Below are 115,343 nucleotides of genomic sequence, written 5' to 3' on the forward strand. Positions count from 1 at the left end.
CCTGGATGAACTCGGTCTGCGCATGCTTGATGACCATACCGATGGTCTTTTTGCCATCGGCACCCTCGCCGGACGCATCCGCGGCAGCTTCAACAGCCCCGGCAGCAGTCTCCTGGACAGCGGCGGAATCTGTCTTCTTGCCGGCGTCAGAGTTTCCGCTTCCGGCAGAGCCTCCGCAGCCCGAAAGCAGCATGACTCCCATCGCCGCGGCCAGTGCCGCGCTCAGGATCTTTTTCAACAGTGTCTTTTTCATAATTTCAATCCTCCCTGATCCGGGTACCCCCGGGAACGGCACTCACAAAAAAGCCGGTGGTCCGCGCCGTCCATTTTCATGTTAACGGTTGCTTCTATGAACTGCCCGCCTCCTGTACCTGCGTCTCCTGTACCTGCGTCTCCTGTACCTGCATCTCCTGTACCTGCATCTCCTGTACTGCAGCAGAGAGGCGGGGTGTTCCTAAGGAATTTGGATAAACAGCTCCTGCAGGACAGCCTGCAGAGCTTTTATCTGTGTCATTGTGAATCTGTCTGTGCAGATTTATCCGCGTATACCTGTCAGATTATGTCCGTCAATCTGCCGGGCCGCCCTGTTTTTATCAGGACCAGTATGTCAGATCACAGCAGCTGTTCTTCACCCGGCGGAATTTTCCTCTGAAGGCCCTTTTCCGGATTTCGCGGGCTGGATGAGCCTGCGTATGTTCTCCCGATGCATGATCCATGCCGTCAGGCGGTGGCGCAGATGGTCGAGAAGGATGGCCAGGAAGATCAGGGCTCCCTTGGTGGCACTGACCAGGTTGACGTCCACGCCGTTCAGGGTCAGGGCATTGTCCAGCATACCCAGAAGCAGCGTGCCGCCCAGCATGCCGATGGGTTTGCCCATGCCTCCGTTGAAGCTGCAGCCGCCCAGGATCGCGCCTGCGAAAGCCATCATGACCAGGCCCGAACCCATGTTGTTGGAGACCGCGTTCTGTCTCCCTGCCGTGATCAGCCCCGCGACGGCGGCGAGGAGACCGGCAAGCATAAAGGCATAGACCACGACCCTCTGGGTATGGATGCCGGAAATAAAGGCCGCGCTGCGGTTTCCGCCTGTCAGGAGGAAACGCCTGCCCGCCGTCGTCTTGCGGAAGATAAATTCAAACACCGCATAGACCAGCACAAGCGCGAGGACTGCAACCTGAAGCGGTCCGATCCTGCCGCGCCCCAGCCAGGTGTAAAAGGGATCGAGCTTTGCCAGTGAAAAAGGCACCAGGAAGAGGACGAGTCCTCGCATGACGATCTGCGTGGACATGGTCAGCAGGAAGGAGTTCGTCTGGAGACCGACCAGGCAGAATCCGTTAAAGAAGCCGACCGCAGTCCCGATCAGGAGAGTCACAAGTACACAGATCGGCGCCGGCAGATTGAAGGCCTTTCCCAGCAGGATGGCAATGCCCGGCGAAAAAGCCAGCGTCGCCTCCATGGACAGGTCCAGCTCACCGACCATCATAACAATACCCTGGCCCAGGACCATCAGGCCCAGTGTCGCCGACTGGAACAGGATATTTAAAAGGTTTCTAGAACTTAAAAAAGAAGGTGTGAAGACCGAGTTAAACAAAAAGAAAACCGCGACCATGACCCACACCAGATTGTTGAGCAGGGCAAGCTGTATTTTGGTGGAACGTCTCATGAAGCTGTCTCCTTTCTGTGGATCGTCTCTCCCTGCATAGCCCGGTAGATGTCCTCCTCGGAAAATTCCTTTCTGGCGAACTCTTCCGTGATACGGCCCTGGTAAAGAACGAGGATCCGGTCACAAATCAGCATGAGATCCTCGACACCGGGCGACGTGATGAGCGCACAGGCATTGTCCCTGAATCCGTGGTTGATGCTGTGCAGGATGCTGTCCTTGGCTTCGATATCCACTCCCCTGGTGGGTTCGTCGAGCAGGCAGACCCTGGGGTGCTGCTCCATGACGCGGCCGACCAGGACCTTCTGTTTATTTCCTCCGGACAGCTGCTGTACCTCCTGCAGCTGGGAGGCCACCTTGATCTCCAGCCCGTCAATGCTGCGGGCCGCCGTCTCTCTTTCTCTGGCCGAATGCAGGATCCCTGCGCGGGAGATTTTGTCCAGAATACTCATGGTGAGGTTCTGCCGCACCGAGGCGATGGGGACCATGCCTTCCGCCTCGCGCTCCTCGGTCAGATAGACGACTCCGTCCTTTGCCGCCGCGGACGGGGAGGAATAGGAAACCTCCTTTCCGCACAGGACCATTCTCCCGCTGTCATGCCTGTCCGCGCCGATGATGCTGCGGAACAGCTCCGTGCGCCCGCTGCCCCGCAGGCCCGCCAGGCCCACGATTTCCCCTCTGTGGAGAGTCAGGCTGACGCTCCGGAACTTGCCGAAACTGGTAAAGCCTTCGAGCGAAAAGAGGACCTCCTCAGTTGCCAGAGAGGACAAATCCTCTCCCTGCTTTGCCTCATAATTCTCATTGCCGACGATCAGTCCCGCCAGGGTCTTGAGGTCGAGTTCCTCCCTGCGGACACTCTTCACATTTTGCCCGTCCCGGATGACAGTGACCACGTCGCAGACCTCCAGAAGCTCCTTTGTGTGGTGGGAAATAAAGATGACTGTCTTTCCCTCTTCGGTCAGGCGCTGGATGATCCCGTACAGGATCTTCTGATCCCTCTGCGACAGGGAGGCGGAGACCTCGTCCATAATGATGAGCTCTCCCTTCTCCACATAGCAGGCCTTGATCACCAGGAGAAGCTGGCGCTCGCTGACCGACAGGTTCCGGACCTGCAGATCCGGATCCATGACCAGCCCCGCCTCCCGCAGGATCCTGCCTGCCCTTCTGGAGAGCTCCTTCCAGTCAATGATCTTTTTTCCCTCGATATACTGAGGAAAAAAAAGATTTTCCGCCACAGTGGACTCCTCAATGACCTGGGGTTCCTGGGTGATGATGGAAATATGATGACGCCTGGCCATGATCGGAGTAAGGGCGGAAAAGGTCTCTCCGTCCAGGAGGATCTGTCCGCTGCTGGGTTCTACCAGCCCGGACATAACACCCACCAGGGTGGACTTGCCTGCCCCGTTCTTGCCGATCAGGCCGTGTACCTCGCCTTTCTTTACAGTGAGGCTGACATCCCGGAGCGCGACCGTTCCTGAATAGAGCTTGGTGATGTTCTTCAGTTCAAGCGCGAGCGCCGCCGCGCCGCCTGCTTTTGCTTTTTCCTGCTGCAGATTCATAGACTTCCCGTTTCTGATCTTCTTGAAATCGTCCTGTAATCTTCTGGTTATGACTGCCGTTTTTTGTATAAACTAAGTGCCGGTTCGCTTTGTGCGGTTCAGAAGGAGACAGAAAACCGTTCCCTGTCTCTTTTTACTGGAACATCGGCATCAGGACCTGCATCAGGGCCTGATAGCGCAGGTACATGGTCCGGTACAGCGCTGCGTTTTTTTCGTCCGGCAGGTACAGCCGGTCTTCACGCACAAACCTCTTTGCCGCTTCCTCCAGATCAGGGAACAGGCCCGCTGCCGTTCCGGCCAGCATCGCCGCGCCCATGCAGCCGGCATTTTCATAACCATCCGTCGTGACGACGGGCTTTCCGGTCGCATCCGCCTTGATCTGGCACCAGACGGGGCTTTTCGCGCCGCCGCCCAGGCAGACGATGCGGTCCGCGGCAAGTCCCAGCTCCTGTGTGGCTTCGAGGATCCGGCACAGGTTCATGGTCACGCCTTCCATAAAGGCTCTCACGATATGTTTCTGTCCGTGGGCGGTCGACAGGCCGATCAGGGTGCCCTTCATTTCCGGGCACAGGTCCGGCGGTCCCGAACCGATCAGATGCGGCAGGGCTATGAGGCCCTCCGCGCCCGGAGGGCAGTCTGCCGCCAGCAGGTCCATATAGTCGTAAGGGTTGATGCCCGCAGGGACCCCCGCCAGTGTCTCCCCGAAAAAAACATCCCGGAACCAGCGGAGGCTGATGCCGCCCGACGCATAGGCGTGGATCATATAGAGTCCCGGCACAGCGCTGCAGTAGCAGGGCATCTGGCCTTTGGGATCGAGGACCACGTCCTCTGTCAGGGCCATGGTGCACAGAGAGGAACCTGTCACGTCTGAAAAATTACCCGGGCGGATATTCCCGACTCCAATCGCTCCGCAGCCCAGGTCAATGCCGCCGATGGAAACCCGGGTCCCGGCTGCCAGGCCGAAACGAGCCGCAGCGGATTCTGTCACCCTTCCGACGATCTCCCCGGGCAAAGCGATCTCCGGGAGCTGGTCCTCCGTGATTCCCAGGTAGTCCAGCATCTCCGGCCAGTACTCTCTCTTCCGGATATCGTAATAAACGGATGATCCCAGGATGGAATCCTCTCCGCAGGCCCGGCCTGTCAGGAGCAGTGAAAACCAGCCTTCCAGCTGGACGATCCTTCTGGTATTTCCAAAGACCTCCGGTTCGTTTTTTCTGATCCACAGAAGCTTGGCTCCGGGCCAGATGGCGTCCTCGCCAACCTGTCCTGTCCGTTTCCGGATCTCTTCCGGGCCGAAATGTCTGACGATCTCACCTGCCTCGGCCGATGCCCGGCTGTCGCACCACAGAACAGCTCTGCGCAGCGGGCGGTTCTCTTCATCCAGAAGGAGCATGGTCTCCCCCTGTGTAGAGAAGCCGATGACGCCGATCTCCTTCGGGACGATCCCCGGGCGGGTCACTATATCCTGGACTGCGGCCGCAAAGGTCTCCGTATAGACCTCCGCCGCCATCTCCGCCTGCCCCGGGGCAGGTGTCTCGAAGAGATATTCCCGCGTACAGGAGGCGGCCAGCTTTCCATCAAGACCGTACAGGGCGGCCTTGAGCGCTGTCGTCCCGATATCCGCCGTGAGAATGTATTTTATCAAAATATCCTTCCCTCTTCCGGTCCCCCTGGACATATGGAAAAACAAAACATGTCCGGGTAAGGTGCCGGATATTTTTCAGATCATTTCATTCCTGCCATGCGCGAAGCCTGTTAAAAGCCTGACATGTACATGGCCTGTTAGAACCGTCCGGAGGTTTTAGCGCGTTGCCGCTTTGCCCTGTTAACGCATCAAAACATAGTTTTTTTATTATAGCGAAATATCCCTTCTTATGCAATTCTTTGTAAATTATTTTATTGCCGCTTTTTATTGCCGTTTATTGGGCAATTATTATATTGCACACAGCAGTCCCCACAAGGTAAAATGTTACTGGCCGCCTGTTGACCGGCCCGGGACGTTTTTCCCGTACTCGAGAAACGTTTGAAACAAAACGAAAACCCTGCCTGTACAGCCGGACGGCCTGAACATTCCGGCTGCGCATGCGCAGGCATTTCGACGAATCGCAACTGACGACAGAGGGATTTAAATCATGAGAGTGGTAGGACGCGGCATCCAGGAGTTCGAGAAAATCCGGGATGGAAACCTGTTTTATGTGGATAAGACGGACTTTATTACCGCCTGGTATCGGCAGAGGGATGATATCACGCTGATCACCCGTCCACGTCGGTTCGGCAAAACTCTGACTATGGACATGCTGAACTGTTTTTTCTCCATCTCCTATGCGGGAAGGGCCGACCTGTTCAATGGCCTCCTGGTCAGTCAGGATAAAGAAATCATGGAGCTGCAGGGCACTGTGCCGACGATCAAGCTCTCTTTCGCGGGCGTAAAGGCGGAAACTTTCAGGGGCTTTCTGATTTCACTCGCCGGAAGAATATCGATTCTTCTTTCCAGATACCGCTTCCTGCCGGAGTCAGGCGTCCTCAACGAGGATGAAAAAGAATTCTTCTCAGAGATATCCCGGGTCATTCCGAAGATTCCCAACCCGGACAAGGATTCAGACAGCTATCTGGAATTCATTTTCAAACTGACCCACATTTTCCACCTTTTATCGGCCTGGCTGTTCCGATATCATGGAAAAAAAGTCTATATCTTCCTCGATGAATATGACACGCCTCTGCAGACAGCCTACATGTATCACTACTACGACGAAGCGATCTCTGTACTGAGGGAATTGTTTTCGGAAACTTTTAAGGAGAACGAGTATCTGGACCGTGCCGTGATCACAGGAATCACCCGCATCGCAAAAGAGTCCCTGTTCTCCGATATGAACAACCTGGCCGTCTGCTCTGTCCTTTCCGGTGGATATGACAGTTCTTTTGGCTTCACACAAGAAGAGATGAAAGCCATACTGAAGGAATACAGCCTTACGGACAAAAGAGACCTGGTCCGTTTCTGGTACGACGGGTTTACGATCGGAAAGGAGACAGAAATCTACAATCCCTGGTCCGTCGTCAACTATCTTTGCGACAGAAAGAGCCCCCCGCAGGACTACTGGGCGCAGTCCGGAGGACTGGACCTGGTCGACCATCTGGTACGGAGAGGCGGAATTGCCCTTAAAGAAGGATTTGAAACCCTGCTGGGCGGCGGCGTCATAGAAAGAAGAATCCGGGACGACCTGATTTTCCCATGGCTTGATGAGGATGAAAGCGCCGTCTGGTCCATGTTGATCGCGGCCGGTTACATAAAGCCTGTTCCCGGAGCAAAAAGCAGGACAAAGCTTACGATCACCCTGACCAACCACGAATCCCTCGCCTGTCTCTCGAACATGGTGACGAAATGGTTCGCAACGCGGTCGGGAAACTATATGGAACAGTTCGCGGATGCTTTATTGGCTGATGATCTCCGGGAAATGAACGCGGCAATGCAGGAAGTTGTCCTGACATGCTCATCTTCTTTCGACACAGGAATAAAACCATCCGCCGGAACTGTACAGCCGGAAAACTTTTTTCACGCACTGACTCTCGGTATGCTCACCTGCCTGTCGGAGGACTACCGCGTCACTTCCAATCGGGAAAGCGGCTTCGGCCGCTATGACGTCAGCCTGGAGCCTCTGGATGTGAAGGGGAATCTGTCAGCTGCCATCCTCGAATTCAAGGTTTTCGATAAAGCTAAAGGAGACCGGAAGCTGAGGGACACTGCAGACCGCGCAAGAAAGCAGATTGATGAAAAAGCATACGATGCCGATCTGCTTTCCCGGGGGATTCCCACGGGAAAGATCCGGAAATACGGTTTTGGCTTCCGCGGAAAAGAGGTCATCATCGTGAAGTGACGTACCCACGGACAACACCCTTCGTCAGCAGGGGTTTTACGCATCGATCCGATAATTACATTTCAGTTTTTGCAGCAATGGAGACAAAAGCATGTTTGATGTCATCATCGTCGGCGCGGGAAGCGTCGGCTGCGCCACTGCGCGCGAACTTTCCCGCTACAGGCTGCGCGTCCTGGTCCTGGAAAAAGGCCATGACCTCTGCGCAGGCGCAAGTAAATGCAATTCCGGCATGATCCATGCCGGTTACGATCCGATCCCGGGTACGAATGAAGCAAAATTCAATGCGCCCGGCTGCCGGCTGATGTACCAGATCTGCGACGAGCTCTCCGTTCCCTGTTTAAAAAACGGAACGACTATCTTCGCGACGAATGAAAGCGGCATGCGGGAGCTTTATAAGCTGGAGGGCTTCGCCAGAGAAAATCATGTCCGGGCAGAGATCGTCACTCCGCCCTCCCTCTATGAACTCCTGCCGGATATCGGAAAAGATGTGAAGGCTGTCCTCTGGGTTCCCGACGGCGGCGTCACGAATCCTTTCTGTGTCACCTTTGCCCTCGCGGAAAACGCCTGGGCGAACGGCGTGGAATTTTATAAAGAAGCGGAAGTTACAGATATTCAAAAGTCGGAAGAAGGTTTTCTGGTGACCGCGAGGATGCCGGCGTCACAGGCCATGGACATCCCCGGCACTACTCCGGCGGACGCTCAGCCTGAAGGCGGGACCTGCCCTGTCACCTTCTCCGCCCGCATGGTCATCAACTGCGCCGGCGGTCACTCCGACGTCATCAACAACATGGTCTCGGAAAAGAAATTCCGCATTATCCCGCGTTTCGGTGCCCATGTCGTCCTGGACAGAAAGCATTCGGACAAGCTCACGACCACCCTCATGGAGACGCCCCACGACCTGCCCGGCGGCGGCCATACCAAGGGTATGGCTATCATCACGACGACTGGCGGCACCATGCTGCTGGGCTGCGACGCCACTGAAGTGGACGACCCCGATTTCACGGACACACGGAGGGAATCCATCGAGCAGATCGTCGATTATTTCAAAAAAGCATGGAAGGACCTGCCCCTGGGAAGCGACGGTACACCCTTCCCCGAGGACGAGATCATCTCCATCTTTGGAGGCTGCCGCCCCCACGCGGACACCAACGACTTTGTCATCGGCGAACCGGATGACGCCCCCGGTTTCGTAAACGCGGGCGGCACCGAATCCCCCGCCTTCACCGCCTGCTATGCGATCGCGCAGCACGTCGCGGGCATCTGCATCGACCGGCTGAAACCGCCCGTCAATGAAAACTTTGATCCGCACAGGCCGGCAAAAAAGGCCTTCCGGGATATGACCAATGAGGAGCGCCGCGCGGCCATCGCTGAAAACCCGGACTATGCCAAGATCGTCTGCCGATGCGAGATGGTCACCGAAGCAGAGATCCGGGACGCCATCCGCCGTCCCCTGGGCGCCCGCTCTATCTCCGAAGTCAAGCTCCGCACCCGCGCCGGCATGGGCCGCTGCCAGGGAGGCTTCTGCAGCCCCCGGGTTCTGGAGATCCTGAGCGAAGAGCTGGGCATCAGCCCCCTGGAGGTCACCCAGTGCGGCGGCTCTTCCAGAGTCCTGGCCGGTCTGGCCTGCAATGCCTGACCCGGATAAGCCGGAACCGGCAGCGCGCGGTTTTCATCATAAGCAACAGTTTTCATCAATCATTTTCGTCAATCATATATACGCGCAGTTTCATCAAGCATATGCACGCATATATACGCGCAGTTTTCAACATAAGTATTTTGTCTTCATAAGTAATTTGTCTTCATAAGTGATTTATGGCACCGCGCCTTGGAGTTGAAGCATGAAAGAAGTGGAACTTGTCGTCATCGGCGGCGGGGCCGCGGGAATGGCGGCCGCTGTCAGCGCATATAAAAACGGTGTGCGGGATATCCTGATCCTGGAGCGGAACTCTGCCCTGGGCGGAGTCCTGCAGCAGTGCATTCATAACGGATTCGGCCTGCACCGCTTCAAAGAGGATCTGACCGGCGTGGAATTTGCCGCCAGATACGCGGATATGGTGCAGGAGCTGAGGATTCCGTATCTCCTGAACACCTTCGTGATCGAACTGCACTCGGACAGGACCATCACTGCCGTGAGTCCTGAAGAGGGTCTCATGGAGATCCGGGCAAAGGCTGTCGTCCTCGCCATGGGCTGCCGTGAGCGCAGCCGCAACGCCCTCCTCATTCCCGGTGCCCGCGGCGCTGGCATCATGACTGCCGGCACAGCCCAGCGCTACCTCAATATCGACGGTTACCTGCCCGGCCGCCGCATCGTCATCGTCGGCTCCGGCGACATCGGCCTGATCATGGCCCGCCAGTTCGTCCTGGAGGGCTGCGAAGTCGCGGCTGTCGTGGAGATCATGCCCTACTCCGGCGGCCTGCCCCGCAACATGAAGCAGTGCATCGAGGACTTTGACATCCCGGTCTACTACAATTCCGTCATCTCCGAAGTCTGCGGCAAAGAACGTGTCTCCTCTGTCCTCGTCGGAAAAGTCGACGAGAACCGCCGTCTCATCCCCGGCACTGAGTTTGAGATTTCCTGTGACACCCTCCTCATTTCCGCCGGCCTCATCCCGGAGAACGAACTGACAGAAAGCGCCGGCATCGCCATGAGCCGGGCTACGAAGGGCGCCCTGGTCACGGAAGACCTCCAGACCAGCATTCCCGGCATATTTTCCTGCGGCAACGTCCTCCACGTCCACGACCTCGTCGACTTCGTCAGCGAAGAAGGGGAGGAGGCGGGCAGAAATGCCGCCGCCTGGCTGCTTGCGGAAAAAGAAACTGCTTTAAAGGAAACTGCTTCAAAAGAAACTGTTTCAAAAGAAGCTGTTTCAAAAGAAGCTGCCTCAAAGGAAACCACTTTAGCCGAAACTGCTTCAAAAGAGGAGACCAAAGCCGGGAACATCCGCGTACTCTCCGGAGACGGCGTGGGCGGCATCGTCCCCCAGACCGTGAGGCAGGACACTCCCCTCCCCGAGGTCCATTTCATGTTCCGCCCCCTCGCCCGCTACCGCGACGCGGTGATCACCGCCCGGTACCGCGATACCGTGAACACCTCCGGAGCCGGGGAAAACGGCGCTGCGCGTACAGCAAGTACAGGTGGACAGACCGGTCAGAACAGCATGAACGCCTCCGGAGCCGGGGAAAACGGCGCTGCACGTACAGCAAGTACAGGGGGACAGACCGGTCAGAACAACAGGATTTTGATCCGAAAGCGCTTCCTCGCCCTCACCCCCGGCGAAATGTGCAAGATCACCATCCCGGCGGAAAAACTTAAAAATGCCCCTGAAATCATTTTTGACATTGAAGGGACACAAGTCTGACCACCGTGCCTTCTGAAAGAACCTGCAGCCAGCTCTCTGAGCACATGTTCCCTCCTGCCCTTTTTCCCGCGATTATAATCAGATATATTGCAGGATGAAAAACAAGTTGGAAAACAAGTCAAAGAACAGGTTAAAGAACAAGTTGAAGGACAAGCTAAAGAGCAGGTTAAAGAACAAGTTGAAGGACAAGTTAAAGAGCAGGTTAAAGAACAAGTTGGAGAGCAAACCATCAGGAATTCTATATCTATGAAAAAAACAGACAAGCACCAGGAACTCATCTGCATCATCTGCCCGCGAGGCTGCCGCCTGACCGCTGAGACCGGTCCCGACGGAAAGCTGGAGATCAGCGGCAACAGCTGCCCCCGGGGAATCGAATATGCCCGCCAGGAACTGACTGCGCCCATGCGCGTCCTTACTGCCCTGATGCGGCTGCAGAACATGGAAAAGCCGGTCAGCGTAAAAACCGACCGGCCTGTTCCCAAAGCTCTGTTGTTTGACTGCGCGGCAGAGATCTACCGCACCCATCCCGCACCGCCTGTCCGCCGCGGAGACATCCTCATCCGCGACCTCTGCGGGACCGGATGCAATGTCGTCGCTACCCGCGACGCCATCGCCGGCGAAAGTCGCTGAAAGCACCCTCTCATTTTTCCATGATGGCCTCGATCTCCCGCCCGGATCCGATCTCAAAATGACAGGCCACGATACCAAGATCGACCCTGGTACAAGGACCCATTCCTTTTACCCTGACCGCCGGCTGGCCGTTTTTCATTCCAAAAACAAACTTCTGCTGGTTCATTGCTGTGGGAGCCTTAAGAGCGGCCTCCACGCCGCTGCGGAACCAGTCCGGCATATTGCCCTTGGTGGCGACCACATCTTCTGTTTTCTTACTCTTGCGGCTGATTCCCTGCGTTTCACCATAACCAAGGGCGATCACCATGCAGAGCGTATCTCCCGGGGCCACCACCTCTTTCACTTTCTTTTTATTGAAAGTCAGCGCTGCCCAGCAGGTGTTCAGACCAAGCTGCTGAGCTAAGAGGACGATCTTCTCCCCATAATATCCACAGCGGAAATCAAAGGATTCATCCTTCTTTCCGGCAAGCACAATGTAGTTTTCCACATTCCGGAAACTGCCGTAGTGGGCAAGTCTGGAATCAAATCCCGCCGGATCGTCATACCGTATGGATATGTTCAGGTCCCCCTCTTTATTGCAGTCCGCCGTAAAAGCATCCAGCTGGCTGCGGACTTTCTCCGGTATCGGGGTCGATTTGTAGGCCCTCACAGAATGCCTTGCATCGATCGCTTCCAGTAACGTCATGGTTTTGATCCCCCTTTCCAACTTTTCACTCCGGATTTCCGGACTCTTTTTAACTATGATTTTCTAGCAGTAATTTTTTAGCAATAATTTTCTTTCCGTATTTCCGGACTGTTTTATCAAGGTTTTATCAAAACCATACCTTATAGGCTCCATTTTCGCAATGCATTTTCGTTAATTTCCGCACGGAGACCCGCACAGAGATCCGCGCAGAAGGAGGCAGAATACTCCGGCATGTCCGTTTAGTAAATTCGTATATAATGAAAATTCTAAGATCTGTTTTTGACAAAAACTTCATAAAGATCACGATGATGATCGCCTTTCCGATCATGGTGCAGACCGGAATCACGAACTTTGTGAACATGCTGGACAACATCATGGTCGGGAGGATCGGTACTGATCCCATGACCGGTGTTTCTATTGTAAACTCCCTTTTATTTGTCTGGAATCTGTGTGTATTCGGCGGGCTTTCCGGGATCGGTATTTTTACTGCACAGTACTGCGGCAAAGATGATCAGGAGGGGGTCCGCCATACCTTCCGGCTGCAGATCCTGATGTCGCTTCTCCTGACTGCGGCGGGGATCTACATTTTTATGAGCCATGGGCAGTCCCTGATCGGTCTGTATCTGCACGAAGATGGAGGCGGGGGATCTGTTGAAGCGACGATGCAGGCTGCGCTCAGCTATCTGACCGTGATGTGCTTCGGCTTTCTTCCTTTTGCGGTCACGCAGGCCTACAACACGACGATCCGGTCCCATGGGGAAACCGTTGCGCCGATGATCGCGACATTGATCGCAGTAGTCGTAAATCTTGCCGGAAACTATATTCTGATCTACGGGAAACTGGGCGCACCTGCACTTGGTGTTGTCGGAGCCGCGGCAGCCACGGTGACCTCAAGATTTGTCGAGCTTGCCTTTATCGCGGTCTGGGCCCACACCCACGCGGCAAGGATTCCCTTTATTACAGGCGCTTACCGGAGCCTGTATGTGCCCCGGGTACTCACGCTGAACTGCATCCGGAAAGGGACGCCGCTTCTTTTAAACGAAGCTCTCTGGTCCGGCGGACAGGCGATCCTCACTCAGTGCTACAGCGTGCGCGGCCTTTCTGTGGTATCCGCGCTCAATATCGCGCAGACACTCGGCAACGTATTCAACGTTGCCTTTATCGCAATGGGATCGGCGACGGCGATCATCATCGGCCGAAAGCTGGGGGAGTGGGGAGAATCGCGCACAAAAGAGCTCAAAAACGAAGCCTGGAGACTCATGCTCTTCTCCTGTTTTTTGTGCATGCTCTCATCTACGTTGATGATCTCAGTCTCCTTCGTTTTCCCGAAAATCTACAATACAACGAATGAGATCCGGGCACTGGCGACAGGGCTGATCATTCTCATGGCCGCCTATATGCCCATACATTCTTTTAACAACGCTTCCTACTTCATCATCCGGTCCGGCGGAAAAACATTCATCACCTTTTTGTTTGACTCCTGCTTCTGCTGGGCTGTGTCCATCCCGGCCGCCTACTTTCTGGCCCATTATACGCGGGTCCCGATCCTGCCCATGTATGCGGCGGTGATCTCCTGTGAACTGGTCAAAGTCGTGATCGGGATAACGCTTGTAAACAAAGGGATCTGGATCAAGAACATAACTGTTTAATTCTCTGTATGGATCCCTTGCTCAGGCGGGACAAAACTCAGAATATCATGTTGCTTATCAAGCCGGTATAAAACACGAAATGTTCCGGTGCTGCACGGTTTACAGGCGGTTTACTGAGATGCGGCGTTTGCTTTTCAAAATACCGGCATTTTGATACAATATCGGTTAGTGTATCACTGGGTAACAGTCTGAAAAGAGCATCCTCTTTGGCCATTACACCATTGCAGCGGGTGAAAGTTCTGAAAAATACCTGAACCAATATCATGTCATCAGCCCGGATGTCTCAAATTTTTATAAGTGAGTCTGACAAACGAAAGGATTGCGTTTATGAACATTTTGAATGGGCAGAATCTGTTTGATGTCGCCGGCAAGGTCGTTCTGGTGACTGGAGCGGCTACCGGTCTCGGCGAGGGCTATGCTCACATTTTTGCGGAATCCGGATGTAAGGTCGCCTGCGCGGACATCCAGTTTGAAAAGGTGCAGGAGACGGCGGCAGACATCTGCTCCCAGGGCTTTGAAGCCCGCGCCTTCCGGGTGGATGTGACAAAACAGGACAGCATCCGGCACATGGCGCAGGAGATTCTGGACGCCTACGGTCGGATCGATGTCCTGGTCAACAACGCCGGCGTTGAGCACATCGAACCCTACACAGAAGTCACGGAAGAGCACTACGACTTCATCACCTCTGTCAACCTGAAGGGTGTCTTCTTTGTCGGTCAGGAGATCGCCAGGATCATGAAAAAACAGGGCGGCGGCAAGATCATCAATATCGGCTCCCTGGGCAGCTACATCGGTCTCGCCGAATCCAGCGTCTACTGCTCCACCAAGGGCGGAGTGATCCAGCTTTCCAAAACCATGTCCATCGAACTGGGTGCCGACAACATCCAGGTCAACTGCGTAGCGCCCGGATATTTCATCACACCGATGACCCGGCCCTTCTACGATGACCCGGACCACCGCGCCTGGATCGAGAGCCGGATTCCTCTGCACAACTGGGGAACCGTCAGGGATCTGGCCGGTCCCATGCTCTTCCTCGCGTCCTCCGCGTCTGACTACGTCACCGGCGCGACGATCAAGGTCGACGGCGGCTGGCTGGCCAGCTGATCCCGGATCCCGGGCCCTGCCTGTCAGCACTGTCTGTCCGTCAGGAACATCCCGTCCTGCATCTGCAGACCGGACTCTGCACTGTATTTACGTTTCTTTAGTTTCCTTAATGAGAGCGGCAGAGATTTGTCTGCAGATATTGAAATGTAATTTAAACAGACATTCATCCATGTTTTATAAACTGTGAAAGTTTTTTGTAAATTGTGAAAGGACTGCTATATGAAGATGAAAGCACTGCGCTGGTACGGAATCCATGATGTCCGGACGGAAGAAATCGATAAGCCGGCTCCTGCCCCCGGCGAGGTGCTCATCCGTGTCCTCTATGCCGGAATCTGCGGCTCGGATCTGCATATTTACAACAAAGCCATGTTCATCCAGAACATCCCCGAGACCATGGGGCATGAATTCTTCGGTATCGTAGAGGACGTTTCACAGGCTGATCAGCCGGGGCGCAAGTCCGGTTTTAAAGAAGGCGATCTGGTCATCGCGAATCCTATGATGACCTGCGGGGAATGCGACAGCTGCCGCCGCGGCGATTTCAACACCTGCGAAGTCCTCGGCTTCATCGGCGAGGTCCGTCAGGGATGCTTCGCAAAATATATCTGCCTGCCTGAGGACCACCTGATCCATGTCCCAAAGTATGTGGATAAGTACGCTGATATGGAAAAAATGGCTCTCGCGGAACCCCTGGCGGTGGCGGTAAACGTGTGTAACCGCGCAGGTCTGAGTGCCTGCCTGAAGATCCCGGGATCAGGGGCTGACGGACTCTCCTCAGACAAACCCGCCCGTGAGGGGCTTTCCTCTGATGGATCTTCCTCCGGTGAACCTTCCTCTGACGGATTTTCCTCCAGGGAACCCTCCCCTGCTAAACTGTCTTCCGGCAGACAGGAAGCCCAGACTGCAGACCAGGTCTCTCTGGCCATTATCGGGGCCGGTCCCATCGGTCTCCTCACCGCAGCCCTGGCCAGGCAGGTCTGCGGGATCCGCAATGTCACCGTCGTCAACCGCTCGGAAACCAGACGGAATATTGCGGCCCGGCTGGGCGCAAAGGCTCTGCCCGCCCTTCCCGATGGCGCGCGCTTTGACAAGGTCATCGAAACGGCCGGCAGTCCCGCGACCCTGCGTCTCGCACTGGAGCATGTCCGCGCGGGCGGTCAGGTCCTCGCCGTCAGCGTCTTTGAAGACGGCGACTGTCCGATCGACGCAAATCTCATCGTCGGTTTCCAGATCACTCTCACCGGATGCAACTGCTATACCACAGAGGATCTCAAAACGGCTGTAGACCTGCTCGCTTCCGGCCGCATTGATGTCTCTCCAATCATCACGGACATCGTTTCCCTCGATGAGGGTAAGGCCGCCTTCGAGAAGCTCTGCGCAAAAGAAAAAACCGCCGCAAAAATCTTATTCCGGATGGAGTGACTCAGCGGGATATTAAGTAAAGGGATATTATATGGATCAAATTGAACGGCGGGACAAAGAACTCGCTTATATCACCGACCACAGTGTAATGGAAGAACAGGCCCGCTGCAGGAAAATCCTTCAGAAGCTCAATTTCATGGACCGCTCTGATTTTGGCGGCATAGCGGAAGTCGTCCGGGAGCTCCTCGGGAAATCGGAGAACGCCTTCATCAATCCTCCCTTTTACTGTGATTACGGAACCCACATCGAAGTGGGGAAAAACTTCTTTGCCAACTACAACTGCACGATCCTGGATGTGGCAAAGGTAAAGATCGGCGACTACTGCCAGATGGCCCCCAATGTAGCCATCTACACAGCCGGTCACCCGGTTCATCCGGACAGTCGTAATTCCCTGTATGAATACGGCAAAGCCATCACTATTGGTGACAATGTCTGGATCGGCGGCAATACTGTCATCCTCCCCGGGGTCACCATCGGAAACAACGTCGCAATCGGAGCGGGCAGCGTCGTCACCAGGGACATCCCCGACTGGAGCCTTGCTGCCGGAAATCCATGCAGGATCCTGCGGCAGATCGGGGAAACTGACCGGAAAAAGCTCTATAAGGATGAAGAATTCGACGAGGAAGCCTGGGCTGATATCGTCCGCCGCGGCTTTGCCCCGCATTGAGGGACTGTCACTGCACAGGGGCAGGAGATTTTTCCAGTCTTTCTTCCGGTTCCTCCCTGTTCCCTTTCCTTATTCTGTTTTATTGTTCCATTTTATTGTTCCGTTTCCTTATTGCGTTTTTTGTTCCGTTTCACTGTTCCGTTCCATTCGCATTCGCATTTTTCAGCGATTTCCCTGTTTATTATACGTCGCGCGTGCGCTATAATAAGCGGAATCCGTCGAAATCTCAGTGAACCTCTGTGTCCTTATCTGCATTCATGCACTTTGAGGAGGAAATATATGGAAAGTAATAATAACATTTATAAGATAAAACACCTGCTGTCCGCGGGGCTGGTCATTCTCTCCCTCTTTCTCGGAAGCCTCGTCCCCGGGAACCTTTTACCCGGGAATCTCTTGTCCGGTCATCTCTTGTCCGGTTATCTGAGCGGAAGCCTGCAGGCATTTGCTGCGGAATCATCCTCATCCGCTGACTCTTCCGAGTCCGACAGCATTGCCCTGCATGACGCCTATTTTTACCGTCAGGAGGATGGACAGCTTAAGTACTGGCTTGACCTCGGCGGAGAGGATATCAGGCTCCACTGCTTTTTCCGTTCCGGCAGCCCAGACTATTATGAAAAGATCTATACTCTGTTCCCGGAGCCGGAGAGCTCACAGGGAAACACGATCAGCATCAGGGAGATCAGGGTCGACGGCAGCACAGATATTTCCTCCTGGTTCCTCTTTATGGGAATCACCTTTACCGATGATTCCGCTGTCCTGTCAGTCGTCCGCGACGATGAGACTCTGGCAGGCGGAGGGGGCAGCAACCTTCTGACCGGCAGCTATGTAATGACTGCCGGCAGACCGGACAGCTCCCCGAAGACTTCGGCCACCACACCTGCGGAAGGGTCCTATGATGATTACATGCATTATAACGGATCCGCTTTCCTGGTAAACGGCGGACAGCTCCGTTACTGGATCGAATTCCGCGATAACTTTGAGCTCCACTGCCTTTTCTTTAACGGAGACCCCGCTTCCGGAGGAACCTATGAGGAGGTCTACACCCTCTATCCGGATCTTGACAATTCTCCCGCGCAGGAGCTGATCATCAAGAGTGTGGCAAACGGACAGGGAACCGACATCACCGACAGCTTCCGGAAATTCAGATTCCTCTTTTCTTCTAATGACTCGGTTGTAATGGAGGTGGAGCGCGACACGACAAAACTCGCAGGAGGGGGCGGCAGCAATCTCCTCGACGGCAGCTACACGCTGTCTCCCTGCCCTGCCCTTGAAGCCGTCAGGGAACTTCTCTCCCCTGCCGGTTCTTCATCAGGGAAAAAGGCTTCTTCCACAGCCTCTGAATCCTACTCCCCGGAGGAGCTCTGTGAACTTGCGCAGAACTACTATAAACGCCATAATGACTTTTTCCCGCCGGAAGCAGATTATGTCAAAAACGACAACGGTACCTATACGATCCATCTGTATGAGATCGTAGACGATGGTGACGGCATGGGCCACACCGCCACCTCCGCCTGGTATACTGTCGATACCTCCGGCATCGGCACGGATGACATCATGGGCGGAACCGTAAACCTGAATAAATAACCGGACAGCCGACAGAGGACAAAATTCTGTACCGATTAAAGACTCACCCGCGGGATAACCGGACAGCCGGCAGAATGACACAATTCTGTACTGATTTAAGACTCGCTCGCGAGTATGGAAGCAGACGGATAAAACATTGTCTGAATAAAGCAATAAAGCCGGGCACGGACTGTTGCAAAACAGCCTGTGCCCGGCTTTTTTCATTTATCATTTGACATTTATCCCAGCCCCAGCAGCTTTATCCCAGGCCCAGCAGCATTCCGATCATGCGCAGGAGAAGGGCTGCGCCCCAGGCCACTGCGCACTGCCAGAGTACGACGGCTGCCGCCCATCTGGTCCCCAGCTCCCTCTTGATCGATGCCACTGCAGCCACACAGGGGGTGTAGAGCAGGGAAAAGACCAGAAGGCAGCCCGCTGTGAGTGAGGACATGGACTGGCCGATACCGCCCTCAGCTCCAAACAGGACCTTCAGGACAGAGACCACGCTCTCCTTGGCCATGAATCCCGAGATCAGCGATGTACAGATCCGCCAGTCTCCCAGTCCGGCGGGACGGAAGAGGGGGACCAGGAAGCTCGCGATCGCCGCCAGGATGCTGGTTTGAGGATCTTCTACCAGGTTGAAATGGAAGTCAAAGCTCTTTAAGAACCACACGAGGACTGTCGCGACCAGGATGACGGAAAAGGCTCTCTGTAAAAAGTCTTTTGCCTTTTCCCACAAAAGCTGGGCGACGCTCCTGACCCCCGGCAGGCGGTAATTGGGAAGCTCCATGACAAAAGGAACCGCCTCTCCTTTAAACATGGTCCTTCTGTAAAGCGCAGCTGCCAGAACTCCCAGAAATATCCCGAGGAAATACAGGGCGACAATGATCAGCCAGCCCTTGTCGGGGAAAAAGACCGCCACAAAAAAGGAGTAGATCGGAAGCTTTGCCATACAGCTCATAAAAGGGGTCAGCAGAATTGTCATCCTTCTGTCCCGGTCACTGGGAAGAGTCCGGGTGGACATGACCGCGGGGACAGTACATCCAAAGCCGATCAGCATGGGGACGATACTTCGTCCGGACAGGCCGATCCTGCGGAGGATCTTGTCCATAAAGAAGGCGACACGGGCTATGTATCCGCTGTCCTCCAGGATTGACAAAAAGAAGAACATGGTGACGATGACCGGCATGAAACTGAGGACGCTTCCCACTCCCTCAAAAATACCGTCGATGACCAGACCGTGGATCGCTTCATTGACGCCCGCGGCGGTCATTGCGGCATCCGCCGCCTCGCCCAGAGCCCCGATCCCTGCCGCCAGCAGATCCTGCAGGAAGGCGCCGATGACATTGAAGGTCAGATAAAAGATACAGCCCATGACTGCTATAAATACCGGAATGGCCGTATATTTGCCGGTCAGGATCCTGTCGATCCTCTGGCTGCGGAGATGTTCCCTGCTCTCGTGAGGCTTCACAACACAGGCCTCGCAGACCTTCTGGATAAAGGCAAACCTCATGTCCGCCATGGCCGCGCTCCGGTCCAGTCCGCGCTCCTTTTCCATCTGGAGGACGATGTGCTCCAGCATTTCCAGTTCATTCTGGTCCAGGGCCAGCTGATCGATGATCAGACGGTCTCCCTCGATCGCTTTATCCGCCGCGAAACGGGGAGGAAGCCCTGCCCTCTCCGCATGGTCCTCGATCAGGTGGATGACTGCGTGGAGACAGCGGTGGACAGCGCCGCCGTGGTCGTTGGCGTCACAGAAATCCTGTCTCGCAGGCCGTTCCTGATAGTGGGCGATATGGACGGCGTGGCGGACCAGCTCATCGATTCCTTCATTTTTTGCGGCCACGATCGGAACCACCGGAACTCCCAGCATACTCTCCATCCGGTTGATATCGACAGACCCGCCGTTGCCGCGCAGCTCGTCCATCATATTGAGGGCGACCACGACAGGAATATTCATTTCCAGCAGCTGCATGGTCAGATACAGGTTTCGCTCGATATTCGTGGCATCCACGATATTGATGATCGCCCTCGGGTTGTTGTCAAGGACAAAGTTCCGGCTCACCAGCTCCTCGCTCGAATAGGGCGACATGGAATAAATACCCGGCAGGTCAGTGATCATAGTATTAGCCTGACCGCGGATCTCTCCGTCCTTGCGGTCCACCGTGACCCCCGGGAAGTTCCCGACATGCTGATTTGCCCCGGTCAGCTGGTTAAAAAGCGTCGTCTTGCCGCTGTTCTGATTTCCGACAAGGGCAAAGGTCAGGAGCTCCCCGTCCGGGAGCGGATCTCCGCTTCCCTTGGGATGATACTTGCCCTCTTCTCCAAGTCCGGGGTGCTCGATCTCTCTGGATGCACTTTTCTGCTGCCCGTCCTCCGCTGCTCCGGAACCCCCTGCCTGCGTTCCGGCTTTATTTTCAACCAGTGTAGCCTCGATCTTCCGGGCATCCTCCAGCCGCAGAGTCAGCTCATATCCATGGATGCGCAGTTCCATCGGATCCCCCATGGGAGCCAGTTTCACCAGGGTCACCTCCGCCCCGGGGATCACTCCCATGTCCAGGAAATGCTGGCGCAGCGCGCCCTCTCCTCCAACTGCATCGATTCTGGCTGTCTGCCCGATTTTCAAGTCTCTGATCGTCATGCTCCTGCCCCTTTTAACAGTTTTCCAGTTTGTACACCGATATCTTCCAGTGATAGTATTTTCTACCGGAAGACATTAATTATACAACAAAAAAACACCTCCGACAATCTCTTTGTTAAAACCATCTAACTCGGGGTTAACTGATTTGTCCGGAAGGCAAAATAGAGGCGTTCCCCTGAAAGGAACGCCTCCAAGTCTCTGACCGTCAGATTCTAATCAATAAGGTTCTTACCAATAAGGTTCTTATCAATAATTTTCCGGTGTAAACTTCATCCCTGTCAACCGCTGCAACATCACTGCGAGGAAGGAGTAGACATACTCCACACTGGCGATGCGCACGGCATCCCTTCCCACATCACCAAACTGTTTTGTCGCTGACAGGGTCTTTCCGTCAATAACGAAGCCAAAACAGACCATCCCCACAGGTTTCTGCGCAGTACCGCCCGTGGGACCTGCGATCCCGGTAATGCCGACGCCGACCTGGGCATTGTTTGCCCGGGCAGTGCCGACAGCCATCTGGACAGCAACCTCTTCACTCACGACTCCATGCCGGCTGATCGTTTCCGGGGAGACTCCCAGATACTTCACCTTGGCCTCATTGGAGTAGGTAACGAAGGATGAATTAAACACATTGGAGGCAGACGGGATGTCCACCAGGTGCGCCGCAGCCAGACCTGCAGTACAGGATTCCGCAAAAGAGATGGTCCATCCCTTCGCCGTGAGGATGTCCACGATCAGAGCCGCGCGCGTGTCAGTCTCTTCATGCTTGATCACATATTCCATAAAGATGCTCCTCTTAGCAGTTGACGACATTCCAGGGAAGATTCTGTCACGTCCTGCCGTTACATGTACAAACCCTGCCGGGGACTTGTTCATGCAACATTCTGTCTTTTTTCAGAGAAAAAAGAGAATAAAAAATAACAGAAACTAAATAAATGGCAGAAATCAAAAACGTCAGAGATTAAAAAATGGATGTATCTGTATTTTCGCAGAAAAATACAGATCGCAATATTTACGGGAACAAATCGGTATTCTGAAAACGAGCTGGAGATCTTATAGCCGGACAGGGGAGTCCCTCCCCCGTCCGGCATCTAAAAAAGTTATAGTCTGGAAGAACGGATCATTTCTTCAAATTAATTTCTTTTGACTGTTTCTTCTGAAATTATAGCCGCCCGATTATTTCTTCTGAATAAAGACCTTGTACTTTTCACCCCTGGGATTATATTCATCGCACGGGCTGGCCACTCTGATGTAATACGTTTTCCCTTTTTCCATATTCTTGACCAGACTCATATAGTCGCCTTCATATATGCGGCTTTTTTTGCCCATCACAGTCCTGCTGCTGTTCATCAGAGAAGCATCGAGCCATGCGCCAACTTCGACGTTCTTGACAACCACCCTGTATTTCCCGGTGGCGGAAGGTACGAATTTAAAGTAGTCTCTGTCCAACCTGAAATCGCTCTTCCCGTAACAGTTCTTTCCTACTGTCACGACCGTCGAGTCGCCCAGGGCATTTCCTTCCAGATCTTTCGTGTAATTGATCAAAAATTTTATCCTTCCGGCCCCCTTGTTTCCGTTCCTGATAATGATATAGTACCAGCTGTCAGTCTTCAGGGTCCTGTCCCATGTAGAAAAATTGGCAAAACCGCCTTTTTTTAAAGCAACACCGCCACCGAGGGCATCCTTTTTGTCCGTGCCGCGCAGATATACTGTGAAAGGCTTCGTTACGGTCTCATTAAAGATCATCACCTCATAAAAGGTTTTATAAGTGTTTGTCTTAAATTTGAAAATTGCATAGTCCTGAGAGCTCTTGAGATTTGTGGTATATTCTGTGCTAAATTTGACGATTTTGGCACTGCCCCGGGTGGCTCCGCCTGTTACTGCTGTAGCAGCCATTACAGGGGTAATGGTCATCGCGATAATCACAGCGGTGCAGACCGCCGCAATAAGCCTTTTCCACATTGTTTTCATGAAATACTCCTCCCTTTCTTTACATGACATGAGGTTTCTTCTGTGCTAAACTCCAGTTGTTTTCACATCTGTTCCCAGGGGATGTGCATCTGATGATCCAGGCCGCATATACGCGATTATCCCTGCAGGCCTCTTGCCTGACGGTCCATATCCTCCACGACGATGTCGTAGATCTCACCCAGAGTCCGGCAGTAGGCCAGCACCAGCCAGGGCTCATTGGTATGATAGTGGATCTTGATCGGGTCTCCGTCGCCGCCGACTGCCAGAAGGCTGTCGCCCTTGAAGTTTTCCGCGATGTAGTCAAAAACCTCGTCCTCGTCGAGATCCTCATAGCCGTCGATCAAGAGCTGTGTGTCATAACGAAATTCAATGGACTGTTCAGGTAACATGTTTTTCCCTCCTTGTGTTTGGTTGGTTACTTTATCTCTTTTCCTGCAGGATCTGTTCCACGAGTGCCGTACACTCATAGACCATATCGTCACAGTGGGGCTTCTGCGGCCGTCCTGCCTCGCGGTTCATGCGGAGCAGGTCGCGGCAGTTCAGGCATCCGCTGTGGTTCTCACGAACAGCACGGCAGAAGCCGCCGACAGTGGCCCCCTCTTCGATTCCATACAGGCCAAGTGCCATCAGGCCTCCGGTCACAGCCCCGCAGGTCTCGCCCATTTTCATGCCGCTGCCAAAGTTTGCCGTGATCCGGCAGGCAGCCTCCTCGGGCAGCCCGGCATCCGGTCCGAAGGCAGCCAGCACGGCCTGGGCACAGTTATAGTGTACGTTGGGGTCATTGCGGAGCTCTTTTGCGCGTTCCAGATATTTTCCCATTTCCCTGTTTTTTCCCTCCTCTATAGACACAGTTTTCATTTTACGCTTCGGCTTCGGGGCGCGTCTCCGCGTCAGCCTGAGATCCTGCTTCCGCCCGCATATCTATACCATCGCGAACTTCCGCCTCTGCTTCTGCGGCAGTCTGTGTATCTATATCATCGTGAGCTTTCGCCTGTGCTTCTGCGGCAGTCTGCGTATCTATATTATCATGAGCTTCCGCCTGCACATCCGTTTCAGCCTGCATCCCGTCATCTGTCGTCGGGGAGGCCTGTGTCCCGATCCTGCGCGGCTCGGGGCTGCGGTTCAGGATATTCATGAATTCCTCGCCGGTGATGGTCTCCTTGAAGTAGAGGTATTCGGCGATCTCGTCGAGCTTGCGCTTGTTGTCCCGCAGGATCTTCAGCGCCTTTTCGTGCTGGGCGCGGACGAGCTCCACGACCTTGCGGTCGATGAGGGCCTGGGTCTCCGCGGAGCAGGCCAGGGACGTGTCGCCGCCCAGGTACTGGTTGGTGACGGTCTCCATGGCGACCATGTCAAATTCATCGCTCATGCCGTAGCGGGTGATCATGGCGCGGGCCAGTCTGGTGGCCTGTTCGATGTCGTTGGAGGCGCCGGTGGTGACACTGCCGAACTCCACCTCTTCGGCGGCGCGACCGCCGGTCAGGGTGGCGATCTTGTTCTCGATCTCCTCCTTGCTCATGAGGTAGTGATTGCCCTCCTCCTCGACCTGCATGGTATAGCCCAGGGCACCGGAGGTGCGGGGGATGATGGTGATCTTCTGGACAGGCGCGCTGTTGGTCTGCATGGCCGCGACGAGCGCGTGTCCGACCTCATGGTAGGAGACAATGAGCTTCTCCTTGTCGGTCAGGATCGCGTTCTTTTTCTGATAACCCGCGATGACGACCTCGATGCTCTCCTCCATGTCCGCCTGATTGGCGAACCGCCTGCCGTCCCGGACGGCGCGCAGAGCCGCTTCGTTGACGATGTTGGCAAGTTCCGCGCCGGAGGCGCCTGCCGCCATTCGGGCGATCTTGTTGAAATCGACGTCAGTGCCGATCTTGATCTTCTTGGCATGGACCTTCAGGATATCGATGCGGCCCTGCAGGTCAGGGAGCTCCACGGGGACGCGCCGGTCAAAGCGGCCCGGCCTGGTCAGAGCGGGGTCCAGAGCCTCCGGACGGTTTGTCGCCGCCAGGATGACGACACCCAGATTCTCTTCAAAACCGTCCATCTCTGTCAGAAGCTGGTTCAGGGTCTGCTCGCGCTCATCATTGCCGCCGATCACACCGCCGTCGCGCTTTTTGCCGATAGCGTCGATCTCGTCGATGAAGACGATGCAGGGAGCCTTCTCCTTGGCCTGCCTGAACAGGTCGCGGACCTTGGAGGCACCCATGCCGACAAACATCTCGACGAATTCGGACCCGGACATGGAGAAAAACGGTACATTCGACTCGCCTGCGACCGCCTTGGCCAGCATGGTCTTGCCGGTTCCGGGAGGGCCGACGAGCAGGATGCCCTTGGGCATGGTCGCGCCGATCTCCTTATACTTTCCGGGATCGTGCAGATACTCCACGATCTCCATAAGATTTTCCTTTGCCTCTTCCTCGCCGGCGACGTCCGAAAAACGGATCCCTTCCGTCGATTTGACATAGACCTTGGCGTTGCTCTTGCCCATGCCGAACATCATCGAGGAGGCCCCGCCTCCCGCGCGATCCATCATTCTTTTGCTCATGAGATAACCGAGACCGCCGAAGATCGCGATTGGCAGCACCCAGCTGAGGAGAAAAGCAGCCATGGGCGACGTCTCCGGGATGATTTCGCTCCCGAACTTGGCGCCGGCTGCATACAGCCGGTCCACAAGTCCGTCGTCCTGCATATGGCCCGTGGCATAGATCTTTCCGTCCTTGTCCGTAAACAGAATATCGTTCGATCTGAACTCTACTTTTTCAATCTGTTTGTTCTCGGTCATTGTCATGAAGGTCCCGTAATCCACTTCCTCAATGGAAGCCCGCTTAAGAGACGGCATGATAAAGGCGTTGACGATCATCATGAACAGAATGATCGTCAGCGCGTAATAAAACATTGATTTCTGAGGGGGTTTTATTTCCTGCATGAAGTTTACTTCCTTTCCTGTGCGGCAGATGGCAGAGCAGGGCGTGACTATGCACCGGCTTTCGGCCGCCACCTGTCTGATTATCCTGCGGCATTATATCTTCGTAAATTTCTTCGCAATTTTTCACAATATCAGCTGTCGCAGTTAGTGTATAATGATCCGGAGTTCGGATGTTCTACACAATATAGCACAGTTAGTCGGGATTTCCTAATAAACTTTCTGTAAAATAATAAGAAATTTCCAGTTTACCGGAATGCTGCGTTTTCAGGCCTGGCGGATGATCCATGCCGGCAGGCCTGCGGACGCTTTACTTTTTGCTCAGCTCTGAAGGAGACGCTGCTGTCGCGGCATTCGACAGCCCGCAGACGATTCTCCTTTATACCTTACACGGCTTACTCCTCCGCCTTCATGATCTCTCTGGACAGGGTGGCGAAGAGCTCCGCCGTGTTGATGGGCTTGCTCAGGCAAGCGCTCATGCCCGCTTCGATACATCTTTTGGCGCTCTCGGGATCCACGTCCGCCGAAAGGGCGATCACAGGGATCGATTCGGCATCCGCAAGGCCGCAGGCGCGGATCTGCCGGGCAGCTTCCAGCCCGTCCATGATGGGCATCATGACATCCATCAGGACCGCCTGGTAGTGGTAGGGTCCGCTCTTTTTGAACATATTCACGGCTTCCTCCCCGTCCCTGGCCAGTTCCGTGTGGATGCCGCGGGTCTCGAGGATCTTCATGATGACCTCAGCGTTGAGGTTGTTGTCCTCCGCGACGAGGATATTTTTGCCGTAGAGCATGCGGCCCTCAATGGTAGAGCTGCGGCGGCTCTGGTTCCTGATCTGATCCGGCGTCGCCAGATCATACTCCAGGGTGACGATGAAGGTCGTCCCGCGGCCGAGCCTGCTGTGGCAGGTGATCGTACCTCCCAGCAGATCCACCAGATTGCGGCAGATATACAGGCCGAGCCCGGTGCCGTCCCGCAGGCTTTCCTCATTGGGGATCTCCTGTTCAAAGGGCATGAACATCTTTTGCTGGAAGACATCGCTGATGCCCCGCCCCGTGTCGCGGATAGTATAGGTATGGCTCGCGTTCCGCTCTGTATAGAGAACGCTGGCCTCGAAATCCACGCGGCCTCCCGGCTGGGTGAACTTGATCGCGTTCCCCAGGAGGTTGACGATGATCCGGGTCACATGCTCAGCGTCCATCATGACCACGCGGTTTTCACAGCCGTCGATCCTGGTCTTGAGTGTCAGACCGGCTTCCCTCGCCTTCTCCTCGACGACAGCGACCGCCTCCTCCAGCACGTCCCGTTCCCGGACCGCGGCGGCGACACTGACGACCTTGCCCGCATTGATGCGGCTGGTCTCCAGCACCTCATCAATGAGACTGGTCAGATAATGGGTCGAGGACAGGATCTTCTCCAGATTGTCCTTTACCGGGGCCCCCATGCCCTCTTCCTTCAGAGACAGCTGGGCCAGGCCCTTGATCGCGGTCAGCGGCGTCCTCATGTCATGACTCATATGGGAGAGGAAGGCCTCTTTTTCCTGGCCGGATTTGACCGCGGCCCGCAGAGCCTTGGACATCTCGTCGATCTGCTGCTGGTCCCCGATCTGCTTCGTCGTATCGATGAAGGTCAGGACCAGGCCGCTGACATATTCCCTCCCGAAGGCTGTTCTGTCCCCTTCCATGCCGCTCCTCCATCCACTGCCATAGGAGGACATCCCCGTGCTCCTGGTCCCGTAGGAATTCGGGTTCAAATATGTCCTTGCCTTCTCCGTCAGGCCGTGAGCGCCGGTGCTTCCGGTGCCCGGTCCGTCACTGTCCGCGCCTTCCTCGGAAGAAGCCGCCAGGTGGTCTTCTTCCAGGCTTTTTTCCTGCGTCCTGTAGGGCGCTATGCGGACGAGATAGGTCTTGCCTGAGACAGAGGCGCACGCCAGCTCCAGGGGCTGCATGGTCTGCAGGACCTGGTGACAGAGGGCTATGAGGTCCACAGCGGCAAAGTGGTAGGCGATATAGCGCAGAGACCGGCCGACATCGTGCTCCGCGACGCTGAATTCATCTGCGATATACTCCGTGAACTTGCGGACATTGAGCTTGCGGTCCACCATAACGATGCCCACCAGGGTGGTGGCGAGGAAGTTCGCCATGTCGTCATTGACGCTTGCCAGCTCTCCGACCTTAGCCTGATACTCGGAGTTGACGGTATAGAGTTCTTCATTGACCGACTGCAGCTCCTCGTTGGAGCTCTGCAGCTCTTCATTGGCTGTGAGCAGCTCCTCATTGGCCGCCTGAAGCTCCGCGTTCACGGACTCCAGCTCTGTGACTGTGTGGCTGAGGTTGTCCTGAGAGACATGCAACTCCTTTTCCAGGTCAGCGATGCGCTGGGCGGCGGCAGTATCGACGTTGTAATGCTCCATATCCACCGGCTGCTCCGGTTCCTGAGAAGTGCGGAGGAAGGCGATCGCCGTCACTCCTGTCAATGTCCCCATCTTGTCCGTGATCGGCTGCGCGATCAGGGAGATATACTCCGGCTCCGTGCCGATCCGCACCGGGATCCTGTCATAAGCGACAAGCGCCTGCTTCTCCCGGGACTCCTTGAGGGCCTTGGACACTGCGATCCGCAGATCCGCCCGGATGAGAGAAAAAATATCCAGGGTGACATTGCCGACCGGGATCGTGATGAAGTCCCCGCACTTGCCGTAGGAATGACAGAGTTCATTTTTTTCATTGATGAGGACACAGGCCGGCATCAGGAGCTCCAGCGCCCGGGTTTCCATCTCCCCTTCGCGCATGCCGGCATCCTGATCATACGATTCCCCCTTATAATGCTGGGGCATGAGCTGGCTCTCGATGCCCTGGAGCGAATAGGTGATATGCTCGTGGGAAGGGGTGCGTCCCGCGCTGTTGTGCACAAAGATCTTTTCATTCGGGCACAGGACGCGGAAGACATCGTCGTAGTCGATGACGGACTCCGACCGGCCGAGGAAAAGATAGCCGCCGTCGTTGAGGGCCATATGAAAGATGGCAAAAAGATTCCGCTGCAGGATATTCTGAAAATAGATCAGGAGGTTCCGGCAGCTCACCAGATCCAGCCTGCCGAAGGGGGGATCCTGGAACACATTGTGCTGGGCAAAGACGATCATCTTGCGGATATCGTGATTGACCGCGTAGCGGTTTCCTTTTTTGGAGAAAAAGCGGGAGAGGCGCGTGACCGAGACATCCTCGAGGATACTGTCCCCGTAGACGCCGCGTCCCGCGACGGCGATGGAATCACCGTCGAGATCCGTCGCAAAGATCTTGATATCACGGCGCAGTCCCAGCTCCTCCATAGCCTCGGCAAAGAGGATCGCTATAGAATAGGCCTCCTCGCCTGTGGAACAGCCCGCCACCCAGACCCTGATCTGGTCGGACGTGCGGTGGCTCTGGAGCAGGTCCTTGACGACACGCTCCTTGAGGATGTCAAAATAGTCCGGATCGCGGAAGAAGCTGGTGACCCCGATCAGGACCTCCTTGGCCAGGAGCCGGACCTCCTCGGGATTATTGGACATGTAATTGACATATTCCCGCAGGTTCCGGTTATGGGTGACCACGATCCTTCGCTCGATCCGGCGAAGCACCGTCGTCTGCTTATAATACGAATAGTTGACATTCGTGACTTTTTTAAGGAGAGAAAACACCTGGCTCATCAGGTCGCCGTCCGAGAGCTGCAGACGGTGTCCCGCGTCCGCGATCGACCGGGAGATATGGGCCATCTCACGGGCGATACTGTCGGGATTGAGAATGAGGTCGGCGAAGCCTGTCGCGATGGCGCTCCGGGGCATGCCGTCAAACTTGGCGCTCTCCGGCGCCTGTGCGATGATCAGCCCGTTGCGCTCCTTGATCTGCCGGATCCCGTTGGTCCCGTCGGAACCCGTGCCCGACAGGATGATCGCAACCGCTCGGTTTTCATAGGCCTTTGCCAGCGAACGGAAAAAGATATCGATCGGATGGTTTATGTGCTGGTGGTTGTACTCGCGCAGATGCAGCTCATCCGCCTCGATCTCCATATTGTACTTGGGGGGCAGCATATACACCGTATTTTTGCGGACATGCATCCCCTCCTTTGCCTCCAGGACAGGCATGGTCGTATATTTTCCCAGAATATCCGCCAGCAGACTCCTGTGGTCCGGCGACAGGTGCTGGATGATCACAAACGCCATCCCCGTATCCGTCGGGAGGAAGGTCAGGAACTGCTGCAGAGCCTCCAGTCCTCCTGCCGACGACCCGATCCCGACCACACAGCCGGGTTTTTCATTTTGCATACTCTGTCTGTTTGCCATAGTGGTTCCCTCTTTTCCTTCTGCATCTGCCCGGTATCTGCCGGGTGATAAGGCACTGTTACTTCATTACTTCAAAAAACCTGCAGGTCTTTTCTTCCGCAGCTTTCGGAAGTTATTTGCGAACAGTGCCCAAGGCACTGTAATCAGGTCAACGCGGCAAAACTCAATGTTCCTTTCTGCCGGTTCCCGCCCGCAGCGTGCGGATGATCCTGGCGACGACTTCTTCGATCTCGCCGCTTCCCTCCCGCACAATGAGATCCGCATACTTTTCATACAGGACGGATCTCTCCTCATATAAATCACGGAGGGTCTGCCCCTCCCGGAGTGCCACTCCCCTCTGCCGGATGTTGTGGAGCCTTTTCCGGATGGTCTCAAAATCCGCCTGAAGATAAATGACAGCCCCGATATCCCGAAGATGCCGCATCGCCTCTTCTCCATAGACGGCGCTGCCGCCCGTCGCGATCACGCATCTGGAAGCCTGAACCGATGCATTGACCTCGTTTTCAATGGCGATAAAACCATCGATCCCTTTCTCCTCAATGATCCGTGACAGGCGCATCCCCTCCCGCCGCTGAATCAGCAGATCTGTGTCAATGAAGTCAAATCCGATCACCTTGGCCAGGATCACTCCGACAGTACTCTTGCCGGATGCCGGCATCCCGATCAAAACAAGATTATCTTTTTTTGCCAAACTGTCAGCCTCCTTTAAGGAACAACATACATAGACAGTATACCACACTTCCGGCCCGGATTGTCTCCTCCCGCAGTATTCGCCGGACCAATTTTCCCGCAAAAGTATCTTTCATCCCCAACTCGTGGTATACTGGAAAAGTCAGTTTACCGGCTTCGGCCTGTTGTTCTTTCAAATATTCATTTATATCTTTATCTATCATTTTCAGGAGAACAATATGATTTCTTTCAACGTGCCCCCTTTCGTCGGGACAGAGCTCACATATGTAAAACAGGCTATTGACGCGCACAAGATCTGCGGAGACGGGCAGTTCACCAAAAAATGCCACGCATGGCTGGAGGAGCGTTTCGGCGCCCAGAAGGTTCTTTTGACCACCAGCGGGACGACCGCGCTGGAAATGGCCGCCCTGCTCTGCGGACTGCACAAGGGCGATGAAGTGATCCTCCCGAGCTTCACGTTTTCCAGCACTGCTACGGCCATCGTGCTCACCGGAGCGACACCTGTTTTTGTGGATGTCCGCCCGGACACGATGAATATTGATGAGAAAAAAATAGAAGCAGCCATCACAGACAGGACCCGGGCGATCATGGTCGTCCACTATGCGGGCGTCGCCTGTGAAATGGACACGATCATGGCGATCGCCGCCCGGCACGGCCTTAAAGTCATCGAGGACGCTGCACAGGGCGTCATGTCCTCCTACAAGGGGAAGGCGCTCGGTACGATCGGCGATTTTGGCTGCTACTCCTTCCATGAGACCAAAAACTACTCCATGGGAGAAGGCGGCGCACTCGTCATCCGCAATCCCGAAGACAATGACGCCGCCGAGATCCTGAGAGAAAAAGGGACAAACCGTGCCAGATTTTTCCGCGGACAGGTCGACAAATATACCTGGGTCGATTACGGCTCCAGTTATCTTCCCAGCGACATGAACGCTGCCTATCTCTGGGCCCAGCTGCAGGAGGCAGACCGGATCAATGAAGACCGCCTCGCCGTCTGGGACCGCTACAGAGAAGCTTTTGCCCCTCTCGCCGCGGCAGGACGCGTCGAAGTCCCCTTCATTCCGGCAGAATGTGTGCACAACGCCCACATGTACTATCTCAAGCTCCGCGACCTCTCCGACCGCACGGAATTCATCGATTATTTAAAGGAGCGCGGCATCGTTGCCGTCTTCCATTACATTCCCCTGCACTCGGCGCCGGCCGGGCTTAAGTTCGGACGTTTCCACGGAGAAGACCGCTTCACCACCAGCGAAAGCGACCGGCTTGTACGCCTGCCGCTCTACTATGGTCTCACAAAAGAGGACCAGGAAACAGTCATCCGCACCGCAATGGAGTATTTTGAATCTCATGAATAATCAGACACAAGGACAGCTGCATCCAGACGCCCCTGTTCAGGAAGGCTTTCCTCAGGAGGCAGGAGACCCTTCGCCGGTCATAAAGGACCTCTCGCAGGAAGCCCGGGATCCTTCACCGCTCATTCAGGCCCTTCCGCAGGAGGCAGGAGACCCTTCCCAGAAAGCAAAGGAAAAAAAGCAGGTGATCAGCTTTATCATCCCCTGCTATCACAGTGAGGGCTCCGTAGGGCTCGTGATCGACGAGATCCGCGAGGTCGTGGCCCGGCGTCCCGGATTTGACTATCAGGTCGTCGCCGTCAATGACTGCTCCCCCGACAATGTCCTCAGCGTCCTGACCGGGATCGCTCAGAAGGACCCGAAGGTCGCCGTGATCGACCTCGCCAAAAACGGGGGGCGCCATAATGCCCTGATGTGCGGCTGTCATTTCGCGACGGGGGACTACATTGTCTTTATCGACGACGATCAGCAGTGCCCTGCAGACAGACTCTGGGATCTGATGGATCCCCTCCTGCACGACGCCGCTGACGGGCGCGGCTCCTACGACGTCGCTATCGCCCGCTATCGCAAAAAGACCCAGTCCCGGTTTAAAAATTTCGGTTCCTGGGTCAACGACCGGGTGGCGACCTGGCTTTTGGACAAGGATCCCTCCCTGAAATTTTCCAATTTCTCCGTGATGAAAAAATTCGTCAAGGACGAGGTCATCAAATATACCAACCCTTATCCCTATCTCTCCGGCCTGATGCTGCGCGCGACGCGCCGTGTCATCAACGTGGACATGGAAGAGCGGGTACGGACCATCGGTGTAGGCCACTACAGCTTCCGCAAGTCCTTCTCTCTCTGGATGAACAGCTTTACAGCCTTTTCCGTAAAGCCTCTGCGCATCGCCACGGGCATAGGGATCCTGTGGGCAGTCCTTGGAATTCTCATGGGTATCCGGACAGTCGTCCGCAAGCTCATGAATCCCGCGATCCCGCTGGGTTACAGCTCCATGATGGCGGTCCTTCTCTTCTCCACCGGCATGATCATGTTCATGCTGGGGCTCATCGGTGAATATATCGGCCGCATTTACATCTCCCTGAACAAGTCACCGCAGTTTGTCATCCGGGACACCATCAATGTGCCCAAAAAGCGCAAACGCGGGAAATCGAGGTAAACTATGCCTTCCATCCATGATAATCCTACTGCCCCGGGTCCTGACCGTCTTCTGAAAAACCATCCCGGATCAGCTCCCTCTACAGGAAACACAGTCCCCTGTGAATGTGCCCCGGCATCTTCTGAAAAAGGCGGGGATCATCCCCGCAGAAAAAAGCTCCTGATCATCGGGGCCGGAGGTTTCCAGCTCCCTCTTGTACAGAAGGCTTCGGAGACCTGCGACGTCCTGCTCGCCGCCCCGGTCATCACAGAGGATTTCGACCCCTATATCACAGACCGTCTGATCGTCGACGTCCGGGACAAGGAGAAGATCCTCGTCTTTGCTGAGAAGAACCGGATCGACGGCGTCATCACCGACCAGACCGACATTGCCGTCCGGAGCGTCGCCTATGTGGCTGAAAAAATGGGCCTGCCCGGTATCGGTTATGAGACCGGTGTCCTCTTTACGGACAAAAGCCTGATGCGCGGGCGCCTCACTGAGCTCGGCCTCCCGGTGCTGGAAAACCGCACCGTGGACACCGTGGACGAAGCCTGCGCCTTTTTCCGGGAACTCTGTGAAAAAAAGACCTCCGGAAATGCCGGCCCCGCCGGTCCCACCGTTCTGAAAGCCCCGGCCGGAGACAGCCGGGTCCGGGAGACCGTCCGTGTGATCATCAAGCCTCTGGACACTCAGGGCAGCCGCGGCGTCCAGGTCTGCTCAGGCGAGGAGGAGATCCGTGAAAAGTTCTCCGAAGCTTCCCGCTGGTCCAGCAGCCGCCAGGTCATCGTCGAACAGTTTGCCACAGGACGGGAATTCGTCGTCGAATCTCTCGTTCTCGACCACGAATATCACACTCTCTGCATCGGCGACACCCTCTATTTCGATATTCCTGATGCCTTTGCGGCAAAAAGCCGCATCTTCCCGACGACAGCGGATGAAGGCCTGCGGGCCAAAGTGCTGGCCCTCGATGAAAAGATCATCCGCGGCTTCGGCCTCCGCCAGGGCATCACGCACAGCGAATACATTATGGAGGGAGATGAGGTCTATCTGATCGAAACCGCCGCCCGCGGCGGAGGTGTCTTTATCTCCTCCGACCTCATCAGCCTCTCCAGCGGCCTGCACACAGAGGAGTTCCTTGTCAACATCGCTCTGGGACAGCAGAAAGACCTGCCCGGGATCTCCCCGGAACCGCTCTGCTTCTGCGGATATATGGCCTTTTACCTTCCCGTCGGACGCGTCATCCGGGCGGACGGGATCGACGCTGTCCGGGCTCTTCCCTTTGTGCACCGCAATCAGCTCTCCTCCCTCCACACAGGCATGGAAAACCGGGAGGGGGCTACCGACAAGACCTCCCGCCTCGCGGTCATCGTCTCCGGTGCCACGCGGGAAGACCTCATGGCCCACATGCAGCAGGTCCGTGAGACCCTGAAGATCGAAGTCGAGGCTCCGGACGGCTCCATCCTGCCTCCCATCTGGGAATAATCCCTTCAAAATCTTGCGGGCTGCAGTATCCTGGCAGGCTGCAGTATCCTGACGGGTCATAATATCCTGGCAGGATGCAGCATCCTGACGAGTTACAGTATCCTGACAGGCTGCAGCATCCTGACGAGTTATAGTATCCTGGCTGGCCGCAGTATCCTGACGGGTTACAGCACCGGTAATAGAAACTCGTTATAGTCGTTATAGATCGTAACTACAGGACGCAAATCACCCTGCCGACAGACTGGCAGACTGCTTTCACGGCATTCCCTGTACGCGTCCAGGAGGTATCTTTTGCTCAATCATTTTCTCGACAAACGCCGGAACGTCTTTTTACTGGCTGCCTTCGCCGTCTTTATGGAAAGTCTGACCTCTCCCTGCCTCAAGATCGGCTCCCAGCGCTACGACACTTTTTCGATCGGATATTTTTTCTGGTTCGGTCTCGCAGTGATCATTCTCGGGATCTATGCTGTCTGCTGGCAGCTCATCCTGGAACGGATCCCTCTTACCACCGCCTATCTGCGGCGGGGCTTCAGCTACATCCTGCTGTTTGTCTGGTCCACACTCATTTTTCATGAAAATATCACGATAAAGCAGATCATCGGCATCGCCGTGATCTCACTTGGTATGTTCATCAGCGTCTCTGGAGACTCGGCCGCCCCCGGAAAATCCACAGAAAAATCTGCGGAAGAATCCTCAGAATAATCTGCAGAAAAATCTGCGGAAGAATCTGCGGGATAAGCCTGGGAAACCGAGTCCCTTTTTAACCGGGACCACTGAAAAGCCATCTAAAGAAGCCCCGGGGAAAGCCCCGGGAAACCGAGTCCCTTTCAAATTCATGAGGTCCATCTATGCAATCGTTTTCACTCTCTCCCCAGCTGTGTTATATCGCCGCCATCTGCGGCGCTTTCATCACAGCGCTGAGCCAGATTCTCCTGAAAACTCAGGCAAACACGACCGGCGGCAAGGGATTTTTCAGCAAATTTCTGAATGTCCGTGTCATCGTCTCCTACGGTCTTTTATTTTTGACCCTCGCCATCAATCAGGTCGCCCTGCGGTATGTCCCTCTCTCGGTCATGCCCTGCATCACTTCCACAAGCTTTGTCTGGGTCTTTGTTCTGGGCGCCCTGATCCTGAAGGAAAAAATCTCAGCCAGAAAAATACTCGGGGTTGCCGTCATCATCGCGGGCGTCCTGATCTCAAGACTATGAGATCTCCCGTCCCGGGTTCATTTTTGATCAAAATTTGTTTATTGTCAGGAATCTATCCTCAGGAGTTATCACCGGAAATGTACCCTCAGTAGTTTATCTCCAGGAATCTATCCTCAGGAGTTACCACCAGGAAAGGAAGCATTCGCTATGCACAGCCTGATCAAAGAATACACAGATAAAATTGCAGGCAGGAAGGCTTACTGGATCCCTCTTCTCTTTTATACCTTCGGAGCCTATGGCTTCTCCATGCTCAACAGAACACTCGGAGCCGATGACCTGGGCACTCCGCTTTATGTGAATGATACCGTCTGGCTCCAGGATCTCAGGTGGGGAGCTGTTCTCTGGAAAAAACTGTTTTCCTTCGGGAGCTTCGTCCCTTTTCTGGACAAGTTTCTCTCCATATGCTTCCTGATGCTGGCAGGCACGGCTTTCTCCTGTCTTCTCTATCTGCTGAACGGAAAGCGGGAACGGGTCCTCCTGTATACCATCGCTTCCTGCTCCTTCCTCACTTTCCCGATCATCTGTGAGATCTGGGAGTTTACCTGCGGTGGGACCCTGATCGTCCCCGGCGATTTCTTCTGCATCTTTATGATCCTCGTCTGGCTTTTGTGCGGGATCACAGCTTCTGAAGCTTCTTCCAATCCGCAAAATGCTGCCTCCGCTGCTTCGTCTCCGGCCCGGCCGCAGGCCTTGTCTGCCGGCCGCAGGCATCCGCGGCAATCCTCTTCCGCTGCCATCCTTCCACAGCAGGCAGCTGTCCTCCTGGCAGCAGGTGTGCTCATGACGCCCGTCATCTCCAGTGCGGAATCCATCGCCCCTGTCTATGTCACGACGGTCCTGATCATCCTGTTTTACCGTTACTGTATCCAGAGAACCTCTCCGGAGAGAAAAAGCGCCTGGTTTTTTGAGGGAGTGCGCTTCGCCATCCCCCTTGTCACAGCCTTTGCCCTCAGACTGATCATTGCCTACTCTATTCTGGCTGTCCTGGGTCTGGAGCGCAAGCACACCGGCGCGACCCGGATCGAATGGTTCGGAATGAACGCGGAAAAATTCGCCGCCCTCATTAAGGGCATGTTCATCAATTACGGCGTCGCCTCACTGATCAATTTCCCCATCACGGTCTTTGTTATCTGCGCTGTCCTGTTCGCCCTCCGCTGCATCCTCCTCACAATAAGGCGCAGAAGCGCCCTTCCGGTCTTCCTGGGGATCTGCATCGGTCTCTCCCTGTTTCTGATCACGCTCATCCAGGGCTCCGTGATGCTGTACAGGACCGCCATCACACTGATGGTCTTCTGCGCTTTCGTCTTTTACCTGTTTGCGGAAACCTTTTACGCCTGGATCAATGCCGGAATCATAAACAGAAAAACGCTCCCGGTGCTGGCCGGGAGATGCGGACTTGTCTTCCTTCTTTTCATTACCTGGAGGCAGGCAGCCCATCTGCACCGCTTCCTGGCACTGAATAACCTTCGCTACGACAATGAGACCGCTGTCATGCAGGAGATCTGCTACACGCTCTCGACAGATTACGACACCTCCAAGCCCCTGATCTTTGTGGGGAACTTTTCAAACGGCGACGCCATGTACTATTCCACGCACGACAGCGGAAAGACCCGCGCCGGCGCGATGTACCGAAAAATCCGCCACAAGATCGACGGAACACCAGTATGGAAATCTCCCCTCCTCGTCCAGAGCACCGTTTCCTCCGCGATCGACTTTTACCACGAGGAATTCGACGGGAGGCTGATGGGTGAATACATCGCCTATTACGGATACGATTTCAATGTCCCGGCCCTGTCCAGAGATGAACACATCCCATACAATGAAGAGGCTGCAGGCCTGGGAATGAAACCCTTTAATATTGCCGACCGGGGTGATTACATCCTGATCTGTATTGGCAGTCTGGACTGAGAAGAAAACCACTCCACTTAAGTACACTTAAGTAATAAAACCAAATAAAGCAGCCGGTGCTGCAGATCTGTTCTGCGGCATCGGCTGCTGCTTTATTGCTTTTTATTATTTATTTTTTATTAAAAATGTTCTTTGGTCTTAATCTAAGTGGTCTAATCTAAGAATAAATCTTAATAAACGATAACGCGGGTATTCCTGGGTGTGACCTGGTGGATAAACTTGGCGTTCTCAAGAGACAGCCTGATGCAGCTGTTGGATTTGCTCTTGCCAAGGGATGCATCCTTGGGGGTGTGGGTATAAGGATTCCTGCAGCCCAGCTTGTAGGTGATGGAATGGAAATAGTTTCCTGCTGAGATCCTGGTCGCAAAGAATGCGGTCGAATTCTTGAAATCCTTGTAGCCATATACCTTGGAGCTCTTGTGATCCAGGTGGAAGCTGCCGGAAGGACTGGGAGTAGAGGACTTGCCGATCGTGCAGATCATGTTCCTCTTGACTGCTGCCCAGCTGCCCTTGGAGCCCTGATAGATATTGATCTTATGCTCTTTCTTGTTGACGAGGATCAGATAGCGGGTGCTGCTGCTGTAGCCCTGGGCCTTTTTGTCCATGCCGGAAGTATCAGTGACCGCACCGTTTCCGCCGATCCTGTAACCGTCGATCGTTGTGTTGGTCGCGACAGTTCCATCGGCCTTGATATAGTACATGGTATTGCCGATGAAGAACCAGCCCTTGGTCCTGCGCTGTGCGAAATCAACGGAAGAGAAGAAATACAGTTTTCCGCCGATCCACAAAAAGCCGGATCTTCTCAGTCCGCTCTGGTTGGGATCAAGATAATAAAACTTGTTTCCAATCTTTCTGTAGCCGGTCAGGACCTCTCCATAACCCTTGGCGCCGTTTACATTGCTGGCGAAATAAGAATGGCCGTTAAGTTTGAACCAGCCTCTGCAAAGCTTTCCATTGGCGTCAAATCCATATCTTTTTCCGCCGATCCAGTAGATGCCTTTCTTGTAGGCTTTGCCGTTAACATAAAACATGTAGCCGGTACCGGATTTTACCCAGCCGTTTTTGGCTGCCTGAGTCGTCACGTCAGAAGCCGCGCCGGCGGGATCTGCGGAAACAGCAGCTGCCATGACAGGCATGGAGGACAGGACCATAATCAGTACAAACAGTAATGCAAGTTTTTTCTTCATAAAATCTCCTGTTCTTCTTAATATTATGCTCGTTTACGGGTGTTCAACCTGCGCAATTCAATCAATTTCGTCAACTAATCGCGCTTTCAGATTAGATAATTCAGCAGCAGCTGCCCGGCGGGCGGGCTGCTGCTGCATTCATGTTTTCTAATTTCCATGCTGCTTCACCGCGGAGGAATCAGTTGCCTTCTCTTTACTCAGCCGCTGTAAAACTTCCCTTCGGGGTCTTTTACAGGACTGCCGTTCCGCAGGTTCTGCAGCTTCATGAATCAGATGATGTTCACGGACTTTAAAGTCACGCAGGATCAATAGACAATAACTCTTGTATAACGAGGCATCTTGTCATAGATGAACTTCGCATCCTCGAGAGGAAGCCTGATGCAGCTGTTGGATTTGCTCTTGCCCAGTGTTGCATCCTTAGGAGAATGGGTATAAGGATTCCTGCAGCCAAGCTTATAAAGAACCGAGTGGAAGAAGTTGCCGGCATTGATCCTGGTTGCAAAGAAGGCAGTGGAGCCGCCGAAATCCTTGTAGCCGTAAGCACGGGTGCTTCTGATAGAAAGCTTGAAGTTGCCGGACTTGGTCGGTGTGGAGGACTTGCCGATCGTGCAGCGGATGTCTCTCTTTATGTTTGTCCAGTGGCCCTTGGAGCCCTGATAGAAGTTGACGGAATATTTGGCCTTGTTGACAAGGACCAGGTAACGGGTCTGGCTGTCATAGCCCTGGGCCTTTTTGTCCATGCCATAGTTGTCCGCTGCAGCTGCGCCGTTGGCGCCTACCTTGACGCCGTCGATCGTAGTATTGGTGGCAATAGTGCCGTCAGACTGTACATAATATCTGAACTTGCCGTATGCGAACCAGCCCTTGGTGCGGCGCTGTGCAAAGTCGACGGAAGAGAAGAAATACAGCTTGCCCGCGATCCTGATGAAGCCGCATCTCCTCATGCCCTTGTTGGAAGGATCAAGATAGAAGAACTTGTTGCCGATCTTTCTGTATCCGGTCAGAACCTCTCCATAGCCCTTGGCGCCGTTGCTGACACTGGCATAGTAGGTGTGGCCATTGAGCTTGAACCAGCCCTTGCAGAGCTTTCCGCTTGCATCGAAGCCATACAATTTGTTGCTGATCTTATAAACACCGTTTTTATAGGCTTTGCCGTTCACATAGTACATGTACGCCGTACCGGATTTCACCCAGCCGCTCTTCGCCTGGACAGTGACAGTTTTTTCTGCCGCCGCTGCCGCATCTGCAGACACTGTACCTGCCATGACAGGCATGCAGGACAGGATCATGATCACGGCAAACAGCATTGCGAGTTTTCTCTTCATAAGGTTTCCTCCTTTAATTCCGAATTATTGCTCCGTCCTGACGACCTCCAGTCCGGAAAAAACTTTTCTGCTGCTCTTAACAAAAAGTGGTACTTTTTTTATGATACATCCTTTTTTTCAAAATTTCCATATATAATTTTCACAGAAAATACACAATACTCAGGCGTGTACAGGATTATCTGCTCAAACACGGCCGCATTTCTGCAGGATCAGACGGATTCCTGCCGGAGCACGGCCTGACTTCTGCCGGATCCCTTCGGGTCAGCTTCTGGAAGCCTGAAGAAGCTTCTCACGCAGCTGGCTTTCGATGCCGGCAAGCTCCGCCTCTGCTTCGATCCTCTTCTGTTTTCCCTCGGACTGGATCGTAAGGACTTCGTCCATGGTGGAGATCAGCATCTCATTGGTGTGCTTGAGGGTCTCGATATCCACAATACCTCTCTCGGATTCCTTCGCGGTCTCGATCGTAGCGGTCTTGAGGGCATCGGCATTCTTTTTGAGCAGCTGGTTGGTCATTTCCGTCACTTCGCGCTGCGCGCGCGCCGCCTTATTGGCATGCTCGACGCCGATCGCGATGACCATCTGGCTCTTCCAGAGCGGAATCGTATTGACGATCGTGGACTGGATCTTCTCCGCCATGACCGAGTCTGAGGACTGGATCATGCGGATCTGCGGGCCGGTCTGCATGGCGACTGTTCTGGTCAACTGCAGGTCATGCAGCTTCTTTTCAAAGCGGTCGCACTTGTCAGCGAAATCACTCGCCGCCTGGGCGTCCTCAGGAAGGCCTGAGCGCTGGGCTTTCTGCTGCAGCTCCGCCAGCTCCTTCTCCCTGGCCTCTTTGAGTTTCTTTTTACCGGCGAGGATGTACATGGAGAGCTCTTTGTAATAATTGAGATTCAGCTCATACATCCTGTCAAGGAGGTCGATGTCCTTCATCAGCTGGATCTGGTGTTTCTCGAGCTCCTTGCTGATCGTCTCGACATTGGTCTCGACTCTGCTGTACTTGGTCTTCATCTCCTGCATTTTGTTGGTTCCTTTTTTAAAGAACCCGAAAAGACCCTTCTCTTCTTCCTCGACGTCAAAATTTTTGAGCTCGGTCACGAGAGAAGTGATCATGCCTCCCACTTCCCCAAGATCCTTGGTCTTGACGCTCTCCAGCGTTTTCTCGGAGAAATCCGCCATCTTTTTCTGTGTTCCGACGCCATAGGTCATGACGGCCTGCGTATTGGTGATGTCGATCTGTTTGACAAAGGCATCCACCATTTTGAGCTCTTCGGGAGTGAGGACCGCTTCCTCAGGTTCCTGCTGGGGCGGTGCCTGCACCTGGACTGCTGCCGCCTGTGCCTGTGCAGCCTCAGGCTCCGGTTCTCCAAAAGAAAGACTGGGAGCCGCTGCCGCAAAGTCTGCCAGCGGATCTGCCGCTGCGGCTGCAGCCACGCCTGTATCTACTGCTGCATCATTTCTGATTTCGTCCGACATGTTTCCCCTCCATTCTGTAATGTAAACGGTTCTGTGATCTTTCCTTATTTAGTACCTGTTGATTTAATGCTTACTGTTTTTAATACTTATTGTTTTGTTACTAATACTTCCTATTTTATATACTCACTGTTTTTATATACTTACTGTTTCTATATACTTACTGTTTTTTCATCCTTTATTTCCGATCCGGTCATAAAGTCAGCCATCCGGCCGCCAGTCTGTGCAGCTACTCTCCGAAGGTCAGGCGGATGCCCTGTTCCTGTTCATCCGACGCGGCAGGCTGCGCCGCGGCGGCGGCTGCCGATCCGGAACCGGTCTCCGAATATCCTTCTGTATATCCCTCCGTGTAGCCTTCCGTATACTCCGTCCCGGAATCCGCCTGCCCGGCGGGCTGGGCGGACGGCTGCGCAGATCCCTGCGCCGCTTTTCTGATCCGGTCTCCAGTCAATCCGTCCTGGGCCATCATGGTCTTCATCACGGAGATATCCGAAGAAATGTCCCATGCCATGTCCTGGAAAAGGCTGTCCAGGAGGTTTTCAAAGGCCACATTGATCGTTCCCAGGGCGTCGCGGATCTCGTGCCTGGTCGAGACGATGTTCTCTCCCTGGAAAGTCTGACTGTCAAGCTCCTTGTAAGCCTGCAGGAGTTTCATGGTAGTGGGCAGGTAGTAGACCATCAGCCGCCGGAGATTGGGAGCAGAGGAAGGATCCTTCCGGATCTGGTCCAGGATCCTCTTCATCGTGGTCTCCAGCTGAGTCAGCTGAGCCGAGACTTCCTCGTCTCCGATCTCATCATTAAAGGCACGGATACGGCCCATGTACAAAATGCCCTCTTCTACGATCTTCCTCGCTTCAAGAGGGAGCTTGGCATCCTCCGGCCTGGGCCTGAGGTCCTCCGGAAGCTCGTCTACAGCCGCAGCTACAGCTGCGTCCGCGGCGGAGCTGTCCTTTTTCATCTGATCCAGGGAAGCGGCAGCCTCCTGTTCCTGCCGCTCGCGCTCCAGCTGCAGATATTCGTTGTACATCCTCTCCGTGAGCATGAGCGTCGTCTTCTGGCGGTCAAACCAGGCGGCGGGAAGGAGTTCCTCACTCATCATCTTTTCGAGGTTGTTCAGAACAGTCTCCCTGCTCTCCCCCATTGCCCTGGCCAGCTTGCTGATCTCCAGATATTCGGCAGTCCCGGCTACGCGCCCGTATTCATAATATTCTCTGACCAGCTTTTTGCGCTCCTGGCCTGTTTTGATCAGGATCCCGCCCAGGATCGCCAGTGCTCCTGTCACAATGAGGAGAAAAAGGCTCGAGGCTGAAAAGAATCCGCTCTCAAAAAAAGCACCCAGAAGTCCGGTCATGACGGTGTCAATAAAGGCAAATCCCGCACAGACCAGGCTCACGATTCCACCCACGATCCTGCCGAGCCCGGAGTTTCGGCTCACCTGCCTCTGCAGAAAGGGAGAGATCCTGCTGGAAAACTTCGTATGATGGGCCGGCCCTGACGCGCGCTTCATGTATTCCTCGGTCACATTGCCTGATGCATAACCGGCATGACCGTAAGTACGCTGTCCCGCTCCCTGTGAGCTGCCGGAAGTGGTTCCTCCCGGTGCACCCGCATAGGATCCGCTCCCGCCTGCACCGGAACCGCCGTTCTGCAGACGCCCCTGCAGGTTATAGAGAGCGTCCGCCGCCGTCCCCGCAGCGGACCCCGTCACATTCCGCAGCGTCTCATTGAGCCCGGAATAATCTCCATTATTGACAGCATCATTGACTGCCTCCATAATGTCGCTCCCGACATTGAAAATATCCCTTTTGTCCATATCCCACCTCTGTCTGCCTCCGGCAGCGGGTCTGTGTAAAAGTGGCTTTTCCTATTATACTCCATCAACGTCCAAAAATATAGCTGGAAGTGATTTGCCCGCGGCCAGCTTCGCCGACTGTTTTGTTGTCTGACCGGCTCTTGGTCGGACGGGGCTTCACGAAAATGGCCAGCCTCGCAGGAAAAGCCGGAAAAAAACAGCAGGGATGCGATGTTAAAGCATTCCTGCTGAAGAAACAATTATTTCCGGGTCCTCATCAATTGCCGCGGCCGCGGGGAGCCGGGCGCAAAGCAGACTGAAAAAACAGTGCACTAAATGGGCTTATTGATTACGGTGATTTTTGTCCCGCAGGAACACTTGACATAAGAGGGGGCAGGGCTGGGGATCGTGACGCTTTTACCGCATTTGGGACACCTGATCTTCCGGGAGGAGTTTTCAGCCATTTCCCCTCCGCTGACTTTTTCAAGTTCTCCTATATTTATTTTATCCATTTGATCACCTCTCTAATTTCAAGATTCGCTCGCAAGTATCTGGTATTTTCTGTGTCTGACCATCATCTGAAATCATTTCCGGCCTCTTCCCATAATACACCAGGCTTGTATAAATGAAAATATCGGCGAAATCAGAAAAGTCGGAAAAGCACTTTCTCGTTACAGTACAGACCGGCTCGAAACTCGAGGCGTTTTTCGCGGCTTTTTCGCGAAAAACCCGAGTTTTACGGCGAATATCCCATCGCGAAGCGATTTGGAATGGGATTTTCGCAAGCTACAGTACACGCCCTCGATAGGGCGTGTACTGTAGCCTTTCTCGTTACCGTACAGACCCCCTCGAAGGGCGTGGACATGTAATGCTTGCGCAGCAGCAGATCGGGTACAGCAGGGGTTGCGCAACAGAACCGCCGCCGAGTATAATAAATATCGAAAGCCCGCTTAAAAAGTAACTGAGTCCCGCCCGGCGGGACATCATAAATGCTTCGTAAAGAATACATGATAAAATAAAAAGGATAGAAAAGGAGATCGCAATGCAGTTTATTTACCCGGCAGTTTTCAGTCAGAATGAAGATGGCACCTACAAAGGATATTTTCCGGATCTGGAACAGTGCTTCGCGAAGGGCGACACGATCAATGAAGTCCTCAACAGCGCTATCGAAGAAGCCAGGACCTGGATCCAGGTCGAGCTGGAGGACACCTTCGAGCTTCCCCCCGTCTCGCATCCCGAGGATATCGACCTCAAGGAGGGGGAGTTTATCCGTAATATCGCTGTGACGATCAGGCTGTTTGACGGCTGGGATGAATAACTCTGCCGTGACCGGAAGTATCATGCCGCAGGTTGTAACATTGGAACCATGCCGCAGAATATGACTACGAGGCCATGCCGCAGCCTATAGAACCATACCGCAGGACATGACTACGAGACCATGCCGCAGCCTATAACCGTGAAACCATACCGCAGGATATGACTACGAGACCATGCCGCAGGATATGACCAGGGGCAGGATCCTGCCCATCATACTCAAATTTACGATCCCTCTTGTGATCGGTAATATCTTCCAGCAGTTCTATAATATGGCGGATACGATCATTGTAGGCCGGTTTCTGGGAGCGTCGGCGCTTGCTGCTGTCGGCGCGACCAGCACGGTCTCTTTTTTGATGCTCGGATTTGCCATGGGGCTCGCCACCGGCTTCTCCGTCCTGACCTCCCAGCAGTTCGGCGCCGGAGATGAGGATGGCGTGAAGGTCAGTGTCGCGAACGGGATCCTGCTGGCCCTCCTCTTTTCCGCTCTTCTGACCGCCGCCGGTCTGAAAGCCGTCCCGGTCCTTCTGTCCCTCATGCACACGCCTCCGGATATTGCCGCGGATGCAACAGCTTATATGCTGGTCATCTGCTCCGGTCTGACAGCCTCCATGTTCTACAATCTTTTCTCCTCCTTTCTGAGATCGGTGGGGAACAGCCGGGCACCTTTTTTCTTTCTCGCCTTTTCCTCCTGCCTCAATATCGTCCTCGATATCTGGTTCATCGTGTATATCGGCGCCGGAGTCCGCGGCGCAGCCTGTGCGACCGTCGTGTCCCAGGTGGTGTCCGTTTTACTCTGTGCACTCTATATCCTCCTGCGCGTCAGGGTCCTGATCCCGTCCGCAAGGCACTGGGGCCTGAACCGGGCGGCAACAGTCCATCAGCTCCGCATGGGCATCCCGATGGCGCTCCAGTTCGCTGTGACAGCTGCGGGCACGATCGTCATGCAGACTGCGATCAATATGTTCGGATCTGTCGCCGTCGCCGCCTTTACTGCGGCGTGGAGGATCCAGAACGTGCTCACCCAGGGCATGGTCGCTATGGGGCAGACCATGGCCGCCTTCTGCGGGCAGAACTTTGGGAGCAAAAACATTGAGAGGGTCCGGCAGGGTGTCCGGACAGCAGTCCGGATCGAGATCATCTATTCAGCAGCGGCCGGGATCGCCGCTGTCGTCCTTCTCCCCTGGTTTCTGCGGCTGTTTTTTTCAGGCAGCGCCGGAATTGAAGATCTCATGCCCTGGGCTATGATCTATACGGTGGAATCCGCCCTCTTCTTTATTCCCCTGAGCCTGATCTTCATTTTCCGCAACGCCATGCAGGGCTGCAGTTACTCCTTCCTCCCCCTGATGGGAGGTGTCGTCGAGATGGCCGCGCGCACCCTCTGCGCGCTCGCCGGCATCCGTCTCCACAGCTACCTGCTCTCAGCAGGCTGTGACGCAGCCGCCTGGATCACCGCAGGAACCTTCCTACTGCTTTCCTATAGATATATGCTCATGAAACTGACTGCAAAAGATGCTTCATGACCGCCTTCCGAAGCCGGCGTCTTTACAGTCTCACAGAGGAAGATCACACAGATTTGAATATTTTTTGATACAGCTGCCAAATATCTTGCAACTGAAAAAGCGGTTGCTATAATGATTTCGACCCGCACCTGAGATCATTCACCTGAAATCATTACAATAGAGGTATCTGTCATCATGGTTCCCGCGACATCCGGTCAGCAGCTCCGCACCGCAAAAGTTTCTTCCCCATCTTCAGGAAAAAACGGCTCTGTCGAACTCCTGCGCTTTCTTTTTACATCCGTCATCATTCTGTTTCATATCAACCTGGATCTGTGGGATCAGGGCAAAGTCGCCGCCGTCGCAGGCGGCGTTCCTATCGCTTTTTTTCGCCACGGTAATCTGGGTGTTGAATTCTTTTTCCTCGTGACCGGGTTTCTGATGGCGAAATCCGTCTGGAAAGACACTGCCCGGGACAGAGGCTGTGTGTCTGCACCCTGCCATGAATCTGCCCGGAACATGGGGCAGGGACTTCCGCTCCGGGAGAATCCCGTTCCGGACGATCTGCGCCGCCTCCCCGGCCGGACGCTCCGCTTTCTTTCTCATAAGATCAATGCCCTCTTCCCCTATTACCTGCCGGCCTGTCTGATGACCCCTCTGGTCCGCTTTCTGACCGGCCGCAGGCTGGACGCGGTCTATTTCCTGCGGCGGATCCCCTCCCTCTTTTTCCTGCAGAGGCTGGGTCTGGGCCGTCCTATCATCGGCTGCACCTGGTACCTGAGCTCCATGCTGATCGCCCTCGCCATAGCCTACCCTCTCTGCAGGCTGTTCTACCGGGCATACACGCATGTCATCGGGCCGGTCCTCTGCGCTGTGATCCTGTGCGTTCTTGTTCTTTATACCGGATCGCTGGGGGACATTGAAGAGTGGTTCATTTTTACCTACAAGACCAATTTCCGGGCCTTTGCCGAGATCTCCATGGGCGCGGCGGGATTTGAACTCAGCCGCTTCCTTTCGGGAAAAAAATACAGCCGGCTGACACGTATCCTGCTGTCGGCGGCCGCCATCCTCAGTCTGGCCCTGTCTCTTTGCTACATTTGCAGCTTTGCGGCCAATATCTGGAGTCTGCCGGTCTTCTGCCTTCTCTTCGTTGTCGTCGTGGTCTCCTTCTCCGGGGAAGGCGCCCTGGTCAGGGCAGGGATTTTTTCCCATCCTGTCTTCCTGTATCTGGGATCCATCAGCCTGCCCATGTATGTGACACAGACCCTTATGCGCATGTACGTGCCCTGGCGCTTTGCCGCCTGCAGCCCCGAGGTCCAGTGCCTCCTGATCTATACCGGGATCCTGCTCCTGGCCGTTGTCATGCACGCCGCAGTCACCAGGGTAAAAGACATGATAAAAAGCCTCCGCTCCGCGCATTCGCCGGCTTATGAAGGACACAGCAGAAGACTCCTTACATTCCCCCGCCTCTTTTCATGATCCGCACTTTGTGATCCATCCTTTTATCCTTCATCGCGCAAGACTCACAGGCGAGTCTTGAAGCTCTGTCTTTCCTATAATCGTAACATACTTGTGGCCATGGGTGGGTGCCCGCAAACATGTATGAATAACGCCGGACAATGTGAGCAGATGCCCGCATTGCCCGGCGTTAATATTCCAGTTAATACTCCAATTAATACCCCGGTTAATATTATCGTTAATATTCTCGTTGATATTCTATAAGCAGAAAGTTGCAGCGCTCCTTTACTCTTTCTTTTTGTACTCCATACAGAGCATGGTCAGGTCGTCAAACTGCTCCGCATCCTGCACGAAACCATCCACCGCCCGGCGGACGTTGATGAGGATCTGCTGGGGAGAGGCCTCCGGATCCTGGTTCAGGGCGTCGATCATGCGGTCTATACCGAACATGTTGTTGCCGGCGTCCGTAGCCTCCGGTACGCCGTCCGTATACAGGAACAGCTTGTCGCCTTCCTCCATCTGGAACTGGTATTCTTTATATTTGATACCATCCATTCCGCCGATGACAAAACCGTGCCTGTCCTTGAACATCTCGAAGCGGTCTCCCTTTTTCAGGATCGGGTACTCATGCCCGGCATTGGCCGCCGAGACCTTTCCCGTGGAGATCTCCATAATACCCAGCCAGACGGTGACGAACATCTCGACCTGATTGCTGGAGCAGAGGGCTTCATTGGTCTTGTTGAGGATCTCTGCCGTGGACTGTCCGAGCATGGCGCAGCTCTGCAGAATGACCTTGGAAATCATCATGAACAGGGCTGCAGGAATACCTTTACCGCTGACATCTGCCATGACCATGCACAGATGATCATCGTCGATCAGGAAGAAGTCGTAGAAATCACCCCCGACCTCCTTGGCCGGATCCATCGCCGCATACAGGTCAAACTCCCGCCGGTCCGGGAAGGCAGGGAAAATATGCGGCAGCATGCTGCTCTGGATCAGGTTGGCCATCTTCAATTCCGTGCTGACGCGTTCCTTTTCCCTCGTTATCTCCTTGATCTCTTCTATATAGAGCCTTGTTTTCCTTGAAATTTCGTCAAAGGACTCCGCCAGCAGTTCAATCTCGTCGTCTGTCCTGTAACAATCCTTCATCTTGAACAGCTCACCGGTCATGCTGCTGCGGATGATATCTCTGGTCATCTGCTCGATGGGCTTTACGATCTTGCCCGCGGCAAAGAGAGCGGCGCCGGCGCCGGCAGCGAAAATAGCTGCCAGGATCAGTAAGACCGTCCTTGCCGACCTCGCCGAGCCTGTCCTGAATCTGCCGCTCGCCTCCTCATTGATCCGGGCATATTCGGCCAGCATCTGCTTTTCGGGCAGATCCGTCACCTCTTTGTCCACAGCGGATATGACTGCCCAGCCTACTGAGGGCATCGGCGCTCCGGCCATGTAAAACTGCCTGTCATTGACCGTGATCAGTTCCATGTCCGTCGCTTCCTGAAGGGCAGTTTTATAGATCTGCGCGAGTTCCGGGTTATCTTTCAGGACCAGCTCCACCTCCTGCTTGGTGCTCTGACCGGAGTTTTCATCTTCGGAAACTGTCCCGGTGATAGAGGAAGCGATCACCTCTCCGTCCTTACTGACGATTGAAACATATCCGCCTCCGTCACTGTTGGCGGAACGGACGATTTCATTCAGATTATCAAGGATTACGTCCGCTCCGACGACCCCGACGATCTTACCGTCCACGACAACAGGGGCAGAGCAGGTGATTCCCGGCTCGCCGCTGAAAGCATCTGGTTCGATGCCTGTGAAATAAAGACCGCCTGTTTCAACCGCTCCCTTGTACCAGGGCCTGTCCCTCACCGGGAAGGGGATCAATTTTCCATTCTCGTCGTATTTGTTGACAGTGCTGGTATCAGCTGCCAGATGGGTGCCGTCCGCGAGCCCGATATAACAGGCGCTGATCTTGTCGTAATTCTTCAGCATGGCGATCATGGAGGCAGACATATGCCCGACGACTCCCAGATCCTCCGACTTCGTGTAATCTACGCCTTTTTCATGCAGGACCATGACGGCGGCTTCTCCGTCTTCGGACCGGTCGGGAAGATGGACCTCCGCAGGCGCAATACTGGCTCTGTTCTCAAAGAGTCCCTGCGCCATTGTCTGCATCATATAGACACAGTTAATGACTTCTTTAAAATCATTGTCCGCATTTTTTGCATGCATAGACGTCATTTCGGCAAGCGTTCCCTCCATCATCTGGTGCATGGTCTGCTCTGAGACCTGGGAGATCGCCTTCTCCTGCTCTACTCTCGTGGTTTCCACGACATCAACCAGCATCTTGTTCTGATAGAACGATATCCCGATAAACACAACCACTGCCACAGACAGCATGATCATCACAAGGGCGATCATCTTTTTCTGCAGGCCGCCAAATGTGAAACCCAATATCTTCTTCAATCCCATAACCTCCGTGAGAAACTGCTTGTCTTTTCTGTTTATATTCCTATTTATATTATTCTGTTTATATTTATTCTATTCTACCTTTACCTTATATAAAAGGCAAGTTCCGGCACGGAGCCGAATTTTCCTGTTTTAGTCCAGGTTACAGTACAGTCCACTGTAACGATGATTCTTTTGTCTAAACAAAATTAATGGGCATGGTTTTGAAGGATGTGGTATGATAATCAATAAGTTGGGGCTCTTCGGGCATTTCCCAAGGAGCAGTTACTTAAGACGTGTGGATGCCAACCATGTTTTGCAGGCACCCGCCCACGGCACAAACAGGAAAGGAGAAAAACTGTGGAATCATTTTTTAAGCTCAAAGAAAGGGGAACAACTGTCCAGACCGAGATCATGGCGGGCATCACGACCTTCATGACAATGGCTTATATCCTGGCTGTCAATCCCAGCATCCTGGCCGATGCCGGAATGGATAAGGGCGCGGTTTTCACGGCTACCGCTCTGGCATCCGGAATCGCCTGCGTACTCATGGCGCTTCTGGCCAACCTGCCTTTTGCCCTGTCCGCGGGCATGGGCCTCAACGCCTACCTGGCCTACACCGTTGTCATCGGGATGGGCTACAGCTGGGAGACGGCTCTGACAGCGGTCTTTGTGGAAGGTCTCATCTTTATCATTCTGTCCCTGACCAACGTGCGCGAAGCCATCTTCAACGCGATCCCGACAACGCTCAAGGTCGGCGTTTCCGTCGGTATCGGTCTTTTCATTTGTTTCATCGGCCTCCAGAACGCGCACATCGTCATCGGCAGCACCACACTGGTCGGCCTTTTCCCCTTCGGCGATTCTATCCGCGAAGGGATCTTTCGCTCGGAGGGACTCCCCGTCCTCCTCGCGCTGATCGGCACCCTGGTCACCGCCTTTCTCGTCATTAAAAGGATCCGCGGGAACATCCTGATCGGCATCGTCATCACCTGGGCGATGGGCATCCTGTGCGAACTGGTCGGATTTTACGTTCCGAATCCGGAGGCAGGTTTCTATACCCTCATTCCCTCCGGTGTATTCTCCGCACCCGCATCGCTCGCTCCCACTTTTATGAAACTTGATTTTTCAAACATGTTTACCCTGAACTTTTTCTCTGTGATCTTTGCCTTTTTATTTGTCGACCTGTTTGACACACTGGGAACCCTGATCGGCTGCGCCTCAAGAGCGAATATGCTCGATGAGAAGGGCCGCCTTCCCAATATCCGCGGCGCTCTGCTTGCGGACGCGATCGGCACCACGGCCGGAGCCTGCCTGGGCACCTCGACCGTCACGACCTTTGTCGAATCTTCATCCGGTATTGCCGAGGGCGGACGCACAGGCCTGACTGCGATCACGACAGGATTTTTCTTCCTGCTCTCGCTCTTCTTCGCCCCGCTGTTTCTCGCGATTCCTTCCTTCGCGACAGCTCCCGCACTGATCATCGTCGGTTTCCTCATGATGCAGCAGGTCGTAAAGATCGAGTGGCATGATCCAGTCGAAGCCATCCCTGCTTACATCGCGATCTTTGCCATGCCCTTCATGTACTCCATCTCCGAAGGCATCTCCATGGGCATCATCTCCTATGTCGTGCTCCACGTCCTTACGGGCAAGACCAAAGATATGTCTCCCCTGATGTACCTGCTCGCCGTCCTGTTCGTGCTCAAGTATATCCTTCTGTAACGGATCAATCTTACGGAGTACACAGGAACAGGCTGTCCCGTGCCCTGTCCCTGATTGCAGACAGGCGCATTTTGGACGTCATTTGGGATAAACTAAAGAACAAATGAAATAAATGTTCCTGAAAAGGCCTTGAAATAAAGCCCTGAAAAGAGAGGCATCAAAATGAGTAGATACATAAAATATCTGGCACTGTGCTTTGCATCCATATTTTTGATCACAACAGCACCTTTACAGGCATGGGGAGCCGGAGAAAACAGCTCCCTGGCAGCCACAGCCGGTTCCACACTGGCAGAGGCTGCGGAGACTTCCGCCACAGCAGACAGCGCAGAAAAAGCTTCCCCGGATGAAGCCGCCGCCTTTTTCTATGAGCACGACCCGATGGAAAACCCGAAGGCGGCTGAGGACATCATGGTCAACCCAGACGCTGTGTACGGCTACTCCCCCAGGCCCGATTCCGTGCGTCTGAAAGCGTACGCGGACGCGGACTGGTCGGACGCAGCTCTGGTCGAAAGCGCAAGGCAGGACCGTCTCGCTTACCATGAATCGTTCAAGGAACTGTACAGAATGATCGAGCAGATGCTCGGGGAAGCAAAAAATGTCGAAGAAATCGCCCGGGCAGTCAGTACACGCAGAAACGAGATCCGCCTTGAATCCTACAAGGACAACCCCCAGGGACTTGAAAAAGTAAAGAAAAGCAATCTGGATACCTATGGTAATGAGAACGGGCCGACACCGGAGTCCCTGTATGAAAAATATGGTTCCTGGCAGACAGTCCTGGAAAAATCGCTCTCGTCAAATCCCGGAATGGATGCCTGCCTGGGATTGTATGATATGTATTATGATACATATGATATAGAAGAAAAAGTCCTGCAGGCGGCAGACTCAGAGACCGAGGCAGAAAATACAGACGCAGCTGAGGATGATGCACAGGAAACTGCAGACAATATTGAGGAAACTGCAGACAGCACGGAAGCGGCTGAGTCCGACATGGAAGAAACTGCTGCCGCTGTTGAGACCAGGACCTACAAAGTCGTCTCCGGAGACAGCCTGTGGAATATCGCACAGGATCAGTATGGAGACGGGTCAAAATGGAATGTGATTTATGAAGCAAATAAGGAAGAGATCAGTGATCCCGGCCTTATCTTCCCCGGCCAGGAACTCAAGATCCCGAATGCCGCGTAAAAACCAGATTTATCCACAGTGAATAGTAGATTTATCCACAGTAAAAACAGATTTATCCACAAGGCTTAAAAAAGGTTCATCCGCAATGGACAGTTATTGCGGATGAACCTTTTTCTTTGCGCGAGGCTGATCCGCCCGGTTCTGTGTTATAGAACCAGCAACAGGCAGGCCGTGACCACTATTCCGGCGATCAGACCTCCCAGATGCGCCATCGCATTAATGCTCCTGTTTGAAAAAGCATAAAAAGCATTGATCGCCAGGACACGCAGGATCCCGTAGAGGGAGACCCCTCCATAACCCGGCAGAACAGCGAAGACCAGATAAGCCCCCAGAAGGCCGAAGACCGCCCCGGAAGCTCCCGCGGACAGCCTGTACTGTCCGGTTTTGATTTCTTTATAATAGCTCAACAGATTTCCCGCAAGTCCGGAAATCAGATACAGAACCAGAAAAAGCGGGATCCCGAAGAACCTCTCCAGAGCCGGTCCGAGATTGGACAGAGAATACATGTTGCAGAGCAGGTGGATGAAGCCGAAATGAAGAAACATGGATGTGATCAGCCGGTACCACTGTCCGCGCCTGACGTAAGGGGTATATTGGGCCCCGAACTTCATGGCGACGTCCCTGTTCGTCGAACCACCCTGCGACGTCTCCAGCAGGAAAATAACAATATTGATTCCGATCAAGACATAGGTTGCTGTCAGCTTCATTGCTCCTCTCTCCCTCTGTCGGTACCGGGCCTCTGTGTCGTAATAGCACACAACAGGCATTGTACTTCTCTCCCTCTGCCGGTGCCGGGCCTGCGTTCATGGTGTCTTTTAATCTTTCAATATCTATTTCATCTTTGAAAGAATTAATTGAAAACGGCTGTTTTGAAACGATCGTCCCATGAGCAGCATTTTCGACAAGTCAATACAGAGTATTTTTTTACATTTCACCTTTCAAACAGGGTCTCCAGAAGCGACACGTACTTATCTGCCAGACAGACGATCCAGGCTTCGCGGCTGCGGGGCATGTGACGAAGGGTCAGCGGCCACATGTGACTCTGAATGACATGTTCTGTCCTGGCATCGATACCGAAGTCCCTGTCGGCATTCCGGGCGGCTTTCTCCGGATGCCTGAAGCCATGCAGCCTGTGCGTTCCCCCGTCCTTTTCATGCCAGTCATACAGATAATAGTCGTGGAGCATGGCACCCTTCAGGAGGGTCTCCTCATCCGCGTGAAGCCTGAGGCGGCGGTTGATCCTGCTGCTCAGGTCCGCCACCCTGCAGCAGTGGTCATAGGTGCTTACCTTTCCGTGCTGAATGTACTGGCTCATCTTCTGGATCCTGAAGTCTTCTTTTAATTCTGTAAATAACCGGTCATGCTCTTTCATCAGACGTCCTCTTTATCAATTGCGCTTCCTGTGGAATGGTATCATTTATAATTTCTGTTGACAAGAGACCTGCAGATCTTCGGTCTCTGGCGGTCTCTGGGCATACCCCCGGGAGAATAACCGGGAAAATAACAGGCGGTACATCTACAAAATCCTCCTTCATTTTGATAAAATAAACGCGGTAATGCGATGGCCGGTATAACTGTTACCAAAAAAAGAACAGAAAGAATATATTATCTGCCTATAACCGGGCAGGGCAGTGAAGCAGGTCCCTGCTCTGGCACAGAGGGGACGAAGGAAAAATATGAAAGCAACGACAATTTTTAAGTTTATCGGTATTTTGTTTGTCGTGATCGGGGCTGTCGTCGGCATTGGTATGCTGGCCGGAGGGTTCGGAAGCACAGAAAGACCTATGATCTTCATGGGTGTCATGTTCCTGGTCATGTTCTGCGGGATCGGCGGTCTTTTTGCAGTGATCGGATTCCGCATGGACAGGGAGGATAAAAAAGTTCTGGAACAAGGTTCTTCCTATCTGGGCAAGATCCTGGATTATCGGCCGGATATGCGCGTGACCATCAACGGAGCTCCGGCTCTCGCTCTGGTAATCCGCTACTACCGCATGGGAGAGATCTGTGAAGCCATTGTCAACACGGGAGAAGCAGACCGCAGCAAATACCCCCTGGGCAGCACCGTCGCGATCCGTCTTTACGAAGGGAAGGCGGCTCTGGAACCCGGATCCGTCTCCGACATGCACATCGAGCGCGAGGAAGATCTGCTGAATCCGGACTTTGATCCCAATGTCAATGTCTCCTCGGTCGGGATCAAGTGCCCCAACTGCGGCGCAAATATTACGGTCCCCTACGGTATGAGCAGGATCTGCCCCTACTGCGACTCCAAGATCACAGTGGACAAAAACGGAAGACTTGTTACAGGCTTGTAAAAAAAGACAGCTTTTTAACAAGCCTGGTAAAACGAGAGGTAAAACAAAAGGCTTGTTAAAACGGCAGGCTTGTAACTTAAAGTGACACGACGGAGTCCGGACATGCAGAAAATACCTACCGTGCTCATGGAGGAGCACCGGGACGCCTATTATCACTGGCACAGATTCATCGACATGGGCGCGGTCCCTCCCTCAGGCAATTACCTGCTCCATATCGACCACCACGATGACATGGAGTGCCCGGGGTATGACTGGGATCTTACCTCTATGCCGCAGAATGCGCAGGAGGCGCTCGACTTTACCGACCGGTGTCTCGGTATTGCGGATTTTATCGTTCCTGCCATGTGGGAAGGAACCTTTGATACCATCCATATCCTCAAGGAACTTGTCCCTGCCCCTGTCAGGAGCACCAGCACAGACCTGCGTCTGATGCAGGGAAGCAGGGGATGTCTCAAAATAACAGACCGGTCAAAGGCAGGGCAGGATCGGGACTGGCACGCCGGCGCCCCCTGGCTGATCCCGGAGAGAAAAAATGCCGGAGAGAGGTCCCTGACCTGTCAGGTTAAATACGGAGGCCTCAACGATACGGACAGATTCCCCGGGTCGGGCGTCGTCCTGGACGTTGATCTGGACTATTTCTGCTGGGATGATTCCACTTCCTTCGGGGAGCCCAGGAGGATCGAGATCACAGAGGATGCCTATCAGTCTTTTGTGAATGACCGCGATCATCCGCTGAGGATCCTTCCCTCCCGGATCATCGATGTGACCCGGGACGAAGGAAAGTACTGGCTGTACCTTTCACAGACGTATCCACAGGATACGGTGCCTGACGATACAGTGATCCTGCGGCGTATACAGCGCCTGTTCTACTATCTCCGGTACACGGGCATACGTCCACTGGCCATTGATATATGCCGGTCTGTCCGCTCCGGTTACCTTCCCGCTCAAAAAGCTGCATATGTACAGGAAAATTTCACAAGAATTCTGGAAGAATGCTTTCCGCTCTTATACATTTAGTATAAAATGTCACTTAACCGAACCGCAGGACCTGATCCCACACCTTCCTGACGATACGTTATCTGGTCACAGCCTGACCAGGTTTTGACTATGTAACGTTGCGAATGTCTATTTTGATAAAAAGTTTAATGAAAAGGTCATACTCCATGAAAAAAAGCGTAAACCGACAGCACTCCATGAAAGCGATGAGATTCGAAAAGAACGGCCCGAAACAGGGAAAAAGAAAATCCTGCCGCGGGATCAGCCTGAATTTTCTTCGTCTCCGGGCTTTTTTTCTGATGTGCGTCATGATCCCGGCATTAATGGTCATGCCGGCCGAAGCCAGGACAAAGCCCGGGTATGGAAGTCAGGGAAACAGTCAGAGCGGTCAGTCCGGGCTGCCGGGGAAAGACAAACCGGGAGCACTGAACGGGGAAACCATACTGGAAAATCTTCTGACCTCCCATTCCGATGCATCCGATTCCGACACGAAAGAGTCGACCGTTGCGGAGATTGACACATTTCCCGAGAATCCCTGCATCACATGGTTTGTGCGTGGAATCGAGGGAAGGGTCAAGTCTGCCGAGGTCTATATCGGCGCCGAGCAGGCAGAGGTCTCTGAGGCGGGACGGCTGATCGATGGAGAGGGGCTGGCTCCCAAGACCCTGATCCTGGTCGACAACTCCGAGTCGATCGGCACCAGGCCCAATCAGGAAAAGATCAAAGCTATCCTGACCAGGCTCATATGGAATCATCAGTATGACGAACGGTTCGCGATCAAGACATTCGCCGACAAGTCCGTGACGATCATGGACTATACAGACAATTATGACAAGCTGCGTCTGGCGGTCAGCAGGATCACCTTTCATGATCAGAAGACCAGTCTGCGAAATGTGCTGTACGATGAGATCCGGGAGCTGGTCAATGACGGCGAGACGGACTACAGCCGCATCGTCATTGTTTCAGACGGGACGGATGACAGCCGGCTGGGCATGACCTATCAGGAACTGCTTGAACTGGTTGAAGCGGAAAACGGCTGCTGCCCGATCTATACGATCGGCTGTTTCTATGAATGTTCCCAGGATATCCTGGATCAGCTGTTCGCGCTCTCCAGAATCACGGGAAGCCCCTATTTTTCCATGGATGACTATGAGACTGCGGAGGAGGCAGCTGAGATCGCGGACGAGATCCGGGCAGACGGAGACGATATCACCTATTTCCGCTTTTCCCTGCCGTCCGAGCTCAAAGACGGCAGTCAGAAGGGGGTAGGCCTCATCGTCCATACCGCCAGCAATGATTATACCATTGAACGTTCCATGATCATGCCGCGGGGGACCGCGAAGGAAATGAAGGAGTTCAATGACAAGCTTCGCGCTGAAAGGGAGGAGGCCGAGAAGAAACGGCTGGAGGAAGAAGAAGCGAGGAAGAAAGCAGAGGAAGAAGGCAGGAAGGCGGAGGAAGAGAAGGAAGAAGAGGAAGAACCGGTTCCCCAGACCCCTCTGGACAGGTTCCTGGACAATAAATATGTCCAGCTCCTGCTGATGCCCTGTATCCTGGCCCTGCTCATGCTCTATCTTCACTTTAAGGACCGCAGGAAGTCCGATGTGCCCTTCCAGGAGGTCACCCGGCCTGCCGCGGGCCACAAGGAAACGCCAAAGGAACAGGCCCCTGACGAGCAGGAGCAGGACGACGGAGTCCTTACCCTGTTCGATCCGGAGCGGCCGGGAGAGATCTACAGGATCCAGAACGGCCAGGAGCTGGTGATCGGACGCTCTGCGGCGCGCAGTGACGTCGCCTTCCCGGATGATCCCCTGCTTGCCGCGCGGCATGCCCTGATCAGGATGGATCAGGGAAGAGCTGTTCTGGACAGTCTGGGACACAAAGACAGTACAAGTGTACAGGATAAACCGGTGGAGCATACTGCGGAACTTTTTGACGGTGATATGATCTGTGTCGGCAGTATCAAACTGAGGGTTCGATATGAGTAGCTTAATCCGTATGGTGATCGACTTTGTGATGTCACATACTTTCCTGATCCTGCAGCTGTCCCTGGACCTTTTCCTCATTGTCCTCCTGATCCTGACGATACGAAGACGCAAAGCGAAAAAAGAACGCGAAATGCTGTTCTTCAGGGAGCAGGAGAGCAGGAGGCTGACAAAACGCATCTCCAACCCCGCCTATCTGGAGCGGGAGGGGATCCAGTTCGGCCGCAGTTATCCCTACAAAGTGCATGATGGAGGCGCGCTTCCTGCAGAGCAGGGCGGGACGCGTGATCAGATGGTCGAGATATCCCTGCAGTCAAAGATGCTGACCAGGGAATTCCTCCTGCCTGTCTCGGACGGTATCCTGATCGGGAGAGGCCCCAACAATACGATCAGTATTGATAATCCGGATGTTGTGGAACACCAGTGCCGCATTTTCCGCAACGGCAGCCAGTTGTGCGTGGAGTCTCTGAGTATGGATCATCCGACAGAGCTGCAGCGGGGGGCCAGATCCATTCAGGTAAGCGGCAAACCCATGGCCCTCACCGGAGGAGATATAATCTGTTTCGGAGACAACCGTCTGCTTCTCAAATTCTGAAGCGCCGGCCCTTACCGGCCGGCCTCGGGATGTTTCGCGTTTCATGGTCAACACCCGGCCGGGGCCTGACCGGAAACGGCCTGATCAGCAGCAAATCTGGCGACAGTGTCAGCCCTTGGAATGGTACAGCATATGAGCAGTACAATCATTACTTTTTTTAACGAACAGGGATGCAGGAGCAGCCTCCTGCCCGCGATCGAGAACGCGGATCATGAAATCGTTCTCTACGAGAAATGGTTCTGGCTGGAGGATGATGTAAAGATCCTTCTGGAATGCATAAAAGGCCAGTGGATCCTGAAAAGCAACAACCCCTGCCGGATCTATCAGCGGATGCGGGAGCGCGTCACACCTGTCATCGGAGACTACAAGCTCCAGGACGGTGCCCTGCTTCAGTTTGTTACAGCGGACAATGAGAGGATCAACGCGCTTATACGCATCAGGTCTTCGCTGTTTTCCTCTGCGCTTCATATCCCGCTCGCCAGCCTCCACCGCGTCCGGATCGGAACCGGGGAAAAAAACGAGATACGGATCCCCTCCGGATTTAACTTTGAAAACGCCGGTCTTCTGGTGACCAGGGACTGGCATGGTTTCAGTGTGGTTCCCAGGACCGGGCCTTTCTATCTGAACGGCGAAGCCATCCGCGCGGAGGCATTTCTGGAATACGGAGATACGATCGAGATCCCCGGATTCCGCTTTATGTATCTGGGTGACGACCTGGCAGTGCTGACAGGAACCCGGGAGATCGCTTTGGCACCCGGGCTGGAAACACGTCATGCGGCAGTGGATGGCATGCTCCCGGCAGGTCGTAAACGGACCGACGTTGAATCCCGGACCGGAGAAAGACCCCTCGCTGTCTTTCATCGTTCTCCCCGCATCCTGCCCAGGATCTATGACGGTACGATCAAAATCGAAGCCGTTCCGGAGCTGGAGGAGGAGGACAGCCGCTCGACCGCACAAGCGATACTGCAGTCCATTGCCATGGTCATTCCCATGATGCTCGCCAGCTTTTTGATGATTTATGCCAGCAGGGTCTCCGGCTACGGCAATTCCATTATGATGTATTCAGGACTGGTGATGGCAGTCGCGTCCGGATCTGTAGCTGCTTTTCTGGCAGTCTCCAGCACCTCCCGGCAGAAGAAAAAGCATCAGGAAAAAGAGAGCAGGCGCTTTGAAGCCTACAGCAATTACCTGATCCAGAAGACCGATGAGATCCGTGAAAAATATGAGAGCAACGCAAAATCCCTGCAGCAGATGTATCCTTCGGCGGAAAGCCTTCTGACGGAAGGCATCGGTCCCGGACTGTGGAACCGCAACCGCAGGCAGGAGGATTTCCTCAAGGTGCGGATCGGGACCGGCGACATCCCTTTTCAGGTGGATATCGACGTTCCGGAGGAAAAGTTCTACATTACAGAGGATCAGCTGCGCGATAAACCCCGTTATATCAGGGACAATTTTGCCACCCTCTATGATATGCCGATCCTGCTTGATCTGGCGGAGCACCCCCTGATCGGTATCGCCGGCGGAGAGGGCGGAAAGGGCGCCATTGAACTGATGCACGTCATCTGCGCCCAACTGTGCGCGACGCACAGCTGCAGCGATGTGCGTATGATCTTTTTTTACGAGGACAACCGTTCCCTCAATCTGGGCCAGTGGGACTTCGCCAGGTGGCTTCCGCACAGCTTCTCTGCCAACCGCAGCATGCGCATGACGGCGGTCAATGCGGATCAGATCGGCGATGTCAGCTATGAACTGTCCTCAATCCTCCGCAATCGCGAGGATGAAATCTCCGACCTGGACAAGGATTACAGGGACCGGGTGCCTCATTACGTCCTCTTCCTTTCTGATCCCGCCCTGATCCGGGGAGAGCTGATCGCCCACTATATTTTTGAAGTACCTGAGGAAGTGGGGCTGACGACAGTGATCCTGTCCGACACGATCGAGCATCTGCCCAACGAGTGCCGCTATGTACTGCAGAATGACGAAACCTTCTGCGGGATCGTGGAAACACAGGAGGTATCGCAGGAATACCGGGAGGTAAAATTTGACCATGTGGAAACACATACTCTCGACCGTTTTGCTTCCTCGATCGCCGGCGTGCGGGTCCAGGAGACCGACGAGGGCGGCGAGATCCCGGATGCAGTGACCTTCTTTGAAATGTACGGTGTACACCGTCTCAATGATCTGCACGCGGAGGAACTGTGGCGCAAAAACCGGATCTACGAAAATATAAAGGGACTGGTGGGCATCAAGAGCGGCCATACCCGTATGTATATGGACGTGCATGAGAAATACCATGGACCGCACGGACTGGTGGCAGGCACCACAGGATCCGGTAAGTCCGAGACCCTGCAGACCTATCTGTTGTCTCTGGCGATCGAATACAGCCCGGATGATATCGGCTTCTTTATTATCGATTACAAGGGCGGCGGAATGGCCAACCTCTTTGACGGACTCCCCCACCTTCTGGGTTCCATCTCCAACCTCTCCGGTGCCCAGATCCGGCGCGCCATGATGGCGATCAAAAGTGAGAACCGCCGGCGCCAGAGAATGTTCAACAGCGCGGGGGTCAACAATATCAACAAATACACCAAGCTGTACAAAAGCGGCGATGTGGAGGAACCGATCCCCCATCTGTTTATCATCATCGATGAGTTTGCCGAACTGAAGCGGGAAGAACCTGATTTCATGAAGGAACTCATCAGTGTCGCCCAGGTCGGGCGAAGCCTGGGCGTTCACCTGATCCTGTCCACACAGCGTCCTGCCGGAACAGTCGATGAAAACATCGCTTCCAACGCCAAATTCCGGCTCTGCCTGCGCGTGCAGACTAAGGAAGACAGTATGGACATGCTGGGAAAACCCGACGCTGCCTTTATCACCCAGGCCGGCCGCTGCTATCTGCAGGTAGGCAATGACGAGGTTTACGAGCTGTTCCAGTCCGGCTTCAGCGGGGCTGTATATAATCCGGATGAAGTGGACAGTGAAAAACTGACCAGAATGCTGACCATGACCGGCAGGGACGATATTATTGCAGCCGACAGCTCAGGCAGCAGGCGTGACGCGGCCGCGGACAGCCAAAAGGAAGAAAAGACCCAGCTCAGTGCGGTCAAGGAATATCTGGCCGGCATCGCACAGAAAGAGGGTTACAGAGCGGTCCACCGTCTGTGGCTGCCGCCCCTGAAGACTTCGATCTGCCTGGATGAGATCCCGGGTTACCGGGAGGAAGCCTTCCACGACGGCCGCTGGACCGTTCCCGCAGCAGACAAATGGGAGCTGAATGCAGTGATCGGTCTGGTCGATGACCCCTCCAATCAGATACAGAAACCGCTCAGGATCAGCTTCGATACAGGCGGGCACCATGCGGTCATCGGACAGGTAGTGACCGGCAAGTCCACTCTCCTGCAGACGATCGTATACGCCCTGGTCAACCGCTACTCTCCGGATTATCTGAATGTGTACGGGATCGACTTCTCCAGCAAGATGCTGGCCGTATTTGAAAATCTCCCGCACACGGGCGGCATTATGTACGAGGGGGACGATGAAAAGATCTCCCGTTTCTTTAATATGATCGGCAAGATCCTTGACGAGCGCAGAAAGGTATTCCGCGGGGGTAACTACAGCCAGTATTACCGCGCCAACGGTCTGCAGTATCCTTCGATCCTGATCGTGATCGACAATTTCAGCGCATTCAATGAAAAGACAGGAGAACGCTATCTGCCCGCGCTGATCCGCCTGTCCAAGGAAGGCGAGAGCAACGGAATCTTCCTGCTGCTTTCCGGCGGCGGATTCTCACTCTCTGATATCCCCAACCGGCTGGCCGGCAACATCAAGACCTGTCTGTGTCTGGAGCTTAAGGACCGGTTCGCATACACCGACTATCTACATACCATGCGCTTTGAGGTCGTACCCGAAGCCGGCGTACACGGCCGCGGCCTGTGCGTGATCGATGGAAAGGTCCTGGAATATCAGACTGCCCTCAGTCTTCCCGCCCGGGATGATTACGAGAGAATGCAAAAGATCGAAAACCAATGTGCAGTCCTGGCCGGCGCCTGGGAAGGCCCCGCGGCCAGAAAGGTGCCGCAGATCCCGGAAAACCCGGACTGGGCGGGGTTCGAAGCTCTGCCAGAGGTGCAGAAAGCTTTTGCGGATCCCGCGCTGCTCCCGGTCGGATACCGGGAGGACAATGCGGAGATCTACAGCCTGAATCTTTCCTCTGTATTCATCTATCTGATCACCGGCATGGCGAAATCAGGCAAAACATCGTTCCTGTCTTTGGCGGCTTTATCCGCGCTTCATAAGGAAAAGGCACGGATCGTTCTGATCGCTCCCGACATGCCGCCCGGTCTTCCGGAGTCGGATGCGGTATCGCTGGTATCGGATGCGGAACACCTGTATGAACTGTGCAGCACCAGTCTGGCGGACGAGTTCGTGAAGCGCCGTGCCGCCAGGCAGGAGCTTGAAAAAGAAGACCTCCTGCCGGAGGAGATCTTTACGCGTTTGTCAGACCAGTACGGTCCGATCTTTATGATGATCGATGATCTCCCCTGGCTGATCGGCATACTCAAAGGCGACGAACACGGTATAACCGGTTTTCTTGAAAATCTGGCACTCAGGGGCGAGGGACACCTGGTTTATCTGTTCGCATGCCTGTCTCTCGAGGACAAGGCCAAGATCGCCGGCTATACTCTGGCTGACTCCATAACCGGTGCCGGCCAGGGCATCCATTTCGGCGGCAATACCAGCCAGAACACCTATATGAATTTTTCCCATATACCTTTTACAGAACAGAACAAAGCGGAAAAGCCCGGTATCGGCCAGCTCCCCAAAGCTGCAGACAGTGAAGACGCACAGCAGATCGTGGTTCCGGCTGTTCGAAAAGCCGGCCGCTCCGGCAAAAAAGGCGGGTGATCCGGAGGTACAGAACAAGGAGAAGAGCATGATCCTGATTGAAGTGCATGTTCCTGTTGTTCAGGAGAAATTTGAGTTTAAAGCAGATGAAAACCGGCTTGTTTATGATATAGTTAATGAAATGAGGCAGGTCATTTCCAAAAAGCTGCGCGAGGAGGATCCTCCTGTGGCTTTTGAACTGCATTCCAGAGAACAGAGACGGCGTCTTCCCCCGGACAACACCCTTTCGGGATGCGGGATCGGCGACGGCGCCAGACTGATCCTGGTGTAAAATGATCGTAAGGGAGGTAACCAATATGGCAGACGAACACAGGGAACAGAGCGGATCCGGAGGGTCCGGGCTGATCAGCAGGACGATCCGCGTCACGCCGGAAACGCTCACGCGCAAGGCAGTAGATCTGGATACGAATGCGTCCGATGTCATGCTCCTCACAACACATATGACGGAGAAGGCGCTGGAACTGACCGGCCGGATCTGGAGCGGAGAAGCCCAGTCTGCTTTTGTGACCAGATTCAAAACTCTGCAGGATACCATCAATCAATATACGCCGCTTCTGCAGAAACATGCCTCGAATCTGAAGATCATCGCAGGCCAGTACGCAGCTGTGGAAACAGAGGCGAAAGATTTATCCGGCGGGCTCCCGGGTAATATTTTCTGATCCCGGGCAGTTCCGGTAACATCGCCGGGGCTTTTTGACAAAATGATCGGAAAAAGATGTGCAGATTTTCCTTAAGTAAACAGGAACAGCCCCTAAGCCGCGGGATTCCCTTTTGCGCGCGTATCCCACGACTGAAGTCACGGGTATTGAGCGATGAAGAATAAAACACCAGGCCGGCAGAAAGAACCGGAACCGTGGAGGAAGAAGTAAATGGACATACAACTTAATAAACAGAATCATACCCTGAAAGCTGTAATCACCGGCAGGCTGTCCGGGAAGGATGCATCCGCATGGTATACAATGATCATCGATCAATTAGGGGATGATGTGACAGAAATCGTTCTTAATCTGGCCGGTGTCACTTATCTCACATCCACATCTCTCCGGAACATCATTATGCTTCAGAAAGAGATGAATATAAGGGATGGTGAACTGATTCTGGAAGATCCGCAGGAAATGGTCATGGAAACCCTGCAGTTGAGTGGAATGACATCATTCCTCGATATCAGAAAAACAGGGTGATGATCCGGAAAGGAGAAGAAATGGTAAAATGGAACGGGCTCCTGCCGCTGGGCAGTATAGTCCTGCTGAACGGTTCGGACAAACGCATGCAGATCATCGGCCAGGTCCAGGCGGATGCTGTTACGCACAAGGTCTATGATTATGCGGCGGTTCCCTTTCCGGAAGGCTATATAGACGAAAATGAGCTTGCAATGTTCCAGCATGAGGATATCCGCCTGATCAACGCGATCGGTCATCTGGATGACGGTGAGTGGGAGGCGCTTGCGCATCTGAAAGAGCTGCGCGATGATCTTCGGGAAGGACGAGTGACCGTGGAAGAGCTGCTTGAGAGACGCGGTCACACCAATGTCTGATTCAGGCTGCAGGAGGAACAGTGAACGATGAAATACGACAGACTGCTTCCGATCGGAAGTGTGATACGCATCAGAGGAGGAAAGGATCTCCTCATGATCATGGGCTGTAATCAGGTGAATCTCCAGACAAGACAGCTCTTCGATTATTCAGGGGTCCTGTACCCGACAGGATATACAGATGACCACCATGTGTACATTTTCGACCATGATGACATTGAGGCTGTCTATGCAGTAGGATATCTGGACGAGGAGTCCAGAGCCTTTCAGCAGGAGGCTGTCATGGAAAATAAGAAGCTTCGCACAGGCGCGATGACCGTCGATGAGCTGCTTGGAACAGGGCGGTCTTTTGACCGCTGACAATGACCGGAAAGGGTGGATCATGGATAAAAAGCATAATGAAATTTTTGAAGGTCTGCTTCCCATCGGCAGCGTGGTAACGACCAAAACAGGGACAAAACGGGTGATGATCATCGGGCGCGGGATCGACCGGGAGGACGGCCAGGGCAGTACCTATGATTACGGTGCGGTCCTGTTCCCGGAAGGTTTTTCAGACGGGGACCATATCTATCTGTTTAATCATGAGGATGTCGGAAGCATCTGCCGTGTCGGATATATCGATGAGGTGGAGATTGAACTGGAGGACAAGCTCAGCAATTATCTGAGGTCCGGTGTTACCCCTGTGCCGGAAAAGAGGTGAGTACTATGTCGGATTATCTGGTAAATCCTACGGATATCGTCAGAATTATGAATGAGCTCAACGCCGACAACGAGAAACTTGCCGGCAAGATCGAGCAGCTCAGACAGCTTCATTCCGAACTCACCGGAATCTGGGAGGGGGAGGCGGACCGGGTCTTTCAGTCGGTCATGACAAATGATATCTCGGCTCTTGAGTCTTATCACGAACTTATGCAAAAGTACTGTCTGGCCCTGCAGAAGATCGGGACAGAGTACGCGGAGACAGAGCTTAACAATAAGAGTAAAATTGAATCTTTATGATTTCCCGCGGAAGATTCAGCTTCCGGGAAACAGAGGAAGGAGATGAAAACAGCATGACACAATGGAGCGGAATCCTGCCGCCCGGCAGTGTGGTGATGCTCAAGGGCGCCACCCGGCGTCTGCAGATCATGGGACTGGTGCAGGCAAACGCAGAGACAAAGAAACTGTATGACTATTGTGCAGTCCCCTTTCCCGAGGGCTACGCGGGGCCGAACCGGGTCATTATGTTCCAGCATGAGGATATCGACCGGATCTATGCAGTCGGACACCTGGATGAAGGGACCTACAGCTTTCTGGATCACGCAGAGCAGAGACTCCGGGATCTGCGGGAGGGTAAAATGACCTTCGAGGAGGCGATGCGGACACCGTGGAAGAAAGGAGCGCCGAATGAGATATGATCATCTGCTGCCTGTCGGAAGCCTGGTGAAAGTGGAGGGCGAGGAAAGACGCCTGATGATCATCGGGTGCAACATGCAGGACGAACAGACAGGCAGGATCTTCGATTACTGCGGCTGCTTCTATCCGGTGGGATTTCTGGGACCGGACCAGGTGGCAAATTTCAACCACCGCGATATCGAGATCATCTACGCGGTCGGGTATCTGGACGAGGAATCGAGAGCAAATCAGGCTGCGGAAGAGGAAACCAACCGTAAAGCCCGGGAAAGTGCCGCGGGGGTGTGAGATGGGGAACAGAATGCGATTTCATGGACTGCTGCCGATCGGCAGTGTCGTGCGGATCGGCGATGTGAAAAAGAGGCTGCTGATCATCGGGCGCGTGCAGAGAAAAGCGGGTGAGGAAGACCTGCACGATTACTGTTCTGTGCCTTTTCCGGAAGGTTATCTGGACGGAGACCACCTGATCTTTCATGATCACAGTGATATTACCTACATTTGCCGCGTCGGATATATCAATGATGCAGAGATGGACCTGCAGCGCAGGCTGGAGGCTTTCCTGCAGGAAAAGAAGGGGTAACGGAATCCGGGTACAGAAGCACCTGACCCGGATTCGACATGGAGGACAGACATGAATATTGAAGGATTACTGCCCATCGGAAGTGTTGTACGGATTGAGAAAGCCCCGCAGCAGCAGCTGCAGATCGTAGGACAGGGTCAGGCCAATCCGGTGACAAAGAGAGTGACGGACTATTCCGCCGTTCTGTTTCCGCAGGGTTATTTTGACGGTGACCATATGGTACTGCTGGACAATGAAGACATTGTCCAGATCGATGCCTATGGATACATGGATGACGAGTCCCTGGAATATACACAGCATATTGAAAACATTCTCGCGATGCTCAGGGATGGCCGCATGACACTGGATGATCTCGGGCAGTAATATGCCTGTGGCGGCGTGGTACATACACACATCAGGAAAATATGGAACCGGAATTCTGATGACCCGGACCCGTCCGGGCTGCAGCGCTGCATAATATGTGCATAGTATATATAGGTGGAGGACAAAAATATGTCTGATATCGCTGTCAATATCGCCAGCCTGAGCCAGTCGTGCGAAAACAACCGCAAGAATACCATTAAGCTGGCCGAGCAGAGGGAACTGCTGGAAAAAGTTGCTGATGACCTCTCCAGGAAATGGGAAGGCATCGCCAGCAACAGCTATTTCGGCCGGTTCAATGTCAAACAGGATACGCTGGCAACTGTCATCAACGGCATGCAGGATGTTGTGAACTATGAGCACAAGGCCGTACAGATCTACAGAGATGCAAACCGCATTGTCAACGGTCTGATCGACGAGATGTTCTGACAGTTTCCGGCAGCTGTCACCAGGAGAGGATAATTATGGCAGAGAATACGAATACCATATGGAATCTGATGATTTCCCCGGAATCTATTCATACGGCCTCGGGGCAGATCGATGAGATCGTTTCTACCATCATGAACACCTATAACGCGATCAACGAAGAGATCGGCGTCATACTCCAGTCCTGGTCGGGGATCGCTCAGGACCGCCATGTCAAGATGTTCAATGAGGATGCCGTAGTGTACAACAACTATATCGACGATATGCAGTATGAAGCCTTCCGTCTGTTTATTGTGAGCGAAGGATATCAGAAGGCAGAGGTAAAGAACACGGAGCGCGGCAATGTCCTGCGAACAGATATTTTCTGATCCGTGAGCAGACTGTCCATTCAGATGCAGGCTGAGAATATCATGGTCACCCCCTGGCAGGAGTGTGTCCGGGAACGTTCTGTTTACAGAAAACGGAATACATCCGGGGACAGGATCGCCATCACTCCTTTCAGATCATTTCGGGAGGAAATAAAAAATGAGTCTTACAGAAGCCACCATGAAGGCTATGCTTCAGAGCATTGCAGATAATATCCAGAAGGTTCACAAGGACTGCACCGCGATTGGAAATGCTGCCGCCGCTATGTATGATGTGGTGGAAAAAGACTGCTTCCCCACACTGGCACAGGTTCAGGAAGTATGGCAGGGCGGGACATCGAATAAGTACGTGCAGAAGACCAATGCGAAAATGAACGATATCGTACAGGACTGTCTGGATATCAGGAAGGCGGCGGAGGATATTCTGGCCGCGTATCTGGAATACAGCAAACAACAGATCCGGTCGCTGGGACTTGACCCGCACGAGATCATGCCGGGTGTCTTCTGAGCGGGGCATTGCAGATGAATGAAATGCCGGCCCTGCATGCCAGGTCTGCCCGTTATTTGAAAAGACCTCTGCAGATGAATCTGGAGCTCACCGGTGAATGTCCCCTGCATTGTCCGCAATGCTATGTGGAGGCGGATCCCTCGCGCCGTATGCCGCTGGAGACAGCCCTTCACCACATCAGGGAGGCGGCCGCCTTCGGCGTCCGCGATGTGAATCTGAGCGGTGGGGAGACGCTCTGCTATCCCGGTCTGGAAGAACTGATCCGGGCCTGTACGTCTTATGGGCTCGTGAGTGCCGTGGCTCTTTCCGGAGCACTGGCTGACGAAGCTGCTTTGCGCGGACTGCTCGATGCCGGTGTATCCCAGATCTACATCTCCCTCAACGGAAGTACCAGAGAGATCAACCAAAAGACCCGGGACGGCTATGAAGCGGCAGTCCGGACTCTGGGCCTGCTGGCTTCTTTGCGGGAGAGAGGAATCCTGTCAGCACAGACCGGGATCAACTGGGTCATGCACAGGACAAATGCGGAGGATTTCTCTTCCATGATCCGCCTTGCGGAGGACTGCCGCGTCGACCAGCTTGTTGTCATGGGACTCAAGCCGGATGCAGCCGGACACCTGGAAGGTTTTCCGTCGCGGGAACAAATGACTGCTGTTGCCCGGCAGATCCGCTCTTACGCCGGTCCTCTGGAGATCGGTGTGGAGTCCTGCTTTTCACCGCTGCGTGCTCTTGTGGGAGAATCCCTGTTTACCGGCAATCTCAACCTGGGTATCCAGCGCGGCTGCGGTGCCGGAAGGGACAGCTACAGTGTCAATGCGTCCGGAGCTTATACACCATGCCGGCACATTCTGCTTCCGGAAAGGTATCAGTCCCTGGATGCATACTGGAATGACTCTGCCGTTCTGCAGAAACTGCGCACTGCAGAGGACCACCGGTGCCCTCCATGTACGGGGTGCCGGCTGCAGGCATACTGCCTGCCTTGTATGGAAATCGGGGAGAAACTGGGGGACAGCCTTCTGGCGGGTTTCCCCGGATGCCCGCTGGCTGATCATTGACCTTTGAAGCCCGGAAGACACAGATACGGAAGGGGTGCAGAATAAGTCTCGATCGATCGTACAGGGTTTCAAGGACAAGTCGATCGGATCGTACAGGGTCTCAAGGATAAGTGGACACCTTAAACTGTTTGTGAGGGGTTAGTATATGGGAACAGGTGACGGAACCAGTATGGATGATCTCATTGTGATCAGTACTGAAACCATTGAACAGAAAGCAGGACATCTTTTGGATTCCTGTACTTCTTTAAAAAATGCGGAGAAGCCTGCCAAAGCTGCCGGTGAATCGCTGAAGGCGATCAACAACGCCAGCGGAGGCTGTATTTCCGGACAGCTTAAGGCTCTTTATAATGCTGAAGAAAGCTTTTATAAAAATGTCGCCCATCTGGTGAGCGGGGCTTATACGCTCCGCAATATTGGGATCACCTACGACAACGCGGAAAAGGCCATTGCCGGCGGCGAGACCAGAGATCTGATCTGGCCGGATGACGGATCCTCCGGCTCCGGCGGTTCTTCTCACGATTCCGGTGATTCCGGCAAGGGAGGCGATTCGTCGAAGGATAAGAAGTCAAACGCCTCCGAATGGATATGGAATAAACGCGAAGGCCTGACGGATATGGAAGATGCAGCCTGGTACGAGAAGCCCTTCGATTATACACACAAATTACAGATCGGTCAGAAGAAAAGAATCAATTGGACCGACAAGGGCGGCTATACAGACCAGGAAGTATTCGCCTGGACTGCCGGTATAACCCTCGGGAGTTTTGGAGCTAAGAAAAACCCCCTGGAATATAATGATCCTGTGACCGGTGATAAGAAAAGTAAAGGCGAGTATTCTACAAAAACAAAAGGCGACGATAAATTCGCGCCCACTAAGATCGGAACGATCGCAGAAATCTATGCGGAATATTCCTGTTCCTGGACACTTGCGGGCGCACAGACGGTCAAAAAAACCGATACATACTCTTATGCCGCGGAAGCCTACGTGTTGCGCGCACAGGCCAAGGTCCACGCCGGTGTCGGTGCTTATCTCTATAAAACTGCGGACGGGAAAACGGTTCCGGCCTATGGCCTGACTGCCGAGGTAGGCGCATCCTTTACGTTGGCAGGAGCGGCGGCAGCCGGTGATTTTGGCAGCAATTATCTGGGCGCCATGGGAAGCGCCTCTGCAGTAGTCGGGGATGTATATGCCAAGGCAAATGCCACGATCGGTATGGTCGGAGGTAAGTTTGTCGCTGTTGCGACGGGCGCCGTCGGCGCTGACGCTTTCAAGGCCACGGTCTCCGGGGGTATAAGAGCACTGGGCATTGAGGTTCAGGGTTCTGCTTCCTTCAAAGTCGGCGTATCCGCCAAATTCGAGGTGGGATTTGACGGCGGTAAATTCAAGGCCAATATCGGCGCTGCGCTGGGAATCGGAGTTGAGCTCAGCTTCAGTATCGACTTTTCCAAAGCGATCAGTATCCTCAAGGACGTCGGAGAGTTTATCGTGGACGGAGTGAGAGCAGTGGGAAGAACAGTAGGAAGAGTTATCCGCAGAATCCTCCCACGACGATGGTAGACAGGAGGGTATTTCAAGACTCGTTCTCGAGTCCTGTACGCAATACCCATGACTGAAAGTCTCGGGTATTGGACGATGAAACGAAATTTCTTTTCACGCGTGTATCCCGTGTCTGAAAACACGGGTACTGCGCGATGAAGAGTAAAGGCAATGTAGACAGAACTGCGTAAGGGGCAAAATCATGGGAACAGAATCGGCAAAACTCTCCGCAGGCAGTTCCAGCCCGGATGATCTCCTGGTCATAAATACTGAACAAGTCGAGCAGAGCGCCGGAAAGCTTCAGGACTGCTGCACATCTCTTCGTAATGCAGCAAAGAGCATTGAAGGCGCAAAGGCTGATCTCAGTTCGATCAGTCAATCCGGTTCCGGTTGTATTTCCAGTCAACTGAAAAGACTTTCTGATGCACAGGACCAGTTCTTCCGGAATGTCGGTATGCTGGAGGGAGGGGCTTACGCACTCCGCAACATTGCCATCACCTACGACAATGCGGAAAAGGCTCTGGCCGGCGGTGAACTCAGGGATCTGATTATGCCGGCTGAGAATAAAGACACATCCGTTACAGGATTCTCCGAAGTCGGCGGCATAAGTGCCGAAAGCGGCGAGTCTGATGAAGAAGAATCCGAAGAGTCCTCCTGGGAATGGGGCAAACGCCAGTGGACGGATGACGATGAGAGCGCAAGCTGGTACAATGCTCCTTTTGATAAATCCGGAAAGCTTGAATTCGGCCAGACCAAAGCGATCAATGATCCCGACGAGGGCTCCTATAAGGACAGGGAAACCTTTACCTGGGCTGCAGGACTCAGTATCGGGAATTACGAAAAGTCTTATGAGCCGCTCAGGGATGAGAAAACTCAGAAAGCCTGGGGCGAATACAAGACAGATCCCAAAGGCGACGCACCGTTCGCTCCCTCGAAAACAGGCACGATCGCAGAGATCTATGCGGAATATAGTTGCGATTGGACACTTGCCGGTGCGCAGACCAACCGCGAAACCGACTACATCAAGTATAACGCCGAAGCCTATGTCCTGCGGGCCCAGGCAAACGTGCATGCAGGTGTCGGTGCTTTCCTGTATGAAACGCCCGAGGGCGACATTGTCAGGGCCTATGGCCTGAGTGCCCAGGCAGGCGCTTCCTTTACATTAGCAGGCGCCTCCGCAAGCGGTGATGCCGGGTCTGCATACGCCGGAGTTATGGGAAGCGCAAGCGCAGTAGCCGGCGAAGTCTATGCCAAAGCAGATGCAACGATCGGATGGGTCGGCGGCAAATTTGTCGCTGTCGCTTCAGGAGCCGTCGGGGCAGATCTCCTGCGAGCAACAGCCGGCGGCGGCGGCCGTCTGCTGGGTGTCGAGGTTGCGGCGGAAGCATCCGTTAAAGTGGGAATGTCCGCAAAATTTGAGGTCGGTTTTGACGGGAGCCAGTTCAAAGCCAATATCGGTGCTGCTCTCGGCATCGGATTTGACATCAATGTCAGTATTGACTTTTCCAAAGTCGGCAGTGTCATTAAGGATATCGGCAAGGTCATTGTCAATACTGCCAGAGCCGCTGTCGACTGGTTCAGGCGATGGTAGTGCCTGGTGTGCAGACCTTCACCGATCCTTTATTCTTTCAAGCACGTATCCGGCCGATCGACCGGAACAAATACAAATAATGCCGCCAGAAAAATCCGCTCAAAGAAAAGGAGGAGAAACATGGCAGAATTTCAGGTAACCAGTACTGAATTGCAGAGCAAAGCTGCAGAGTTACAACAGATTTCCAAGCAGATGCGCACCAAGATCGAGGAATTGGGTCAGCTTGAGCAGACGCTGTCCGGAATGTGGGAAGGTGAAGCGCACGATGCCTTCCACAACACCTATGGCCAGAACGAGCAGAAGATGCTGCTGTTTGTCAACGCTCTGGAGAATTACTTCCTGACACTCAATGAGATCGCGGTCAAGTACAACAATTCCGAGGCAAAGAATATCCAGACGGCACAGAGCTGACGGACTCATTTTTGCTGAAATCCCCAGACACACAGATGTCAGCGAACTGTCTGCTGACCTGCTGTCAGCTGCCCTGCTTTGGCGGTTTCTATGCCGGCAGCAAGACACCAGGAGCCGGATCAGGAGCAAAGTATCAGGAGCAGAGTATCAGGAGCAGGGCATCAGGAGCAGGGCATCAGGAGCAGAGTATCAGGAGCAGAGTATCAGGAAATAACAAAAACCCGGGTATTACTGGTTTTTACTATAGCAATCGCTCAAAGAAATAATAAAGAAATAAGATATGCCGGGTATGAAAAGCCTATTGATAAAGGAGTATAATTATGGCAAATTTCTTGCGCGTTACACCGGAGCAGGTGAAAGAGAAATCCACGGAATTTGATACCAAAGGACAGGAGATCACCAAACTGGCCGCTTCCGCCAACGAGATCGTCCAGACCCTGTCAGGCCGGATCTGGAGCGGTGAGGCTGCTACCCAGTACACGTCCAGATTCAACACTCTGTACAATGACGTTGCGGCTGTGCAGCAGCTGATCACCAGGATGGTACAGCAGCTCAATACCATCGCAACTGAGTACGAGACGACAGAGACAGCCAACACCGAGCAGGCCGGAAGCCTTCCCGGATCCGTCTTTTGATTTCTTTCTGCTTTCTTTCTGATCTCTTTTATAAACAGTTTTTATAAGCAGCTTTTATAAACAGTATTTAAAAACAGCTTTTATAAACAGCTTTTAAACAGCTTTTAAACAGCTTTTCTTGTACGAACAACATTCAGGCAGTACGCAAGGGGAAAGTCCCGGGTAAACCGTGACTTTCCCCTTGCGTTTTTTAACGTTACTGAACACGCCCCCTCGAGGGGCGGAATCATTGCTTCGCAATGCAGTAACTTGCGTTCGCCCATGCTGAATTCGCTTCGCGAATGGGGCGAATGCCGTTCCACTCGGGTTTTTCGCGAAAAACCCGCGAAAAACGCCTCGAATTTCGAGGAGGTCTGTACGGTAACTTCTTAACTTATCTCTTTGGAAAAACAGAGGGCCCGGAAAGCAGTTCATCCACGATCCGGGCGGCTTCCCCGACGTGCCGCAGGCAGGGACGCCGGGCGTAGTATTCCGGTGTCCTGGCCTCGGGATCGTTCCCCGGCTGAGTCTTTACTCCCTCCAGCAGTTCCCTGCAAAGGATCGTCCCGTTTATTTCACGAAACCGCCTGACAAATTCCTGCACCAGATGATAATGGTCTGTCTTGGCCTGCCCTGCCTTGGGGTCGTCATATCCGCACACGATCCCGAGCACCAGCAGGGCTCCGCTCACCGTGCCGCAGACCTCCCGCAGGCGCCCCATGCCGCCCCCGAAGGAGGAAGCCAGCCTGGCCGACGTAGTTACGTCCAGGCCTGTCAGATCTTCAAAAGCGCAAAAAACTGCCTGTGCGCAGTTGTAACCATCGAGAAAATATTTCTGTGCCTTCTCTGCGTGATCATACTTCATGTCTGTACCCTGTCCTTTAAGCAATACCGGGCAGCCCGGATGCCTGGTGCAGCCCTTCATAAAAGGAGCTCCCGAAGCATGCTTCGGGAGCTCCTGCTGCTGCCGGCGCCGGACCGTCCCGCCCGGGCGCCTTTTCATTTTATCTTATTATTTCCCCATTGCCTGGTTTACAGCAACAGCGACTGCCACGGTCATACCGACCATGGGGTTGTTGCCTGCGCCCAGGAAGCCCATCATCTCGACGTGCGCGGGAACGGAGGAGGAACCTGCGAACTGCGCGTCGGAGTGCATACGGCCAAGAGTATCGGTCATGCCGTAGGAAGCAGGACCTGCCGCCATGTTGTCGGGATGGAGGGTACGGCCGGTGCCGCCGCCGGAAGCCACGGAGAAGTACTTCTTGCCGGCTTCCCAGCGCTCTTTCTTATAGGTTCCTGCAACAGGGTGCTGGAAACGGGTAGGGTTGGTGGAGTTTCCGGTGATGGAAACGTCCGCGCCCTCATGCCACATGATCGCAACGCCTTCGCGGACGTCGTCTGCGCCGTAGCAATTGACCTTGGCGCGCTCGCCGTCGGAATAAGGGGTCTTGCTGACGATCGTCAGGGCATGGTCTTCCTTGACATCTGCGGACAGATAGTCATATTTGGTCTGTACATAGGTGAAGCCGTTGATGCGGCTGATGATCATTGCGGCGTCCTTGCCCAGTCCGTTCAGGATGACGCGGAGGGGTTTCTGGCGGACCTTGTTGGCATTGAGAGCGATCTTGATCGCGCCCTCAGCAGCCGCAAAGGACTCGTGGCCCGCGAGGAAAGCGAAGCACTCGGTCTCCTCATCGAGCAGCATGGCGCCCAGGTTGCCGTGGCCGATACCGACCTGACGCTGGTCAGCGACGGAACCGGGAATGCAGAAAGCCTGCAGGCCTACGCCGATCCACCTGGCTGCTTCCGCAGCAGTCTTTGCATTCTCTTTCATGGCGATCGCTGCACCGAGCTCATATGCCCATTTGACATTCTCGAAGCAGATAGGCTGTGTGCTCTCAACGATGCTGTACGCATCCACGCCCTTGCCATTTGTATAAGCCTTCACATCCTCAAAGCTCTTGAAGCCGTACTTGTCAAGAACGGGCTGCAGCTGAGGCATACGTCCTTCATAGTTTTCAAACAAAGCCATGTTGCTGCACCTCCTTCTTATTCTTTGCGCGGATCGATCCACTTGACCGCGCCTTCTTCTGCTGTGAAACGACCATATGTGCCGACGTTCTTTTCATAGGCCTCTTTGGGGTCTGTACCGTTCCTGATCGCATCCATCATCTTGCCGAGGCTCAGGAATTTATAGCCGCAGACCTGATCATCTTTGTCAAGAGCCATCTGAAGAACATATCCTTCGGTCATCTCCAGATAACGGGTACCCTTCTGAAGCGTACCATACATTGTTCCGACCATGGAACGAAGTCCCTTACCAAGGTCTTCAAGACCGGCACCGACACGCAGGCCGTCATCCGAGAACGCAGACTGTGTGCGGCCGTAGACGATCTGCAGGAACAGTTCGCGCATAGCCGTATTGATAGCGTCGCAGACCAGGTCAGTGTTCAGGGCTTCCAGAATAGTCTTGCCCGGCAGGATCTCACTGGCCATTGCTGCGGAATGGGTCATGCCGGAACATCCGATCGTTTCCACCAGAGCTTCCTGGATGACACCGTCCTTGACGTTGAGGCTCAGCTTGCAAGTGCCTTGCTGCGGGGCACACCAGCCAATCCCATGCGTATAACCGGAGATATCCTTGATCTCCTTAGCCTGTACCCATTTTCCTTCCTCAGGAATCGGAGCAGGACCATGATTCGGGCCTTTGGCGACGCAAATCATGTCTTCCACTTCTTTTGTGAATTGCATATGACACTTATCCTCCTGTATTTAAATTAGTACTATTTACCAACTTCCACTTTACCACATGAAGCCGGTGCTTGCAATGTTTTTGTCAATCAGCTCCCCTTCGCTTTAGGCCTGTGCATCTTCTTTTCCCGAATACCTGCCGATCAGTTTCAGGATCATCGGGAAAAATGCAATGTAGTAAAATGCATAGATTATGGAGAAAAACAATTTTCCCCAATGGGATCCGAATGCGGAAACCAGGACAGGTCTGAAGTGGTCTTTCATCAATACCACCGGGATCAGGCCGATCAGGCAGATCAGGATACCAGCCCACCCCTTCCGCAGGGACTTGAACCGGATCCAGGTTTTTTCCACAAAGCGGGCAATGATAAATCCCATCATTTTCCCTATATCGCCATATCCGTCATTCATCATCTTCTGAGGATCCACGAGCAGCTTCCCCTCCGCGTTCAAGGTCATGGGATAAGGCTTGACCGTGATATACAAAAGCGATAAGCAGCAGAAGATAAAACCACCCAAAAGGAGAAGGTTTTCTTTTTCCGGATTCACCTCCAGCCATGCAAAAAGTTTTGCAGTCAAGAACAGGCTCAATATGGTGATCAGAAGAGCCACACAGACATCCTGCGGCGTGTGCACGCCAAGATAGTTTCTGGAAAAAGCGGTCAACGGAATGAAAAGGACAAAGAGAACGGAAAGCCACCTGGTTCGATTCGTCTTCCATAAGTTGACAGCCATTCCGCCGGCCAGGGGACCGGCTGTTGTCGTATGACCGCTGGGAAATGAATATCCCGTCGCCGTGGTGATCGAGTTTCCGGCCGGTAAGATCCGGCTGTCCCTGATCCATGGCCGGTAAACACAGGCCGTCAGTTTGATGAGCGGTGTCACGACCATACAAATAGAATAGGACACCAGAGTATAGAGGCCGCCTTTCTTATCCTTGTACCAATAATAAAAGATTGCAAACAGGATCAGATAATTGGTGGCAAATGAAGATACCCACTCCATGAACGGGGTCCACGCATCATGAATACTGTTCCGAAAGTTCTGTAGAAATAGTAAATATTGAATGTCCATCGAAAAACCTTCCTCATTTTATTATTTCATCATTTTATTATTTCATCGCGGGATCGTATCTTCGATGAAGCCGTACCCCCGATGAAGCCGTACCCCGATGAAGCAGGTTCCCCTTCTGGCGCGCTTATCCCCCGACTTGAGGTCAAAGGTATTGCGCGGTGAAGAGAATAAGACCTCCGGCAGGGTTAAAAATCTCCTGCCGGAGGTCTGATAAGCATCAATTCCGGTTCCGCATCAAATCTTCCGGGTCCTGACCCGACCTTGTCTCTCAGGCATTTTTCCGGTTGCGGTTAAAGTTGATGAGGCACCCTGCCTTGACGATCTCGCGCTCGTTTTCAGTCATGTCGTGGATATAGAGGCCGATCTCCGTGGCTTTTCCTTCCTTGATGACATAGGCTCTGATATCGGAGAGGGCGCCGTCCAGGGCTTTCCTGATGCCGGGGATATAAATATAGTCGCCGACCTCGAAGGCATCCGGTGCGCCTTTGAGATGGAAGGGAACCATGCCCCAGTTCATGACGTTGGAGCGGTAGCGTTTAGTGGCATATTCCTGAGTGATGTTGGCCAGGCCGCCGATGACGCGCTGGCAGGAGGCCGCCTGTTCGCGGGCGCTGCCGTCGCCGGGCTTGTTGGCATAGACCATGGATCCGATCTCGATCTCCTGCACATCAACGCCTTCGGAGCCGGGAATCGTGCTGATGACCTTGTAGACCTCTGCCAGGGCAGGATCCTTTTCGGCCGCATTACCGCCGGAAACACGGAACCGCTCTGTCCGGTCGACTTCCTTGGACCGCCAGACATATTCGGGGTCGCGCCGGGAGAGGGTGAACTCCGCCAGGCCCAGGGGGTTGGAGCGGAAGGAGGATGTTTCACCGGAGGGGATGAGTTCGTCAGTGGTCGTCACTTCATCGAGGATCTTGGAGCAGACCTTCAGCAGGATGTTGTCCGCCAGGGGCTCCAGTTCCGGCCAGGGCTTGATGTTGGGGCCGTCAAAGAGGCTGACTTCCGGCTGTGCCTTCCCGAATCCCTGATAGACGCGCGCCCTGTAGACCGTGTCGTCAAAATCATGGGCGGGCACATTGCCCCAGACGTCATAGTCCGCCGCGGAAGTGAGGATTCCTCCGTTGGCCGCCGTCGCCGCAATGGACCTGGCGTCCATGAGGGCTGCCGCCGCCATCTGGCCTTCGCCGGGCTTGGAGCCTTCGCGGTTCGGGAAATTCCTTGTTGTATGGCGGACAGACAGGCCGTTGTGCATAGGGGTGTCGCCGGCGCCGAAGCAGGGACCGCAGAAAGCGGTCTTGACGATAGCTCCCGCTGTCATGAGGTCCGCGATATACCCCTTCCTGGTCAGGTCGATGAAGACCGGCTGGGAGGAAGGATAGACATCGAGCGAGAACTCGCCGTTTCCGCAGCTCTTACCGCGGAGCATATTGGCTGCCTCGACAATATTTGAATAGGTTCCGCCGGCGCAGCCTGCGATGATACCCTGCTGGACATGGAGCTTACCGTCCCTGATCTTGTCCATAAGCGTGAATTTCGCGCGTCCTCTGGCGATGAAAGCCGCTTCCGTCTCGACATCATGCAGGATGTCGACGAGGTTCCCGTTCAGCTCATCGATTGTATAGACATTACTGGGGTGGAAAGGCAGAGCGATCATGGGTTTGATGGAAGACAGATCCACGTAGACGCATCCGTCATAATAGGCAATATCCGCAGGATCAAGCTCTTTATAATCCTCCGGCCTTCCATGAGAAGTCAGATACTCTTTCGTATCCCCGTCGGTCTTCCAGACAGAAGACAGGCAGGTGGTCTCTGTCGTCATGACATCGATCCCGTTGCGGTAGTCCGTCGTCATTGTAGAGATGCCGGGGCCCACAAATTCCATGACCTTGTTCTTGACGTAACCGTTTTTGAAAACTGCTCCGATGATCGCCAGGGCGATATCCTGGGGGCCTACACAGGGAGCAGGCTTTCCATCCAGATAGACCGCGATAACACCGGGATAGGCGACATCATAGGTGTCCTCGAGAAGCTGCTTGCCGAGCTCGCCGCCGCCCTCTCCGATGGCCATAGTGCCCAGAGCGCCATAGCGCGTATGAGAATCAGAGCCCAGGATCATCTTTCCGCAGCCTGCCATGGCTTCCCGCATGTACTGGTGGATAACGGCGATGTGAGGAGGCACATAGATCCCGCCGTACTTTTTGGCGGCGGACAGGCCAAACATGTGGTCATCCTCATTGATCGTGCCGCCGACCGCGCACAGAGAGTTGTGGCAGTTGGTCAGGACATAGGGAAGGGGAAATTTCTCCATGCCTGAAGCCCGCGCGGTCTGAACGATCCCGACGAAGGTGATGTCATGGGATGCCATGGAATCAAACCGGATGCGGAGATGTTTCATACTTTTGGATGTATTGTGCGCTTTCAAAATAGAATAAGCGATCGTCCCTTTTCCGGCCTCTTCAGGACATACCTTTTTCCCCGTCATCTGTTCAACCTTTGCGGCCTCCGCTTCGGGGACAATCTCCTGCCCGTTTACAAGATACACACCGCCGTCATACAGCTTTACCATTTATGTTCCTCCTGTCTGTTATTCTGTCTCTTCTTATGCCTCGTTTTAAACGCTTTTTTAACGCCTCTATTTTAAACGCTTCTTTTTTAAACGCTTCTTTTAAAATAACTCTTAATAATATCTCTTCTTAAAAATGCTGTTTAAAATTCTCTTTTAAATAACTCTTTTAAAATGAACGTAAAAAATACGCGGGCGTCGAAAAGCCCTCGGGAAATTGTTCGACAATTCCCGGGACTCACACAATCTTTTACATTGTATACCATAATACTATTCTGCACAACCTTTTCCTGTGTCGAAACCGCATCGGCTGAAGCTACGCGGAAACTGCAGCAGGACTAAGACAGTAATCTCACCACGGTCGCAAACTCTCCGGGCTAGTGTGCCGTCTCACTAGCAGAGTATCCTCTGCATGGCAGTCTCCAGTTCAGACAATTCGCTTTCCGCCAGCTGCCATGCATAGCCCTTCACGTTTGCTTCCACACGGGACCGCTTCTGCGCCCCTACAATGCAAGTGTCGACAAATTCCTTCTGCCTGGCCCAGTTCAGCGCGACCTCTGCGAGGTCGGCGCCATGCCTGTCGGCGATCGGCTGCATGGCATCCAGCATTTCCATGGCTTTTGAGAAAAAAGGTTCCTGGAAAAACCTTCCGTAAAAGCGGTTCCGGCTGTCGGCCGGTTCGTAGGTTTCCACCTTCCTGTATCTTCCCGTCAAAAGTCCGCCACAGAGCGCGCCGTAAGCCATCGTGCCTATTCCTTCCCCGTGGGCCCATTTGAGAAGCTCTTCATTTTCCCGGTTGAACATGGAATACTGCAGCTGGACAACCTCGATCTCGATCGTCTTACGGGCCTCCATGATCTGTTCCCTGGAAAAATTGGAAACTCCGACATGGCGGATCTTCCCTTCCGCTTTCAGCTGCGACAGAGCACCGAATGTCTCCGAAAAAGGGACAGTCGGATCCGGCCAGTGGACCAGCATCACATCAATGTGGTCCGTGCGGAGGTTTTTCAGAGAATCTTCGCATTCCGCAAAAATATTTTCCGGTTTGCCGCTGCGCACATATTTCCCGTCGATAAACCTGTTGCCGCATTTTGTCGCGATCACGACCTTCCCGCGGTTTCCCGTCTGTTCCAGCGTTTTTCCTATAAACCGCTCCGCTTCCCCGGCATTATAGGCAGGCGCTGTATCAATAAAGTTGATCCCGCTCTCAACAGCGGCTGCTATGGCATCCATCCTCACATCATCCGGATAATCATCCCATCCTGCTCCGCCGATTCCCCACGTACCCAGCGTCATCGGAGATACACTGAGGCCTGTGCCGCCCAGCATGACATTTTTCATAATAATACTTCCTTCCCCCGGTCGATCATCTGCCGGCTGTGCGTTTATTATTCCTCTCTGCTTTATACCTCTATGCTAATTCGTTCTCGGTTATATTCCTTCCCGCTTTACTCTTTTACGCTTTATTCCCCTGCGTTTTATTCTCCTGTATTCTATTTCTCTGCATTCTATTCCTCTGCCTTGCAGTCCTGTCTGTTTTATTCCTCTCCGCTTTCGTCCCACTTCTTTTTCCTGGGAACATCCTTTTTGTCATGGAGCTGCGCAGGCCTGGGGACAGGAATCCGTTTCAGCTTATTGATCCGCTGCTGTTCTTTTTTTGAAAGCTTCGAGAATTCTCTCGCCGCATCTTTTTCCAGTTTGCCCATAATTACCTCGTCAGTTTTTCGCTCATTTATTACATGTCATTTATTACATACCATTTATTACGTGTCATTCTTTGCCCGGCCTTAAGGTGCTGCTGTGTTTGATGAAACAATACGATACGCCCTCTATGCGATGACACGGTTAAAAAAACTTTCGAAACATCAACAACTGTCAAAACGTCAACAACATCCCGTAATTTGATGTACTCTTAAGTATACAATCAACTGTCAACAAACACTATGGAAATCTTTCCTTTCAGAATGAGAAATCAGAAGTTACAGATCTTCCTCTCCTGTCTCCTCTCGGGTTTCAAGACGGTCTGTACTGTAACAATCAGAATGCGAAATGGATTCATTTTTCTGCTAAATCCTTTATTTAACAGACTGCAGACAGTATACTGGACTTGAACCGACATATCCGGAATATGTGTAAACCGGATCTCAAAAGGGAGATTTAATGGGAGGTTTTAGAATGAAGATGTGCAAAACTATTGTCCTGGCAGCAGCTGTTTTTTTATTGAGTCTCTGTGTCAGTGCCTGCGGAAATACGGGGCAGGCAGGGGCCGGCAGCCCGGCTGCGAAAGCAGAAGAATCTGATGCTGAGGTTTCCCCGCAGGCCCCTGAACAGGAACCAGCAGAATTTCAACCCGAAGATGTTCAGGAAGCTTTAGAAGCGCAGTCAGATACAGACATAGAGGCAGACGCAGGCCTGCAGGCAAATATCGACGCACATACAGATACAGCTGATCCAAAAGAAAACACAGACCCGGCGGAAACCGCAGCGACAGCAGTCTCTGCAGAGCCGGCGGAGGAGCCCGCGGAAGCTCCCGCTGCCCCCTCCCTCCTGTATATGGGGCAGGGAAGTCTGCGGATCGTCACGGGAGAAGGCAAAGTGATCTATATCGATCCCTATTCCGGGGACGGGTATGACCTGCCGGCAGACCTGATCCTTGTCACCCACGGACATTATGACCATAACGGGCTCGATCTGGTGCAGAGCCGGAGTGAGGACTGCCGGATCATCACACAGAATGAGGCGCTTGCGGGTGGAGAACACCAGAGTTTTGATCTGGGATACGTCAGGGTGGAAGCTGTGGAAGCCGGCTATAATCAGAACCACGACGTAAAAGCCTGCGTGGGGTATGTCCTCACCTTCAGCAACGGAAGATCTGTCTATGTGACAGGAGACACCTCCACAACTCAGCAAATGCCTCTCCTTGCGGAAAAAGAGATCGATTACGCCTTTTTCTGCTGCGACGGTGTCTATAATATGGACGCCGCCGAGGCTTCAAAATGCGCGGAAATGGTCTCCGCAAAGCACAATCTCCCCTACCACACCTCCGCGAAAAACGACGGATACAACTTTGACCGGGATGTCGCGGAGCAGTTTGAGGCTGATAATCGCATCATTCTTGCGCCGGGAGAGGAAATCACAGTGGAATGACCGATCAGGACGATCTGGCTGATGATAAGTAAGATCTGGCCGATCTATCTGATCCATTTGTCCGTGACCGTAGGCTCATCATAGCCCCAGTCTTCCCCCACCGCATGCACGACCAGGTCAAAACCGTTTTTCACGAGGACGTTGGCCGATGCCCTGTTTTCGACCATCGTACTGGCTGTGATGATCTCTGTGTCGGTATCGTTATAGAGGTAATCGATCATCATCCCCAGGGCTTCACTGGCGATTCCCCTCCCCCAGAACCGCTCCAGCAGTCTGTAGCCGACACTGATCTTATGGATGGGAGGACGATATCCGTACATTTCCGCCAGCCCGCAGAATTCTTCCTCCATAAACACGCCCAGCAGGATGGATTCTTTCCAGCACTCATCATAAAGATGATCAATGACATACCTGAGATCAGCATATTTTTGTTCAAACAGGAAGGTCGGAAGATACCGGTAGACCCGGGGACTGTTTACCAGCTCCTGCAGGCCAGGCAGATCGGCCTGAGTTACTTCCTTCAAAACGAGCCTGCTGCCCGCCAGACAGGGAATTTCAGAAAACAGCTGCTTTTTCACTTTGTGCCTTTCTTGACCGGGTTAAATCGGACATTATGTTACAAATCCCTCGTTTACATTTTCCGGAGTTTCCACTCACTCATTTGAGTTCAAGACTCGTAAGCGTTTATTCTTCATCGCGGGATTGTACCCACGATGAAGCAAGTTTCTCTTTTTGTGCGCGTATCCCACGACTGAAGTCACGGTATTACGCGATGAAGAATAAAAGGCCGGAGCAAACGACATTTTCTAATCAGGTCTTTATTTTACTACCGAAACGTATCGTTTCCAACAGTTTCCCGTATCCCCATATCCGGCAAAAAGCCAAAAGAGCCCGCTGAAAAAGGGTTAAAAAAGGCTTCCCGGGCACGCCTGACCGCGTACGCCGGGAAGTCTTTGTCTCTTCCGTAAATTTGGGTTCTTCCGTAAATATTAGTGCTTCTTCGCAGCTGATCCTGCTCCCTGCTTTGCATCACCGGCGGCATTCGAACCTCCGCCTGATCCTGCACCTCCGCAGGCAGACATACTGCATATGATCAGCAGCACCGCCAGTAAAATGATCCCCTTATGTCTCATCCGAAAAAAAGTCTTTGGTAAATATACCGGTCCAGGTGCCGATCAGATTACCGTCATCGGAATAGGCATTGAGCGTGTGCTCCCGCTCAAAAATGCTGTAATCAAAGGAATCGACATTGTAGGTTGCGTCAACACATCCGCCCCTGGAGCATGTCTCGGGAGAACGCCAGGATGCCTCTTCTCCGGTGACATTGTCTGTCGTCACAATCTTTATGTGGGTCGAGGCCTCCGGAGGTCCCCCGTATAGATAGACGCGGATATGGGTGGATTGCTGGGAGCCGATCAGATAATTCAACTCATTCCTGATCTCCGCCCGCCACTGGTACATCGTATCCCGGACACCTTCCGCGCCCGGATAGCCGGCCTCCAGCAGTTCCCGGATAAATAGATAAGCATCGTCGTCGGGTTTCTCGGCGACGGACTGACAGTACTTAAACCTGGCCTCCAGGACTTTGTCGTCCGAGTCCTCGTAACCGGGACAAAGGGTATAGAGTTCCGCCGCCTCCTTGTATTTCCCCTCCTTCATCCTGCTCCCGGCATTCAGGTACCTGCACTGTGCCAGCCGCATGGGAGCATCGCTGTAGTCTTCCAGCCGCTCAAAGAGCTTCGCGGCCACAATATATTTTTCCTGACTGAGTTCCTTTTCAGCTTCGCGATAGGTGTTCCTGTGGATCCGGTCTTCAAGGTCCGTCTGCGAGCTTTTTTCAGTTTTCTGACATTCCTGAAGCAAAATATATGTCTTTTCCGCATCGGTGTAGTTCTCAGCCTCGCTGTCGGCATCGGCTTCTTCCAGCAGAGAAGCGAAAACCCGGTCATAAGAATCCAGTGCATCCTGTTTCAGATCTGCGTCCCCGTTTGAGATGAGGTTTGAAAAAAGGATTTCATAAAGCTCCAGAGCTTTTTTTGCACTGGATCTTTCCGTATTCGCATTACCATCAGACTTCTTATATTGTTCTTCCGCTTCAGTTGCTCTCTTAAAGCATCGCCGGCTCACATCCTCCCATTTCTCTTCTGCTTCCCGGGATCCTGATTCGCGGATGGGCCTCAGTTTATCAAAAGCATCCTGATATTTTCCGCTTCTGACCAGTTTTTCCACCTCGGCCAGCTCCATGATCGTCTCAGCCTTCTGCTCATCGCCGATCCCATTCGCCAGGACTTCCACGATCTGCTCTCTGCTCTCATCGGATGATGAATCCGCCGACGGATCAGATGACGAACCGGCTGACAAATTGCCTGACCGATCAGATGACGAAACGACTGACGAATCCTTTGCCAGAGCCTTCTCTATGGAGTCGCAGAACCAGTACTGCTCCTCTTCACTCATTTTTTCATATGGAAACTGCTCGAAAAAATGCCCCAGGTACTGCGCAGTGCCGCCCTCGATGGCGTCTCCGCTCTGCAGTGTTTCCATCTGCGCGCGCATGGCCTCCCGGCGCTGCCCGGGATAAAAAGCTAAGCGCCAGACCGCAAATCCCGCTGCCAGAAGGACCAAAGCACACAGAGCGGCAATCGTCATTCGTCCCAGGATACGATGGCTCTTTTTGCCGGCATCAAACCCGGGAATGATTTTTTCCAGGCGGGTGTCCAGAGAAGAAGCGTGCTCCCGGATGCGGACGATCTGTTCCCGGATCTGTGCCGCGGAGCCAAAGCGTTTTTGGGGATCTATGTGCGTCGCTTTCGCCACGATCCTGGCGGCATCCACATTTTCCGGCAGCATCCTCTCGATTAGTTTCCCCAGGGCAAAGATATCGGTGCGCACATCCGAGGCGGCAAATCCATACTGCTCGGGCGCGGCGACACCGTGGGTCCCCATGAGGACGGTGTCTTTTTTCTCCCCGCTGATATAGATCTTCGCGGCGTCATAGTCGATGATCTTGACTACACCGTCCTCCGTCAGCATGACATTGGAAGCCTTGAGATCCCGGTGGATAATGGGCGGCCGGGCATTGTGCAGAAAGGACAGACCGTCGCAGATTTCAGTCAGGATCCTGACGCGCTCCTGAAAGGGAAGCGGTCCGCCCTCCTCTCCCAGCAGATCATCAAGCGTCCTGCCCTGTATAAACTCCTCGATCACAATGAGCTTTTCCCCTTCCTCGCGGAAGGACTCGATCCTCGGAACATATCTGCTCTTATGCTCCTTTAAATAAGCGAAGACCTGTGTATTATAAACACTGAGTTCCTTTCTGAAAAAAAGCCGCCCGGTCGGGACATCCCTGACGATAGCCTTCCCGTCTCCCAGATCCTGTATTTCCTCGTATAGTGCCTGTTCGCAGAGTTTTTCCAGTTCCGTCATAATGCTTCTCCATACTGCTCTACACGGCAGCTAATCCTCGATTGCCTGCTTAAAAGAGCCGCACAGGAATCGTCTCTCCGGTCTGCTTTTCCGTCCTTTCTGTATATACTTTCTCTATTATACTATTGAAAACGCTATTGGAAACCACACAGAGACAGATGGATAATCGTTACAAGTCACACCTGCGCAAGCCTCGAGGTGTTTTCACGCGTTTTTTGCGTGAAAACCCGAGTTAAGCGGCGAATGCCCATCCCCGAAGGGGATTTGGAATGGGCATTCGCACCGTTACATGGTCACAACCTGGTCAGGTTGTGACCAGTAACGGATAATCATTTACACTCCAGTCCATATCAACAATATCCCCAGTATAAGGTATAACCCCCCCTCCCTTTCATAAAAGTATTTTATAGACCGGAACCTGTTATTTGGTGGGCTGACAGCCCACAGCTCAAAGGGAAAAATCGTTTATAATAGCACCTGGCCGATGTAGAATAATCCATACATGAATCATCCCGGGTTCCCCGCTCTGACTTGTTTGTAATTGTATGTGACTGGTATGTAATTAAATGTAAATTGTATATAAATCAGACTGATCTGCATTTGCGGGTGAGCGCCCGCAGCCATCTATCAATAAAAAAATGAAGAATAAAAAAGAATAAAATCGGAAAGGAGGGTCTGCACCCCATGGAAGAATCTACTACCGGCAATCTTGCGAAAATTCTCTCAAACATCGATTCTGCCAGAGAGATGGAAGAGTATCTTGAGCTCCCTGAGGTGGTAAACAGCTGGCAGAGCTTTCCGGAATATTTCCAGTCCCTGGAAGCCGTCAGGGAAATGGACAGCAGAAATCTGATCCGCAGCAGTGGTCTTGAGCGGTCATATTATTATCAGGTAATGAAGGGTACCCGCCGGCCCGGACGCGATAAAGTTCTGCGTCTGTGCCTGGCCGCAGGACTGAACCTGAAGGAGACGACCCGTGCGCTGGAGCTGAGCGGCAATGCCGTGCTCTATCCCCGCAGCCGGCGCGATATCATTCTCACCGTCGCTGTCAACCAGATGGCGGACGTCGATGACACCAACCTCCTGCTGTTTAAATACGGAGTGAAGCCGCTGGAATAAACCGGCGGCTCTTTATATGAAAGAGAAAATAATATACAATAAAGTGGTATTTGGCTGATTTCCGGACACAGGAAAATACTGCGGAGACAAAGACCATGGACAAATCCACCACGGGGAAGCTTTCTGAGATCCTCTCTACTATAGATTCGGCACAGGAAATGGAACAATATATGGACATGCCCAAAGTTTCGGACAGCTTCCGGACTTTTTCGGGATATTTCCGTTCCCTTCCTGCCGTGTACAACATGGACAGCGCAGAGATGATCCGGAAAAGCGGTCTGGAGCGGTCATATTATTATCAGGTCATGAAGGGAAAGCGTAATCCCGGGCGGGATAAAGTTCTGCGTCTGTGCCTGGCCGCAGGCCTGGGGCTCAAAGAAACGACCCGGGCGCTGGAACTGAGTGGAAACGCCATGCTCTACCCCCGCAGACGGCGCGACATCATCCTCACGGTTGCGATCAATCAGAAAGCCGGCGTAGATGACACCAACCTGCTGCTTTTCAAGTATGGGGAGGAACCGCTGGAATAAGAGAATAAATAAGATAATTTTTATGGAATGGACGGAAGATAACCGAATTATCCGGCTTTTTATTTTGAGCACAAAAAGCAGGCAGGGAAGCGATACGACCAGGTATCGTCTCCCTGCCTGTTATTTCCGGTTTGTATTCTCCTGCACTCGTCTGAACAGATTTATTAACAGGATTATTCTTCATCGCGCAAGACCTGTGACTTCAGTCGTGGGATACGCGCGCAAAAAAGGAAACTTTCTTCATCGCGCAAGACTCGCCCGCGAGTCTTGAATATTGCATGTCCATGTCTGGTACCGGATGCCGGATTCCCGAAGCAGTGTATCCGGAGACAACTCCGGAAAACCAGTTTCTAAAATCAGTTCCTAAAATAAGTTCCTGAAACCAGTTCCTATCGGTAGAGCATGATCACGTCCTCGATGCTCCTGCCCTCCTCCAGCATATGGAGCATATCCATTGCGGGATTGGATTTTCTGTGCCATCTGTCATAGAGAGGATTCAGGAAGCATTCCTCCTGCATGCCGCGGGCTGTGAGCCCTTCCCGGGCAAGATCCAGGATCTCTCCGACGAGGTGGTCCAGGCCCTCCTTAGAGATGTAGGGCGGGTACTGCCGCCGCACAAAGAGGTGCCGCAGCTCGCTCGCTGTGTAACCGTGATGGTACAGGACCTGGTCTTTTTCCAGAAGCTCGTCGAGCTCGCGGAGCTTCTCCAAAAGCCCCAGATGGAAGGCGGCCACGCAGAAGGTGTCGCGGATCGGCTGCGTGCAGCAGCTCCGGAACTCCACGGTACCGCGGTAGGTCAGGTCTTCGTATTTAAAGGTCCGCAGGTACTGCAGATCCTCCAGTTCGGGTTTGAATGTGTATGTCTCAAAGCCTCCGCTATCCGGATCGTAGTATTCCCCTTCGATCTCAGGGAGCTCCATGTAGGCCAGAAGCGGCGTCGGGGCAAAGTTCAGATATTTCCCGTCGCGTTCTACGCAGTAAAGGCTTGTCGAGGAGATATAGTCCAGCAGTTCGTCCTCGCTGTAAAAATCACACTCGTACATCCCGACATTGTGAGGATTGATACCGTGTGTGCTGTTTTCCCAGAACATATCGCGCACACAGATCATCCCGTCGTTTTCTCCCAGTAGGACGGAATTGGAAAACAACAGGGCCTTGACGGGCTCCAGCCTGGAGAAAGCTCGGAAGATCGTGATGAGATCCGTGTCCATGACGTCCAGCTGGACCTGCGAGGCGCTGGAAAACGTGCCAAAGGCGGGGTGATGGTGGAAATGCATGGGCAGAGACCGATATCGCGGGTACGAATGCAGGTGATGAAAGAGCATGCGGTAGCGCCCGTTCGGAATCGGGACATTGTGATTGTAGATCCGGTACGGATTGACGCCCATGCCGGTCAGAGTGTAATCGTGTGCGGAAAAAAGCTCCTGCAGCACATCATAATAGTGAAAAAACCGGATCTTCGCCAGCTGCAGGTCCTGCGCCCTCCCCAGCGAGAGTTCAATATTGTTATAGGAACAGTCAAAGGAGAGGGAGTCGCCCGTCACGGGGTCCGCCGCCAGGATCACCTCGCCCTCGTCGTCCCTCTTCTCGGGCACAAACCCGCAGATATCCATAAAGCGTTCGGCAGTCCTGTGGACAAGTTCAAAGTCCACGGCTTCCTTTTTCAGATTCAGGATCGGCATCTCCACTTCGATGCCCGAATAAAGGGGACGTTCCCTTCTGGTCGGTGCCAGATACTTTTCCTCCAGTGCCTGCCGGATAACAGCTGCGTCCATTCGTGCTTCTCCTCTCCTGAATACGAAGGGGAAGGCAGAGAACCTTCCCCTGATTGTTTTTCCGCCCTGTGGCCTCAGAGTCCTGAGTCCTGCACAGGTCATATTCCATCCCGTGACCTCAGAATGATTCTGCAAAGGTCATTCCGCCCTGTGGTCTCAGAGTCCCGCATAAGCCATATAAAGGAATTTCAAATCTTCTATATTATCCACATAGGAACAGCCGTGGCAGCGGCCGCATTCCGTGAGGCATCCGTTTTCAAAAGCCAGAAGCCGCATCATGGGAACGGGCTTCCAGGGACAGGAATCCAGAGGAACTGTCGCAAAAACGCAGAACCCGTCTCCCTCTCTCATATAGAGGGTTTTTTCACAATTTGTATGGACATACAGGGTGTCCGCATAGTGGAACAGGATGTTCAGCTTGTTGCCGGGAGCCATCTTTCCAAATTCACTCTCCCAGAGGGAAAAGCGTTCTCCGGGTGTCGCCTCACGGCCCAGCTGCCGTTCTTTTTGAAGCAGCAGATCCATAAGCCTCAGGAGGATCCGTTCGCTGTCGGTCTCGCCAAGCTGTTTGTAGTAGTAAATGTTCAGAGGAGAATAGCTGAAAATCGTCCCGTTGTGGGCCAGCGTCCCGAAACGGCCGTCCATCGACCGCACCACAAAGGGATGGCAGTTGGACAGCTCCACATTTCCAATCGTAGCCCGGCGGATATGGGCAATGGCGGTCCTGGCCGCGACGCCCTTCGCCAGCAGGGCTGTCAGCGTTTCGCTCCGCGAGGCCTTGACGGCCTCCCTGAGGATCTCCGGCCGTTCATCCGCATCCGCATGTTTTCCGGCGAAGCCTTCTATCTCATGTTCTCCATGTTCACATCCATGTTCGGGTCCATGTTCATGCTGCGGGAACACGGCCAGTCCATAGCCGTGCGGGTGTCTGTCTGAATGGGAAAAAAACGTGCGCAGCCAGCCTGTGATGTCTATGCTGTGATCCGCGCTGACGGCAAAGAGTTCGCACATAGTCTGTCCACCTGTTCCGCGTAACGGCTCCCCGGGATGAGGAGCTTGCGCTTTTGATATTCGATGGTTGAGAGCGCGTCAAAACATCCGATCGCTTCGAAGGTACAGGCCATATCCGAGAGTATTTCCAGCGCCGCTTCGCGGACCGGAATCAGGACCGAACCCTCCCGGATCCAGATGCTCTTCTCGTCAAAAAGGGCTGCGTGTTTCATATTGGTAATAGCATCTGCCTGTTCCTTTTCGTCCGGCAGATACTCAGGACAGAAAGAACACCAGATCAGGAACAGCCGCAGGAAGCGAAGGTCCTCCAGGGCGATTCCCGCCGGCTCGAGAGGGTTGAGATCCAGCATCCTGAGTTCAATGTGGTCGATTCCCTTCCTGAGTGCTTCCAGTGTATAGGCTCCCCGGGGCTTGAGACGCACCGGCAGGTACAGTTCAGAAGAGGAATAGATCATCCCCTCCCTGACATAGGACTCGATGCTCTCACAGTAAGAAGACACCCCGGAGAAATCCAGTACAGGGAGGAAGGGGTTCCAGTATCCCTCCTTACCGCACCGCACAGAAGCATAGACCGGTTTAACCCTTTCCCGGCACTGACCGAAAGTCTCTGCCCTGAAAGGTCCGGGACTAGCCGCAGTCAGCCAGACGATCAGCCAGGCATACCGGAGCGTCCAGGCGGCGGCCTTCAAATACAGGGCGTCAGCTGTCGTCCCCAGAAATGAGGGATAGTCCGCTGAATAGGAAAAATTGTAATGAATGCCCGACAACAGCATTTTTTCAAGCCCATATTTTTCGAGCAGGTATCTCCTGTACTCCTCTTTATGGGCATTCTCGCCTGAAAAATGCGCGATCCGCACCTCGGAGGGTATATAGGCGGGAGGATTCGAAGACATATGGAGCGTCTCACCCGATTCCGCAAGCCTGCGCAGGGCTTCCGCGTGCATCTGAGAGATCATCCCGTAGAGCTCTTCTGTGCTGTGGGCCACGGGTGTGATGATTTCAAGCTGGCTCTCCGCAAAATCCCTTGAAAAATGCGGATCATCTCCAAAAGGATGGTCCGTACGCGAGATCCGCCCGTCCGCCTCCATGATGCGGAGACTTTCCTTTTCCAGGCCGAAGCCGCCGCCAAAAGCGGACTCCAGCCCCTTCCTGCCCAGCCTGGATGTGATCTGTGCTGCTGTTTCGTATGGTTTTTTCACTCTTATTCTCCTTTTATACCGGAGTGTACTGTGTGTGATTATTACATTATAAGCAATACACCTACTATGTCAATAGGTTTTTATATATTAAATCTTCGCAGTAATCTTCGCCCTTTCAGAGCCCTGTCTCAGATATTTTCCCTGGGAATGGAGTAAAAAACGGACACAGGGGTCCTGAAAAGGCAGGCGGCCCCGTGTCCGTTTCTTCTAATTTACCCACTCATTTACCCACGCACGAATTTACCCCCGCACGAACGGAGCGCTGTACTCCGCATTGATTTCCCGAATCTCTTTCAGGCCATCGATATAGGGCTGGTAGATGCTTTCGATACGTCCGCCGCCTCGGTTGTCGCAGCCGGAACAGAACTCACAATCGATGCCGCATGCGCCCCACAGCGCCTGGTGAACGATCTGCCGGCGCTCCTCCCTCGTGGTGTCCTTTATTAATAGAGATCTCATTGTCAGCCTCCTCTTCATAACATCTCAATAATGGATAAAAATAATAAGGAAGATAAAGACCACCAGGCCCGGCTGGTTTAGCAAAAACGAATAGCGGCCGGATTTTACTGTTTTTTACAGAATCGCGTTTCCGAAGGCGGTCAGATCGGGGTAAACACTGGCGAATCCGGCGAACTCCGGAGCCGGCGGCACCAGATCAGGAATCATCACCGGCCTGCAGCCGGCAGCTCTGGCGGCCAGAAGGCCGTTGGGGCTGTCCTCCAGCACATAGCAGTCCCCCGGAAGCAGGCCCAGCCGTTCGGCGGCCAGAAGAAAGATGTCCGGATCCGGTTTTCCCCTGGAGACCTCGTCTCCGCAGACCACAACGTCAAAATAGCTGTCAATCCCGGTGCGGCCCAGGTTGGTCAATACCATATCCCGGGGGCTGCTGCTGGCCACAGCCAGCCGGTACCCTGCTTTTTTCAGAGCAGGCAGCAGATCTGCTGCACCGGGCTTGAGCTGCAGGTCTGTCTTCTCCCGTTCCACCATCATGGCCATACACTCCCGCGTCAGGGCATCCGGGTCATCGTCCGGATAGCAGCTGCGCAGTACTAGATGTGCCTGCTTCGGGCCGCTTCCGGTGATCCGGACTGCAAAGTCTGAGGGCAGTGTCAGCCCACGGTCCCGGGCAAGCCGATGCCAGCAGGACTGATACAGCCGTTCGGAATCCAGAAGCAGACCATCCATATCAAAGATTGCACCTTTCATGTTCCTACCTCCCTTAGATATTTCTGGAGAAAATACAGCGCGGCTCCCATGGTGATGTTATGGGAGGGCATCTTGCTCAGCAGCAGGAAATCCCCGGTCACCGGAAAGGGGCAGCGCTCCCTGATCGCCTGCCGGAGGAAGTCCAGATCCTCCTCCCTGAGGTACGCCGCCAGGTGACCGCCCAGAATAACGTCCATGTCATAGAGCAGGTAGAGACTCTCCGCCATGAGAGCGACATCCATCAGGTAAGCAGTCCAACGCGTTTTTTCAGCAGAGCCTCCCGTCCGGAGAGCGGCAAAGAACACATCCGGGTCCTCATCCCCCAGAAGGGCACTCATGGAACAGATCGTCTCCAGACAGCCGCGCTTACCGCAATAGCATGGCTTACCCTCAGGGCGGACCACGATGTGCTCGAACAAAGTGCTTCTGCCATCGCGCCCGATGACAATGCGGCGGTTATAGATGATGGAGCCGCCCAGATGCCGGCTCATGGACAGATAATAGGCATTCTTCAACTCCGGAGAACACCAGATTTCCGAGATGGCGGCGGCGTCCGGATCGTGGACGAAGGTACAGGGAAAGGGCAGATGCCTGGTAAATACTTCTATCTTCAGGCCTGTGCAGTCCAGTATGGTCCCATAGACCACCTCCGAGCCGTCGGCATTGACCAGTCCCTGGATCGCAATGCCGATCCCCAGAATCTTCTCATCAGGCAGCGAGAGCTTATGAATGAAGGCGAGGATCTTTTCGCTGACCTGGGAGAAATAAACCTGCTCATTGGCATAAGGGAAATCCCAGATTTCCCGGCCCAGCATCCTTCCGTAGAGGTCTGCGGCAACGAACTTGACCCTGGAGCGCATGATCTCCACTCCGACCGCCACACGAAAGGTCTCGTCGATGGAATAGGCAGCCGCCTTCCTGCCAATCTGGTCGGAATCCAGATAGCCGCTTTTCAGAATCATGCCCATCTCTTCCATCTCCGTCAGCGCCGCGGCTACTGTGGGACGACTCAGCTGGAGGGCATAGGCAATATCCTGCTGTGAGACTTTCTTCTCATCATATATATATTGAAAAACCTGCTGACGATTGGTCCTCCTGATCTGGCCGGGAGTAATACGCTTAGCCATAAACCTTCCTCCTGCACTTCTTTTCTGTCTTTACTGTAAAAGTCTGTTTTAAATAAATCGATCAGGCGGCCGCGCAAATGCACGTGCCCGTACAACCGGTTCAGCGGACAAGTTCGCTGTCTCATGAATGCACGCCAGCCTCTGCAGTGTGCTGAACAGGTTCCATATACCCATGAGAAGACCTGCTTCCATAATGGTTTACTTTACCAGAATTTCCTCCAAATAGCCACTCTGATTTTGAAAAATGCTTTTCCAGAATTCTTTGCGAATTGATGTGTGCATATTTTTTAAATTAAACAAACATATTTGTGATATAGCATGTGCAATCCGTATTTTTGCCTATGCCGAGAACATCTATTACACATGTTCAAGCTGTTCACATTCCCATACAATATTGATAGAGTCCCTTTGTTTTTGTGTGAAAGGGGGTGAAATCGGTTTTAAAACGCGTGCAATCCAGCAATAATTCATATCTCCCCTTGACTCTCTTCGGAAAGGGGCTTATGATAAAGGCACGATATGTAAATCGGTTTTACAAAATCAATTAACAAATATATTTAAGAAAAGGAGGACAAGTTATGGGAATTCTGGAACAAATGAGCCTCGCCAGCAAGAAGGGCTTTGTTACCGGAGCTGCGAGAGGCATTGGCAAGTGCACCGCACTGGCTTTCGCGGAAGCAGGCGCTGATGTCGCTATCGTGGACATGGATCTGGAAACAGCTCAGGAAACAGCTAAAGAGATCGCTGAAGCCACCGGCCGGAAGGTCATCGCCCTCAAGTGCGACGTGACCAACGAAGCTGATGTACAGGCCATGGTGGACGCAGTCGTAGCGGAGCTTGGCGGTCTGGACTTCTGCCACGCCAACGCCGGTATCTGCATCAACGAAGCAGCTGACAAGATGACCTACGCCCAGTGGAAGAAGAACATCGATGTAAACCTCAACAGTGTCTTCCTGACTGATACCATCGCAGGCAGGTACATGCTTGCCAACGGCGGCGGCAGCATCATCAACACGGCTTCCATGTCGGCCCACATCGTCAACGTGCCTCAGCCCCAGTGCGCTTACAACGCTTCCAAGGCAGGCGTGATCCAGCTCACCAAGTCCCTGGCCATCGAATGGGCCAAGAAGGGTGTCAGGGTCAACAGCATCAGCCCCGGCTACATCGGCACGGATCTGACCCTCTCCTCTCCCACTCTTCAGCCCCTGATCGCTCAGTGGAACGCTATGGCACCCATGGGCAGGCTGGGCAAACCCGAAGAACTGGGCTCCATCTGCGTCTATCTTGCGGGCGACACATCTACTTTCACCACCGGCTCCGACTTCATTCTGGACGGTGCATTTACCTGCTTCTAAGAAGTAACACATCCTGTTTCACCACCAGCTCCGGCTTCATTCCGGGCGGAACTTTGACCTGTTCCTAAAAAAACAAAACTACCGGAAAAGTAGTGAAAACCAAAAAAAGGAGAACAGTTATGAAAAAAATTCTTTCCATCCTCATTGCATCTTTCCTGATCGTCGGCCTGCTGGCAGGCTGCGGCGGCGGCTCTTCCACTTCTTCCGCTCCTGCAGGCGGCGACAGCACTGCAAAGCAGGAAGCTGCTGCCACCAGCACAGGCGATACCGAGGGCGTACAGGCCAGCCCCGAGTTTTATGCCAAAGCTGACCTTGCTTCTCTGAGCGGCAAAAAGATCGGCGTCACCATCCAGTCCCTGCAGAACTCCTACTGGGCAGGCGTTATGACCGCCCTTGAGGAGGTTGTCAAGAAAAACGGCGGCAACATCACCATCGTTGCCTGCGACGACAGCTCCGCCACCCAGATCGGCCAGATCGAGAACTTCATTTCCTCCGGCTGCGACCTGATCATGGTCCACCCCTCTGACGCGGCAGCCGTAGAAGACGCCTGCGCAGAAGCCCGCACTGCCGGAATCAAGGTTATGTGCTGGGATGACCCCATGACCAACACCGACGCCAACTGGGTTCTGAACAACACCGACCTGGGCATTGCCATCGGCGAAGCCGCCGGCAATTTCATCTCCGAGCACTACACCGAAGACAACAAGGCTCAGATCGCCATGATCAACTATCCTCAGACCACCATCCTTCTTGAGCGTGAGGAAGGCATCCTCCAGGGTCTTGAAAGCACTGCGGCCGGCCTCTACGAAGTCGTCTCCAGCCAGGCAGGTCTTGACGCAAACCAGGCGCAGACCGCTATGGAAACCATCCTGCAGCGTTATCCTGACTGCCGCATCGTCACCGGAATCGGCGCCGGCGCCATGATCGGAACCGATGAGGCCCTTCAGATCGCAACCGGCGGCAAGATCCCTGAGGATATGGGCGTCTTCACCGCTGACGTTACCAAGCAGCAGCTTGAGCACCTTATGGACGATACCTATCCCGCCCGCGTCGCTCTCGGCTTTGAGGGCTCTGACGAAGACACCGGCACAGCCTGCGCTTCCATGTTCGCGCTGATCCTTGCGGACAATGTAGGAGCTCAGAACGTGTTCCGCGGCCTGACCCCCATCACTGCTGAAAACGTTGAAGCCATCATGGCCGGCATGAAGTAATAAATATTTTCCGCTCCAGTGTACCGCCTCAGACATTTTCACAATTAAATCTGCCGGATTGAACTGCCGGATCCTCATCGTTCCCGCAAAGCAAATAAGGAGGCGATGTGAACCACAGGCAACTGACGGCAAACCGGCAAAGCAGTGTCCACAGCTTCGCAATATCGGAAATGGTGTTTTAATGCGAATTATGCCTGAGACGGAACACAAGGCCTGCACAATATCGAAAACCTGAAATTGTGCAGGCCGTATTCATTCTCCAAGGAGGTAAGCTATATGAGCGAAGATTTTGTGCTGGAACTTGAGCACATTCGCAAGGAGTATCCCGGCGTGGTCGCGCTCAAGGACGTTACGCTGCAGCTTCGGCGCGGCGAGGTCCTGGGCCTGATCGGTGAAAACGGCGCCGGTAAATCCACGTTGATCAAGTGCTGCTCCGGCGCGGTCATCCCCACCTCGGGAAAGATCCGGATCAACGGGAAAGAATTTGACCGCATGACGCCGCAGCTGGCGGCGGAAAACGGCATTGCCATTATTTATCAGGAATTCAACAACGTAGTCGAGCTCTCCGCAGCTGAGAACCTCTTCCTGGGAAGACCCATCAGAAAGGGTATTACCATTGACCGCAAGGCCATGGAGGAAGAAGCCGCCAAGGCCTTCGAACAGCTCCAGATCAAGATCGATCCCAGGGAGCTGGTAAAAAACCTCTCTGTCGGTTATCAGCAGATGATCGAGATCGCCAAGGCGATCCAGCAGAACGCCCAGGTGCTCATCATGGACGAGCCCAGCGCTCCCCTCACCACCAACGAGGTCGAGGCCATGTTCAAGGTGGTGGAACTGCTTCGTAAAAAGGGCGTTTCCATCATCTACATCTCTCACCGTCTGGAGGAGATCTTCCGTCTCAGTGACAGGATCGAGGTCATCCGTGACGGCGAGTACGTCACCACCCTCATCACTCCCAAGGCCACCGTTGATGAGCTGATCAAGCTCATGGTCGGCCGTGAAATGACCCAGAAGTTCCCGCCCCGCAAGCCCTGCATCGACCAGAGCAAGGTGGTTCTGGATCTGCAGAATGTCACCGGCAACGGCGACGAGAATATGACCATGCAGATCCATGCAGGCGAAGTCCTGGGCCTGGGCGGTCTGGTAGGCGCAGGCCGCACGGAGCTTGCCGAGATCATTTTCGGTTCCAAGATGAAACAGTCCGGCAAGATCCTGCTGAACGGTAAAGAGATCAACCCCAGGTCTCCCCGTGAAGCCATCGACCTGGGCATTGCCCTGGTCCCCGAGGACCGCAAGCGCCACGGCGCGCTCCTCACCAACTCCATCAAGAACAACATCAACATGCCTATCTACGAGCGAATCTCCAAGTTCAGCGTCATCGATGCCGAGACTGAGCGCAATAACGCCGAGAAATACCGCAAGGAGATCCAGATCAAGTGTCCCACTGTCAACCAGCTGGTAAAGAACCTCTCCGGTGGTAACCAGCAGAAGGTCATTCTGGGCAAGTGGCTGGCTGCCAACTCCCAGCTCATCATCTTTGACGAGCCCACCCGCGGTATCGACGTAGGCGCAAAATATGAAATCTACAAGCTGATCAATGATCTCGTGGAGGGAGGACGCAGTGTCCTGATGATCTCCTCTGAGATGGAGGAGCTGATCGGCATGTCCGACCGCATCATCGTACTCGCGGAAGGCAAAATGACCGGCGAGCTGCAGAAAGAAGAATTCAATTCGGACACCATCATGGCGTATGCGTCCGGCATTACAGAATAAGAAGGAGGTTTCCTGACGTGGATAATTCAAAACAGCTTCTCAAGTCAAATGCCATCTGGCTGGTGTTTATTCTTGAGGTCATAATCTTCGCGGTCGCCAGCAAAGGCGCTTTCGTCAGCGGAGGCAATATCATCAACATCTCCAGGCAGGTCTCCTATTACGGTATCGCCTCCATCGGCATGACCTTCGTCATCCTGATCGCGGGCATCGACCTGTCCATCGGTTCCATCATCACCCTGGTCAACGTAATCTGCGCCTTCATGATGGTCAACATGGGCCTGAACATGTGGGTTGCGATCCTGATCTCCCTGATCGTGGCCACTGCCATCGGTCTGCTCAACGGCTCCATGGTCTCCCGGATCGGCATCCCCGCCCTGATCGCCACCTTCTCCACCCAGACCATCTTTGAAGGTGTTGCTTACCTGATCTCCGGCGGCCGCCCGATCTCCGGTCTGCCCGCAGCCTTCTCCATCTTCGGCCGTGACACCATCGGCCCGGTGCCGATCTGCGCCATCATCATGATCCTGTGCTTCGCTCTCGGCAGCTTTATCCTGAACAAGACCTTCTTTGGCCGTTACTTTTACGCCATCGGCGGTAACGAGGAAGCTGCAGAGCTTTCCGGAATCCGTGTCAACAGGATGAAGACCCTGATCTACTCTCTGTCCGGCCTGTTTGCCGGCCTTGCCGGTATCGTCCTGCTCTCCCGTTCCAACTCCGCACAGAGTACCGTCGGTAAGGGCATGGAATTCGACGTCATCACCTGCGTCGTCCTGGGCGGCGTATCCGTCAACGGCGGTGTCGGCCGCATGTCCGGCGTCGTGGCCGGCGTGCTTATCATCGGCTGCCTCACCAACGGCATGATCCTGATGGATGTCAGTGAATATATTCAGATGGTCGTCAAGGGCATCGTCCTTGCAGTCGCCGTCGGTATCGACTGCATGAGCAAGAAGCGCCAGGCCACCTGATGCACTGAGCGTGTCGGGCATCCTGATGCGCAAAGGGGCTTGCGCTGACTGAAAATAACGGGCAGGCTCATGGCCGCAGTGCGGTAAGAGCCTGCCTGTCCTCTGTTAACAGAGATTTAATTCCGTAATCCAAAAGAAGGAGTGCAGCTATGAATCCAAAAGATGCGATTCTCCGGGGCGAGACTGCCCTGGGCATTGAATTCGGTTCCACCCGGATCAAGGGTGTGCTGATCGACTATGACGGCAATGTTCTGGCCACCGGTGCCTATGAGTGGGAAAACTCCCTCATTGACGGCATCTGGACCTATGCCCTCTCGGACGCGGAAAAGGGCCTGCAGGCCTGCTACTCTGACCTGCGTCAGGAAGTAGAGGAAAAATACGGCATTCGTCCCGAGACTTTCGGTGCCATCGGCGTCAGCGCCATGATGCACGGTTATATCGCTCTGGACAAGGAAGACCGTCAGGTAGCTCCCTTCCAGACCTGGCGAAACACAAATACCACCCCTGCGGCAGATGCCCTCACGGAAGCGCTGGATTTCAATATCCCTCTGCGCTGGTCCGCCGCCCATCTCTATCAGAGAATGCTGGACAAGGAAGCCCACGTATCCCAGGTAGCTTCCGTCTTCACACTGGCCGCCTACATGCACTACCGTCTCACGGGAGAGAAGGTCATCGGTATCGGCGACGCAGCGGGTATGTTCCCCATCGATTCAGACAAGGGCGACTACAACGAGGCTATGGTGCAGATCTTTGACCGGATGGCCGCTGAGGCGGGCTTCCCTCTGCACCTGCGGGATGTCTTCCCCAAAGTGCTCTCTGCCGGCGATGCGGCAGGAGTGCTCACGAAGGAAGGCGCAGCCCTGTTGGACGAGACCGGTACGGTCAAGCCCGGGATCCCGCTTTGTCCTCCCGAGGGTGACGCGGGCACCGGCATGACAGCCACCAATTCCGTAGCTCCCCGGACCGGCAATCTCTCTGCCGGCACCAGCACCTTTGCCATGGTGGTCCTGGAGCGTCAGCTCTCCAAACTGTACCGCGAGATCGACATGGTGACCACGCCCTCCGGCTTCCCGGTGGCCATGTCCCATGCCAACAACGGCACCACCGACCTCAACGCCCTGGTGGGCATGTTCAAGGAATTCTGTGATCTGATGGGAATTGAGGCGGATATGGGTACCCTCTTCGGCAAACTCTATACCCACGCCCTCACCGGCGATCCGGACTGCGGCGGCCTTCTGGCTTACGGCTATTACTCCGGAGAAAACATCACCTTCATCAACGAAGGACGTCCCCTCTATGTCCGCACCCCGGACAGCCGATTCAACCTTGCCAACTTCATGCGCGTAAATCTCTATACTTCCCTGGGCGCAGTAAAGCTGGGCATGGACATCCTGCTCAAGCAGGAAGGCGTAAAGCTCGACCGGATCATGGGCCACGGCGGCCTGTTCAAAACACCGCTGGTGATGCAGAAGGTGCTTGCTGCAGCAGTCAACACGCCTGTGACCGTCATGGCTACCGCCTCTGAAGGCGGCGCCTGGGGCATCGCCCTGCTGGCTGCCTACCTGGCTGACGGCAAAAAAGACGGCAAACTCGAAGATTACCTTGACAATCGCGTTTTCAAGGATCTGACCGGCGCAGCCGTCGCTCCCGATCCCGCCGACGTAGCCGGTTTCGAGACTTTCACCGAGCACTATGTCAAAGGTCTGGCTGTCGAGAAAGCAGCTATCGAAGCGATCGACTGGTGATAAAGCAGTTTATTTTGTAATAAAACAATCGATTTATAAATATTTCATTTGAATAACAAATCGGTCTGAATAAAGGAGAACACTATGAAAGACACAATGATTCAGCAGCTCATGACCGAACCGAAGAAAATCACCTTCCGTGAAGTCCCTGTCCCCAAACCTGGTCCCGATCAGGTACTGGTCAAGATTAAAAAGATCGGTATCTGCGGCAGTGACATCCACGTTTTCCACGGTACCCATCCCTATACCTCCTATCCCGTGACCCAGGGCCATGAGGTCTCCGCCCAGGTAGAGGCTGTAGGTGAATATGTTCCCGACATCAAGCCCGGCGAAAGGGTGACCATCGAGCCTCAGGTCTTCTGCGGCCGCTGCTATCCCTGCCTCCACGGCAAATATAATCTCTGCGAAAAGCTGAAGGTCATGGGTTTCCAGACCACCGGCACCGCCAGTGAATACTTCGCAGTGGATTCCTCCAAGGTCACGAAGCTCCCCGACGGTCTCACCTACAGTGAAGGAGCCATGATCGAGCCTCTGTCCGTCGCAGTCCACGCGGCAAAGCGCTTCCCCGATCTGAAGGGCGCCAATACGGTCGTCCTGGGCTGCGGCCCCATCGGAATCCTTCTGATCCAGTCCCTCAAAGCACTGGGTGCGGCGCATGTCCTTGCTACCGATATCTCCGATACAAGACTTGCTCTTGCAAAGGAGCTGGGAGCAGACTGGGTCGTGAACACTATGAAGGAAGACTATGCCAAAGCAGTCCTGGATGCATACGGCCCCGATAAGGCAGACGTGGTCTATGAGTGCGCAGGTTCCGATATCACCATGGATCAGGCCATCCAGAACGCCCGGAAGGGCAGCACGATCATCCTGGTCGCAGTCTTTGGAAAGATGGCCAACGTGGATCTGGCCAAGCTCAACGACTCCGAGCTGGACCTCAACACTTCCATGATGTACCGCCACGAGGACTATGTGGACGCCATCCGTCTTGTGGACGAAGGCAAGATCAAACTTGGTCCCCTGCAGAGCGCTCACTTCGCTTTTGCGGATTATCAGAAGGCCTACGAGTATATTGACAACAACCGGGAGACTACCATGAAGGTTCTCATCGATGTGGATCCCACGGAGGAATAAGACATGAAACTGACCTATGAAGGCCTGAAGGACCGGACTGTCTGGGCTGCCGCAGGAATCGACCTTCCGGATTACGATCCGGAGGCAGTGAGCCTTCGCACCAGGGAACACCCCGTCTGGGTCCACCTGGGCATCGGCAACATTTTCCGCTTTTTCCTGGGTGGTATCGCCGACCGGCTCCTGCGGGAGAATCTGACGGACCGGGGCATCACCTGCGTGGAAACCTTCGACTATGAAATCGTGGATCGGATCTATCAGCCTTTTGACAACCTGGCCCTGGCTGTGACCCTGTACAAGGACGGGTCGCAGAAACGCCGGGTCCTGGGTTCCCTTTCCGAAGCTCTGGCCCTCCGCCCCGGGGACAAGGGGGCAAGAGACCGGCTTACACAGATCTTCACTGACTCCGGCCTGCAAATGGTCTCTTTTACCATTACGGAAAAGGGCTACGCCCTGCACGGCGCCGACGGCGGCTGGCTTGCCCCCGCTCTGAAGGACGCGCAGGAAGGGCCTGAGAAAGCCGGGACCGCCATGGGCCTGGTCACAGCCATGCTGGCGGAACGCTGGAAGGCCGGGAAGGCACCCCTGGCTCTGGTGAGCATGGACAATGTCTCCCAGAACGGCAAAAAACTCCGGGAAAGCGTTCTGGAGCTGGCCGGCTGCTGGGTAGAAAAAGGCTTTCTGCCCGCGGATTTCCTCGAATGGGTCTCGGATGAGGCCTGCGTCAGCTTCCCCTGGTCCATGATCGACAAGATAACGCCCCGCCCCGTCGAATCCGTAGCAGCGGCGCTGACGGAGGCAGGCGTAGAGAATATGGACATCCTTGTCACAAACAGGCAGACCTGGATCGCTCCTTTCGTCAATGCCGAAGAGCCCCAGTATCTGGTAGTGGAAGACCGTTTTCCCAACGGACGGCCGCCCCTGGAGAAGGCCGGTGTCTATATGACAGACCGGGTCACGGTGAACAAATCCGAGAGGATGAAGGTCACCGCCTGCCTCAACCCCATCCACACCGCAGTATGCACATTCGACCGCCTGCTGGGTTATGAGCTCTTTGCCGACGGCATGTCGGATCCGGAACTGAATGCCCTTGCCTGTAAAGTAGGCTATGACGAAGGCCTGCCCGTGGTGGAGAGCCCCGGCATTCTGGATCCCAAAGCCTTCCTGGACGAGGTCCTCACCCAGCGCTTCCCCAATGCGGGCCTGGGCGATACCAGCGCCCGGATCGCAGTGGACATCTCCCAGATGCTGGCGATCCGCTTCGGCGAGACCATCAAGGCAACTCAGGCGGCATACGGTTCCGCAGACCGCCTGGTCGGCATCCCTCTTGCCATCGCCGGATGGATCCGCTACCTGCTGGCAGTCGACGATACGGGAGCTCCCTTTGAGCTTTCTCCGGATCCCATGCTGCCCCAGCTCAAAGAACAGCTCAGCACACTTTGCTGGAATGATCCCGAAAGCCTGACCGGACAGTTGCAGCCCATCCTCTCCAACGAGCGCCTGTTTGGCGTAGATCTCTACGCCATCGGACTCGGAGACCGGATCGAGTCCATGGTCCGCTCCATGCTCTCCGGCCCCGGCGCTGTCCGCAGCACCCTTCAGGCTCATCTCTCCAAATGATGCCGACGCCCACTACACCAGTTTTTTACCTGCACGCAAAAGGCACAGGAAGGAGTATTCCCCTGGAACTGGTTACACCATACAGTTCCTGACCAGTGCGTTTGCCTGCCCGCCTCAGACCCGGGAATTGCCCGCAGATAATTTCCGACAATAACCATAGTAGTTTGGAAAGCGATCCGCCGGCAGTTCCTTACTGCGGCAGGAACAGACACACTGAACGAACCAGAATCAGAAAGGATTCTTTTATGAACATTCAGGAATTGAAAAAAATGGCAAATGAGGTCAGAAAGAACATCCTGGTGGCGACCCATGCCGCTAAATCCGGACACCCCGGTGGTTCTCTTTCTGCCGCTGAAGTTTATACCTATCTCTATTTCCAAGAGATGAACATCGATCCCAAAAACCCCAAAGACCCTGACCGTGACCGCTTCGTCCTGTCCAAGGGACACACGGCCCCGGGCCTTTATTCCACGCTTGCCCTCCGCGGCTATTTCCCCGCAGAGTGGCTCACGACCCTCCGGCAGACAGGATCGAACCTGCAGGGTCATCCCTGCATGGACCATACCCCCGGCATAGACCAGAACACCGGCTCCCTTGGACAGGGTGTTTCCTCTGCAGTCGGCATGGCCATGTTTGCCAAAATGAACGGCAAATCCTTCCGCACGTACGCCCTTCTGGGAGACGGCGAGATCGAGGAAGGCCTGGTATGGGAGGCTGCCATGTTTGCCGGCTACCGGAAACTGGACAACCTCTGCCTGATCGTAGACAACAACAATCTGCAGATCGACGGCCCCATCACCGAAGTATGCAGTCCCTATCCCATTGATGAGAAATTCCGTGCTTTTAACTTCCATGTGATCAATGTGGCAGACGGCAACGACATGGAGCAGATCGCGGCTGCCTTTAAGGAAGCCAGAGAGACCAAAGGCGCTCCTTCCGTCATCGTGATGAAGACCGTCAAGGGCAAAGGCGTATCCTATATGGAAAACCAGGTTTCCTGGCACGGCGTCGCGCCTGACGACGAGCAGTTCAGGATCGGAATGGAAGATCTGGAAAAGATCGGGGAGGCATTATGACAGCTGCAAAGAAAATCGCTACAAGAGAGAGCTACGGCAATGCCCTGGCTGAGCTCGGAAAAGAATTTCAAAATCTGGTAGTCCTGGATGCCGACCTCGCAGGCGCTACCAAAACCGGCGTCTTCAAAAAAGCCTTCCCTGAAAGGTTCGTCGACTGCGGTATCGCGGAGTGCGACCTGATGGGCATTGCAGCCGGCATGGCAACCTGCGGAGCTATTCCCTTTGCCTCCACTTTCGCCATGTTTGCTTCCGGCAGGGCTTATGAGATCGTCCGCAATTCCATCGGATATCCCCATCTGAATGTCAAGATCGGCGCAACACACGCGGGCATTTCCGTCGGCGAAGACGGCGCGTCCCACCAGTGCAACGAAGATCTGGCCCTGATGAGGACCATCCCCGGCATGACGATCATCGTTCCGTCCGATGACATTGAGTCCAAGGCAGCCGTCAGGGCAGCCATCGAGACAGATGGTCCCTTCTACCTGCGGTTCGGCAGGTTCGCGGTCCCGGTCATCAATGACAGACCGGATTACAAGTTTGAAGTCGGCAAGGGCATCGTCCTGCGCGAGGGCACGGACGTGACCATCGCTGCAACCGGCCTGTGCGTGTCCTCTGCCCTGGATGCGGCGGAAAAGCTCGCGGCAGACGGCATCTCCGCCGAAGTCATCAATTTCCACACGATCAAGCCCCTTGACAAGGAGCTTCTCATCGCATCCGCGAAAAAGACCGGCAAGGTCGTCACTGCGGAGGAACACTCCGTGATCGGCGGCCTCGGCGGCGCAGTCTGCGAAGCACTTTCCGAAGCAACCCCCACACCGGTCCTCAGGATCGGCATCCAGGATGTTTTCGGCGAATCCGGTCCCGCAGCAGAGCTTCTTCACAAGTACCAACTGGACGGCGAAGGAATCTATGATCAGGTCAAAGCCTGGATCAAATGATCCTCAGATCCGCGATAAGCGCGCGACAGAATAATACGTAACGAAAAAGCGCAGCTGTCCACCAACATGGACAGCTGCCCTTATTTAAGTAAGCAGGTCAGTCAAAAATTCATTCAGTCAAAATACAGTCATGAATGTTCTGTCAGGAAGTACCCGCTCAGGGAACACCTGGTCAGGGAATCCTCAGTCAGGAAAAACCACCGCGACCTTTCCACACTTTCCGCTCGCCATCAGTGCATACGCCTTATCAGCGTCCTTGAGTTCAAACCGGTGTGTGATCAGCTTGTCGGGATGGATGCCCCAGCGCACCAGATGCTCCACCAGCTCCTCCATGCGCCACAGGGAAGTGACCCAGGAGCCATAGATAGTCTTCTGGCCATGCATGATGTCCGGGGAAGGATTGAAGGTCACATCGTTGCCCTCGCCCAGCATCACCATTTTGCCCCATTCCCGCGTACAGCGGATGGCCAGCGCCCGGGCGGACGGATTGCCGGAGCAGTCCGCAGTGCGCTCGCAGCCATAGCCGCCTGTCACTTCCAGGATCTTGTTCTGACACTCTTCGGCATTCGCCGAATTAAACACATAGTCGGCAAGACCGAGATCCTTCGCCAGCTGCATACGGTCCTCGTCAACATCAGTACCGATGGTCATGTCACAGCCCATAGCTTTGGCCAGCATCAGGGCCGCCAGTCCCACCGGTCCCAGGCCGGTGACCAGGACCCGGTCGTTGCCCGAAATGCCGATCTTCATCAGGCCCTCGTAGACTGTGCCGAAGCCGCAGGCCACCTGTGCGCCGTCCTCGTAGGTCAGTTCATCCGGCAGGGCGATCAGATCCTTCTCGTCACACAGAATATAGGGAGCCATGCCGCCGTTGCGCTGCCAGCCATAGGCCGCGCGAAACGGGCTCTTGCAGGAGATGTAATAACCACGCCGACAGTCGTAGCACACACCGCAGCCGGAGATGTGATACACGATGACACGGTCACCCTTTTTGAAGCGTTTGAGGCCTTCCCCCTCGACTTCAATGATCCCACAGGGCTCGTGACCGGCGACCATGCCGAGCTGGTAACCCTCGGGTCCCTTACCCACATGGGCCCGATAGATAGCGCGGATATCCGATCCGCATATGGTCGAAGCTTTGGTCTTGACCACTACCTGACCGTAACCGGGAGTGGGCATGTCAAATTCCTTCATCTCCACAGTACTGTTGCCCGGGAGAATCGCGCCAAGCATCTTAACACTCATAAATCATACCTCCATTTTTGCGGTTATTCTGTGCGGTTTATCCTTCCGATCAATAAAAGTATAACCTTCCGCTTTCCCGGAGGTTAGATGCCGGGGTGACCAGTTTTTATTAAATTTGTCGTTTTTATATAAACTTGCGTTTTATGTCCGATATAAAGGATTTGTAATATAACCTTTGGGATAGAACAGGAATGTATTTATAATATGTCAGAAATCGAAAAAGAAAAAACACCCGGGAGAGAACCGGCGTTGGAAAATTTTGAATTCTCAAGCTCGTTCGAACTCGGTTCGCTATTGATCGAACCCGTGCACGTGCGTATAGAGGAACTTCATCCGGTCATCGCGGCGCATGCTCACTCCAACACCAGCTATGAGATCCATTATACCCTGAAGGGACAGGGCAGCGTGACCATAGATGGGCAGAGATATCCGGTAAAGGCCGGCACACTGTACATCACCGGACCCAGCGTGATCCATGCCCAGACCTCCGACCCCGGTTCGCCCATCACTGAATACTGCCTCTACCTCAATTGCAGGCAGACTTCATTTCATCAGCCGGGTTTCTTCGCACTGTTTGCTGAGACGACATTCTGGATCGGTCAGGATGAAGGCCGTCTCTTCCCGCTGCTCCGGCAGCTGATCGAAGAAAACAGACATCCGCTGCCCGGTACTGCGGAGATGTCTGAGACAATACTCAAGCAGATCATTATCGCGCTTACCCGTATATGCTGCCAGCCGCAGCAGGAAAAAACCGTTCCCGCGTCCATGCCGGCCATGACCTATACACGGCTGATGCCCATAATCGAAGACGCCTTTTTCTATCGCTATCAGACTCTGACGCTGGAAGAACTCGCATCGATCCTCCACCTGAGTATCCGCCAGACCCAGCGTTTTCTGCGGCGCAGCTTTGGCAAAACATTCTCTCAGAAGCTCAATGAAGCCAGAATAGCTGCGGCAGCCCAGCTTCTGCTGAATACCGGACTGAGCGTCACTGAGATCGGAGAACGCACAGGTTTTTCCTCTATTGAACATTTCTCGTCGTCCTTCAAGCGCTTCACGGGGTATTCTCCCACACAGTACAGGAAGGGGAGGAGCATATAATGGTTCCTATACCAAGGTCATCATCTCTTCTCTTCCCCTGTATGCGGACAAACTCACGGTTTCTGCAGAATCGTGAGTTTTTTTATAGCTGTTTTTTATACTTGATTCCAGTAAGAAAATCCTTCTACCGCACAAACCTGAGTGATATAATGATAATGATGAATCAACAGCTCTTTCTTTTCTGAAAGGAGAAATACTATGAAGTATGAATGTGGATTGTGCGGTTATATTTACGACCCTGCTACCGGCGATGAAGAGCATGGTTTAGCTGCCGGTGTAGCATTTGAAGATCTTCCCGACGATTGGGAATGTCCTCTTTGCGGCGCCGGAAAAGAAGAGTTTAAGCCTGCAGAATAAGAACATAACAGACAAAACATTACGGCAAAACAATACAGACAAAAACATTACAGGCAGGCAAAAGCGCCCTGTCGCAAAGCGTTTCGGCTTGTAAAGAAAAAATCAAAAAAGGGCAGTGGGGATGAGCAATCTCCCCACTGCCCCTTTTTTCAGTTTGTCTTCTCAGTCTGTCCGCCTGTTCCTTCTCTCCCGGCCTTCTTTGCGTCAGTTCTTTATCTCTCTGCCCCTTTTTGCATTTATTCCTTCATCTCCCTGACCTTCTTTGTCAGTGCAGGACAGATCACGTTCAGATCGGCAACGATCCCGTAATGGGCAACCCCAAAGATCGGTGCGTTGGGATCCGTATTTACCGCTACGATAATATCGGATTCCTTGATGCCGTTGACATGGGGGAGAGCGCCTGAAATACCAAAACCGATATACAGTTTCGGCGCAACCGTCTTTCCGGTTATACCGATCTGGTAATCTTTCGCGATCCAGCCCTCGTCTACAGCGGCCCGGCTTGCGCCGACACTGCCGCCAAGCGCAGCTGCCAGTTCATACAGCTGGCCGAATCCCTCCGCGCTGCCGACACCGCGGCCGCCCGCGACAATGATCTCCGCGTCCTCAATATTGGCTTTTGTCAGCTCATCGTCCGGGGTAAATCCCAGAAGCTGCGTGAGCAGGACCCCGGCAGGAATCTCGACAGCTTCTTCAATCACTTCTCCGCTTCTGCCGGTCTCAGGCTCTCCCAGCTTAAAGATGCCCGGCTTGAAGGTACCGATCATGGGATATTCTTCAATACAGATATTGGTATTGAGCCTGCCGTCATAGGACGGGCGGATCCAGTAAACACCGCTGCCCGTGGCGACTACGTCGGTACATTCACTGGCGATCCCGGCATGAAGACGCACACTTGCGGACGCCGCAAGATCCCGCCCCTCTGTCGTAGCACCGATCATCACGATTTTCGGTTCATATTTTTCCGCCAGTTTTTCCAGAATAAACGCCGCGCTCTCAAAGAAAAACTTCTGCCGCACGGTCATGACCTGATCAGCGCCGTTCTCAAAAGCAGCCTTTACAGCCTCTTCCGGTTCCGGATCGATGATCACGGCAACAGCCTTTTCAGAACTTCCCTCTGCCAGGGCCTTTGCCTTCTGCATCATTTCAAGGCAGACCCTCTTCGGCCGGCCGCCGGACAATTCAAAAAACACCCAGATATTCTGATTGCTCATGGTCTTCCTCCTCATATGCTTTTGATCAAAAGGCCGCATGTCCCTGCAATATTCCAACAAGCTCCGCGACAGCTGCTTCCGGATCCTCACCCGGAATCATCTGCCCCTTTTCAAGGGCAGGCGGCGGGAACAGCCCCATAACCTTCGAGGGGCTCTTTAAGCTCTCTGCCGGAATCTGCAGCTTCTCATTATCCATCACTTCCACAACCAGCTTTTTGGACGCTGTCCTGCCTCTGATACTTGGCTTCCTCGGTGTATTGGCATCCTCCGTGACGGAACAGACCAGCGGAAATACCGCAGTCAGCTTCTCATATCCGGTCCCGGCCTTGCGGTCGATCGTCAGGCCCGCCTCTCCGATCTCTATCTTGCAGGCATTGGTAAGAATGCCGTACCCCAGCATCGTGCCGAGCTTGGCCGGCACCTGCCCGGTCACACCGTCGATCGTGCTGGAGCCGCAGAAAATGGCGTCATACGGACCGGTCGCGTCAATAGCAGCCTTCAATACAGAAGCTGTCGCCAGCGTGTCTGCTCCGGCGAAAGCCTTGTCCGTCAGCCGGTACGCTGCCTTTACGCCCAGGGAGACGGCTTCACGCAGAATGTCCTCGCTGCTCTCCGGCCCCATGGTCATGGCAGTGACCTCGCCGCCTCTGGCATCAGCCAGCGCCAATGCCGCTTCGATCGCATGACGATCCGACGGATTCATCATCTTGCCGACACCGCTTCTGTCGATCGTCAGTTTCTCACGATCGATCTTGATTTCGGAGACCACCGGAACTTCTTTTAATAATACAAGTATTTTCATGGCACCCTCTTTCAATAGAAAACAAGAAAACATAAAAACGGGAAAACGACTAAATGCTAGCAGTTATTCAACTATAAAAATAATAAAACAGCTGTACAGAGAAAACAAGTAGGTACTAAAATTTCCCCTGATGTCCGCCTGGAGGGACATCTGAAGTGCTATCTTGAGACCAGGAAGAGGTCAGGAAAGGACAGCCGCCCTTTGTGAGAAAGATTTGAATGTATATAAATGTATATAAAATTTGTTGAAGAAAAAAGGAGGGAATATCATGAGCTCTGTCATCGGATACATGCCTATGCCCGCCGGCTTCCCCTATGCGGACGTTTATAAAAAGGGACGCCCACGGCATGGGATCCCGGGAAAACTGGCTACCTATGATACATTCTATATAAAACATCCGCCCATGGAAAACCGCCGCCGGGCAAAGATATTTGCCCCCTTTGACGCGCTCCGGGGATTTAATGACGCGATTGCCGCAAAGCGGGTCCTCTACGAAGACCAGAGGGAGCTTACGGAAAAAGAGATTGAAGATCTTGACCGCGAAATGACCCTCCTGCAGAAACTGGCAGACAGCAGGCGCCGGTCAGGAGAAAAGCCCCCGTCGATCTGCATCACCTATTTCCAGCCCTGTCAGGATCCGGAGAGCGACGCCTTCGGCAAAAAGGGGGCCTATGAGACTCTTACAGGCCGTCTCCGGAAGATCGATCCTCTGCAGCGCAGGATCATCCTTGACACGGGAGAAGCCGCCTTTCATACGATCCTGAAAATTGAGGGATTTAATAAAATTGAAGGATTTAATGATGAAAGGATTTAATGACGAAAGGGTTTAATGATGAAAGGACCTAATAATGAAAGGGTTTAAAATTGAAGTAGAAGGATTGTACAGAGAAGGATCATCCCGATAAGACGGATGATCCTTTAACCTCAATCTGACGTCTCCATTTAAAGTGCTCTGCCTGCTATGGCTTCTTTCACGGCAATGTGCTATTCTGTCCACAGGAGGATCGCCATGCTTGATACGTTCGTTTATAGATTTAAAAACCAGATCTGCTTCTATGTTGTCGGCACCAGGGAAGCCATACAGGATCTGTCTGCTTACGTGAATGCGCAGCAGAATACAAAGCACTTTTCCATCATGGATTTCGTGAAAAGAATCCAGTTCCACAATGTGTACTGCTGCGTGATAGCAGAAACCTTCCCTTACCGGATTCTCGAATTATACCTGATGATAAAACTGAGGATCAGAAAACGCCTGATCGACTTCGACAACTATCTGGAAGCCTTCTGTATTGCACATCCGGAGGAAGCCTGTAAAACTCTGCCCTTCCCCAGGGACGGCCTGGTTTCTGTCGTTAAGGGCAATCACTGGTTTTCAATCTATGAATCGGATGAGGCAGACGTCATCCAAAGGATCCTGAATGCTCCGGAGAAGGACGGATAATCCTTCTTCCCTTTTGTTTATCTCCTCTCCGCAGCCGGATCTCTTATCTTTACTTCATCCTTATTTGCCAGACCGGGCTTTTATGCCGCGGCTGAGCTTCTGTACTGCGGTCAGGGCCCTGGTCATATGGTCTGCCGGCACGTGTTCCCGGCAGGCACGGAGCAAGGGTTTTGTATTTTTTCCGGCAGAAAAGCGAAAATTCCCGTTGTGCCTGGTCTGCACTTCAAAGCGAGGGATCCATCTCCCGCCGAACGCAACATCCGCGACGATATAGTCGATCTCCTCCCAGGGGATCTGTATGTAATTCTCGACGTTTCTGTCATCATAAAATTCAAAGGACTTATCCCCGACCATAATCTTGCCGTAATTCTGCAGACCAAGAAAAGAAGTCCCGTTGCAGACATATTCAACCGTCTTGTTCATCGATTCTGCCATTTCGAATCTCCTGACACGCCCCCGCAGCAGCATGAGCCGTCTGCGGGGGCGCCCTTTAAACATATTCAATTCTTACATGATCACCCTCACGTGGAAAAGACTCTCATGATCCCAATCAAATGGAGAACTCTTACATGATTCCAATCACGCGCAGAACACTTACATGATCCCGATCACGTGCAGAACGATACCTACGACAAAGAGGCCGAGGATGATGACGATCGGGGAGACCTTCTTCTTGAGCAGGTACATGCACAGGAAGGTCAACAGCAGGCCTGCAAGGCCGGGTACCAGGGAATTCAGGTTGTCCTGCATTGTGGTAACCTTGACAGGATCCAGGGCCATGCCGGAGGTATACTGCATGAAGGCACTCTTGATGCCCTCGCCGCCCAGCGGAAGGCTTTCCCAGTCAATGAATGCGCCCTCGGAGAGAGTAACCTTGGAGACGACGAAGGGGAAACCGACGTTGACCCAGCGCTGAACCAGGGCACCCAGGACAAACATACCCAGGATGGAAGCGCCCTGTGTGACCTTCTGCAGAAGGCCGCCGGAAAGGTCTTTGGTGATCGCAGTACCGGCTTTATAGCCGAACTCCTGTGTATACCACAGGAATGCATAACGGATAACATTCCAGAGGACGAAGAAAAGGATAGGTCCGAGGATGTTGCCGCTCATTGCGAAGGAAGCAGCCAGAGCACCGAGGATGGGACGTACGGTGAACCAGAAAATAGGATCGCCGACACCTGCGAGAGGTCCCATCATACCGACCTTGACACCCTGGATCGCAGCGTCATCGACCGGTGCGCCGTTTGCGCGGTCCTCCTCCAGCGCCATAGTAACGCCGAGGATGGGAGCGCCCACATAAGGCTGTGTATTGAAGAACTCGAGATGGCGCTTGAGGGCTGCCGCCTGATCTTCTTTCGTAGAGTAAAGTCTTTTGATCGCGGGGATCATTGCGTAGCAGAAACCGCCGTTCTGCATACGCTCATAGTTCCAGGATCCCTGAAGGAATGTGGAACGCCAGCATACAGAAATTCTGTCCTGTTTTGTTAAAGAGACATTCTTTTCAGCCATTGCGTATTACCTCCTTCTCAATAATCGTTCAGGATATCGCCAAGGGGGTCACCGCTGCCGCCTGCCGCTGAGCCGCCTGCTGCACTGCCGCCTTTTTCAGACAGGTTCAGATAAATGAAAGCGATCGCGACTGCGATAATACCAAGGCCGATGAGGGTCAGGTTGGAAATAGCTGCAAGTGCAAAGCCGATGAAGAAGAAAGGCCACACTTCAGCAGTTGCCATCATGTTGATAACAAGTGCATAACCGACTGCAACGACCATGCCGCCGCCGATGGACATACCCTCTGTCAGCCATGCGGGCATGCTGTTCAGAAGATTTGAAACAACCTCAGCGGGGACGACGCAAAGGGCAGCTGCGGGGATCGCAATACGAAGGCCCTGCATGAAGATCGCGCCCCACTGCAGGATCTCGATCTTGCGGAAATCAGCGTTCTCAGCAGCTCTGTCCATGCCATGGACGATCGGGACTGCCAGTGTACGGGCAACCATGGTCAGGAACAGACCGGCGACTGCCAGCGGGATCGCGACTGCGATAGCCGTGGAAGCGCCCTGTGCGCCCTGTCCGCCCTTCATCAGGATGATG

Annotated in this window: 102 protein-coding genes and 1 pseudogene (2 of these 103 cut by a window edge); 61 read left to right on the forward strand and 42 right to left on the reverse strand. The window is 53.8% G+C overall.

Annotated features, from left to right (window positions below; genetic code table 11):
• From BLT02_RS03570 to BLT02_RS03590, 4 genes are all read right to left on the reverse strand, one after another.
• Positions 1-253, reverse strand: the 5' end (the start) of a protein-coding gene (locus BLT02_RS03570) for a sugar ABC transporter substrate-binding protein (RefSeq protein WP_242869690.1). The gene continues 923 nt to the left of window position 1, outside the view; the window shows 253 of its 1,176 coding nt (coding positions 1-253); it begins with the start codon at positions 251-253; its stop codon lies beyond the left edge, outside the window.
• Between the two features lie 375 nt (positions 254-628).
• Complete coding sequence (locus tag BLT02_RS03580; RefSeq protein ID WP_092991645.1) at positions 629-1,660, reverse strand: ABC transporter permease; 1,032 nt, start codon at positions 1,658-1,660, stop codon at positions 629-631.
• Positions 1,657-3,216 carry a sugar ABC transporter ATP-binding protein gene (locus tag BLT02_RS03585; protein WP_092991647.1) on the reverse strand — a complete coding sequence of 520 codons (1,560 nt, stop codon included), beginning with the start codon at positions 3,214-3,216 and terminating at the stop codon, positions 1,657-1,659. Before BLT02_RS03585 ends, BLT02_RS03580 begins: the two co-directional genes overlap by 4 nt.
• A gap of 133 nt (positions 3,217-3,349) precedes the next feature.
• Entirely contained in the window at positions 3,350-4,861 is a 1,512-nt protein-coding gene (locus tag BLT02_RS03590) for a xylulokinase (protein ID WP_175453670.1), read from the reverse strand.
• Between the two features lie 487 nt (positions 4,862-5,348).
• On the opposite strand from BLT02_RS03590, the gene BLT02_RS03595 reads away from it, so the two are divergent.
• The 4 genes and pseudogenes from BLT02_RS03595 to BLT02_RS03610 all read left to right on the forward strand — a co-directional run bounded on the left by BLT02_RS03595 (position 5,349) and on the right by BLT02_RS03610 (position 11,077).
• The gene (locus BLT02_RS03595; RefSeq protein ID WP_092991652.1) at positions 5,349-7,088 is read left to right on the forward strand and encodes an AAA family ATPase; all 1,740 of its coding nucleotides are present in this window, start codon (positions 5,349-5,351) and stop codon (positions 7,086-7,088) included.
• A 91-nt stretch (positions 7,089-7,179) separates the two neighbouring features.
• The gene (locus BLT02_RS03600; RefSeq protein WP_092991654.1) at positions 7,180-8,724 is read left to right on the forward strand and encodes an NAD(P)/FAD-dependent oxidoreductase; all 1,545 of its coding nucleotides are present in this window, start codon (positions 7,180-7,182) and stop codon (positions 8,722-8,724) included.
• 202 nt (positions 8,725-8,926) lie between these two features.
• Positions 8,927-9,901 (forward strand): annotated as a pseudogene (locus BLT02_RS17695) (FAD-dependent oxidoreductase); the annotation flags it as partial.
• A 792-nt stretch (positions 9,902-10,693) separates the two neighbouring features.
• Positions 10,694-11,077: a DUF1667 domain-containing protein gene (locus BLT02_RS03610; protein WP_092991658.1), complete on the forward strand. Its 384-nt coding sequence runs from the start codon at positions 10,694-10,696 to the stop codon at positions 11,075-11,077.
• Between the two features lie 10 nt (positions 11,078-11,087).
• Here BLT02_RS03610 and BLT02_RS03615 read toward each other — a convergent pair whose 3' ends face one another.
• A complete protein-coding gene (locus BLT02_RS03615; RefSeq protein ID WP_092991660.1) occupies positions 11,088-11,762 on the reverse strand; it encodes a nitroreductase family protein in 675 nt (224 codons plus the stop codon).
• 257 nt (positions 11,763-12,019) lie between these two features.
• On the opposite strand from BLT02_RS03615, the gene BLT02_RS03620 reads away from it, so the two are divergent.
• The 5 genes from BLT02_RS03620 (at position 12,020) to BLT02_RS03640 (ending at position 18,185) form a co-directional block, all read left to right on the forward strand.
• A complete protein-coding gene (locus tag BLT02_RS03620; RefSeq protein ID WP_092991662.1) occupies positions 12,020-13,411 on the forward strand; it encodes an MATE family efflux transporter in 1,392 nt (463 codons plus the stop codon).
• A gap of 327 nt (positions 13,412-13,738) precedes the next feature.
• Positions 13,739-14,515 (forward strand): SDR family NAD(P)-dependent oxidoreductase, encoded by a 777-nt coding sequence (locus BLT02_RS03625; protein WP_092991664.1) that lies wholly within the window; start codon positions 13,739-13,741, stop codon positions 14,513-14,515.
• 219 nt (positions 14,516-14,734) lie between these two features.
• A complete protein-coding gene (locus BLT02_RS17065) occupies positions 14,735-15,934 on the forward strand; it encodes a zinc-dependent alcohol dehydrogenase (protein WP_175453671.1) in 1,200 nt (399 codons plus the stop codon).
• Between the two features lie 31 nt (positions 15,935-15,965).
• The gene (locus BLT02_RS03635; protein WP_092991666.1) at positions 15,966-16,601 is read left to right on the forward strand and encodes a sugar O-acetyltransferase; all 636 of its coding nucleotides are present in this window, start codon (positions 15,966-15,968) and stop codon (positions 16,599-16,601) included.
• 279 nt (positions 16,602-16,880) lie between these two features.
• A complete protein-coding gene (locus tag BLT02_RS03640; protein ID WP_092991668.1) occupies positions 16,881-18,185 on the forward strand; it encodes a hypothetical protein in 1,305 nt (434 codons plus the stop codon).
• A gap of 238 nt (positions 18,186-18,423) precedes the next feature.
• On the opposite strand, the gene feoB is transcribed toward BLT02_RS03640, so the two are convergent.
• The 8 genes from feoB to BLT02_RS03685 all read right to left on the reverse strand — a co-directional run bounded on the left by feoB (position 18,424) and on the right by BLT02_RS03685 (position 30,712).
• Positions 18,424-20,805 carry a ferrous iron transport protein B gene (gene feoB, locus BLT02_RS03645; RefSeq protein WP_092991670.1) on the reverse strand — a complete coding sequence of 794 codons (2,382 nt, stop codon included), beginning with the start codon at positions 20,803-20,805 and terminating at the stop codon, positions 18,424-18,426.
• A 246-nt stretch (positions 20,806-21,051) separates the two neighbouring features.
• The gene (locus BLT02_RS03650) at positions 21,052-21,588 is read right to left on the reverse strand and encodes a CinA family protein (protein ID WP_092991672.1); all 537 of its coding nucleotides are present in this window, start codon (positions 21,586-21,588) and stop codon (positions 21,052-21,054) included.
• A 393-nt stretch (positions 21,589-21,981) separates the two neighbouring features.
• A complete protein-coding gene (locus tag BLT02_RS03660; RefSeq protein ID WP_092991677.1) occupies positions 21,982-22,776 on the reverse strand; it encodes a hypothetical protein in 795 nt (264 codons plus the stop codon).
• A gap of 116 nt (positions 22,777-22,892) precedes the next feature.
• Positions 22,893-23,165 (reverse strand): hypothetical protein, encoded by a 273-nt coding sequence (locus BLT02_RS03665; RefSeq protein WP_092991679.1) that lies wholly within the window; start codon positions 23,163-23,165, stop codon positions 22,893-22,895.
• A 31-nt stretch (positions 23,166-23,196) separates the two neighbouring features.
• Positions 23,197-23,595, reverse strand: coding sequence for a C-GCAxxG-C-C family protein (locus BLT02_RS03670; protein ID WP_092991863.1), 399 nt, complete (start codon positions 23,593-23,595; stop codon positions 23,197-23,199).
• Between the two features lie 40 nt (positions 23,596-23,635).
• Positions 23,636-25,708, reverse strand: a complete 2,073-nt coding sequence (ftsH, locus tag BLT02_RS03675) for an ATP-dependent zinc metalloprotease FtsH (RefSeq protein WP_092991681.1) — start codon at positions 25,706-25,708, stop codon at positions 23,636-23,638.
• Positions 25,709-26,100: 392 nt separating this feature from the next.
• Positions 26,101-30,021, reverse strand: coding sequence for a chemotaxis protein CheB (locus BLT02_RS03680; protein ID WP_092991683.1), 3,921 nt, complete (start codon positions 30,019-30,021; stop codon positions 26,101-26,103).
• Positions 30,022-30,184: 163 nt separating this feature from the next.
• Entirely contained in the window at positions 30,185-30,712 is a 528-nt protein-coding gene (locus BLT02_RS03685; RefSeq protein ID WP_242869691.1) for a shikimate kinase, read from the reverse strand.
• Between the two features lie 217 nt (positions 30,713-30,929).
• On the opposite strand from BLT02_RS03685, the gene rffA reads away from it, so the two are divergent.
• The 6 genes from rffA (at position 30,930) to BLT02_RS03720 (ending at position 37,796) form a co-directional block, all read left to right on the forward strand.
• Positions 30,930-32,066: a dTDP-4-amino-4,6-dideoxygalactose transaminase gene (gene rffA, locus BLT02_RS03695; protein WP_092991687.1), complete on the forward strand. Its 1,137-nt coding sequence runs from the start codon at positions 30,930-30,932 to the stop codon at positions 32,064-32,066.
• A complete protein-coding gene (locus BLT02_RS03700) occupies positions 32,059-33,219 on the forward strand; it encodes a glycosyltransferase (protein ID WP_092991689.1) in 1,161 nt (386 codons plus the stop codon). Before rffA ends, BLT02_RS03700 begins: the two co-directional genes overlap by 8 nt.
• Before the next feature lie 3 nt (positions 33,220-33,222).
• Positions 33,223-34,680, forward strand: a complete 1,458-nt coding sequence (locus BLT02_RS03705) for an ATP-grasp domain-containing protein (RefSeq protein ID WP_092991691.1) — start codon at positions 33,223-33,225, stop codon at positions 34,678-34,680.
• 291 nt (positions 34,681-34,971) lie between these two features.
• Positions 34,972-35,382, forward strand: a complete 411-nt coding sequence (locus BLT02_RS03710) for a DMT family transporter (RefSeq protein ID WP_092991693.1) — start codon at positions 34,972-34,974, stop codon at positions 35,380-35,382.
• A 146-nt stretch (positions 35,383-35,528) separates the two neighbouring features.
• Positions 35,529-35,888: a DMT family transporter gene (locus BLT02_RS03715; RefSeq protein WP_092991695.1), complete on the forward strand. Its 360-nt coding sequence runs from the start codon at positions 35,529-35,531 to the stop codon at positions 35,886-35,888.
• Between the two features lie 147 nt (positions 35,889-36,035).
• Positions 36,036-37,796 (forward strand): glucosyltransferase domain-containing protein, encoded by a 1,761-nt coding sequence (locus BLT02_RS03720; protein ID WP_092991697.1) that lies wholly within the window; start codon positions 36,036-36,038, stop codon positions 37,794-37,796.
• A 170-nt stretch (positions 37,797-37,966) separates the two neighbouring features.
• Here the strand turns inward: BLT02_RS03720 and BLT02_RS03725 are convergent, their stop codons facing one another.
• The 5 genes from BLT02_RS03725 to BLT02_RS03750 form a co-directional block, all read right to left on the reverse strand.
• Positions 37,967-38,983 (reverse strand): L,D-transpeptidase, encoded by a 1,017-nt coding sequence (locus BLT02_RS03725; RefSeq protein WP_092991699.1) that lies wholly within the window; start codon positions 38,981-38,983, stop codon positions 37,967-37,969.
• 305 nt (positions 38,984-39,288) lie between these two features.
• Positions 39,289-40,308 (reverse strand): L,D-transpeptidase, encoded by a 1,020-nt coding sequence (locus tag BLT02_RS03730; RefSeq protein ID WP_092991701.1) that lies wholly within the window; start codon positions 40,306-40,308, stop codon positions 39,289-39,291.
• Between the two features lie 261 nt (positions 40,309-40,569).
• A complete protein-coding gene (locus BLT02_RS03740) occupies positions 40,570-41,784 on the reverse strand; it encodes a toxic anion resistance protein (protein WP_092991705.1) in 1,215 nt (404 codons plus the stop codon).
• A 226-nt stretch (positions 41,785-42,010) separates the two neighbouring features.
• Entirely contained in the window at positions 42,011-43,594 is a 1,584-nt protein-coding gene (locus BLT02_RS03745; RefSeq protein WP_092991707.1) for a 5-bromo-4-chloroindolyl phosphate hydrolysis family protein, read from the reverse strand.
• A 311-nt stretch (positions 43,595-43,905) separates the two neighbouring features.
• Complete coding sequence (locus tag BLT02_RS03750; RefSeq protein WP_092991709.1) at positions 43,906-44,085, reverse strand: hypothetical protein; 180 nt, start codon at positions 44,083-44,085, stop codon at positions 43,906-43,908.
• 530 nt (positions 44,086-44,615) lie between these two features.
• Between BLT02_RS03750 and BLT02_RS03755 the strand changes: the two genes are divergently transcribed.
• The 3 genes from BLT02_RS03755 (at position 44,616) to BLT02_RS03765 (ending at position 47,865) form a co-directional block, all read left to right on the forward strand.
• Positions 44,616-44,891 carry a type II toxin-antitoxin system HicB family antitoxin gene (locus tag BLT02_RS03755; RefSeq protein WP_092991711.1) on the forward strand — a complete coding sequence of 92 codons (276 nt, stop codon included), beginning with the start codon at positions 44,616-44,618 and terminating at the stop codon, positions 44,889-44,891.
• Between the two features lie 172 nt (positions 44,892-45,063).
• Positions 45,064-46,410, forward strand: coding sequence for an MATE family efflux transporter (locus BLT02_RS03760; protein ID WP_092991713.1), 1,347 nt, complete (start codon positions 45,064-45,066; stop codon positions 46,408-46,410).
• 174 nt (positions 46,411-46,584) lie between these two features.
• Positions 46,585-47,865 carry an acyltransferase family protein gene (locus tag BLT02_RS03765; protein ID WP_092991715.1) on the forward strand — a complete coding sequence of 427 codons (1,281 nt, stop codon included), beginning with the start codon at positions 46,585-46,587 and terminating at the stop codon, positions 47,863-47,865.
• Positions 47,866-48,129: 264 nt separating this feature from the next.
• On the opposite strand, the gene BLT02_RS03770 is transcribed toward BLT02_RS03765, so the two are convergent.
• Entirely contained in the window at positions 48,130-50,304 is a 2,175-nt protein-coding gene (locus BLT02_RS03770; protein ID WP_175453672.1) for a SpoIIE family protein phosphatase, read from the reverse strand.
• 396 nt (positions 50,305-50,700) lie between these two features.
• Between BLT02_RS03770 and BLT02_RS03775 the strand changes: the two genes are divergently transcribed.
• On the forward strand, positions 50,701-52,005 hold the full coding sequence (locus tag BLT02_RS03775) for an NCS2 family permease (RefSeq protein WP_347474891.1): 1,305 nt from the start codon (positions 50,701-50,703) through the stop codon (positions 52,003-52,005).
• 162 nt (positions 52,006-52,167) lie between these two features.
• Positions 52,168-53,187: a LysM peptidoglycan-binding domain-containing protein gene (locus tag BLT02_RS17700; RefSeq protein WP_092991721.1), complete on the forward strand. Its 1,020-nt coding sequence runs from the start codon at positions 52,168-52,170 to the stop codon at positions 53,185-53,187.
• 146 nt (positions 53,188-53,333) lie between these two features.
• Here BLT02_RS17700 and BLT02_RS03785 read toward each other — a convergent pair whose 3' ends face one another.
• A complete protein-coding gene (locus BLT02_RS03785) occupies positions 53,334-53,894 on the reverse strand; it encodes a rhomboid family intramembrane serine protease (RefSeq protein WP_175453673.1) in 561 nt (186 codons plus the stop codon).
• A 224-nt stretch (positions 53,895-54,118) separates the two neighbouring features.
• Entirely contained in the window at positions 54,119-54,559 is a 441-nt protein-coding gene (locus tag BLT02_RS03790; RefSeq protein ID WP_092991725.1) for an HD domain-containing protein, read from the reverse strand.
• Between the two features lie 304 nt (positions 54,560-54,863).
• Here BLT02_RS03790 and BLT02_RS03795 point away from each other — a divergent pair, with 304 nt between their 5' ends.
• The 25 genes from BLT02_RS03795 to BLT02_RS03915 all read left to right on the forward strand — a co-directional run bounded on the left by BLT02_RS03795 (position 54,864) and on the right by BLT02_RS03915 (position 74,368).
• A complete protein-coding gene (locus BLT02_RS03795) occupies positions 54,864-55,499 on the forward strand; it encodes a TFIIB-type zinc ribbon-containing protein (protein WP_092991727.1) in 636 nt (211 codons plus the stop codon).
• Positions 55,500-55,601: 102 nt separating this feature from the next.
• The gene (locus BLT02_RS03800) at positions 55,602-56,516 is read left to right on the forward strand and encodes a peptide arginase family protein (RefSeq protein WP_092991729.1); all 915 of its coding nucleotides are present in this window, start codon (positions 55,602-55,604) and stop codon (positions 56,514-56,516) included.
• Positions 56,517-56,662: 146 nt separating this feature from the next.
• Entirely contained in the window at positions 56,663-58,483 is a 1,821-nt protein-coding gene (locus tag BLT02_RS03805; RefSeq protein ID WP_175453674.1) for an FHA domain-containing protein, read from the forward strand.
• Positions 58,476-59,075, forward strand: a complete 600-nt coding sequence (locus BLT02_RS03810; RefSeq protein ID WP_092991733.1) for an FHA domain-containing protein — start codon at positions 58,476-58,478, stop codon at positions 59,073-59,075. The genes BLT02_RS03805 and BLT02_RS03810 overlap by 8 nt, the downstream gene beginning before the upstream one ends.
• A 132-nt stretch (positions 59,076-59,207) precedes the next feature.
• Entirely contained in the window at positions 59,208-63,980 is a 4,773-nt protein-coding gene (essC, locus tag BLT02_RS03815) for a type VII secretion protein EssC (RefSeq protein ID WP_175453675.1), read from the forward strand.
• A 28-nt stretch (positions 63,981-64,008) separates the two neighbouring features.
• A complete protein-coding gene (locus BLT02_RS03820) occupies positions 64,009-64,251 on the forward strand; it encodes an EsaB/YukD family protein (RefSeq protein ID WP_092991737.1) in 243 nt (80 codons plus the stop codon).
• A gap of 25 nt (positions 64,252-64,276) precedes the next feature.
• The gene (locus tag BLT02_RS03825) at positions 64,277-64,639 is read left to right on the forward strand and encodes a WXG100 family type VII secretion target (protein ID WP_175453676.1); all 363 of its coding nucleotides are present in this window, start codon (positions 64,277-64,279) and stop codon (positions 64,637-64,639) included.
• Between the two features lie 210 nt (positions 64,640-64,849).
• Positions 64,850-65,161 (forward strand): STAS domain-containing protein, encoded by a 312-nt coding sequence (locus BLT02_RS03830; RefSeq protein WP_092991741.1) that lies wholly within the window; start codon positions 64,850-64,852, stop codon positions 65,159-65,161.
• A 20-nt stretch (positions 65,162-65,181) separates the two neighbouring features.
• A complete protein-coding gene (locus BLT02_RS03835) occupies positions 65,182-65,514 on the forward strand; it encodes a DUF4176 domain-containing protein (protein ID WP_175453677.1) in 333 nt (110 codons plus the stop codon).
• Positions 65,515-65,541: 27 nt separating this feature from the next.
• The gene (locus BLT02_RS03840; RefSeq protein ID WP_092991745.1) at positions 65,542-65,871 is read left to right on the forward strand and encodes a DUF4176 domain-containing protein; all 330 of its coding nucleotides are present in this window, start codon (positions 65,542-65,544) and stop codon (positions 65,869-65,871) included.
• A 22-nt stretch (positions 65,872-65,893) separates the two neighbouring features.
• Positions 65,894-66,211 (forward strand): DUF4176 domain-containing protein, encoded by a 318-nt coding sequence (locus BLT02_RS03845; RefSeq protein WP_175453678.1) that lies wholly within the window; start codon positions 65,894-65,896, stop codon positions 66,209-66,211.
• Positions 66,212-66,216: 5 nt separating this feature from the next.
• On the forward strand, positions 66,217-66,510 hold the full coding sequence (locus tag BLT02_RS03850) for a WXG100 family type VII secretion target (RefSeq protein WP_092991749.1): 294 nt from the start codon (positions 66,217-66,219) through the stop codon (positions 66,508-66,510).
• A gap of 53 nt (positions 66,511-66,563) precedes the next feature.
• The gene (locus tag BLT02_RS03855; protein WP_175453679.1) at positions 66,564-66,908 is read left to right on the forward strand and encodes a DUF4176 domain-containing protein; all 345 of its coding nucleotides are present in this window, start codon (positions 66,564-66,566) and stop codon (positions 66,906-66,908) included.
• Complete coding sequence (locus BLT02_RS03860; RefSeq protein WP_092991753.1) at positions 66,898-67,191, forward strand: DUF4176 domain-containing protein; 294 nt, start codon at positions 66,898-66,900, stop codon at positions 67,189-67,191. The genes BLT02_RS03855 and BLT02_RS03860 overlap by 11 nt, the downstream gene beginning before the upstream one ends.
• A 1-nt stretch (position 67,192) precedes the next feature.
• Positions 67,193-67,483 (forward strand): DUF4176 domain-containing protein, encoded by a 291-nt coding sequence (locus BLT02_RS03865; RefSeq protein WP_092991755.1) that lies wholly within the window; start codon positions 67,193-67,195, stop codon positions 67,481-67,483.
• Between the two features lie 51 nt (positions 67,484-67,534).
• Positions 67,535-67,846, forward strand: coding sequence for a DUF4176 domain-containing protein (locus tag BLT02_RS03870; protein ID WP_092991757.1), 312 nt, complete (start codon positions 67,535-67,537; stop codon positions 67,844-67,846).
• Between the two features lie 129 nt (positions 67,847-67,975).
• On the forward strand, positions 67,976-68,272 hold the full coding sequence (locus tag BLT02_RS03875; RefSeq protein ID WP_092991759.1) for a hypothetical protein: 297 nt from the start codon (positions 67,976-67,978) through the stop codon (positions 68,270-68,272).
• Positions 68,273-68,307: 35 nt separating this feature from the next.
• A complete protein-coding gene (locus BLT02_RS03880) occupies positions 68,308-68,637 on the forward strand; it encodes a WXG100 family type VII secretion target (protein WP_092991761.1) in 330 nt (109 codons plus the stop codon).
• Between the two features lie 157 nt (positions 68,638-68,794).
• Positions 68,795-69,142: a hypothetical protein gene (locus tag BLT02_RS03885; RefSeq protein WP_092991763.1), complete on the forward strand. Its 348-nt coding sequence runs from the start codon at positions 68,795-68,797 to the stop codon at positions 69,140-69,142.
• Between the two features lie 14 nt (positions 69,143-69,156).
• Positions 69,157-70,197 (forward strand): radical SAM protein, encoded by a 1,041-nt coding sequence (locus BLT02_RS03890; protein WP_092991765.1) that lies wholly within the window; start codon positions 69,157-69,159, stop codon positions 70,195-70,197.
• 145 nt (positions 70,198-70,342) lie between these two features.
• Positions 70,343-71,752, forward strand: a complete 1,410-nt coding sequence (locus BLT02_RS03895) for a hypothetical protein (RefSeq protein ID WP_092991767.1) — start codon at positions 70,343-70,345, stop codon at positions 71,750-71,752.
• A 181-nt stretch (positions 71,753-71,933) separates the two neighbouring features.
• Entirely contained in the window at positions 71,934-73,322 is a 1,389-nt protein-coding gene (locus BLT02_RS03900) for a hypothetical protein (RefSeq protein WP_092991769.1), read from the forward strand.
• Positions 73,323-73,442: 120 nt separating this feature from the next.
• Positions 73,443-73,733, forward strand: coding sequence for a WXG100 family type VII secretion target (locus tag BLT02_RS03905; protein ID WP_092991771.1), 291 nt, complete (start codon positions 73,443-73,445; stop codon positions 73,731-73,733).
• 90 nt (positions 73,734-73,823) lie between these two features.
• On the forward strand, positions 73,824-74,051 hold the full coding sequence (locus tag BLT02_RS03910; protein ID WP_092991773.1) for a hypothetical protein: 228 nt from the start codon (positions 73,824-73,826) through the stop codon (positions 74,049-74,051).
• A 2-nt stretch (positions 74,052-74,053) separates the two neighbouring features.
• Positions 74,054-74,368, forward strand: a complete 315-nt coding sequence (locus tag BLT02_RS03915) for a WXG100 family type VII secretion target (RefSeq protein ID WP_092991775.1) — start codon at positions 74,054-74,056, stop codon at positions 74,366-74,368.
• Positions 74,369-74,741: 373 nt separating this feature from the next.
• Here BLT02_RS03915 and BLT02_RS03920 read toward each other — a convergent pair whose 3' ends face one another.
• The 7 genes from BLT02_RS03920 to BLT02_RS17070 form a co-directional block, all read right to left on the reverse strand.
• On the reverse strand, positions 74,742-75,350 hold the full coding sequence (locus tag BLT02_RS03920; RefSeq protein WP_347474890.1) for a C-GCAxxG-C-C family protein: 609 nt from the start codon (positions 75,348-75,350) through the stop codon (positions 74,742-74,744).
• A gap of 9 nt (positions 75,351-75,359) precedes the next feature.
• On the reverse strand, positions 75,360-76,379 hold the full coding sequence (locus tag BLT02_RS03925; RefSeq protein ID WP_092991777.1) for a GGGtGRT protein: 1,020 nt from the start codon (positions 76,377-76,379) through the stop codon (positions 75,360-75,362).
• Between the two features lie 17 nt (positions 76,380-76,396).
• Positions 76,397-77,098: an iron-sulfur cluster assembly scaffold protein gene (locus BLT02_RS03930; protein ID WP_092991779.1), complete on the reverse strand. Its 702-nt coding sequence runs from the start codon at positions 77,096-77,098 to the stop codon at positions 76,397-76,399.
• Positions 77,099-77,203: 105 nt separating this feature from the next.
• Positions 77,204-78,103, reverse strand: a complete 900-nt coding sequence (locus BLT02_RS03935; protein ID WP_175453680.1) for a phosphatase PAP2 family protein — start codon at positions 78,101-78,103, stop codon at positions 77,204-77,206.
• A 337-nt stretch (positions 78,104-78,440) separates the two neighbouring features.
• Entirely contained in the window at positions 78,441-80,741 is a 2,301-nt protein-coding gene (locus tag BLT02_RS03940) for a hydratase (protein ID WP_092991783.1), read from the reverse strand.
• A gap of 390 nt (positions 80,742-81,131) precedes the next feature.
• Positions 81,132-82,079, reverse strand: a complete 948-nt coding sequence (locus BLT02_RS03945) for an aldo/keto reductase (RefSeq protein WP_092991785.1) — start codon at positions 82,077-82,079, stop codon at positions 81,132-81,134.
• Between the two features lie 197 nt (positions 82,080-82,276).
• On the reverse strand, positions 82,277-82,444 hold the full coding sequence (locus BLT02_RS17070; protein WP_175453681.1) for a hypothetical protein: 168 nt from the start codon (positions 82,442-82,444) through the stop codon (positions 82,277-82,279).
• A gap of 469 nt (positions 82,445-82,913) precedes the next feature.
• On the opposite strand from BLT02_RS17070, the gene BLT02_RS17705 reads away from it, so the two are divergent.
• Positions 82,914-83,885 carry an MBL fold metallo-hydrolase gene (locus tag BLT02_RS17705; protein WP_242869692.1) on the forward strand — a complete coding sequence of 324 codons (972 nt, stop codon included), beginning with the start codon at positions 82,914-82,916 and terminating at the stop codon, positions 83,883-83,885.
• 44 nt (positions 83,886-83,929) lie between these two features.
• Here the strand turns inward: BLT02_RS17705 and BLT02_RS03955 are convergent, their stop codons facing one another.
• Positions 83,930-84,409 (reverse strand): GNAT family N-acetyltransferase, encoded by a 480-nt coding sequence (locus BLT02_RS03955; RefSeq protein WP_175453682.1) that lies wholly within the window; start codon positions 84,407-84,409, stop codon positions 83,930-83,932.
• 598 nt (positions 84,410-85,007) lie between these two features.
• Positions 85,008-87,311 carry a protein kinase domain-containing protein gene (locus BLT02_RS03965; protein ID WP_092991791.1) on the reverse strand — a complete coding sequence of 768 codons (2,304 nt, stop codon included), beginning with the start codon at positions 87,309-87,311 and terminating at the stop codon, positions 85,008-85,010.
• Positions 87,312-87,995: 684 nt separating this feature from the next.
• On the opposite strand from BLT02_RS03965, the gene BLT02_RS03970 reads away from it, so the two are divergent.
• Both BLT02_RS03970 and BLT02_RS03975 read left to right on the forward strand, forming a co-directional pair.
• A complete protein-coding gene (locus BLT02_RS03970) occupies positions 87,996-88,430 on the forward strand; it encodes a hypothetical protein (RefSeq protein WP_092991793.1) in 435 nt (144 codons plus the stop codon).
• Positions 88,431-88,525: 95 nt separating this feature from the next.
• On the forward strand, positions 88,526-88,960 hold the full coding sequence (locus BLT02_RS03975; protein ID WP_139187407.1) for a hypothetical protein: 435 nt from the start codon (positions 88,526-88,528) through the stop codon (positions 88,958-88,960).
• 389 nt (positions 88,961-89,349) lie between these two features.
• Here the strand turns inward: BLT02_RS03975 and BLT02_RS03980 are convergent, their stop codons facing one another.
• From BLT02_RS03980 to BLT02_RS04005, 6 genes are all read right to left on the reverse strand, one after another.
• Positions 89,350-90,735, reverse strand: a complete 1,386-nt coding sequence (locus BLT02_RS03980) for a glutamate-cysteine ligase family protein (RefSeq protein ID WP_092991797.1) — start codon at positions 90,733-90,735, stop codon at positions 89,350-89,352.
• Between the two features lie 156 nt (positions 90,736-90,891).
• Complete coding sequence (locus BLT02_RS03985; protein WP_092991799.1) at positions 90,892-91,746, reverse strand: class II glutamine amidotransferase; 855 nt, start codon at positions 91,744-91,746, stop codon at positions 90,892-90,894.
• Complete coding sequence (locus tag BLT02_RS03990) at positions 91,707-92,945, reverse strand: glutamate-cysteine ligase family protein (RefSeq protein WP_092991801.1); 1,239 nt, start codon at positions 92,943-92,945, stop codon at positions 91,707-91,709. Before BLT02_RS03990 ends, BLT02_RS03985 begins: the two co-directional genes overlap by 40 nt.
• 240 nt (positions 92,946-93,185) lie before the next feature.
• Positions 93,186-93,404: a hypothetical protein gene (locus tag BLT02_RS03995; RefSeq protein WP_175453683.1), complete on the reverse strand. Its 219-nt coding sequence runs from the start codon at positions 93,402-93,404 to the stop codon at positions 93,186-93,188.
• Positions 93,405-93,518: 114 nt separating this feature from the next.
• Positions 93,519-94,151, reverse strand: coding sequence for an HAD family hydrolase (locus tag BLT02_RS04000; protein WP_092991805.1), 633 nt, complete (start codon positions 94,149-94,151; stop codon positions 93,519-93,521).
• On the reverse strand, positions 94,148-95,278 hold the full coding sequence (locus tag BLT02_RS04005; protein ID WP_092991807.1) for an ROK family transcriptional regulator: 1,131 nt from the start codon (positions 95,276-95,278) through the stop codon (positions 94,148-94,150). Before BLT02_RS04005 ends, BLT02_RS04000 begins: the two co-directional genes overlap by 4 nt.
• Positions 95,279-95,856: 578 nt before the next feature.
• Here BLT02_RS04005 and BLT02_RS04010 point away from each other — a divergent pair.
• From BLT02_RS04010 to BLT02_RS04050, 9 genes are all read left to right on the forward strand, one after another.
• Positions 95,857-96,633 carry an SDR family oxidoreductase gene (locus BLT02_RS04010; RefSeq protein ID WP_092991809.1) on the forward strand — a complete coding sequence of 259 codons (777 nt, stop codon included), beginning with the start codon at positions 95,857-95,859 and terminating at the stop codon, positions 96,631-96,633.
• Positions 96,634-96,752: 119 nt separating this feature from the next.
• On the forward strand, positions 96,753-97,844 hold the full coding sequence (locus tag BLT02_RS04015) for a sugar ABC transporter substrate-binding protein (protein ID WP_092991811.1): 1,092 nt from the start codon (positions 96,753-96,755) through the stop codon (positions 97,842-97,844).
• Positions 97,845-98,120: 276 nt separating this feature from the next.
• Complete coding sequence (locus tag BLT02_RS04020) at positions 98,121-99,617, forward strand: sugar ABC transporter ATP-binding protein (protein ID WP_092991814.1); 1,497 nt, start codon at positions 98,121-98,123, stop codon at positions 99,615-99,617.
• Positions 99,618-99,634: 17 nt separating this feature from the next.
• On the forward strand, positions 99,635-100,582 hold the full coding sequence (locus BLT02_RS04025; protein WP_092991816.1) for an ABC transporter permease: 948 nt from the start codon (positions 99,635-99,637) through the stop codon (positions 100,580-100,582).
• 149 nt (positions 100,583-100,731) lie between these two features.
• A complete protein-coding gene (locus BLT02_RS04030; protein WP_092991818.1) occupies positions 100,732-102,327 on the forward strand; it encodes a xylulokinase in 1,596 nt (531 codons plus the stop codon).
• Between the two features lie 96 nt (positions 102,328-102,423).
• Positions 102,424-103,458: a zinc-dependent alcohol dehydrogenase gene (locus tag BLT02_RS04035; RefSeq protein ID WP_092991871.1), complete on the forward strand. Its 1,035-nt coding sequence runs from the start codon at positions 102,424-102,426 to the stop codon at positions 103,456-103,458.
• Positions 103,459-103,461: 3 nt separating this feature from the next.
• Positions 103,462-105,075, forward strand: coding sequence for a mannitol dehydrogenase family protein (locus tag BLT02_RS04040; protein ID WP_092991820.1), 1,614 nt, complete (start codon positions 103,462-103,464; stop codon positions 105,073-105,075).
• 245 nt (positions 105,076-105,320) lie between these two features.
• Complete coding sequence (locus tag BLT02_RS04045) at positions 105,321-106,151, forward strand: transketolase (RefSeq protein ID WP_092991873.1); 831 nt, start codon at positions 105,321-105,323, stop codon at positions 106,149-106,151.
• A complete protein-coding gene (locus BLT02_RS04050) occupies positions 106,148-107,089 on the forward strand; it encodes a transketolase family protein (RefSeq protein WP_092991822.1) in 942 nt (313 codons plus the stop codon). The genes BLT02_RS04045 and BLT02_RS04050 overlap by 4 nt, the downstream gene beginning before the upstream one ends.
• 183 nt (positions 107,090-107,272) lie before the next feature.
• Here BLT02_RS04050 and BLT02_RS04055 read toward each other — a convergent pair whose 3' ends face one another.
• The gene (locus BLT02_RS04055) at positions 107,273-108,334 is read right to left on the reverse strand and encodes a zinc-dependent alcohol dehydrogenase family protein (RefSeq protein WP_092991824.1); all 1,062 of its coding nucleotides are present in this window, start codon (positions 108,332-108,334) and stop codon (positions 107,273-107,275) included.
• 249 nt (positions 108,335-108,583) lie between these two features.
• On the opposite strand from BLT02_RS04055, the gene BLT02_RS04060 reads away from it, so the two are divergent.
• Together BLT02_RS04060 and rd are read left to right on the forward strand one after the other, a co-directional pair.
• On the forward strand, positions 108,584-109,435 hold the full coding sequence (locus tag BLT02_RS04060; protein ID WP_175453684.1) for an AraC family transcriptional regulator: 852 nt from the start codon (positions 108,584-108,586) through the stop codon (positions 109,433-109,435).
• A gap of 198 nt (positions 109,436-109,633) precedes the next feature.
• Positions 109,634-109,792, forward strand: coding sequence for a rubredoxin (gene rd, locus BLT02_RS04065; RefSeq protein WP_092991829.1), 159 nt, complete (start codon positions 109,634-109,636; stop codon positions 109,790-109,792).
• A 236-nt stretch (positions 109,793-110,028) separates the two neighbouring features.
• Here rd and BLT02_RS04070 read toward each other — a convergent pair whose 3' ends face one another.
• Both BLT02_RS04070 and BLT02_RS04075 read right to left on the reverse strand, forming a co-directional pair.
• The gene (locus BLT02_RS04070; protein ID WP_092991832.1) at positions 110,029-111,006 is read right to left on the reverse strand and encodes an electron transfer flavoprotein subunit alpha/FixB family protein; all 978 of its coding nucleotides are present in this window, start codon (positions 111,004-111,006) and stop codon (positions 110,029-110,031) included.
• A 25-nt stretch (positions 111,007-111,031) separates the two neighbouring features.
• Entirely contained in the window at positions 111,032-111,808 is a 777-nt protein-coding gene (locus BLT02_RS04075) for an electron transfer flavoprotein subunit beta/FixA family protein (RefSeq protein ID WP_175453685.1), read from the reverse strand.
• Between the two features lie 268 nt (positions 111,809-112,076).
• On the opposite strand from BLT02_RS04075, the gene BLT02_RS04080 reads away from it, so the two are divergent.
• Entirely contained in the window at positions 112,077-112,622 is a 546-nt protein-coding gene (locus tag BLT02_RS04080) for a YolD-like family protein (protein WP_092991836.1), read from the forward strand.
• Between the two features lie 195 nt (positions 112,623-112,817).
• A complete protein-coding gene (locus tag BLT02_RS04085; protein ID WP_092991838.1) occupies positions 112,818-113,249 on the forward strand; it encodes a hypothetical protein in 432 nt (143 codons plus the stop codon).
• A 60-nt stretch (positions 113,250-113,309) separates the two neighbouring features.
• Here BLT02_RS04085 and BLT02_RS04090 read toward each other — a convergent pair whose 3' ends face one another.
• The 3 genes from BLT02_RS04090 to BLT02_RS04100 form a co-directional block, all read right to left on the reverse strand.
• A complete protein-coding gene (locus tag BLT02_RS04090; RefSeq protein ID WP_092991840.1) occupies positions 113,310-113,684 on the reverse strand; it encodes a DUF956 family protein in 375 nt (124 codons plus the stop codon).
• 159 nt (positions 113,685-113,843) lie between these two features.
• Positions 113,844-114,758, reverse strand: coding sequence for a PTS system mannose/fructose/sorbose family transporter subunit IID (locus BLT02_RS04095; RefSeq protein WP_092991842.1), 915 nt, complete (start codon positions 114,756-114,758; stop codon positions 113,844-113,846).
• Positions 114,759-114,775: 17 nt separating this feature from the next.
• Positions 114,776-115,343, reverse strand: partial view of a PTS mannose/fructose/sorbose transporter subunit IIC gene (locus BLT02_RS04100; RefSeq protein ID WP_092991844.1) — the 3' portion only. The gene runs 239 nt beyond the window's last position; only the last 568 of its 807 coding nucleotides appear in the window; its start codon lies off the right edge, out of view — the gene reads right to left on this strand; the stop codon is at positions 114,776-114,778.

Origin of the sequence: Sarcina sp. DSM 11001 (assembly GCF_900101015.1) — a bacterium.
Taxonomy (GTDB): domain Bacteria; phylum Bacillota; class Clostridia; order Lachnospirales; family Lachnospiraceae; genus CAG-791.

What these genes read in the sequence shown, in the direction of transcription:
- BLT02_RS03790 (WP_092991725.1), bottom strand. Translation starts at nt 54,559, where the DNA reads ATGAAAGAGCATGACCGGTTATTTACAGAATTAAAAGAAGACTTCAGG.
- feoB (WP_092991670.1), bottom strand. Translation starts at nt 20,805, where the DNA reads ATGACGATCAGAGACTTGAAAATCGGGCAGACAGCCAGAATCGATGCA.
- BLT02_RS03635 (WP_092991666.1), top strand. Translation starts at nt 15,966, where the DNA reads ATGGATCAAATTGAACGGCGGGACAAAGAACTCGCTTATATCACCGAC.
- rffA (WP_092991687.1), top strand. Translation starts at nt 30,930, where the DNA reads ATGATTTCTTTCAACGTGCCCCCTTTCGTCGGGACAGAGCTCACATAT.
- BLT02_RS03985 (WP_092991799.1), bottom strand. Translation starts at nt 91,746, where the DNA reads ATGTGCGAACTCTTTGCCGTCAGCGCGGATCACAGCATAGACATCACA.
- BLT02_RS03805 (WP_175453674.1), top strand. Translation starts at nt 56,663, where the DNA reads ATGAAAAAAAGCGTAAACCGACAGCACTCCATGAAAGCGATGAGATTC.
- BLT02_RS03880 (WP_092991761.1), top strand. Translation starts at nt 68,308, where the DNA reads ATGGCAGAGAATACGAATACCATATGGAATCTGATGATTTCCCCGGAA.
- BLT02_RS03670 (WP_092991863.1), bottom strand. Translation starts at nt 23,595, where the DNA reads ATGGGAAAATATCTGGAACGCGCAAAAGAGCTCCGCAATGACCCCAAC.
- essC (WP_175453675.1), top strand. Translation starts at nt 59,208, where the DNA reads ATGAGCAGTACAATCATTACTTTTTTTAACGAACAGGGATGCAGGAGC.
- BLT02_RS04050 (WP_092991822.1), top strand. Translation starts at nt 106,148, where the DNA reads ATGACAGCTGCAAAGAAAATCGCTACAAGAGAGAGCTACGGCAATGCC.
- BLT02_RS03600 (WP_092991654.1), top strand. Translation starts at nt 7,180, where the DNA reads ATGTTTGATGTCATCATCGTCGGCGCGGGAAGCGTCGGCTGCGCCACT.
- BLT02_RS04070 (WP_092991832.1), bottom strand. Translation starts at nt 111,006, where the DNA reads ATGAGCAATCAGAATATCTGGGTGTTTTTTGAATTGTCCGGCGGCCGG.
- BLT02_RS03785 (WP_175453673.1), bottom strand. Translation starts at nt 53,894, where the DNA reads ATGAAGCTGACAGCAACCTATGTCTTGATCGGAATCAATATTGTTATT.
- BLT02_RS03995 (WP_175453683.1), bottom strand. Translation starts at nt 93,404, where the DNA reads ATGAGATCTCTATTAATAAAGGACACCACGAGGGAGGAGCGCCGGCAG.
- BLT02_RS03620 (WP_092991662.1), top strand. Translation starts at nt 12,020, where the DNA reads ATGAAAATTCTAAGATCTGTTTTTGACAAAAACTTCATAAAGATCACG.
- BLT02_RS03610 (WP_092991658.1), top strand. Translation starts at nt 10,694, where the DNA reads ATGAAAAAAACAGACAAGCACCAGGAACTCATCTGCATCATCTGCCCG.
- BLT02_RS03940 (WP_092991783.1), bottom strand. Translation starts at nt 80,741, where the DNA reads ATGGTAAAGCTGTATGACGGCGGTGTGTATCTTGTAAACGGGCAGGAG.
- BLT02_RS03700 (WP_092991689.1), top strand. Translation starts at nt 32,059, where the DNA reads ATGAATAATCAGACACAAGGACAGCTGCATCCAGACGCCCCTGTTCAG.
- BLT02_RS03755 (WP_092991711.1), top strand. Translation starts at nt 44,616, where the DNA reads ATGCAGTTTATTTACCCGGCAGTTTTCAGTCAGAATGAAGATGGCACC.
- BLT02_RS03740 (WP_092991705.1), bottom strand. Translation starts at nt 41,784, where the DNA reads ATGTCGGACGAAATCAGAAATGATGCAGCAGTAGATACAGGCGTGGCT.
- BLT02_RS03760 (WP_092991713.1), top strand. Translation starts at nt 45,064, where the DNA reads ATGCCGCAGGATATGACCAGGGGCAGGATCCTGCCCATCATACTCAAA.
- BLT02_RS03650 (WP_092991672.1), bottom strand. Translation starts at nt 21,588, where the DNA reads ATGGAATATGTGATCAAGCATGAAGAGACTGACACGCGCGCGGCTCTG.
- BLT02_RS03720 (WP_092991697.1), top strand. Translation starts at nt 36,036, where the DNA reads ATGCACAGCCTGATCAAAGAATACACAGATAAAATTGCAGGCAGGAAG.
- BLT02_RS03730 (WP_092991701.1), bottom strand. Translation starts at nt 40,308, where the DNA reads ATGAAGAGAAAACTCGCAATGCTGTTTGCCGTGATCATGATCCTGTCC.
- BLT02_RS03765 (WP_092991715.1), top strand. Translation starts at nt 46,585, where the DNA reads ATGGTTCCCGCGACATCCGGTCAGCAGCTCCGCACCGCAAAAGTTTCT.
- BLT02_RS17705 (WP_242869692.1), top strand. Translation starts at nt 82,914, where the DNA reads ATGAAGATGTGCAAAACTATTGTCCTGGCAGCAGCTGTTTTTTTATTG.
- BLT02_RS03585 (WP_092991647.1), bottom strand. Translation starts at nt 3,216, where the DNA reads ATGAATCTGCAGCAGGAAAAAGCAAAAGCAGGCGGCGCGGCGGCGCTC.
- BLT02_RS04090 (WP_092991840.1), bottom strand. Translation starts at nt 113,684, where the DNA reads ATGGCAGAATCGATGAACAAGACGGTTGAATATGTCTGCAACGGGACT.
- BLT02_RS04015 (WP_092991811.1), top strand. Translation starts at nt 96,753, where the DNA reads ATGAAAAAAATTCTTTCCATCCTCATTGCATCTTTCCTGATCGTCGGC.
- BLT02_RS03665 (WP_092991679.1), bottom strand. Translation starts at nt 23,165, where the DNA reads ATGTTACCTGAACAGTCCATTGAATTTCGTTATGACACACAGCTCTTG.
- BLT02_RS04035 (WP_092991871.1), top strand. Translation starts at nt 102,424, where the DNA reads ATGATTCAGCAGCTCATGACCGAACCGAAGAAAATCACCTTCCGTGAA.
- BLT02_RS03970 (WP_092991793.1), top strand. Translation starts at nt 87,996, where the DNA reads ATGGAAGAATCTACTACCGGCAATCTTGCGAAAATTCTCTCAAACATC.
- BLT02_RS03745 (WP_092991707.1), bottom strand. Translation starts at nt 43,594, where the DNA reads ATGGACAAAAGGGATATTTTCAATGTCGGGAGCGACATTATGGAGGCA.
- BLT02_RS04000 (WP_092991805.1), bottom strand. Translation starts at nt 94,151, where the DNA reads ATGAAAGGTGCAATCTTTGATATGGATGGTCTGCTTCTGGATTCCGAA.
- BLT02_RS03725 (WP_092991699.1), bottom strand. Translation starts at nt 38,983, where the DNA reads ATGAAGAAAAAACTTGCATTACTGTTTGTACTGATTATGGTCCTGTCC.
- BLT02_RS03800 (WP_092991729.1), top strand. Translation starts at nt 55,602, where the DNA reads ATGCAGAAAATACCTACCGTGCTCATGGAGGAGCACCGGGACGCCTAT.
- BLT02_RS04005 (WP_092991807.1), bottom strand. Translation starts at nt 95,278, where the DNA reads ATGGCTAAGCGTATTACTCCCGGCCAGATCAGGAGGACCAATCGTCAG.
- BLT02_RS03680 (WP_092991683.1), bottom strand. Translation starts at nt 30,021, where the DNA reads ATGGCAAACAGACAGAGTATGCAAAATGAAAAACCCGGCTGTGTGGTC.
- BLT02_RS03705 (WP_092991691.1), top strand. Translation starts at nt 33,223, where the DNA reads ATGCCTTCCATCCATGATAATCCTACTGCCCCGGGTCCTGACCGTCTT.
- BLT02_RS03980 (WP_092991797.1), bottom strand. Translation starts at nt 90,735, where the DNA reads ATGGACGCAGCTGTTATCCGGCAGGCACTGGAGGAAAAGTATCTGGCA.
- BLT02_RS03965 (WP_092991791.1), bottom strand. Translation starts at nt 87,311, where the DNA reads ATGACGGAACTGGAAAAACTCTGCGAACAGGCACTATACGAGGAAATA.
- BLT02_RS03850 (WP_092991749.1), top strand. Translation starts at nt 66,217, where the DNA reads ATGTCGGATTATCTGGTAAATCCTACGGATATCGTCAGAATTATGAAT.
- BLT02_RS03915 (WP_092991775.1), top strand. Translation starts at nt 74,054, where the DNA reads ATGGCAAATTTCTTGCGCGTTACACCGGAGCAGGTGAAAGAGAAATCC.
- BLT02_RS03810 (WP_092991733.1), top strand. Translation starts at nt 58,476, where the DNA reads ATGAGTAGCTTAATCCGTATGGTGATCGACTTTGTGATGTCACATACT.
- BLT02_RS03875 (WP_092991759.1), top strand. Translation starts at nt 67,976, where the DNA reads ATGTCTGATATCGCTGTCAATATCGCCAGCCTGAGCCAGTCGTGCGAA.
- BLT02_RS03925 (WP_092991777.1), bottom strand. Translation starts at nt 76,379, where the DNA reads ATGGCTTTGTTTGAAAACTATGAAGGACGTATGCCTCAGCTGCAGCCC.
- BLT02_RS03920 (WP_347474890.1), bottom strand. Translation starts at nt 75,350, where the DNA reads ATGAAAAGGCGCCCGGGCGGGACGGTCCGGCGCCGGCAGCAGCAGGAG.
- rd (WP_092991829.1), top strand. Translation starts at nt 109,634, where the DNA reads ATGAAGTATGAATGTGGATTGTGCGGTTATATTTACGACCCTGCTACC.
- BLT02_RS03975 (WP_139187407.1), top strand. Translation starts at nt 88,526, where the DNA reads ATGGACAAATCCACCACGGGGAAGCTTTCTGAGATCCTCTCTACTATA.
- BLT02_RS03865 (WP_092991755.1), top strand. Translation starts at nt 67,193, where the DNA reads ATGGGGAACAGAATGCGATTTCATGGACTGCTGCCGATCGGCAGTGTC.
- BLT02_RS04055 (WP_092991824.1), bottom strand. Translation starts at nt 108,334, where the DNA reads ATGAGTGTTAAGATGCTTGGCGCGATTCTCCCGGGCAACAGTACTGTG.
- BLT02_RS03890 (WP_092991765.1), top strand. Translation starts at nt 69,157, where the DNA reads ATGAATGAAATGCCGGCCCTGCATGCCAGGTCTGCCCGTTATTTGAAA.
- BLT02_RS03660 (WP_092991677.1), bottom strand. Translation starts at nt 22,776, where the DNA reads ATGAAAACAATGTGGAAAAGGCTTATTGCGGCGGTCTGCACCGCTGTG.
- BLT02_RS03715 (WP_092991695.1), top strand. Translation starts at nt 35,529, where the DNA reads ATGCAATCGTTTTCACTCTCTCCCCAGCTGTGTTATATCGCCGCCATC.
- BLT02_RS04095 (WP_092991842.1), bottom strand. Translation starts at nt 114,758, where the DNA reads ATGGCTGAAAAGAATGTCTCTTTAACAAAACAGGACAGAATTTCTGTA.
- BLT02_RS04045 (WP_092991873.1), top strand. Translation starts at nt 105,321, where the DNA reads ATGAACATTCAGGAATTGAAAAAAATGGCAAATGAGGTCAGAAAGAAC.
- BLT02_RS03895 (WP_092991767.1), top strand. Translation starts at nt 70,343, where the DNA reads ATGGGAACAGGTGACGGAACCAGTATGGATGATCTCATTGTGATCAGT.
- BLT02_RS17070 (WP_175453681.1), bottom strand. Translation starts at nt 82,444, where the DNA reads ATGGGCAAACTGGAAAAAGATGCGGCGAGAGAATTCTCGAAGCTTTCA.
- BLT02_RS03750 (WP_092991709.1), bottom strand. Translation starts at nt 44,085, where the DNA reads ATGGATAAAATAAATATAGGAGAACTTGAAAAAGTCAGCGGAGGGGAA.
- BLT02_RS03900 (WP_092991769.1), top strand. Translation starts at nt 71,934, where the DNA reads ATGGGAACAGAATCGGCAAAACTCTCCGCAGGCAGTTCCAGCCCGGAT.
- BLT02_RS03840 (WP_092991745.1), top strand. Translation starts at nt 65,542, where the DNA reads ATGAAATACGACAGACTGCTTCCGATCGGAAGTGTGATACGCATCAGA.
- BLT02_RS03640 (WP_092991668.1), top strand. Translation starts at nt 16,881, where the DNA reads ATGGAAAGTAATAATAACATTTATAAGATAAAACACCTGCTGTCCGCG.
- BLT02_RS03945 (WP_092991785.1), bottom strand. Translation starts at nt 82,079, where the DNA reads ATGAAAAATGTCATGCTGGGCGGCACAGGCCTCAGTGTATCTCCGATG.
- BLT02_RS03595 (WP_092991652.1), top strand. Translation starts at nt 5,349, where the DNA reads ATGAGAGTGGTAGGACGCGGCATCCAGGAGTTCGAGAAAATCCGGGAT.
- BLT02_RS04030 (WP_092991818.1), top strand. Translation starts at nt 100,732, where the DNA reads ATGAATCCAAAAGATGCGATTCTCCGGGGCGAGACTGCCCTGGGCATT.
- BLT02_RS03935 (WP_175453680.1), bottom strand. Translation starts at nt 78,103, where the DNA reads ATGGAGTGGGTATCTTCATTTGCCACCAATTATCTGATCCTGTTTGCA.
- BLT02_RS04020 (WP_092991814.1), top strand. Translation starts at nt 98,121, where the DNA reads ATGAGCGAAGATTTTGTGCTGGAACTTGAGCACATTCGCAAGGAGTAT.
- BLT02_RS03820 (WP_092991737.1), top strand. Translation starts at nt 64,009, where the DNA reads ATGATCCTGATTGAAGTGCATGTTCCTGTTGTTCAGGAGAAATTTGAG.
- BLT02_RS03910 (WP_092991773.1), top strand. Translation starts at nt 73,824, where the DNA reads ATGCCGGCAGCAAGACACCAGGAGCCGGATCAGGAGCAAAGTATCAGG.
- BLT02_RS04085 (WP_092991838.1), top strand. Translation starts at nt 112,818, where the DNA reads ATGCTTGATACGTTCGTTTATAGATTTAAAAACCAGATCTGCTTCTAT.
- BLT02_RS03580 (WP_092991645.1), bottom strand. Translation starts at nt 1,660, where the DNA reads ATGAGACGTTCCACCAAAATACAGCTTGCCCTGCTCAACAATCTGGTG.
- BLT02_RS04075 (WP_175453685.1), bottom strand. Translation starts at nt 111,808, where the DNA reads ATGAAAATACTTGTATTATTAAAAGAAGTTCCGGTGGTCTCCGAAATC.
- BLT02_RS03870 (WP_092991757.1), top strand. Translation starts at nt 67,535, where the DNA reads ATGAATATTGAAGGATTACTGCCCATCGGAAGTGTTGTACGGATTGAG.
- BLT02_RS04080 (WP_092991836.1), top strand. Translation starts at nt 112,077, where the DNA reads ATGAGCTCTGTCATCGGATACATGCCTATGCCCGCCGGCTTCCCCTAT.
- BLT02_RS03860 (WP_092991753.1), top strand. Translation starts at nt 66,898, where the DNA reads ATGAGATATGATCATCTGCTGCCTGTCGGAAGCCTGGTGAAAGTGGAG.
- BLT02_RS03835 (WP_175453677.1), top strand. Translation starts at nt 65,182, where the DNA reads ATGGTAAAATGGAACGGGCTCCTGCCGCTGGGCAGTATAGTCCTGCTG.
- BLT02_RS03775 (WP_347474891.1), top strand. Translation starts at nt 50,701, where the DNA reads ATGGCGGGCATCACGACCTTCATGACAATGGCTTATATCCTGGCTGTC.
- BLT02_RS03825 (WP_175453676.1), top strand. Translation starts at nt 64,277, where the DNA reads ATGGCAGACGAACACAGGGAACAGAGCGGATCCGGAGGGTCCGGGCTG.
- BLT02_RS03830 (WP_092991741.1), top strand. Translation starts at nt 64,850, where the DNA reads ATGGACATACAACTTAATAAACAGAATCATACCCTGAAAGCTGTAATC.
- BLT02_RS03615 (WP_092991660.1), bottom strand. Translation starts at nt 11,762, where the DNA reads ATGACGTTACTGGAAGCGATCGATGCAAGGCATTCTGTGAGGGCCTAC.
- BLT02_RS03885 (WP_092991763.1), top strand. Translation starts at nt 68,795, where the DNA reads ATGAGTCTTACAGAAGCCACCATGAAGGCTATGCTTCAGAGCATTGCA.
- BLT02_RS17700 (WP_092991721.1), top strand. Translation starts at nt 52,168, where the DNA reads ATGAGTAGATACATAAAATATCTGGCACTGTGCTTTGCATCCATATTT.
- BLT02_RS04010 (WP_092991809.1), top strand. Translation starts at nt 95,857, where the DNA reads ATGGGAATTCTGGAACAAATGAGCCTCGCCAGCAAGAAGGGCTTTGTT.
- ftsH (WP_092991681.1), bottom strand. Translation starts at nt 25,708, where the DNA reads ATGCAGGAAATAAAACCCCCTCAGAAATCAATGTTTTATTACGCGCTG.
- BLT02_RS03625 (WP_092991664.1), top strand. Translation starts at nt 13,739, where the DNA reads ATGAACATTTTGAATGGGCAGAATCTGTTTGATGTCGCCGGCAAGGTC.
- BLT02_RS03930 (WP_092991779.1), bottom strand. Translation starts at nt 77,098, where the DNA reads ATGCAATTCACAAAAGAAGTGGAAGACATGATTTGCGTCGCCAAAGGC.
- BLT02_RS03795 (WP_092991727.1), top strand. Translation starts at nt 54,864, where the DNA reads ATGAAAGCAACGACAATTTTTAAGTTTATCGGTATTTTGTTTGTCGTG.
- BLT02_RS03855 (WP_175453679.1), top strand. Translation starts at nt 66,564, where the DNA reads ATGACACAATGGAGCGGAATCCTGCCGCCCGGCAGTGTGGTGATGCTC.
- BLT02_RS17065 (WP_175453671.1), top strand. Translation starts at nt 14,735, where the DNA reads ATGAAGATGAAAGCACTGCGCTGGTACGGAATCCATGATGTCCGGACG.
- BLT02_RS04040 (WP_092991820.1), top strand. Translation starts at nt 103,462, where the DNA reads ATGAAACTGACCTATGAAGGCCTGAAGGACCGGACTGTCTGGGCTGCC.
- BLT02_RS03905 (WP_092991771.1), top strand. Translation starts at nt 73,443, where the DNA reads ATGGCAGAATTTCAGGTAACCAGTACTGAATTGCAGAGCAAAGCTGCA.
- BLT02_RS03845 (WP_175453678.1), top strand. Translation starts at nt 65,894, where the DNA reads ATGGATAAAAAGCATAATGAAATTTTTGAAGGTCTGCTTCCCATCGGC.